The organism is Nocardia otitidiscaviarum, assembly GCF_007362295.1.
In the GTDB taxonomy this organism is placed as follows: Bacteria; Actinomycetota; Actinomycetes; order Mycobacteriales; family Mycobacteriaceae; genus Nocardia; species Nocardia otitidiscaviarum.
The window spans coordinates 6067901-6183243 of the sequence record NZ_CP041695.1 but is presented as its reverse complement, the minus strand read 5'-3'; the positions used below and the strand labels follow the sequence as shown (position 1 = coordinate 6183243).

General features: G+C 69.4%; 101 protein-coding genes and 1 tRNA gene (2 of these 102 running past the window's edge). 59 read left to right on the top strand and 43 right to left on the bottom strand.

What is annotated here, in order from left to right; translation table 11 throughout:
• Window positions 1-652: the 5' portion of a TrmH family RNA methyltransferase gene (locus tag FOH10_RS27675; RefSeq protein ID WP_143982906.1), read on the bottom strand. It extends 152 nt beyond the left edge of the window; 652 of the gene's 804 nt are visible here — the first part of the coding sequence; it begins with the start codon at window positions 650-652; the stop codon falls past the left edge of the window.
• Between the two features lie 111 nt (window positions 653-763).
• Here FOH10_RS27675 and FOH10_RS27670 point away from each other — a divergent pair, with 111 nt between their 5' ends.
• Window positions 764-1126, top strand: a complete 363-nt coding sequence (locus tag FOH10_RS27670) for an FKBP-type peptidyl-prolyl cis-trans isomerase (RefSeq protein WP_029930943.1) — start codon at window positions 764-766, stop codon at window positions 1124-1126.
• Window positions 1127-1231: 105 nt separating this feature from the next.
• Here FOH10_RS27670 and FOH10_RS27665 read toward each other — a convergent pair whose 3' ends face one another.
• From FOH10_RS27665 to FOH10_RS27640, 6 genes are all read right to left on the bottom strand, one after another.
• The gene (locus FOH10_RS27665; RefSeq protein WP_029930944.1) at window positions 1232-1528 is read right to left on the bottom strand and encodes a hypothetical protein; all 297 of its coding nucleotides are present in this window, start codon (window positions 1526-1528) and stop codon (window positions 1232-1234) included.
• 98 nt (window positions 1529-1626) lie between these two features.
• The gene (locus tag FOH10_RS27660) at window positions 1627-2835 is read right to left on the bottom strand and encodes a YhgE/Pip domain-containing protein (RefSeq protein WP_244961401.1); all 1209 of its coding nucleotides are present in this window, start codon (window positions 2833-2835) and stop codon (window positions 1627-1629) included.
• A gap of 30 nt (window positions 2836-2865) precedes the next feature.
• Entirely contained in the window at window positions 2866-4212 is a 1347-nt protein-coding gene (locus FOH10_RS27655; protein ID WP_051036826.1) for a sensor histidine kinase, read from the bottom strand.
• A gap of 97 nt (window positions 4213-4309) precedes the next feature.
• Window positions 4310-5026, bottom strand: a complete 717-nt coding sequence (locus FOH10_RS27650; protein ID WP_029930947.1) for a response regulator transcription factor — start codon at window positions 5024-5026, stop codon at window positions 4310-4312.
• A gap of 16 nt (window positions 5027-5042) precedes the next feature.
• Complete coding sequence (locus tag FOH10_RS27645) at window positions 5043-5438, bottom strand: hemophore-related protein (RefSeq protein WP_143982904.1); 396 nt, start codon at window positions 5436-5438, stop codon at window positions 5043-5045.
• A gap of 72 nt (window positions 5439-5510) precedes the next feature.
• Window positions 5511-7607 carry an AMP-binding protein gene (locus FOH10_RS27640; RefSeq protein ID WP_143982903.1) on the bottom strand — a complete coding sequence of 699 codons (2097 nt, stop codon included), beginning with the start codon at window positions 7605-7607 and terminating at the stop codon, window positions 5511-5513.
• 319 nt (window positions 7608-7926) lie between these two features.
• Between FOH10_RS27640 and FOH10_RS36105 the strand changes: the two genes are divergently transcribed.
• Genes FOH10_RS36105 through FOH10_RS27615 form a run of 5 tightly spaced genes read left to right on the top strand, consistent with a single transcriptional unit; the run spans window position 7927 to window position 14678 of the window.
• A complete protein-coding gene (locus tag FOH10_RS36105) occupies window positions 7927-11730 on the top strand; it encodes an ATP-binding protein (RefSeq protein WP_143982902.1) in 3804 nt (1267 codons plus the stop codon).
• Window positions 11727-12140, top strand: a complete 414-nt coding sequence (locus tag FOH10_RS27630) for a roadblock/LC7 domain-containing protein (RefSeq protein WP_029930951.1) — start codon at window positions 11727-11729, stop codon at window positions 12138-12140. The genes FOH10_RS36105 and FOH10_RS27630 overlap by 4 nt, the downstream gene beginning before the upstream one ends.
• Before the next feature lie 7 nt (window positions 12141-12147).
• Complete coding sequence (locus FOH10_RS27625; RefSeq protein ID WP_029930952.1) at window positions 12148-12522, top strand: DUF742 domain-containing protein; 375 nt, start codon at window positions 12148-12150, stop codon at window positions 12520-12522.
• Window positions 12503-13105 (top strand): GTP-binding protein, encoded by a 603-nt coding sequence (locus FOH10_RS27620; protein WP_172544792.1) that lies wholly within the window; start codon window positions 12503-12505, stop codon window positions 13103-13105. Before FOH10_RS27625 ends, FOH10_RS27620 begins: the two co-directional genes overlap by 20 nt.
• 49 nt (window positions 13106-13154) lie before the next feature.
• Entirely contained in the window at window positions 13155-14678 is a 1524-nt protein-coding gene (locus FOH10_RS27615) for an acetyl-coenzyme A carboxylase carboxyl transferase subunits beta/alpha (protein WP_143982901.1), read from the top strand.
• 19 nt (window positions 14679-14697) lie between these two features.
• Here the strand turns inward: FOH10_RS27615 and FOH10_RS27610 are convergent, their stop codons facing one another.
• Together FOH10_RS27610 and FOH10_RS27605 are read right to left on the bottom strand one after the other, a co-directional pair.
• Window positions 14698-15243 carry a hypothetical protein gene (locus tag FOH10_RS27610; protein WP_143982900.1) on the bottom strand — a complete coding sequence of 182 codons (546 nt, stop codon included), beginning with the start codon at window positions 15241-15243 and terminating at the stop codon, window positions 14698-14700.
• Complete coding sequence (locus FOH10_RS27605) at window positions 15240-15509, bottom strand: helix-turn-helix transcriptional regulator (RefSeq protein WP_029930956.1); 270 nt, start codon at window positions 15507-15509, stop codon at window positions 15240-15242. Before FOH10_RS27605 ends, FOH10_RS27610 begins: the two co-directional genes overlap by 4 nt.
• A gap of 99 nt (window positions 15510-15608) precedes the next feature.
• Here FOH10_RS27605 and FOH10_RS27600 point away from each other — a divergent pair, with 99 nt between their 5' ends.
• Window positions 15609-16466: an aldo/keto reductase gene (locus tag FOH10_RS27600; RefSeq protein WP_143982899.1), complete on the top strand. Its 858-nt coding sequence runs from the start codon at window positions 15609-15611 to the stop codon at window positions 16464-16466.
• Here FOH10_RS27600 and FOH10_RS35875 read toward each other — a convergent pair.
• Window positions 16444-17781, bottom strand: coding sequence for an FAD-dependent oxidoreductase (locus FOH10_RS35875; RefSeq protein WP_244961400.1), 1338 nt, complete (start codon window positions 17779-17781; stop codon window positions 16444-16446). The two genes, FOH10_RS27600 and FOH10_RS35875, sit on opposite strands and share 23 nt — an antisense overlap.
• 121 nt (window positions 17782-17902) lie before the next feature.
• Here FOH10_RS35875 and FOH10_RS27590 point away from each other — a divergent pair, with 121 nt between their 5' ends.
• From FOH10_RS27590 to FOH10_RS27575, 4 genes are all read left to right on the top strand, one after another.
• Window positions 17903-18628 (top strand): enoyl-CoA hydratase, encoded by a 726-nt coding sequence (locus tag FOH10_RS27590; RefSeq protein ID WP_029930959.1) that lies wholly within the window; start codon window positions 17903-17905, stop codon window positions 18626-18628.
• 74 nt (window positions 18629-18702) lie between these two features.
• Window positions 18703-19830 carry an MBL fold metallo-hydrolase gene (locus FOH10_RS27585; protein WP_425326169.1) on the top strand — a complete coding sequence of 376 codons (1128 nt, stop codon included), beginning with the start codon at window positions 18703-18705 and terminating at the stop codon, window positions 19828-19830.
• Window positions 19831-19868: 38 nt separating this feature from the next.
• Window positions 19869-20150, top strand: coding sequence for an antitoxin (locus FOH10_RS36335; protein WP_425326168.1), 282 nt, complete (start codon window positions 19869-19871; stop codon window positions 20148-20150).
• 186 nt (window positions 20151-20336) lie between these two features.
• Window positions 20337-22631: an ATP-dependent DNA ligase gene (locus FOH10_RS27575; protein ID WP_143982896.1), complete on the top strand. Its 2295-nt coding sequence runs from the start codon at window positions 20337-20339 to the stop codon at window positions 22629-22631.
• Between the two features lie 17 nt (window positions 22632-22648).
• Here the strand turns inward: FOH10_RS27575 and FOH10_RS27570 are convergent, their stop codons facing one another.
• Window positions 22649-23293: a cysteine hydrolase family protein gene (locus FOH10_RS27570; protein WP_029930963.1), complete on the bottom strand. Its 645-nt coding sequence runs from the start codon at window positions 23291-23293 to the stop codon at window positions 22649-22651.
• A gap of 551 nt (window positions 23294-23844) precedes the next feature.
• Between FOH10_RS27570 and FOH10_RS27565 the strand changes: the two genes are divergently transcribed.
• Complete coding sequence (locus FOH10_RS27565; RefSeq protein ID WP_186000610.1) at window positions 23845-25119, top strand: lipase family protein; 1275 nt, start codon at window positions 23845-23847, stop codon at window positions 25117-25119.
• 507 nt (window positions 25120-25626) lie between these two features.
• Here FOH10_RS27565 and FOH10_RS27560 read toward each other — a convergent pair.
• The 3 genes from FOH10_RS27560 to FOH10_RS27550 all read right to left on the bottom strand — a co-directional run bounded on the left by FOH10_RS27560 (window position 25627) and on the right by FOH10_RS27550 (window position 29339).
• Entirely contained in the window at window positions 25627-26286 is a 660-nt protein-coding gene (locus tag FOH10_RS27560) for a DUF8020 domain-containing protein (protein WP_244961399.1), read from the bottom strand.
• Between the two features lie 216 nt (window positions 26287-26502).
• On the bottom strand, window positions 26503-27264 hold the full coding sequence (locus FOH10_RS27555) for an energy-coupling factor transporter transmembrane component T family protein (RefSeq protein ID WP_143982894.1): 762 nt from the start codon (window positions 27262-27264) through the stop codon (window positions 26503-26505).
• Window positions 27261-29339, bottom strand: coding sequence for an ABC transporter ATP-binding protein (locus FOH10_RS27550; RefSeq protein WP_186000609.1), 2079 nt, complete (start codon window positions 29337-29339; stop codon window positions 27261-27263). The genes FOH10_RS27555 and FOH10_RS27550 overlap by 4 nt, the downstream gene beginning before the upstream one ends.
• Before the next feature lie 167 nt (window positions 29340-29506).
• Between FOH10_RS27550 and FOH10_RS27545 the strand changes: the two genes are divergently transcribed.
• Complete coding sequence (locus FOH10_RS27545; RefSeq protein WP_029930968.1) at window positions 29507-30421, top strand: cation diffusion facilitator family transporter; 915 nt, start codon at window positions 29507-29509, stop codon at window positions 30419-30421.
• 22 nt (window positions 30422-30443) lie between these two features.
• On the opposite strand, the gene FOH10_RS27540 is transcribed toward FOH10_RS27545, so the two are convergent.
• A complete protein-coding gene (locus FOH10_RS27540) occupies window positions 30444-31895 on the bottom strand; it encodes a flavin-containing monooxygenase (RefSeq protein WP_143982893.1) in 1452 nt (483 codons plus the stop codon).
• Between the two features lie 270 nt (window positions 31896-32165).
• On the opposite strand from FOH10_RS27540, the gene crcB (FOH10_RS27535) reads away from it, so the two are divergent.
• From crcB (FOH10_RS27535) to FOH10_RS27525, 3 genes are read left to right on the top strand one after another with little or no spacing between them, the layout of a single operon-like run.
• Window positions 32166-32660, top strand: a complete 495-nt coding sequence (gene crcB, locus FOH10_RS27535) for a fluoride efflux transporter CrcB (RefSeq protein WP_244961398.1) — start codon at window positions 32166-32168, stop codon at window positions 32658-32660.
• Entirely contained in the window at window positions 32657-33019 is a 363-nt protein-coding gene (gene crcB, locus FOH10_RS27530) for a fluoride efflux transporter CrcB (protein ID WP_143982892.1), read from the top strand. The genes crcB (FOH10_RS27535) and crcB (FOH10_RS27530) overlap by 4 nt, the downstream gene beginning before the upstream one ends.
• A gap of 47 nt (window positions 33020-33066) precedes the next feature.
• Window positions 33067-34134 carry an AraC family transcriptional regulator gene (locus tag FOH10_RS27525; RefSeq protein ID WP_143982891.1) on the top strand — a complete coding sequence of 356 codons (1068 nt, stop codon included), beginning with the start codon at window positions 33067-33069 and terminating at the stop codon, window positions 34132-34134.
• Here FOH10_RS27525 and FOH10_RS27520 read toward each other — a convergent pair.
• From FOH10_RS27520 to FOH10_RS27505, 4 genes are all read right to left on the bottom strand, one after another.
• Window positions 34115-34897, bottom strand: coding sequence for a phosphodiesterase (locus FOH10_RS27520; protein ID WP_143982890.1), 783 nt, complete (start codon window positions 34895-34897; stop codon window positions 34115-34117). The two genes, FOH10_RS27525 and FOH10_RS27520, sit on opposite strands and share 20 nt — an antisense overlap.
• A 146-nt stretch (window positions 34898-35043) precedes the next feature.
• Window positions 35044-35796: an RluA family pseudouridine synthase gene (locus FOH10_RS27515; protein ID WP_143982889.1), complete on the bottom strand. Its 753-nt coding sequence runs from the start codon at window positions 35794-35796 to the stop codon at window positions 35044-35046.
• 54 nt (window positions 35797-35850) lie between these two features.
• Window positions 35851-37197 (bottom strand): WS/DGAT/MGAT family O-acyltransferase, encoded by a 1347-nt coding sequence (locus FOH10_RS27510; protein WP_143982888.1) that lies wholly within the window; start codon window positions 37195-37197, stop codon window positions 35851-35853.
• A gap of 91 nt (window positions 37198-37288) precedes the next feature.
• Window positions 37289-38062: a HalD/BesD family halogenase gene (locus FOH10_RS27505; protein WP_143982887.1), complete on the bottom strand. Its 774-nt coding sequence runs from the start codon at window positions 38060-38062 to the stop codon at window positions 37289-37291.
• A gap of 152 nt (window positions 38063-38214) precedes the next feature.
• On the opposite strand from FOH10_RS27505, the gene FOH10_RS27500 reads away from it, so the two are divergent.
• The 9 genes from FOH10_RS27500 (at window position 38215) to fabG (ending at window position 48266) form a co-directional block, all read left to right on the top strand.
• Window positions 38215-38847 (top strand): TetR/AcrR family transcriptional regulator, encoded by a 633-nt coding sequence (locus FOH10_RS27500; protein ID WP_039809420.1) that lies wholly within the window; start codon window positions 38215-38217, stop codon window positions 38845-38847.
• Window positions 38844-39743, top strand: a complete 900-nt coding sequence (locus FOH10_RS27495) for an SDR family NAD(P)-dependent oxidoreductase (RefSeq protein WP_143982886.1) — start codon at window positions 38844-38846, stop codon at window positions 39741-39743. The genes FOH10_RS27500 and FOH10_RS27495 overlap by 4 nt, the downstream gene beginning before the upstream one ends.
• Window positions 39740-41842, top strand: a complete 2103-nt coding sequence (locus FOH10_RS27490; RefSeq protein ID WP_186000608.1) for an AMP-binding protein — start codon at window positions 39740-39742, stop codon at window positions 41840-41842. The genes FOH10_RS27495 and FOH10_RS27490 overlap by 4 nt, the downstream gene beginning before the upstream one ends.
• A 45-nt stretch (window positions 41843-41887) precedes the next feature.
• Complete coding sequence (locus tag FOH10_RS27485; RefSeq protein WP_043601358.1) at window positions 41888-43018, top strand: lipase family protein; 1131 nt, start codon at window positions 41888-41890, stop codon at window positions 43016-43018.
• A gap of 193 nt (window positions 43019-43211) precedes the next feature.
• Window positions 43212-44945 carry an aa3-type cytochrome oxidase subunit I gene (gene ctaD, locus FOH10_RS27480; RefSeq protein WP_043601416.1) on the top strand — a complete coding sequence of 578 codons (1734 nt, stop codon included), beginning with the start codon at window positions 43212-43214 and terminating at the stop codon, window positions 44943-44945.
• Window positions 44946-45005: 60 nt separating this feature from the next.
• Entirely contained in the window at window positions 45006-45959 is a 954-nt protein-coding gene (locus FOH10_RS27475; protein ID WP_143982884.1) for a purine-nucleoside phosphorylase, read from the top strand.
• 151 nt (window positions 45960-46110) lie between these two features.
• A complete protein-coding gene (locus tag FOH10_RS27470) occupies window positions 46111-46944 on the top strand; it encodes an SAM-dependent methyltransferase (RefSeq protein WP_143982883.1) in 834 nt (277 codons plus the stop codon).
• 19 nt (window positions 46945-46963) lie between these two features.
• Window positions 46964-47503 carry a TerD family protein gene (locus FOH10_RS27465; RefSeq protein ID WP_143982882.1) on the top strand — a complete coding sequence of 180 codons (540 nt, stop codon included), beginning with the start codon at window positions 46964-46966 and terminating at the stop codon, window positions 47501-47503.
• A 10-nt stretch (window positions 47504-47513) separates the two neighbouring features.
• Window positions 47514-48266, top strand: a complete 753-nt coding sequence (fabG, locus tag FOH10_RS27460; RefSeq protein WP_143982881.1) for a 3-oxoacyl-ACP reductase FabG — start codon at window positions 47514-47516, stop codon at window positions 48264-48266.
• A gap of 227 nt (window positions 48267-48493) precedes the next feature.
• Here fabG and FOH10_RS27455 read toward each other — a convergent pair whose 3' ends face one another.
• A complete protein-coding gene (locus FOH10_RS27455; protein WP_221937885.1) occupies window positions 48494-49267 on the bottom strand; it encodes a hypothetical protein in 774 nt (257 codons plus the stop codon).
• A 97-nt stretch (window positions 49268-49364) separates the two neighbouring features.
• Complete coding sequence (locus tag FOH10_RS27450; protein WP_244961397.1) at window positions 49365-52352, bottom strand: ATP-binding protein; 2988 nt, start codon at window positions 52350-52352, stop codon at window positions 49365-49367.
• A 111-nt stretch (window positions 52353-52463) separates the two neighbouring features.
• Here FOH10_RS27450 and FOH10_RS27445 point away from each other — a divergent pair, with 111 nt between their 5' ends.
• The gene (locus FOH10_RS27445; protein ID WP_039817373.1) at window positions 52464-52835 is read left to right on the top strand and encodes a VOC family protein; all 372 of its coding nucleotides are present in this window, start codon (window positions 52464-52466) and stop codon (window positions 52833-52835) included.
• Window positions 52836-52855: 20 nt separating this feature from the next.
• Window positions 52856-53299: an iron chaperone gene (locus FOH10_RS27440; RefSeq protein ID WP_039817372.1), complete on the top strand. Its 444-nt coding sequence runs from the start codon at window positions 52856-52858 to the stop codon at window positions 53297-53299.
• Between the two features lie 201 nt (window positions 53300-53500).
• On the opposite strand, the gene FOH10_RS27435 is transcribed toward FOH10_RS27440, so the two are convergent.
• The 3 genes from FOH10_RS27435 to FOH10_RS27425 all read right to left on the bottom strand — a co-directional run bounded on the left by FOH10_RS27435 (window position 53501) and on the right by FOH10_RS27425 (window position 56460).
• Window positions 53501-54520, bottom strand: a complete 1020-nt coding sequence (locus tag FOH10_RS27435; RefSeq protein ID WP_143982879.1) for a hemolysin family protein — start codon at window positions 54518-54520, stop codon at window positions 53501-53503.
• Window positions 54513-55877 (bottom strand): hemolysin family protein, encoded by a 1365-nt coding sequence (locus FOH10_RS27430; RefSeq protein ID WP_143982878.1) that lies wholly within the window; start codon window positions 55875-55877, stop codon window positions 54513-54515. Before FOH10_RS27430 ends, FOH10_RS27435 begins: the two co-directional genes overlap by 8 nt.
• 181 nt (window positions 55878-56058) lie before the next feature.
• Window positions 56059-56460, bottom strand: a complete 402-nt coding sequence (locus tag FOH10_RS27425; protein ID WP_143982877.1) for a nuclear transport factor 2 family protein — start codon at window positions 56458-56460, stop codon at window positions 56059-56061.
• Window positions 56461-56634: 174 nt separating this feature from the next.
• On the opposite strand from FOH10_RS27425, the gene FOH10_RS27420 reads away from it, so the two are divergent.
• Window positions 56635-57756: a PucR family transcriptional regulator gene (locus FOH10_RS27420; protein WP_143982876.1), complete on the top strand. Its 1122-nt coding sequence runs from the start codon at window positions 56635-56637 to the stop codon at window positions 57754-57756.
• A gap of 158 nt (window positions 57757-57914) precedes the next feature.
• On the opposite strand, the gene FOH10_RS27415 is transcribed toward FOH10_RS27420, so the two are convergent.
• Window positions 57915-58547 carry a VOC family protein gene (locus FOH10_RS27415; RefSeq protein WP_186000607.1) on the bottom strand — a complete coding sequence of 211 codons (633 nt, stop codon included), beginning with the start codon at window positions 58545-58547 and terminating at the stop codon, window positions 57915-57917.
• A gap of 195 nt (window positions 58548-58742) precedes the next feature.
• Between FOH10_RS27415 and FOH10_RS27410 the strand changes: the two genes are divergently transcribed.
• The 4 genes from FOH10_RS27410 (at window position 58743) to FOH10_RS27395 (ending at window position 62794) form a co-directional block, all read left to right on the top strand.
• Window positions 58743-59198, top strand: a complete 456-nt coding sequence (locus tag FOH10_RS27410) for a MarR family winged helix-turn-helix transcriptional regulator (protein WP_143982875.1) — start codon at window positions 58743-58745, stop codon at window positions 59196-59198.
• Window positions 59191-60996, top strand: a complete 1806-nt coding sequence (locus FOH10_RS27405; protein WP_143982874.1) for an AMP-dependent synthetase/ligase — start codon at window positions 59191-59193, stop codon at window positions 60994-60996. Before FOH10_RS27410 ends, FOH10_RS27405 begins: the two co-directional genes overlap by 8 nt.
• An 89-nt stretch (window positions 60997-61085) precedes the next feature.
• The gene (locus tag FOH10_RS27400) at window positions 61086-62030 is read left to right on the top strand and encodes an ATP-binding cassette domain-containing protein (protein ID WP_143982873.1); all 945 of its coding nucleotides are present in this window, start codon (window positions 61086-61088) and stop codon (window positions 62028-62030) included.
• A complete protein-coding gene (locus FOH10_RS27395) occupies window positions 62027-62794 on the top strand; it encodes an ABC transporter permease (RefSeq protein WP_143982872.1) in 768 nt (255 codons plus the stop codon). The genes FOH10_RS27400 and FOH10_RS27395 overlap by 4 nt, the downstream gene beginning before the upstream one ends.
• Here the strand turns inward: FOH10_RS27395 and FOH10_RS27390 are convergent.
• Complete coding sequence (locus tag FOH10_RS27390; protein ID WP_143982871.1) at window positions 62778-65939, bottom strand: AfsR/SARP family transcriptional regulator; 3162 nt, start codon at window positions 65937-65939, stop codon at window positions 62778-62780. The two genes, FOH10_RS27395 and FOH10_RS27390, sit on opposite strands and share 17 nt — an antisense overlap.
• A 224-nt stretch (window positions 65940-66163) precedes the next feature.
• Between FOH10_RS27390 and FOH10_RS27385 the strand changes: the two genes are divergently transcribed.
• From FOH10_RS27385 to FOH10_RS27350, 9 genes are all read left to right on the top strand, one after another.
• Window positions 66164-66805 carry a DUF4097 family beta strand repeat-containing protein gene (locus tag FOH10_RS27385; RefSeq protein ID WP_143982870.1) on the top strand — a complete coding sequence of 214 codons (642 nt, stop codon included), beginning with the start codon at window positions 66164-66166 and terminating at the stop codon, window positions 66803-66805.
• 268 nt (window positions 66806-67073) lie between these two features.
• Window positions 67074-67499: a WhiB family transcriptional regulator gene (locus FOH10_RS36330; protein WP_143982869.1), complete on the top strand. Its 426-nt coding sequence runs from the start codon at window positions 67074-67076 to the stop codon at window positions 67497-67499.
• Between the two features lie 345 nt (window positions 67500-67844).
• Window positions 67845-68531 carry a response regulator transcription factor gene (locus FOH10_RS27375; protein WP_280525734.1) on the top strand — a complete coding sequence of 229 codons (687 nt, stop codon included), beginning with the start codon at window positions 67845-67847 and terminating at the stop codon, window positions 68529-68531.
• 51 nt (window positions 68532-68582) lie between these two features.
• Entirely contained in the window at window positions 68583-69638 is a 1056-nt protein-coding gene (locus FOH10_RS27370; RefSeq protein ID WP_143982868.1) for an Lrp/AsnC family transcriptional regulator, read from the top strand.
• Window positions 69639-69873: 235 nt separating this feature from the next.
• The gene (locus FOH10_RS27365; protein ID WP_143982867.1) at window positions 69874-70527 is read left to right on the top strand and encodes a hypothetical protein; all 654 of its coding nucleotides are present in this window, start codon (window positions 69874-69876) and stop codon (window positions 70525-70527) included.
• A gap of 40 nt (window positions 70528-70567) precedes the next feature.
• A complete protein-coding gene (locus tag FOH10_RS35025) occupies window positions 70568-70714 on the top strand; it encodes a hypothetical protein (protein WP_186000605.1) in 147 nt (48 codons plus the stop codon).
• A 184-nt stretch (window positions 70715-70898) separates the two neighbouring features.
• Window positions 70899-75077, top strand: coding sequence for a hypothetical protein (locus FOH10_RS27360; RefSeq protein ID WP_143982866.1), 4179 nt, complete (start codon window positions 70899-70901; stop codon window positions 75075-75077).
• Window positions 75078-75166: 89 nt separating this feature from the next.
• On the top strand, window positions 75167-75850 hold the full coding sequence (locus tag FOH10_RS27355) for a class F sortase (RefSeq protein ID WP_186000604.1): 684 nt from the start codon (window positions 75167-75169) through the stop codon (window positions 75848-75850).
• A 69-nt stretch (window positions 75851-75919) separates the two neighbouring features.
• Window positions 75920-76681, top strand: a complete 762-nt coding sequence (locus FOH10_RS27350; protein WP_143982864.1) for a sigma 54 modulation/S30EA ribosomal C-terminal domain-containing protein — start codon at window positions 75920-75922, stop codon at window positions 76679-76681.
• 114 nt (window positions 76682-76795) lie between these two features.
• On the opposite strand, the gene FOH10_RS35865 is transcribed toward FOH10_RS27350, so the two are convergent.
• Window positions 76796-77659: a hypothetical protein gene (locus FOH10_RS35865; RefSeq protein ID WP_244961396.1), complete on the bottom strand. Its 864-nt coding sequence runs from the start codon at window positions 77657-77659 to the stop codon at window positions 76796-76798.
• Window positions 77660-78245: 586 nt separating this feature from the next.
• Window positions 78246-79112 (bottom strand): Ig-like domain-containing protein, encoded by an 867-nt coding sequence (locus FOH10_RS27335; RefSeq protein ID WP_143982861.1) that lies wholly within the window; start codon window positions 79110-79112, stop codon window positions 78246-78248.
• 173 nt (window positions 79113-79285) lie between these two features.
• On the opposite strand from FOH10_RS27335, the gene FOH10_RS27330 reads away from it, so the two are divergent.
• Window positions 79286-79735 (top strand): hypothetical protein, encoded by a 450-nt coding sequence (locus FOH10_RS27330; protein WP_143982860.1) that lies wholly within the window; start codon window positions 79286-79288, stop codon window positions 79733-79735.
• Between the two features lie 71 nt (window positions 79736-79806).
• On the opposite strand, the gene FOH10_RS27325 is transcribed toward FOH10_RS27330, so the two are convergent.
• The 3 genes from FOH10_RS27325 to FOH10_RS27315 form a co-directional block, all read right to left on the bottom strand.
• Window positions 79807-80232: a DUF4189 domain-containing protein gene (locus FOH10_RS27325; RefSeq protein ID WP_143982859.1), complete on the bottom strand. Its 426-nt coding sequence runs from the start codon at window positions 80230-80232 to the stop codon at window positions 79807-79809.
• A gap of 345 nt (window positions 80233-80577) precedes the next feature.
• Window positions 80578-81450, bottom strand: a complete 873-nt coding sequence (locus FOH10_RS27320) for an SDR family NAD(P)-dependent oxidoreductase (protein WP_143982858.1) — start codon at window positions 81448-81450, stop codon at window positions 80578-80580.
• Between the two features lie 177 nt (window positions 81451-81627).
• Window positions 81628-82479, bottom strand: coding sequence for an alpha/beta fold hydrolase (locus FOH10_RS27315; protein WP_143982857.1), 852 nt, complete (start codon window positions 82477-82479; stop codon window positions 81628-81630).
• A gap of 94 nt (window positions 82480-82573) precedes the next feature.
• On the opposite strand from FOH10_RS27315, the gene FOH10_RS27310 reads away from it, so the two are divergent.
• The 3 genes from FOH10_RS27310 to FOH10_RS27300 all read left to right on the top strand — a co-directional run bounded on the left by FOH10_RS27310 (window position 82574) and on the right by FOH10_RS27300 (window position 84190).
• Window positions 82574-83206 (top strand): TetR/AcrR family transcriptional regulator, encoded by a 633-nt coding sequence (locus FOH10_RS27310; RefSeq protein ID WP_143982856.1) that lies wholly within the window; start codon window positions 82574-82576, stop codon window positions 83204-83206.
• 292 nt (window positions 83207-83498) lie between these two features.
• Window positions 83499-83753 (top strand): type II toxin-antitoxin system Phd/YefM family antitoxin, encoded by a 255-nt coding sequence (locus FOH10_RS27305; protein ID WP_081592740.1) that lies wholly within the window; start codon window positions 83499-83501, stop codon window positions 83751-83753.
• Window positions 83750-84190, top strand: coding sequence for a type II toxin-antitoxin system VapC family toxin (locus tag FOH10_RS27300; RefSeq protein ID WP_143982855.1), 441 nt, complete (start codon window positions 83750-83752; stop codon window positions 84188-84190). Before FOH10_RS27305 ends, FOH10_RS27300 begins: the two co-directional genes overlap by 4 nt.
• A 701-nt stretch (window positions 84191-84891) precedes the next feature.
• On the opposite strand, the gene FOH10_RS27290 is transcribed toward FOH10_RS27300, so the two are convergent.
• The 5 genes from FOH10_RS27290 to FOH10_RS27270 all read right to left on the bottom strand — a co-directional run bounded on the left by FOH10_RS27290 (window position 84892) and on the right by FOH10_RS27270 (window position 89014).
• Window positions 84892-85572 (bottom strand): HAD family hydrolase, encoded by a 681-nt coding sequence (locus FOH10_RS27290; RefSeq protein ID WP_143982854.1) that lies wholly within the window; start codon window positions 85570-85572, stop codon window positions 84892-84894.
• Window positions 85573-85666: 94 nt separating this feature from the next.
• Window positions 85667-85739: transfer RNA gene (locus FOH10_RS27285), tRNA-Arg, on the bottom strand.
• 114 nt (window positions 85740-85853) lie between these two features.
• Complete coding sequence (locus tag FOH10_RS27280) at window positions 85854-86864, bottom strand: HEAT repeat domain-containing protein (RefSeq protein WP_143982853.1); 1011 nt, start codon at window positions 86862-86864, stop codon at window positions 85854-85856.
• Window positions 86858-87517 (bottom strand): HEAT repeat domain-containing protein, encoded by a 660-nt coding sequence (locus tag FOH10_RS27275; protein ID WP_143982852.1) that lies wholly within the window; start codon window positions 87515-87517, stop codon window positions 86858-86860. Before FOH10_RS27275 ends, FOH10_RS27280 begins: the two co-directional genes overlap by 7 nt.
• Before the next feature lie 33 nt (window positions 87518-87550).
• Window positions 87551-89014 carry a flavin-containing monooxygenase gene (locus tag FOH10_RS27270; RefSeq protein WP_143982851.1) on the bottom strand — a complete coding sequence of 488 codons (1464 nt, stop codon included), beginning with the start codon at window positions 89012-89014 and terminating at the stop codon, window positions 87551-87553.
• A gap of 500 nt (window positions 89015-89514) precedes the next feature.
• Here FOH10_RS27270 and FOH10_RS27265 point away from each other — a divergent pair, with 500 nt between their 5' ends.
• Window positions 89515-91152, top strand: coding sequence for a long-chain fatty acid--CoA ligase (locus tag FOH10_RS27265; protein ID WP_143982850.1), 1638 nt, complete (start codon window positions 89515-89517; stop codon window positions 91150-91152).
• 190 nt (window positions 91153-91342) lie between these two features.
• Window positions 91343-92638, top strand: a complete 1296-nt coding sequence (locus tag FOH10_RS27260) for a PucR family transcriptional regulator (RefSeq protein WP_143982849.1) — start codon at window positions 91343-91345, stop codon at window positions 92636-92638.
• A gap of 354 nt (window positions 92639-92992) precedes the next feature.
• Here FOH10_RS27260 and FOH10_RS27255 read toward each other — a convergent pair whose 3' ends face one another.
• The 3 genes from FOH10_RS27255 to FOH10_RS27245 all read right to left on the bottom strand — a co-directional run bounded on the left by FOH10_RS27255 (window position 92993) and on the right by FOH10_RS27245 (window position 96314).
• Window positions 92993-94363, bottom strand: a complete 1371-nt coding sequence (locus FOH10_RS27255) for a lipase family protein (protein ID WP_143982848.1) — start codon at window positions 94361-94363, stop codon at window positions 92993-92995.
• A complete protein-coding gene (locus FOH10_RS27250; protein ID WP_143982847.1) occupies window positions 94363-95517 on the bottom strand; it encodes an esterase/lipase family protein in 1155 nt (384 codons plus the stop codon). The genes FOH10_RS27255 and FOH10_RS27250 overlap by 1 nt, the downstream gene beginning before the upstream one ends.
• Before the next feature lie 149 nt (window positions 95518-95666).
• A complete protein-coding gene (locus tag FOH10_RS27245) occupies window positions 95667-96314 on the bottom strand; it encodes a TetR/AcrR family transcriptional regulator (protein ID WP_039817343.1) in 648 nt (215 codons plus the stop codon).
• 214 nt (window positions 96315-96528) lie between these two features.
• Here FOH10_RS27245 and FOH10_RS27240 point away from each other — a divergent pair, with 214 nt between their 5' ends.
• Window positions 96529-98175 (top strand): acyl-CoA synthetase, encoded by a 1647-nt coding sequence (locus FOH10_RS27240; RefSeq protein WP_244961395.1) that lies wholly within the window; start codon window positions 96529-96531, stop codon window positions 98173-98175.
• A 26-nt stretch (window positions 98176-98201) separates the two neighbouring features.
• Here FOH10_RS27240 and FOH10_RS27235 read toward each other — a convergent pair whose 3' ends face one another.
• Window positions 98202-99422, bottom strand: a complete 1221-nt coding sequence (locus FOH10_RS27235; RefSeq protein ID WP_143984337.1) for an acetyl-CoA C-acetyltransferase — start codon at window positions 99420-99422, stop codon at window positions 98202-98204.
• A gap of 181 nt (window positions 99423-99603) precedes the next feature.
• Here FOH10_RS27235 and FOH10_RS27230 point away from each other — a divergent pair, with 181 nt between their 5' ends.
• The gene (locus tag FOH10_RS27230) at window positions 99604-100500 is read left to right on the top strand and encodes a LysR family transcriptional regulator (protein ID WP_039817389.1); all 897 of its coding nucleotides are present in this window, start codon (window positions 99604-99606) and stop codon (window positions 100498-100500) included.
• Between the two features lie 94 nt (window positions 100501-100594).
• On the opposite strand, the gene FOH10_RS27225 is transcribed toward FOH10_RS27230, so the two are convergent.
• Complete coding sequence (locus FOH10_RS27225; protein ID WP_244961394.1) at window positions 100595-101851, bottom strand: PucR family transcriptional regulator; 1257 nt, start codon at window positions 101849-101851, stop codon at window positions 100595-100597.
• A 254-nt stretch (window positions 101852-102105) separates the two neighbouring features.
• On the opposite strand from FOH10_RS27225, the gene FOH10_RS27220 reads away from it, so the two are divergent.
• The 7 genes from FOH10_RS27220 to FOH10_RS27190 all read left to right on the top strand — a co-directional run bounded on the left by FOH10_RS27220 (window position 102106) and on the right by FOH10_RS27190 (window position 108573).
• Window positions 102106-102864: an ABC transporter ATP-binding protein gene (locus FOH10_RS27220; protein ID WP_143982844.1), complete on the top strand. Its 759-nt coding sequence runs from the start codon at window positions 102106-102108 to the stop codon at window positions 102862-102864.
• Window positions 102861-103628 carry an ABC transporter ATP-binding protein gene (locus FOH10_RS27215; RefSeq protein WP_143982843.1) on the top strand — a complete coding sequence of 256 codons (768 nt, stop codon included), beginning with the start codon at window positions 102861-102863 and terminating at the stop codon, window positions 103626-103628. Before FOH10_RS27220 ends, FOH10_RS27215 begins: the two co-directional genes overlap by 4 nt.
• On the top strand, window positions 103625-104512 hold the full coding sequence (locus tag FOH10_RS27210) for a branched-chain amino acid ABC transporter permease (RefSeq protein ID WP_244961393.1): 888 nt from the start codon (window positions 103625-103627) through the stop codon (window positions 104510-104512). The genes FOH10_RS27215 and FOH10_RS27210 overlap by 4 nt, the downstream gene beginning before the upstream one ends.
• On the top strand, window positions 104509-105564 hold the full coding sequence (locus tag FOH10_RS27205; protein ID WP_143982842.1) for a branched-chain amino acid ABC transporter permease: 1056 nt from the start codon (window positions 104509-104511) through the stop codon (window positions 105562-105564). The genes FOH10_RS27210 and FOH10_RS27205 overlap by 4 nt, the downstream gene beginning before the upstream one ends.
• Window positions 105554-106804 (top strand): ABC transporter substrate-binding protein, encoded by a 1251-nt coding sequence (locus tag FOH10_RS27200; RefSeq protein WP_143982841.1) that lies wholly within the window; start codon window positions 105554-105556, stop codon window positions 106802-106804. The genes FOH10_RS27205 and FOH10_RS27200 overlap by 11 nt, the downstream gene beginning before the upstream one ends.
• A gap of 50 nt (window positions 106805-106854) precedes the next feature.
• The gene (locus tag FOH10_RS27195) at window positions 106855-107616 is read left to right on the top strand and encodes a DUF8020 domain-containing protein (protein ID WP_143982840.1); all 762 of its coding nucleotides are present in this window, start codon (window positions 106855-106857) and stop codon (window positions 107614-107616) included.
• 135 nt (window positions 107617-107751) lie between these two features.
• Window positions 107752-108573, top strand: a complete 822-nt coding sequence (locus tag FOH10_RS27190) for a helix-turn-helix domain-containing protein (RefSeq protein ID WP_186000603.1) — start codon at window positions 107752-107754, stop codon at window positions 108571-108573.
• Window positions 108574-108749: 176 nt separating this feature from the next.
• Here FOH10_RS27190 and FOH10_RS27185 read toward each other — a convergent pair whose 3' ends face one another.
• A complete protein-coding gene (locus FOH10_RS27185; RefSeq protein WP_143982838.1) occupies window positions 108750-109142 on the bottom strand; it encodes an SCO5389 family protein in 393 nt (130 codons plus the stop codon).
• A 61-nt stretch (window positions 109143-109203) separates the two neighbouring features.
• Window positions 109204-110241 (bottom strand): NAD(P)H-dependent flavin oxidoreductase, encoded by a 1038-nt coding sequence (locus FOH10_RS27180; protein ID WP_143982837.1) that lies wholly within the window; start codon window positions 110239-110241, stop codon window positions 109204-109206.
• Window positions 110242-110566: 325 nt separating this feature from the next.
• Between FOH10_RS27180 and FOH10_RS27175 the strand changes: the two genes are divergently transcribed.
• From FOH10_RS27175 to FOH10_RS27165, 3 genes are all read left to right on the top strand, one after another.
• Window positions 110567-111394, top strand: coding sequence for a M23 family metallopeptidase (locus FOH10_RS27175; protein ID WP_143982836.1), 828 nt, complete (start codon window positions 110567-110569; stop codon window positions 111392-111394).
• Window positions 111395-111450: 56 nt separating this feature from the next.
• Window positions 111451-112431: a helix-turn-helix domain-containing protein gene (locus FOH10_RS27170; RefSeq protein ID WP_029931019.1), complete on the top strand. Its 981-nt coding sequence runs from the start codon at window positions 111451-111453 to the stop codon at window positions 112429-112431.
• 234 nt (window positions 112432-112665) lie between these two features.
• Window positions 112666-115343, top strand: the 5' portion of a protein-coding gene (locus FOH10_RS27165; protein ID WP_143982835.1) for a non-ribosomal peptide synthetase. 6727 nt of this gene lie beyond the right edge of the window; only the first 2678 of its 9405 coding nucleotides appear in the window; the start codon lies at window positions 112666-112668; its stop codon lies off the right edge, out of view.

Genomic DNA, 115343 nt, shown 5'->3' with positions numbered 1-115343 from the left:
GTGCCACCTTCGCTCCGGTCATGGCGGTGGCCAGGGTGGGCGCGGCGGGATTCGGGGTCAGGGCGACGGTCTGGAAGCCGTTGGCGCGCAGCAGGTCCAATCCGCCCGGCAGCTCCGGCAGCTGCGCGAACGGCACCCGCAGCACATGTCCCATGGACACCCGCACCGAGCGCCGGTACAGCGGATCCGAGCAGCGGTCGCCGAACAGCACCGCGTCCGCGCCGAGTCCGGCGGCATTGCGGAAGATGGATCCGATGTTCTCGTGATCGTTCACGCCCTCCAGCACCGCGACCGTGCGGGCGGTCGCCAGCACCTGCTCGGCGGACAGCTGGGGCGGTCGCCGGGCGGCGGCCAGCACGCCCCGGTTGAGGTGGAACCCCACCACCCGCGCCATCACCTCGGCCGAGGCGCGGTAGTACGGCACGCCGACCCCGGCCAGGTCCTCGGCCAGCTGCTCGTGCCGCCGCGCCGTGCCCAGCAGGGCGAAGGGGCGGAACCGGGAGTTCAGCATGCGCTGCACGACCACCACGCCCTCCGCGATGACCAGCCCTTTCCCGCCCGGGAGGTCCGGTCGGCGGTCGGCATTGCTGAGGTCGCGGAAGTCGGCGACACGCGGATCGGCGGGGTCGTCGATATCGATCACTTCGGCCACGGGCAAACATCCTGCCCTGGCGACATACGCGGCCCGGCTCCGGACCCGCGCCGCACGTCGTCATAAGGTGAAGCACGACCGCAGGATCCCCGATCGTGAAGAGGACAGCGTATGAGCAACAAGCCGGTAGTCGAATTCCAAGAAGGCCCCGCGCCCGCCGAGCTGGTGATCAAGGACCTGGAGGTGGGCACCGGTCCCGAGGCGAAGCCGGGCGACAAGGTCGACGTGCACTACGTCGGCGTCGAGTACGACACCGGCGAGGAGTTCGATTCGTCCTGGAACCGCGGCGAGTCCATCGACTTCCCACTGAACAATCTCATCCGGGGCTGGCAGGAGGGCATCCCGGGGATGAAGGTCGGCGGCCGCCGCCAGCTCACCATCCCCCCGGAGCTCGCCTACGGCCCGGCCGGCGCCGGACACCAGCTCTCCGGCAAGACCCTCGTCTTCATCATCGACCTGCTCGGCGTGAGCTGAGAGATCGGACATGATCGTGCCCGCCGCGCATCAGCACGGCGGGCCTGTCCGCCTCCCCGAGTATTCAGCGGGCGGCAGTGTGGTCGCGTGCGAGCGGGTTGTTCCTCAACCGACTACCGCGTTCATGATGGTGCCCGCACTGGTGGCCGTCGCACCGCCGAGCATCGCGTTGGCGACCATCTTCGGGGACTGGAGTCCGCCGCCACCCCATTTCTCCCAGGCGAAGCGGCCGCCGCCGTAGGTGATGGCGGCGATTCCGGACATCTGGGCGAACCAGGTGAAATAGCGGAACATCTTCATGAGCTTGTCGGCGGCCGGTGGGGTTTCCGACGTGGGATTGGTGTACTGCTGTGCCACAACGGTTCCGTACAGGTCGTGCGCGGCGACGAGAATACTGCTCACGATCAGTTCCTCTCCGAATACCAGATGGTGGGGATGGAGCTTCTTGTGAAACCGGTCGACCAGAGCAAATCGGGCTAATTCTAAACCCAGTGATCTTGTTATTTGCGAACGATCTCCACGGGGTCGGCGAGGCTGATAGCAATCTGTGACTGCTGTCCGCCGCTGCCCTTCGTGAGCGTCGTCAGCGCCTGATTGGCCTGCTTACCCAGGGTGGTGGTGACATTCTGGAGCTGGTCCACCCCGCCCGTGAGCGCCTGCATGGCCGCGAGCAACTGCGCCGCGCCCTGATCGGCGAGCTGCGGAATCTGCTCGGCGAGTTGCGCGCCCTGGCTCAGCTGGGCACTGGCGTCGCCGAGGCGCCCGGCGCCATCGCGCAGTAGCTGACCGATCCGCGTGTCGGGGGTGACCTGAGTGCCGGTCAACTGTCCGAATCCGGTCAGCTGGGCGCTGGCCTCGTCGGCGACCTTCCGCAGCCCCTCGAGTTGGGTGATGATGTTCGCCAGCTGCGGATCCGCCGCGAACGGCAGGGCGCGCAACAGTGGCAGCACCGTCGCGAGCCCGTCGCTCAGGGTGGTCGCCGACTGCTGCACCTGGCCGACCGTCACCCCGGTGCTGTCCAGGGTGTCGGCGAAGGAGTTGGCCTGCGCGGTCGCCGCCGACACCGTCTGCTCGAGCGTGGCGATGGCCGAAGTGATCTGTCCCGCACCCGATTTCGCGCTCTCCAGGAAGGCCAGCATCTCATCGGCCCCGCCCTGGAACTGCTCCGCGCCGTCGGCCGCCGCCTGCACGCCCGCACCCAGCAGGGTGGCGGTGAACGCCACCTGCGACACCTGTCCGCGCGCGGAGTTCATGAGTGCGAACACGGTGTCCATCCCGGCCGCGCTGATCTGCCGGGTCACCTCGGTGACCGCGTCGTTCACCAGGTTCGGGTCGGCGTGGTCGTTCGAGTCCACCTCGACCCGCGCCCGCTGTGGGGCGGCCGTGGCCAGCGAGGCGACGGAGGTGGACAGGTCGGCGGGCAGGGTGACGACCGCCGCGTAGTCGGCGGTGCCGGCCGCGTCGACCACCGCCCACTCGTGCGCGCCGCTCTCGCGCAGCGTGGTGGCGATGCGTTCGCCGAGGGGGCCCTCGTCCCCGTTGACGAGCGCCACGGCGGTGGGCGGATTCGCCGAGCGCAGCCAGGTGACCGCACCGGCGGCGAGCGCCCCGGTCACGACGAGGGCGAGCAGTGCGAATAGCAGGCGTTTACGGCCGCGGATTCCGGCGCGATGCGATGCGGTCGAATTCGAGGTGCTGTTGGCGGACACGCTTTGCGACCGTACGGGTACGAAATGTCCTCAGCTCTGGCGATTGTCTGAGGGTTCGGTAAGGGATGCGGTGCGATCGGGCAGATCCAGCACCAACCGTACCCCGCCGAGCGTGCCGTCGTCGAAATAGGCACGGCCGCCGTGCAATTGCGCCTGTTGCGCGACCAGGGCCAGGCCCAGTCCGGAACCGCCCTTGCTGGCCTGGCTGCCCCGGAAGAATCGCTCGAAAACCGAATAGCGTTCCGCCTCGGGAATTCCGCGACCGTTGTCGTCCACGGAAATGATGATGTGCCCGTTGCGGGCCCGATGCGCCGACAGCAGCGCCTCGGTCGCCCGCCCGTGGCGTGCCGAATTGGTGAGGGCGTTGTCGACGGCGAGCCGCAGCCCGGTGGGCAGCCCCCGGGTGACCAGTTCGGCATCGGTGTCGATGCGCACCTTCAGGTGGGGGAAGTGCCGCATGGCGTCGTGGGCGGCGGTATCGCAGAGATCGCCCACATCGGTTTCCACATGGTCGCGTTCGTCGGTGAGGTCGCCGGCGGCGAGCCGCTCCAGCGCGGCGAGGGTGGCCTCCACCCGGTCCTGGCTGCGCTGGAGATCGGCCAGGATCTCCGCGCGCTGTGTCTCGTCCAGGTCCAGGGTGCGCAGCACCTCCAGGTCGGTGCGCATGGCGGTGAGCGGCGTGCGCAGTTCGTGCGCGGAGACGGCGGCGAAGTCGCGCGCCGTCTCCAGTGCGGCGGCGGTCTCGGCCTGGGCCCGGTCCACCCGGCGCAGCATGGTGTTGACGGCATCGGCCAGCTTCTCGGCCTCGCGCACACCGGAGCCGTCCACCGGAAGCGGCGCACCGGAATTGGAGGGACGGCGCTCATCCACCTGCTGGGTCAGATCGGCGATCGGGCGCACGGCGCGCCCGCCGAACAGCCAGCCCAGCGCGGCCGCGGCGACCACCGCCACCACGGCGGCGACGAGGACCCAGCGCCGCTGCTCGGCGGTGGCCTCCGCGGTCTGCGTGGTCGGAATGCCGAGGGAGACAACCCGTCCGGGCGGTTGGTTCTGATCGGTGGTGAGCACCCGGTAGGGCACGCCGCCCACGGTGACGGTCTCCGAGCCCAGCGGCAGTGGCGGCAGCTCGATCCGGGTGCTGTCCACCAGGCCCTGCTGATTGCGCACGGTGATCGCCAAATCCTTGTTGGCCCCGAGGAATTCGAGCACATTCACCGACAGCACCGGTTCGATCAACACGATCTGGGAGGCCAGTGTCAGCTGCTGGTCGGCCTGGGCGAGATTGTTGCGTTCGATGGCGTAGATGGTCACCCAGGACAGCGCGGCCACGATGACGGTCGCCCCCAGCGCCGCCGCGGCGGCGACGCGCGTACGCAACGAATACGACCTGGGCGGTCGGGACCGCTGCTCGGAGCGAGCGAACCACCTCCGCCGGATGGCGTTCACCGCGGCCGTCCGTTCCCGTCGGTGCCCGTCACTTCGGTGCTCGCAGCACGAATCCGACCCCTCGGATGGTGTGCAGCAGTCGCGGCGTTCCATCGGACTCCAGCTTGCGCCGCAGGTAGCCGACGAAGACGTCCACCACATTGGTGTCGGCGGCGAAGTCGTAGCCCCACACCAGCTCCAGCAGCCGCTCCCGGCTCAGCACCACCCCGGCGCTGCGGGCCAGGGTGGACAGCAGCTCGAATTCCCGCTTGGTGAGCTCGATCTCCTTGCCGTGCAGCAGTGCCCGGTATCCGGCCACATCCACCTCGAGCGGTCCGACGGTGATGCCGCCCGGGGTGGTCGGCGCGGCGGTGTCGCTGCGGCGGCGCAGCAATGCGCGGATCCGAGCCACCAACTCGGCCAGGACGAAGGGTTTGACCAGATAATCGTCGGCCCCCGACTCCAGTCCGGCGATGCGGTCGTCGACGGAACTGCGCGCCGAGAGCACGCAGATGGGCACCTCGTTGCCCATGGCGCGCAGCGCCGTCACCACCCCGGCCCCGTCCAGGACCGGCATATTCATATCGAGCACCACCGCGTCCGGTGACTCCTCGGTCACGGCGCGCAGGGCCGCGGCTCCGTCCCGGGCGATCACCACCCGGAACCCGGAGAGCCGCAGCCCGCGTTCGACGGAGGCGAGCACATCCTCGTCGTCGTCGACTACCAGCACGGTCGGGGTCTCTCCGCGTTCGGCCACGGTGTCCATTTTGGCGCAGGCGGGGTCAGTAGTTGTGGCAGGACTCCGCGACGGCCTGGATGGCGGCGGCGATTCCACCCGCCCGCGGGTCGTTCTCGGCCTGGGCGGCGGCCTCCGGATTCTCGCGGACGTAGGCGTCGAACTCGGCTTGGCGTTGTTCGACGGGCTGGTCGAACTTGGCCCGCAGTTCGGCCTTGGTGTCGGGGTTCTGGTCCAGGAACTGGGCCAGCGCGGGGGCCTTGTCGTGCAACGCGGCATCGACCTGGTCGAAGGTGCAGGTGGAGGTGAGCAGCGGCGCGACCATATCGGCGGGCGCGGCGGCGGCCGTCGCGGGGAAGAGCCAGACGGACACCGCGGTGAGAGCGCCGAAGGCTCCCGCGGCGGCGATGGTGCGGCGCGGACGGCTGTGCGTGGATGACATGCGCCCGACGCTAGGCCACCCGCTCGAGAGCCCGATGAACCGATTCTGAGAAGTTCTTGAAGAGTGAACCGCTCAGTTGGTGACGGCCGGATCGGCGGGGGTGTCGCCGCCGTCGGTGGTGTCCTGATCGAGAGGCAGCGGCGGCGTGCGTTCACCGCTGCGCATGAGTTCGGCGGCATCGCCCACCTGCTGTTCGAGCACGTCGAGCATGCCCGCGTCCTCGATGGTGGGCGGTACCTCGTACTCCTCGCCGGAGGCGATCTGCCGGATGGTGCGGCGCAGGATCTTGCCCGAGCGGGTCTTGGGCAGTGCGCTCACCACGACCACGTCGTAGAGGGTGGCGATGGCTCCGACCCGGTCGCGCACCCGCTCGGTCACCTCGCCGCGCAGTTGCTCCTGGTCGATATCCATACCCTGTTTGAGCACCACGTACCCGATGGGCCGCTGCCCCTTGAGTTCGTCGGGTATCCCGATCACCGCGGTCTCGGCGACGGCCGGATGTCCCGAGATGGCGGCCTCGATCCCGCCCGCGGAGAGCCGGTGCCCGGCCATATTGATCACGTCGTCGGTGCGGCCGAGCACGAACAGGTAGCCGTCCTCGTCGAAGTATCCGGAGTCCCCGGTCAGATAGTGGCCGGGGTAGGCGGAGAGATAGCTGCGTTCGAAGCGGGCGTCATCGCGCCACAGTGTCGTGAGTGTGCCGGGCGGCAGCGGCAGCCCGATCACGATATTGCCCTCGGTGTTGGCGGGCACCGCATTGCCCTCGGAGTCCAGCACCCGCAGCCGGTATCCGGGCACCGGCACCGCGGCCGAGCCGGGCTTGACCGGGAGCTGTTGCAATCCCAGCGGATTCGCGCAGATCGGCCAGCCGGTCTCGGTCTGCCACCAGTGGTCCACGACGGGGCAGTCCGGATGGTCGGCCAGCAGGGTGGTGGTCACCCACTCGTAGGTGGCCGGATCGAGCCGTTCCCCGGCGCAGAACAGCGCGCGCAGCCGGGACAGGTCGTGGCGCTTGGCGGCCGCCGCCTGGGGGTCGGCGCGCCGAATGGCCCGCAGCGCGGTCGGCGCGGTGAACATCACATCGACGCCGTAGTCCTCGATCAGCCGCCAGAAGGTGCCCGCGTCGGGCGTTCCGATGGGTTTGCCCTCGTACAGCACGGTGGTCGCGCCCACCAGCAGCGGCGCGTAGACGATGTAGGAGTGTCCGACCACCCAGCCGATATCGGAGGTGGTCAGCATGACCTGCCCGGGTGCGACGTCGTAGATGTTGCGCATGGACCAGGCCAGCGCGACCGCGTGCCCGCCGTTGTCGCGCACCACGCCCTTGGGCTTCCCGGTGGTCCCGGAGGTGTAGAGGATGTAGAGCGGATCGGTCGCGGCCAGGGATACCGGGTCGGCCGGGTCGGCGTCGCGGACGGCGTCTTCCCAGTCCAGCCAGCGTGCGGCCACCGTCTCGGTGGAGTCGGGCAGGTTCTCGGTGGCGGCCTGCGGGGTGGGGAAGCGGATGGTGGGGAAGCCGTCGCGCTGTTTCACCAGGACGAGCCGGGGCGCGGTGGTGTCGGCGATATCGAGGGCCTGCAGCACGATGGGCGGGTATTCGATGCGGCGGCCGGGTTCGAGCCCACCGGAGGCCGTGATGATGAGCACAGGTTCGGCGTCGTCGATGCGGGCGGCGAGTTCGGGGGCGGCAAACCCGCCGAAGACCACGGAGTGGACCGCACCGATGCGCGCGCAGGCGAGCATGGCGATCACGGCTTCCGGGATCATCGGCATATATATGACGACACGATCGCCGGTCCGGACGCCGAGGCGTAGCAGGGATCCGGCAAACCGGGCGACTTCGTCCAGTAGCTCCTTATATGTATAGACACGTCTGGCGCCCGTCATAGCGGAGTCGTATATTAGGGCGGGCTGATCGGCGCGACCCCCCTCGCGACCGTTGGACTGGTCATCGTCCGATGTGATGTCGCGCACATGGCGGTCGAGTGCGTTGTAGGAGGTGTTGAGGCGAGCATCGGGAAACCACCGGGCCGTCGGGCGGGCTGTCGGGTCCAAGATCTGGGTGGGAGGCACCTCCCAGCTGATGAATTCGGCCGCCGCGAGCCAGAACTCCGAAGGATCGACCAGGCTCGTCTGGTACGCCGGCCGGTACTCCTGCTTCGCGTTCAACCCCGTGACTCCCTAGCTCCCCGTCGATGCCCGCCTCGATAGATCTGCCTGATTGTGGCAGACTTCACGCGACGTCCGGGCGGACGCCGCGACCTTTGATTTTGTCTGGAACAGGCAGGTCAGCGACCGGTGGTTGCCAAGAGGTCACACAAGAAGTTATTGATCCGTTAGAATCGCATGTCACATATTTCGGCCGTCATGGACGCAATTTCTCGGCCAGCCGCAGTTCTCGGCCAGCTCTGCCTGTCGAGCCCAGCGTGCGATCGTGGAGGCTCGCTGATAGCGCGTGGCCAGGGCCAGTTTGGAAAGTGAGTGGGAGATGCGTGACGCCGCTAGTTCCGGCAGCAAGCGCTGGGCGCTGAGCAACTGGGACCTGCGCTGGAAGGTGACGGCTGTGCTAGCCGTCCCGCTACTGGTCGCGGTGGTGCTCGGCGCCTCCAGGATCTCGGCGGAGTTCCGCGAGTCGACACGGCTGTCCACGGCGGTGGAACACGTCAGCGTGATTCCGGCCATCACCGGCCTCAGTGCCACAGCGTCGCAGGTCGCCGGTGGTCAGATGGTGAAGATCGGCGGGAACTCGTTCACGACCGATCCCGAACTCGCCCAGCTGGACACCGCCATCCAGTTCGCCGAGAAGGCCGCGCCGAAGCTGAGCGATATGCCGAACGCTCGCGCCGCGCTGGACGACATGATCGTGGCCGCCAAGGCCATTCGGGCGCAGGGTCTCGCCCCCTCGGAATCGGTTCCCGACACGGTCGCGCAGATCGAGCGAGTCCGCGGCAGCAGCGTCAACACGGTGGAGTCGATCGTGGCCACCGTCGCCGACAAATCCGTCGACCAGGCCAAACTGCAGCTCGTCGACTCGCTGAACTCCCGTGCCGTGCTGGTCGGCGAGGTCGCCGGCTTCGCCGAGGCGCTACGCAACAACCCCAAGGACGGCGTCCGCGACATCCAGATCGGCATCAGCACCGAACGCCAGCTGCTGGCCGTGCTGGCGCACCGGTTCCCGGACGGCGATCCGCTGATCTCCGAGCTGCAGAACCAGGTCAACATCCGGCTCCAGCTGGTCGGCAGTCCCGAGGCCAGCGTGGGTCAGCTGCCGGTGACCGAACTCAAGGATTCGCTGGTCGTCAGCGTCGACAAGTACCAGACCATCGCGACCGACTCCACCAAGGCCATCGTGTCCCGAGTGGACGCCCTGGCCGCCACCGCGCGCACCGACGCCATCCGCTACGCGGTCATCGTCGTCGCCACCATCCTCGGTGCGCTCGCTCTGGCCGTGCTGATGGCCCGCTCGATGATCGTGCCGCTGCGCCGGCTGCGTCTGGCCGCGCTGCGCGTCGCCGAACACGATCTGGCCCACGAGGTCTCCGCGCTGCGTGACGGCGCCGATCCGGAAGACGTTCCGCTCGAGCCCATGCCGGTGGACACCGACGAGGAGATCGGCCAGCTGGCCCGCGCCGTCGACGACATCCACGGTCAGGCGCTGCGCCTGGCCGCCGACCAGGCCGCCATGCGTACCCAGGTCAACGACATGTTCGAAACCCTGGCGCGGCGCTCCAAGTCGCTGGTCGACCACCAGCTCACCCTCATCGAGGCGATGGAGTACGACGAGAAGGACCCGCGCCTTCTCGAAAACCTGTTCCGCCTCGACCATCTCGCCGCGCGTATGCGACGCAACGGCGACAACCTGCTGATTCTCGCCGGCACCAAGCAGCGCCGGTCCAAGTCCGCCCCCGTCGAGATCGCCGACGTGCTGCGCGCGGCCATCTCCGAGGTGGAGGACTACGAGCGCGTGAAGCTGGGCGCCACGCCGCGCGGTGCCCTGGTCGAACCGGCCGCCTCCGACCTCGCGCACCTGTTCGCCGAGTTGCTCGACAACGCGCTGCGTGCCTCGCCGCCGGAGACGGACGTGAAGTTCACCTTCGCGCAGGCGCACGACACCGGTCTGCTCATCGAGGTCGCCGACCGCGGTATCGGTATGCCGCCGGCGGAGATGGCCGAGATCAACCGCCGACTGGAGACCACCGCCGAGGTCGGTCCCGACACCGCCCGGCACATGGGCCTGTTCGTGGTCGGCCGGCTGGCCGAGCGGCACGGCCTGACCGTGCGACTGCGTCCCACCTTCGACACCGCGCGCGATCCGGGTGTGACCGTGACCGTGCACGTGCCGAAGGCGCTCATCATGGCGCCGGGCGGCGCGATCTCGGTGCCGCCGCAGCCGGGTGGGCAGCAGCAGCCGGCCCCGCAGCCGGGTGGGCCGCAGCCGTCGGCCCCGTCCTCCATGCAGATGCGGGCGGTGACCCGCACCGCCACCGGCAATGTCATGGTGACCGTGGATCCGGGTGGCAGCGGTGCGATTCCGGCCGCCCCCGGATCGGGGGCCGGTGCTCCCGCGCCCGCCGCCGCGAACGCCTCCGGTGGGCTACCCCAGCGTTCGCCGGGATCGGCGGGTGCCGCGGTGGGGCTGCCGCAGCGTGCGCCGGGCGGTGCCGCGCCCGCCGGACCGGGTGGGCTGCCGCAGCGCCAGCCGGGCACCAGCGGTCCGACGGTCCGCCACACCGTCGCTGCTCCGCCCGGTCCGGGTGGGCTACCGCAGCGTGAGCCCGGCGCGAACAATCCGGTGCCCCCGTCGGGGCAGCCGAATACGAATCTGCAACCGCGTCAGCCGGGCGACGGTCCGGCGCGTCCGGGCGGCGGCCTCGCCGCCAATATGATGCGCCGCCAGGGCGGTGCGCCGGGTGCGCCCGGTGGGCTGCCGCAGCGGCCGGGGCCGGGCGCCCCGCCTCCGGGTGGTCCGGGTGGGTTGCCGCCGCGGGACGCCTCCGGTGCGCTACCGCAGCGGGAATCGGGCCTCGCTCCCCGCGAGGGTGGCGCGCCCGCCGGTCCGGGTGGGCTGCCGCAGCGGCAGCCGGGTACCAACGGTGCCCCGCCGCGCGATCCGTCCGCCGGTGGGCTGCCGCAGCGTGCCGCCTCGGGCGGCCTGCCGCAGCGTGATCCGGGTGCCAATGGTGCGCCGCCGCGTGAGGGCGGCAAGGGCCTGCCGCAGCGTGGTGACGCTCCGGGTGGTTTGCCGCAGCGGGGTGAGGCTCCCGGTGGTTTGCCGCAGCGGGGTGAGGCTCCCGGTGGTTTGCCGCAGCGGGGTGAGGCTCCCGGTGGTTTGCCGCAGCGGGGTGAGGCTCCCGGTGGTTTGCCGCAGCGGGGTGAGGCTCCCGGTGGTCTGCCGCAGCGGGGTGAGGCTCCCGGTGGTCTGCCCCAGCGTGGTGACGCGCCCGGTGGTCTGCCGCAGCGCGCGCCCGGAAGCAACGGTGCGCCGCCGCAGCGTGATTCGGCCCTGGGTGGGCTGCCGCAGCGTGACAGCGGTCTACCCAAGCGCGACAACGGTCTGCCGCAGCGCGATAGCGCCATGCCGCGCCGCGATGCCGCGTCCACCGGCCTGACCCAGCGGGATACCGTACTGCCGCAGCGGGAATCGGCGCTGCCGCAGCGGGACAACACCCTGCTCCCGCAGCGTGACGGCGGGCTGCCGCAGCGGCAGCCGGGCACCGCCCCGGGCGGTATGCCGCAGCGGCCCAGTCCGTCCGGTCTGCCGCAGCGCGATCCGGGTGCGGGTCTGCCGCAGCGTCCGGCTCCGGTGCCGGGGCTGCGCGGCCCTGCCGCGGGCGGTGCCACCGAGGAGGCGCCCGCCGGTCCGGGCAAGCACAGCTTCCGCTCCAATCCGCAGAAGACGGCGTCGTTCTTCCAGACTCGACTGCAGCCTGCCAGCGAAGACGACTCGTCGTTCGGCACTCCGATCTTCGCTGAGATGATGTCGGCGTGGCTGCAGGATCCGAACGCGGACCGGTCCCAGGTGGCCGCCTCCTTCGAATCACCGGGGGACGAGGGTTGGCAAGCGGCCCGTCGTGCGGTGGAATCTCAGCCGGAGAAGCGCACGGCAGCCGGTCTGCCGCAGCGTGATCCGGGGCACCGGTTGGTGCCGGGCGGCGTGAACGGCAACGCCGAACGGACCACCCGCCGGGATCCGGAATCCATCAGGTCCAGCCTGAGTCGTCACCAGCAGGGCGTCCGGGATGGCCGTGCACAGCAAGCAATGAACCTAACCGGAGATAAAGGAGACCGATGAACCCCGATCTAGGTGGTACGAAGCGACAGCTGGATTGGCTGGTTTCGAACTTCGCGAATGAGGTTCCCGGCGTCGCGCATGCCGTGCTTGTCTCGGCCGATGGCCTGCTGATGGCTGCCAGCGCGCAGCTGCCCGTCGATCGGGCAGAACAGCTGTCCGCGGTGACCGCAGGGCTCGCGAGCCTCTCGGTGGGCGTGTCCAACCTCTTCGAGGGCGGCACCGTGCTGCAGTCGGTTGTCGAGATGGAGCACGGATACCTGTTGCTCATGGCCGTTGGTGATGGTTCCTACCTCGCGGTGCTCACGAATACCTCGTGTGACATCGGCCAGGTGGGATACGAGATGGCTTTGTTGGTCGAGCGGGTGGGCCAGACAGTCCAGGCCACACCTCGCGTCACGATGGGTTCCTGATGGTGGGATGGACATAGACAATCAGCGCTTGGGGAGCGCCGAGCCCAGCCTCGTTCGCCCGTATTCCTTGACCGCCGGCCGCACGCGGCCGAAGGTGGAATTGGCGTTGGAGGCGCTCGTCGCATCGCATCCGGTCGCCTTCGAGCGGCAGTTCGAACTCACCAATATCGAGACGTCAATCGTGGAGTTGTGCAGAGAATCGCCGTCTGTCGCCGAAGTCGCAGCGCGCCTGGGCATCCCGATCGGGGTGGCCCGGGTGTTGGTCGCCGACTTGATCGAAGCCGGCCACGTGAAGGTTTCGGCGACATTGAAAGACGATTCCAGCGACGATGAACGTCGCGAGCTGATCGAAAGGGTTCTCAGTGGACTCCGGCGTATTTGATTCGACGACACAGGTCGACACACGCACGAGCAAGCCGACGTCGGCGAAGATCGTGGTGGCCGGTGGCTTCGGTGTGGGCAAGACGACCCTGGTCGGTGCCGTTTCGGAGATCGTTCCGCTGCGCACCGAGGCATTGGTGACCAATGCCAGTGTCGGCGTCGACAGCCTCAGTGGCGTCGAATCGAAGGCCACCACCACGGTGGCCATGGACTTCGGCAGGATCAGTCTTGCCGATGACCTGGTGCTGTACCTGTTCGGTACGCCCGGCCAGTACCGATTCTGGTTCATGTGGGACGACCTGATCCGCGGCGCCATCGGCGCGGTGGTGCTGGTCGACACCCGGCGACTGGAGGACAGTTTCGCCGCCGTCGACTACTTCGAGGCGCGGAACCTACCTTTCCTGGTGGCCATCAACGAATTCGACGACGCGCCTCGCTACCCGATCGAGGACATCCGCCAGGCCCTCGCGGTCCCGGCGGATACGCCGATTCTGTCGATGGACGCCCGCCGCCGGGAGCCGGTGAAGCAGGCCCTGGTGGCGGTCACCGAGTACGCCCTGCGCAAGGTCGTGCAGGGGTACTGATCCGGGCATCGCCGAAGGCGACGCAATCGGACACAGCTATTCTCGCGGCGTGAGGACAGCGGCGCGGGAACTTCTCGGTGGTCTGCTCGATCCCGGCTCCTTCGTGAGCTGGGATCGGCCTCCGCCGCAGCTTCCCCGTTCCGCCGAGTACCGCGCCGAGCTGCGGGCGGCCGCGGCCGCGAGCGGTCTCGACGAAGCGGTGCTGACCGGGGAGGGGCGGTTGCGCGGGCGGCGGGTGGCCGTGATCGCGTGCGAGTTCGGGTTCCTCGCGGGGTCGATCGGGGTGGCGGCGGCCGAGCGCATCGTGTCGGCCGTGGAGCGGGCCACCGCGCTGGGGCTGCCGCTGGTGGCCTCGCCGACCTCCGGGGGAACCCGAATGCAGGAGGGCACAGTCGCTTTCGTGCAGATGGTGAAGATCGCGGGGGCGGTCGCGGCGCACAAGTCGGCTGGCTTCCCCTATCTGGTCTACCTGCGAAATCCCACCATGGGCGGGGTGTTCGCCTCGTGGGGATCGTTGGGGCACATGACTTTCGCCGAGCCCGGCGCTCTGATCGGCTTCCTGGGGCCGCGGGTGTACCGGGCGCTGTACGGGCGCGATTTCCCGGAGGGGGTGCAGACGGCGGAGAACCTCTATCGCAACGGTGTCATCGACGGTGTGGTCCCGGTGCGGGTTTTCCGTCGTATCGCGCACCGAGCCCTCAACGTGTTCAGTGGAATCGCTGTCGGGCATGCCGAATATTCGCGGGATCCAGCCACTTTGGATTGTTCTCCGGCGGAATATGCTTCGCTGGAAGCTGTTCCGGCCTGGCAGTCGGTTCTGAACTCGCGACGTGCCGATCGGCCGGGTATTCGTGAACTGCTGCGTCAGGTCACCGATCGGGTGCCGCTCAGCGGTACCGGCCAGGGGGAATCCGACCGGACGGTGGTGCACGCGCTGGCCCGCTTCCGCGGCCATCCGTGTGTGGTGTTCGGCCACGACCGCTCCGGACAGACCACCGAGACCACCATGGGTCCGGCCGCTTTGCGGGAGGCACGCCGCAGTATGCAGTTGGCTCTGCAGTTGCGGGTGCCGCTGGTGCTGGTGATCGATACCGCCGGTGCTTCGCTGTCCCGCGAGGCCGAGGAACGCGGACTCGCCCCCGAGATCGCCCGCTGCCTGGCCGATCTCGTCACCCTCGATACGCCGACCATCTCGATCCTGCTCGGCCAGGGCACCGGTGGCGGCGCGCTGGCGCTGTTGCCCGCGGACCGGGTGCTGGCCGCCTCGCACGGGTGGCTCGCGCCGCTACCGCCCGAGGGAGCCAGCGCCATCGTCTTCCGTGATACCGAGCACGCACCGGAATTGGCGGCGTCCCAGCGCATCCGGTCGGTGGATCTGCTCGCCGACGGCATCGTGGACCGCATCGTTCCCGAACGCCCGGACGCGGCGGCCGAACCGGTGGAGTTCGCCCGCCGCATGGTCGCGGTCATCGCGCAGGAGTTGGCCGATCTGACCGCTCGCCCGGTGGCGGAACTGCGAGCGGCTCGACACCTCCGGTATCGCCGTCTCGGCAATCCGCCCGCCGTCGACTGATGCCCGTCGACCGCCCGACTCAGCCCTCCGGCTCCGGCTCCGGCTCCGGTCGCGTCCACGCCAGGATCATGGCCGGAGCGCAGCCACCGGCCAGCAACGTCGCCAGGATCATGACGCCGCCCGCGTAGGAGGTCTGGAAGGCACTCATCTCGGAGGCGAGGGCGGGCGCCCAGATCACGTAGAACAGCGGCGGCAGCGTCAGCCACTGGGTGACCGACAGTCCGATGGACCGGGCGGCCGTCCGCTGCGCGATCTCGAGTTCGTCGAGGATTTCGGCAGGTGCGTTGTCCTGGCCCTGGGAGACGATGCGCAGCATGGTCCAGGCGCCCAGGAAGATCAGGATCACCGGCAGGATGAGCAGCGTCGCCCACTGTAGATCGAATGCGCACAGCACGCCGGTGACGAAGAGCGCGGCGAGGCTGACGGCCACGGTGACGACCAGCGCCCGCCGTCGGCGTCGGGTGCGCCATGTCGGGAACATGCCGGCCATGCGCTGCTCGTGGACCAGCCAGCGGCGGACGCGGTAGTCCTGGTAGCGGTCGATGAGACCGGTTGCGGTGGTCATGGTTTCCCCTTCGAGTAGAACTCCGCGGACAGCGGCGTGAATTCGGTGCGAGAGAAGACGGCCTCGACGGGCACGCCGAAGACGTCGCAGATGCGCATGGCCAGGTCGAGGCTCGGGTAGTGGTCGCCACGTTCGAGTGCCCCGATGGTCTGCACATTCACGTCCACCGCCTCGGCGAGCGCCGCGCGGCTCATGCGGTGCTCGGCCCGCAGCACCGCGATGCGGTTGTAGATCGGTAGGGTTTTACCCCTTCGCACTGGACTCACACAACATAGTGTTGTAAAAACACAACATTCTGTCAAGCGGTGACCAACACAGCGAAAGGGCTGATTGACCAAGCGGCAAACCGCTTCTACGGTCGGAACGTGACCTTCAGGAGTGAAACGAGCGCCGTCCCCTCGATCGTGCTGAACGACGGGCAGGTGATACCGAAGCTCGGTTTCGGCGTCTTCCAGGTAACGCCCGAGCAAGCGGTCGACGCCGTCACCACCGCCCTGGAGGTCGGCTACCGCAGCATCGACACCGCCATGGTGTACGGCAACGAGGCGGAGGTGGGTCGCGCCATCCGCGATTCCGGCCTGCCGCGCGACCAGGTCTATGTGACCACCAAACTGTGGAACTCCGATCAGGGCTACGACGCCACCCTGCGCGCGTTCGACGCCAGTATGGAACGCCTGGGCCTGGACTACCTGGACCTCTACCTCATCCACTGGCCGATCGCGGATTCCGGCCTGTACGTGGACACCTTCCGGGCGTTCCAATCGCTGAAGGCCGCCGGGCGCATCACCTCCATCGGCGTCTCCAACTTCACCCGCGAGCACCTCGAGCGCGTGATCGCCGAAACCGGCGAGACCCCCGTGGTGAACCAGATCGAACTGCACCCCCGGCTGACCCAGCCCGAGCTACGCGCCTTCCACGCCGATCACGGCATCGCCACCGAGGCCTGGAGCCCGCTCGGTCAGGGCACCCTGCTCGACGACCCGGCCATCGTCGCGGTCGCCGAGGAAACCGGCCGCACCCCCGCCCAGGTCATCCTGCGCTGGCACCTCCAGCTGGGCAATATCGCCATCCCCAAATCGGTCACCCCCACCCGCATCGCGGAGAACTTCGCCGTCTTCGACTTCGAACTCACCAACGACCAGATGTCGCGAATCTCCGCCCTGGACAAGGGCTCCCGCGTAGGCCCCGACCCCGAAACCTTCACCGCGGGCGCTCCGGACTGATCCACCCCAGGAACTCCGTCAACTCCACCGCCGCCGCGCGCCCCGCCCGATTGGCGCCGATCGTGCTGGCCGACGGCCCGTACCCGATCAGATGAATCCGCGGATCCGCCGCCACCCGGGTGGCCAGCCGACCGTCCATGGTGATCCCGCCTCCGGGCCCGCGCAGTCGCAGCGGCGCCAGATGATCCAGGGCGCTGCGGAACCCGGTGCACCACAGGATCACCTCGGCCGCCTGGAACTCCCCGTCCGCCCAGCGCACCCCGTCGGGTTCGATGTGGTCGAACATGGGGCGGCGGCGCAGCGCTCCCCGCGCTCGCATCGCCCGCACCCGCTCGTCCTCACGTAACCCGGTCACCGACACCACCGATCCGGGTGGCAACCCCCGGCGCACCCGGTCCTCGACGATCGCCACCGCCGCCCGGCCGTCCTCGGGCGCGAACTGCCCGTCCCGGAACACCGGCTCCCGCCGTGTCACCCAGGTGGTGCCGGTGACCTGCGAGATCTCATCCAGCAACTGCACGGCGGTGATACCCCCGCCCACCACGACGACGTGCTTTCCCGCGAACTCCGCGGCGGCGCGATAGTCGTGGGCGTGCAGTTGTCGGCCAGCGAATGTTTCCGCGCCGCGGTAATAGGGAATGAATGGCTTGTCCCAGGTACCCGTCGCGTTGATCAAGCCACGGACACGCAGCGTGGCGCCTGGGGTGGGCACCCGACGAGGAACGCCCCCGCCGAGGTCGGAGGCGGCGGCCGGAGCGGTTCGTCCGGTGCGCGAGGTGGCGGCGTCGCTCGGACCGGAATCGACAGCGTGGTCGGTTTCCGGACCAGCGGCGCCGCCGCCGCGGTCTCCGGGGTTGTCCGCCACCCGGCACCCGGCTTCCTGCGCGGCGGCCCGCTCGCCACCCATCCGCGTCTCGGCGTGCAGCAGCCCGTCCACTTCAGCGTTCGGGCAGGTCGCGGCGGTGGCGCGATCACATACCACGGCCACCGAGACCGGTCGGTGCACGCGCAGGTCGAACCGCTTCTCGTACAGCTCGAAGTAGTGCGGAACCGCCGTCGCCGCCTGCGCGTGCGCCGCGTCGGGCGGCAGGGTTTCGGCGAATTCCATCCCGGGTAGGTCGTGGACACGATTGACCGTACTCAGTGTGAGTGAGGGCCAACGGAATTGCCAGGCGCCACCGGGCCCGGGGGAGTGGTCGACAATGAGAAAGTCCTGCTCGGGCCGCAGCCCCAGCCGCCGCAGGTGATAGCCGACGGAGAGTCCGGCCTGGCCCGCACCGATCACCAGGATGTCCACATCGGGTGTCGCGCTCACCGTCCAGACAGTACCGACGGTGCGTTACCGGTCGGTACACACGGCCGCGTCGAGCGCGGAACTGCCGGTCGGTCCCGCTTAGAGTGAAGGGACCAGGGTGCCGACAGTGGGGAAGGGACAGATGCTCGGAGTCAGCCGCGATGGTGAGGTGGTCACCATCGAACTGCAGCGTCCGGAACGCCGGAACGCTCTCAACCTCGAGCTGGTGGGCCGGTTGCGCACCGCTGTCCAGGAGGCGGCGGCCGACGCGCGGGTCATCGTGCTCACCGGCCAGGGGCCGATCTTCAGTGCGGGGGCCGATCTGGACGGCGTCTATTCCGACGAGTTCCTGGACGGCCTGATGGGCATGTTGCGCACCATCGAGTCGGTGCCGGTGCCCGTGATCGCCGCCATCAACGGCGGTGCGCTCGGCGCGGGCGTGCAACTGGCGCTGGCCTCCGATCTGCGGGTGCTGAGCCCCGACTCCTACATCGCCATTCCGGCCGCGAAACTCGGTATCTCCGTGGACCGTTGGACGGTGCGCCGACTGGCCTCGCTGATCGGCTCCGGCCCGGCCCGCACCATGTTGCTGGGCGCGGAACCGATCCCCGCCGCGGACGCCTACGGTTTCGGCTTCGCCAATCGCCTCGGCACCCTCGCCGACGCGCAGGCGTGGGCCAAATCCATCGCGGAGCTGGCACCGCTGTCGCTGCGGCATATGAAGCTGGTGTTCAACGACGACGGCACCCGTGAGGCCGACACCATCGAGCAGCGAGAGGCGCTGAGGGCGGCATGGACGAGCGAGGACGCACAGGAGGCGCGCTTGGCGCGCCAGGAGAAGCGCACAGCGAGGTTCACCGGACGATGAATGCCGAACGAGACACCGGGACAACCGATATCGACGTGGTGCGGGATCGGCTCACGGGTGCGGCGCGCACCGTGGTGGGTGCGGTGGCCGGTGCCGTGGGCATCGGCTGGCTGGTTCGCGCGGCGTGGGGGATTCCCTCGGCCATGGGGGCGGGCATCTCGGCCATCCAGCCGACCGCCACCGCCTCGGTCCGCTACCGCAACCGCCAGTTCCACAACACTGAGCCGAGCAGCCAGATCGCCTCCGGTTCGGGTTTCTCGCTGCTGAACTCGGTGCTGACCAAACGCAATCTGGGCCGGGCCCCCGGTCCGATCCCGCTGGTCACCCCCGAGCTGCCGGAACAGGCCGCGGACCTGGCCGTCACCTGGTACGGCCATGCCACCGCGCTGGTCGAGATCGACGGCTACCGGGTGCTCACCGATCCGGTGTGGAGCGAACGCGTTTCGCCGTCGCCGCTCATCGGCCCGGCTCGCCAGCATCCGGTGCCGCAGCGGCTCGACGAGTTGCCGCCGCTGGACGCGGTGATCATCTCGCACGACCACTACGACCATCTGGACCGCGATACCGTGCAGGGTCTGGTGGCGAGCCAGAGCGCGGTCTTCATCGTGCCGCTCGGGATCGGGGCGCATCTGCGGCACTGGCAGGTGCCGGACGAGCGGATCGTCGAAATGGATTGGGGCACCTCGGTTTCGCTGTCGACGCTGCAGCGCGCGCACGAGGGCACGGATCTGACGATCACCTGTACGGAGGCCCGTCACTTCTCCGGCCGCGGGTTGGTGCGCAACACCACCCTGTGGGCGTCCTGGTCGCTGGCCGGTCCGCGGCATCGGGTGTACTTCGGTGGCGATACCGGCTACACCAAGGCGTTCTCGGAGGCGGGCGCGAAGCTCGGCCCGTTCGATCTGACCCTGCTGCCCATCGGCGCGTACGACGCCGCCTGGCCGGATGTGCACATGAATCCGGAGGAGGCGGTGCGCGCACACGCCGATCTGAATCTGGGAAACGCGGCGCACGGACTGCTGGTGCCGATTCACTGGGCGACCTTCAATCTGGCCTTCCACGGCTGGTCGGAGCCGGTACAGCGGATGGTGGCGGCGGCCGACGCGGCGGGTACGGCCGTCGCCGTCCCGAAACCGGGACAGCGGATCGACCGCAATGGCGTCCCACCAGGACAGACCTGGTGGAAAGATGTCAGCCGATGACCGAAGACCGAGTGTGAAGGAGCAGGGCTGTGAGTCTTATGGACACGCTCAAGGGATTGGTCGGCAAGGGCAAGGATGTGGCGGCCCAGAACGCCGAGAAGATCGAGTCCGCGGTGGACAAGGCCGGGGGCTTCATCGACCAGAAGACCGGAGGCAAGTACTCCGACAAGATCGACAAGGGTGCCGAGGCGGTGAAGAACGCCATTCCGGAGCAGGGCGGCGCGGCCGCGGCTCCGGAGGCCAAGCCTGCTCCGGAACCCGCTCCGGATCCCACTCCGGGTGAGAACCCGCCGGGGGAGCAGAAGCCTCCGACCCCATAGGTCGGCCTACCCGGAACGCGGGCACTGCTCGTCGGTTCCGGGTGGCTCGTGGTTCAGGGGAGCCCTCTGACCCGGCCGGTTGCGACATTCGGGCCGTTCGTGTCTCCCGCGACCCGCGGGGACCCGAACGGCCCGTTGGTTTTTCGGATCCCGATGATTGTCGCCGCCCACCTCTAGACTGGCGTCATGGGGTCCCGGCGGAGTTTCGGGGGAGTCGAGGTGGCGCTGACCAACCTCGACAAGGTGCTGTATCCCGCCACCGGCACCACCAAGGGCGAGGTCATCGACTATTTCACGGCCATCGCCCCGGCCTTGCTGCCGCATATCGCGGGCCGGGCGGTGACGCGCAAGCGCTGGCCGAACGGGGTGGACGAGTCCTCGTTCTTCGAGAAGAATCTGCCCGACCACGCTCCGAAGTGGATCGAGCGCCATCGGCTCGAGCATTCCGACCGCACCGTCGTCTATCCGGTGATCGACTCGGTGGCGGGCATGGCGTGGCTGGGGCAGCAGGCGGCCCTGGAAATCCATGTGCCGCAGTGGGTATTCGACGGTGACGCGCGCGGCCCCATCACCCGGCTGGTCTTCGACCTGGATCCCGGGCCGGGGGCCGGGCTGCGGCAGTGTGCGCAGGTGGCGCTCATGCTGCGCGATGTGGTGCGCGATGTCGGCCTGGACGCCTTCCCGGTGACCAGCGGCAGCAAGGGCATTCACGTCTACGTCCCGCTCGATCGTCGGTTGAGCCCGGGCGGCGCGTCCACCGTGGCCAAACAGGTGGCCACCAATCTGCAACAGCTGTACCCGAATCTGGTCACCGCGAATATGGCCAAGGCGGCGCGCGGGGGCAAGGTGCTGCTCGACTGGAGCCAGAACAATCCGGCCAAGACCACCATCGCCCCGTACTCGCTGCGCGGCCGCGACGAGCCGACCGTCGCCGCACCGCGCACCTGGGACGAGATCGAGAATCGGAAGAAGTTGCGGCACCTACGCTTCGAGGAGGTGCTGGAACGGTGGCGGTCCGACGGTGATCTGATCGCCGCATTGGACGCGCCGCTGCCGGCACATCAGCCCGACCGGCTCACCCGCTACCGCTCCATGCGCGATCCGGACCGCACCCCGGAGCCGGTGCCCGCCGCTCGTCCCGCGTCTGCCGAGGGCAATCGCTATGTGGTGCAACAGCATCGGGCCCGGCGGCTGCACTGGGACGTGCGGCTGGAACGGGACGGCGTCCTTGTGTCGTGGGCGGTGCCCAAGGGTCCGCCGACCGACACCCACGAGAACCGCCTCGCCGTGCACACCGAGGACCACCCGCTCGAATATCTGGAGTTCCACGGCACGATTCCCAAGGGCCAGTACGGGGCCGGGGAGATGACCATCTGGGATGCGGGCACCTACGAGACCGAGAAGTGGCGCGACGACGAGGTGATCGTGCGCCTGCACGGTGAACGCCTGGACGGCCGGTACGCGCTCATCCAGACCAATGGCAATCAGTGGCTCATGCACCTGATGAAGGATCAGCATCCGGAGCTCGACCGGCCGGATGGCGACGGCGTGGCGGCCGGTGACGGGGGCCGGGTGCTCACGCCGCCGCGGCAACCGGTACCGCTGCCGCGCGGACTCACCCCCATGCTCGCCACCCCCGGCGACGTCTCCACCTTCGAGGCCGACGAGTGGGCCTTCGAAACCAAATGGGACGGCTTCCGTCTCATCGCCGAGATCGACGACGGCGCGGTCACCTTGCGCAGCCGCGCCGGGAATATCGTCACCGGCCGCTATCCGAGCATCGCGCGCCTGGGCGCGGAACTGGCCGGGCATTCGATCGTGCTGGACGGGGAGGCGGTGGTTTTCGACGATCACGGCACCGCCAACCTCGGACTGCTGCGCAACCACGCCGGGCAGGCGGTATTCGTCGCCTTCGATGTGCTCTACCTGGACGGCACCTCACTGCTGCGCAAACGCTACGACGACCGCCGCCGGGTGCTGGAGGCGCTGGCCGGGCGGTCGTCCTCGCTGGTGGTGCCGCCGCGCCTGGACGGCTCCGGGGCGCGGGCGCTGCGCTACAGCCAGGAGCACGGGATGGAGGGGGTGATCGCCAAACGCCGGGATTCGGTGTACCTGCCCGGTAAGCGCGGGCAGTCCTGGGTCAAGACCCGCAATTGGCGCACCCTGACCGTGACGGTCGGCGGCTACCGACGCTCGGACGTCCGCCGCTTCGCCTCCCTGCTGGTGGGGGTGGAGCACGAGGGCAGGCTGTACTACCTGGGGCGGGTCGGCACCGGTTTCAGCGAACAGGAGATGAGCGAGCTGGATTCGAGGCTGCGCCGCCTGGAACGCAAGACCAGCCCGTTCGACAACGAACTCACCGGGGAGGAGCGCAAGGACGCGGTGTGGGTGACGCCCAAGATCACCGGCACGGTGCGGTTCATGAACTGGACCGAGACCGGACGTCTCTGGCATCCGGCCTGGATTCCCGCCTCCGACTGAGCCTTTCGTTCCCAGGCTCAGGCCGACTTCTCGAGCAGCGGTGTGAGCGTGTCGATATCGGTGACCACCGCGTGGCCCTGGAATTCGAAGTCGGCCCAGGCCCGATCCATGGCCTCGATGTCGCGTCCGCCCACCGCGTCCTTGACGACCACCGGAATGAAGCCGAGATCGGTGGAATGCGCGACGGTCGGGGCGATGCCGATCTCCAGTGCCACACCGACGATCGTGTAGGCCCCGATGCCGAGATCGCGCAGCGTGGCCGCCAGCGGCGTGCCCTCGAACGCCGACATGGCCGTCTTGTCGAAGACCGTCTCGTCGGCGGTCGGCCGCAGCTGCGGCACCAATTCGAAGGCCGGGGTATCGCGCTGCAGGATCGGATGCACCTCGTCCACCGAATCCACCCGCTGCCAGTTCATGGCCATGCGCAGCGCGAATGCTCCGCTCAGCCGTTTGGGCAGGAACATGTGCCGCAGGAAGATCACGGGATAGCCACCGCGGCGGGCGGCCTCGACGACCCGCACCACCCGCTCGATGATCGCGTCGCCGTCCGGCAGCTGTGACAGCACCCCGACCTGCATGTCGTACACGATCACCGCCATCCGCTCGGGTGCGCACAGCTCCTCCAGCGAGTCCGGAATCTCCAGGCCGTTCCCGTATCGCACATTATCCTCCACTCGCCCAATGCGTTTCGCCCCAACCCTACCCGCGGGCGAGCAGCTCCGGGGTGCACTCGCGGCGCACTATCCGCGCGCGGAGGAGAGCATCCGCCGGGCCGACGGTCGGTGCCCACGCGTTCTGCGGGCCGCAGATGAACAATCCGCCGCACCGGCGACCCACCGTGAACCCCCGCGTCGATCGGGTCCGCCCTGCCGAGTTGCCGCACATCCTGTCCGCCATGGTGGCGGTGCGGCGGTGTGCCCAGGATCCCGCGCCGACATAGCGGTGTGGGTGTTGCCAGGTACCGCGCCGACATGGTGGCGGTGGGTGTTGCCGGGTATCGCGCCGACCAGGTGGTGGGAGTGCCACCGATCCCGCGGCCATGCGGTGGCAGCGGCAGCTGCCCGGCGCGGGCACGCCACGCCCGGGTCGCGAGACGCGCCGATAGCGTTCGGATGTCCATTGACCAGGCCGGATGGTCGGCAGTACCTTGGGGTCTCCGATGCGCCGGGTGTCCGTACGGCGCGATCACGGGCCTGATGAAGCTGGAGCGTCGGTGGGATACGACGCTGGAGGCGTAATGCGGCAGGGCGGCGCGCGGTTTCGAGGATGCGCGCGGGGCGGCAGGGGCTGGTGGACATTCCTGATCACGGTGGTGATCGCCCTGGCCGCGGCGGTCGCGCCGCTGGCCAGACCGCAGATTCCGGTGCCGGACGACGATCCGTTCTACGCGCCCCCGGCGAACCTGGCGGCCTACGCCAATGGGGCCGTGCTGGATTCGCGGCCCATCGCGGTCTTCGGGCTGCCGTTGCCGGTGGCCGCCTGGCAGCTCCGATACCGCAGCACGGATTCGCTGGGGGTCCCGATCGCGAATGTCGCCACGGTCATGCTGCCGCCGGGAGCGTGGACGAATCCCGGTGGGCGTCCGCTGCTGTCGTATCAGATAGCGGAGGACAGCCTCGGCACCAGCTGCGCGCCCTCCTACGCCCTGCGCGGCGGCCGCGACTTCTCCATCGTGAACACCCTGCTGGACATTCCGTTCCTGGCCGCCGCGCTGTTTCGCGGCTGGGCCGTGGTGGTCTCGGATTATCAAGGGCCGCAATCGCGTTTCTTCGACGGGGTGACCTCGGGCCGCGGTGTGCTCGACGGCGTCCGCGCGGCTCGCGACTTCGCCCCGCTGGGTCTGACCGCCGACAGCCCGATCGGAGCCTGGGGCTACTCGGGCGGCGCGTTCGCCACCCTCTGGGCCACGCAACTGCGTGCCGCCTACGCGCCCGATGTGTGGCTGCACGGGGTCACGGCGGGCGGTGTGCCCGCGAATATCCCGGCCGTCGCCCGCGGCGTGGACGGCAGCCTCCAGGCCGGATTGGCCCTGCTCATCCTGTTGTCGCTGGCCCGCAACGACCCCGCCTCGGGCCTGATCGACCTGCTCGACGACCGCGGCCGCGCGGCGCTCGCGCAGGAGTCCGAAGCCTGTGGCGCGGATCTGGTGGTGCGGCACCCGTTCGACCGGGTGGACAACTATTCGGCGGTCCCGAACCTCCTGTCGCACCCGGTGTTCGAGGCCACCGCGCAACCCCAGGAGCTGGGCGGATCCATTCCGGACGTCCCGCTGTACCTCTACCACAGCACCGCCGACGATGTGATTCCCGTAGCCGGATTCACCGCGCTGCGGGATCGCTACTGCGCGGGTGGTGCGACGCTGGTCTCGGTGCACTCGCGGGTGCCCGGCCACAATCCCGCGGCCCTGGTGGAATCCGTGGGCGCGATGAATTACCTGTCGGACCGATTCGCGGGAAGGCCGGCTCCCCGCGAGTGCGCGGAGAACTGACGTCGCTTACCGGTGCGTGCGAACCCGGGTCGGGTGTGCGCGGACGGTGCGTGCGAACCCGGGGCGGGTGTGCGCGGACGGCGCGGGAGCGGGAATGACGCCTGCGCGGAGGATGCGCGAGCCGAATGGCGGATGCGCGGGTTCCCAGGGCGGTGGGCGCGGTGGCCGACGCTGAGGTCCCCCAGATCGACCGGTGCTGGGGTTGGTATGCGGCGAATCGTGCTGCCGGAGCAGGCACCCGGACACGTGGCCAGGGCGGGTACATCCGTGTGGCGCGCAGCCCCCGAGGAGGTCTGAACCGATTGCGATCGGACAGTCCGCGATTGGGCGGACTGTGCCACGGGTGCGCCGGGCCGCACCGAGGGCACAGGGTGGGCAAGCGCGGAGCCCACCCTGACCGCACCATCGTTGCTTCCCGACCGCTCCCTGTCCGGGTTCGGTCGGCTGGGTCCCAACGTCCGGCCGAGTCGGCTCCGGCTCAGTTGGCCCGGCTCAGTCGGCTCCGGCTCAGTTGGCTCCGGCGAACTTGCTGGTCCCCGGAGGTGCCATGAGCGTGTTGATCAGGTCGATCCCCGCGATGATCAGCGTCGGTCCACCCACCACGAGGGTGCCGATGATGCCGCCGATGGCCGCCCCTGCGATCACGCTGGCGATCACGCCCGGCCCGCTGACAATGCCGGTGAGTCCGACCGCCGCGCCGAGCGCGGTGCCGATGAACGCCCCGATGGCGGTGGCGATGCCGAACTGGCTGGCGAACGTCTGCTGCGCCAGCAGGTTCTCCTTCGGCGAGGCGACCGGCTTGATCGCGGCCGGTCGAGCCGTCGATTCGTCCTTGATCGCCGTCAGCGACAGCGTGGCGCCGTCGGCGCTGATGTTGTGCGGCAGCGAGTATTCCGTGCCGTCCTGCTGGAACGCCAGCGGCAGGCTCACCCAGGTGCGCCCGGCATTGTCGTTGATGTTCACCGAATTGCCGGCGAGCTGGAAGGTTCCGTTGGTGAGGCTGGTGACGACGGTATTGCCGACCAGCTTGGCCTCGTATCCGATATCGGGAGCGACGGAGTCGGCCTGCGCGGTCCCCATGGCACCGGTGCCGATGGCGAGGGCGGTGATTACCGGTGCGGCAACAGCCGTGATCTTGCGGTACATCTGCGGTTGTCCAATCTTCATCAGGTTGTTCTGTCAACGCTGGCCGCACACGCTGAAATTTCCTCACCCCTCGCGCGTGTGAAGCCGTGATGCGAATCGCATCGTGATCCCTCATCCGATCTTCAATCGCCAACGGTAGCGCGCCCCACCGACACGCCGTATGATTTTCGGCCCAGACCGAGGTCGGGAGGCAAACCGCTTGGGCTTCAGCGGAATCTGCGCCGCCGCGAAACCCACTCAGACCAGCACGTCGACCAGAATCGCACCGGCGCAGACGACCCCGACGATAGCGAGAGCGTATATATCACGTCGGCCCGGCGCGCTGGGCCGTGCGGTGAGCTCTCCGGTGCCCCCGCGCGCGGTGATCGCCTCCCCGAGTTCCCCCGCCCGCCGCGTGGAGACCGCCAGTGCCGCGGTGAGAATGTCCACCAGGGGATTCGCGGCCCGCTGCAACATTCCGTCGCTCGGACGCAGTTTCCGGGAGGCCCGCAGAATCCGCATCTCCTCCAGCAGCAGCGGCAGTCCGCGCAGCGTCAGCGCCACCACCACCGCCCATTCGTCCACCGGCACCGCGTGCCGCACGCCGCGCCGCGTCCACCCGATCCGCCGCAGCGGCGCGCCGAGTTTGGCGAGGGCGGGCGCGATCTCCCCCATGGGTGTGGTCCACGCGATGAGGAAGGACGCGCTCAGCAGGATGAGTCCGAATACCGCCACATTGAGATAGCGCAGCACCGCCGCACTCCCGATGGGGAGGTTGATCAGCGCGCCCAGCAGCAGCCCCGCCCAGAACCACCAGGGAAAGCGCGGCAGGGTGCCCAGCGGCAGCCGCGCGGTGAGCCACACCGCCGCCAGGAAGGCCACGCAGATCCCCAGCACCGGCCAGGACGGAATGAACATCAGCAGAACGCTGACGGCGAAGGCGGCGATCATCTTGGTACCGGCCCACAGTCGGTGCACCGGGCTCGCCACGGGGACTTCGCGCAGAATCGGGCCGCTCATCGCCATGCCTCCGGCTGGTTCGTCGGATTGGGGTGCTGCGGTGGCGCGGATTGCGTTGGGGGAGAAGGGGGTTCGAGCAGCTTCCCGCCGCTCAGGTGTACGGTGCGGTCGCACAGCACGGCCATATCGTCGACATCGTGGGAGATGACGATCAGCGTGAGACCGGAATCCCGCAGCCGCCCGAGCAATTCCACCACATCCGCGCGTCCCTCGGGGTCGAGCCCCGCCAACGGTTCGTCCAGTACCACCACCTGTGGGCGACTGGCCGCGATGGCCGCCAGCACCACCCGTTTCGCCTGTCCGCCACTGAGTTCCTCGATGGAGCGGGTGGCCAGGGCGCGGTCCAACCGCACGGCGTCCAGGGCGCGGCCGATGGCGAGGGTGCCGTGTCCGCCCCAGTCCTCGATCTCCGCGCCGACCGTCTGGCGCTGCAATTGCAGGCGGGAATGCTGAAATGCCAACTGCACGGCCCCGATTCGGCGATGGGTGGGGCGGGTGCCGGTGAGCTCGAGCAGGACGCAGGTGCCTTCGGTGGGCACGGTGAGTCCGGCCATGATCCAGGCCAGGGTGGACTTGCCGGACCCGTTGCCGCCCACGATCAGCAACGCCTCCCCGCGGTACACGTCGAGATCTATCCCATGCAATGCCGGTGCCTCCCAAGGCGTTCGGCGATTGTAGGTGTGGCGCAGACCGCGCAGGCGCAGGATGGGTTCGCCGATGGGCCGCCGCCGCGGCTCGCGGACCGGGCGCGGCCAGGCAGGCAGGTGGTCGACGGCGCGGCCGTCGCGCAGGTGCACGACGCGATCGGCCATGGCGGCGTCGGCCTCGTGGTGGGTTACCAGCACCACCGCCATATCGTGCCGTTTCGGCAGGTCCGCCAGGAGGGCGACCAGCTCGCGTCGGCCCTCCGGGTCGATCATGGCGGTGGCCTCGTCGGCGATGAGCAGGGTGGGGCGGCGTGCCAGGGCGGCGGCCACGGCCAGGCGCTGCTGCTGTCCGCCGGACAGCGTCGCGGTCTCCGCGTCTCCCATGCCGCCGAGCCCGACCTCGGCCAGCAGTCCCTCGATGTCGACGGTGGCGGCGATCTCGGTGGGCAGGCCCCACACCACGTCGTCGGCGGCGAGCACCCCGAGGGTCTGGCTCTCGGGCCGCTGGAGCACCAGCGCGGTGCCGCCGGTGACGCCCAAGCCCGCGGAGCCGGGGCGGGTGACGGTGCCGGAGGTCGGCGGCCGTCCGGCGAGAATCCGGGTGAGCGTGGATTTTCCGGAGCCGTTGTGCCCGACCACCGCCACGAATTCGCCGAGCCGCACGGTGAGGTCGATGTCCTGGAGCGCGGGGGTGCGCGCGCCCGGGTACCGGAACGACACCTGGTGCAGGCTGACCGGCAGCGGGGCGACGGGCCGGTCGTCGGCGGGCGCGTCCAGCAGGTCGCGGCCGGGCAGCCAGGACAGTCGTTCCAGCACCGAGCCGAGCACGTACCAGGAGATGAGACCGCTGGTGATGACCCCCGCCAGCACGCCGCCCGCGATCCACGCCCACCACCAGCGCAGCACCGTATCGGTGAGATCGGCGATGGCGTGGCCGAGCGGTGCCAGGGCGGACTCGCTGGCGAGGATCTTCTCCACGCCGGCGGCGGTATTGCGGATAGTGTCGAACACCAGTTGGCGTGCCCGGGAGAACAGCAGCAGCAATCCTACGGAGAACGATGCCCCAGCCAGTCCCGCCAGTGTGGACAGTCCCAGCACCGCGAGCAGTCCGCCGCGCCGCCGTTTCACCACGCCGATGATGCCGCCGATCACCGCGACCGACGCCAGGTTGAGCGCCGGGACGATTCCGGCCGCCACGAAGGTCACCAGGGTGGCCGCGACGGTGGTTGTGCTCAGCGCCCGCACCCGGTGCCGGTATGCGAGCAGGCCCATCGGCACGGCCGCCACCAGTTGCAGCGCGGCGGCGAACGGCACCACCGACCCGACGGTCACCAAACCGACCGTCGCCCCGCCGAGCACGGCACCGGTGGCGAGTTCGATCGGGCGCAGCGGGCCGTGCGGTACGGAAGCTCCGGGCGAAACAGTCACGCACCCAGTCTGCCGTGTGCACGGGTGTGCACGTACCGACCCGTGCCCGGCCAGTCCGCCGGGGAGGTGGGCGCGGCGGGTGCCGCGAGCCGCTCCGGACGGATGTGTCGAATTCGTTCGGTCGTAGGTGTTGTATTCATGCGCAACTATGCATAGTTTGGATCACCGTGGGACACGATCATTCGCATGGCATCGCGCCGGAGAGCGCGTCGGGCAAGTATCTGAGCCGCCTGGTGATGGCGCTGGGCATCGCGGTCGTCTTCATGCTGGCCGAATTCGTGGTCGCGTTCTGGACCTCGTCGCTGGCGCTGCTCTCCGACGCGGCGCACATGCTGACCGATGTCGTCGGCGTCGGCATGGCGCTGTCGGCGATCCTGCTCGCCAAGCGCAGCCGCCCCACCTACACCCGGACCTTCGGCTACTACCGCGCCGAGGTACTGGCGGCACTGGCCAACGCCGTCCTGCTGTTCGGCGTCGCGATCTATGTGCTGTACGAGGCCATCGCGCGACTGGGTGAGCCGCCGGAGGTGCCGGGCTGGCCGGTGCTCATCGTGGGCGCGCTGGGCATGGTCGCCAATATCGCGTCGGCGCTGCTGCTGCGCTCGGGCGCGAAGGAGAGCCTGAATGTGCGCGGCGCGTACCTCGAGGTGTTCGCCGACCTCATCGGCTCGGTGGGCGTGCTGATCTCGGCGGCCATCACCCTCACCACCGGCTGGCGCTACGCGGACATGATCATCGGTGTGGCCATCGGCCTGTGGGTGCTGCCCCGCACCTGGGTGCTGGCGCGCCGTTCGCTGCGAATCCTGTTCCAGCACAGCCCCGAGAACCTGGATGTCGAGCAGATCGCCGCCGCCCTGCACACCGTGCCCGGCGTCGCCGACGTGCACGACCTGCACGTGTGGACGCTGACCTCCGGGATGGAGGTGGCCTCGGCGCACATCACCGTGGCGGGCGGGCACACGGGCGACGACGTGCTGCGCGCCGCGCAGCACGTGCTGGCGCACGACTTCCACATCGAGCACGCGACCTTGCAGGTCGAGGGCGCGGACTCGGCGCGCCGGTGCGCCGAGCTGTCGTGGTGACGCCGGGCGGTGCGGTCGGCGACTAGCGGACCCGGGTGAGGACATAGTCCTCGGGCCGTACCTTGCGGGTCCGCCGCCGATAGCTGCGCGTCGTACCCGGCCAGTTGTTGGTGATCTTCCCGGCCTCGTTCCGGTACCAGCTGGTGCAGAAGTTCCACGGTGTCAGGGCCAGGCGCTGCTGCAGCGCGATATTGAAGGCGCGTTCGGCCTCCGGCCGCACCTCCAGGGTGCAGCCCGGATGTTCCGCCAACACCTGTATCGCGGCGCGGATGTAGCGGGCCTGCGACTCCTGCATGTAGATGATCGACCCCACGCCGAGATTGGTGTTGGGGCCGTACACCAAGAACAGATTCGGGAACTCCGGCACCGTCATCCCCAGGTAGGCGTGCGCCCCGTCGGCCCACACATCGGCCAGGTTCCGTCCACCCCGGCCCCGGATCTTCATGGGCCACAGGAATTCCGTGCCCTTGAATCCGGTGCCGTAGATGATCACGTCGGCGGCGTGCAGAATGCCGTCCTCGGTGCGCACGCCCTCCGGCACGATCTCGGCGATCGGTGTGGTCACCAGCTCCACATTGGGCTGGGTCAGTGCCGGGTAGTAGTCGTTGGAGAACAGCCCCCGCTTGCAGCCGATGGGATAGTCCGGGGTGAGCGCGGCGCGCAGCTCCGGATCCGGCACCTGTTCGGCGAGATGTTTCTCCGCGATCCGCGACACCACCCGCGCGATGCCCGGGAACTCCACCAGTCCGAGCGCCACCGTCTCGCCGATCAGCCACCACGAAACCCGCTCGGCCAGCGGCATTCCCGGAATCCGCCGCAGCACCCGGTGATGCACCGGCGTGTAATCGGTGTCGAACTTCGGCAGCACCCAGGCCGGGGTCCGCTGGAACAGCGTCAGCCGCCGCGCCGCGGGCTGGATCTCCGGAATGTACTGCACCGCACTGGCTCCGGTGCCGATGCAGGCCACTCGTTTGCCGTTGAGGTCCACGTCGTGATCCCACAGCGCCGAATGGAACGATCGCCCCGCGAAGGTGTCGATCCCCGGTATCGAGGGCCAAGCGGGCCGCGACAGCTGCCCGACCGCCGATACCAGCACATCGGCGGTGCGAGTCACGCCGTCGCCGGTGAGCACGGTCCACCGGCCGGTGGTCTCGTCGAACTCGGCCTCGGTCACCTCCGCGCCGAACACGATGGATTCCAGTAGTCCGTGCCGCCGCGCCACCTCCCACATGTAGGCGTGGATATCGCGTCGCCCCGAATAGCGCTGCGGCCAATCCGGTGTGGCCTCGTAGGAGAACGAGTACAGCGGTGACGGCACATCGCACGCCGCTCCCGGGTAGGTGTTCTCGCGCCACACCCCACCCAGATCCTGCGCCTTCTCGAGGATGGTGAATTCGCGAAAGCCATTGCGCTGCAATTCGATCGCCATCCCCAACCCCCCGAATCCGGCCCCGATGATGATCACGGACGGCATTGTGGCGCTCCTCACACTAGGTTGCTCTCCACTCTAGGATCCGCCCCGGTGCGAGCCGATCGAGATCTTCGGCCAACCTGCCCCGGGCGGGGTGTGCACCACGGTGATCTCACCCACGGTCAATCCCCCACGCGGGGGGTTGACCGGTACGCTGGACGCACGCGGCGGTGGGGCTCGCCGCTTCGGGCCGACCGGTTCCGAACAACCGTGGATTCCACCAACAGTCCCTACCCCAGAAGCACCCCTGCGGTGATGGAGTAGGAGACGCCTGTGCCCAGTGAGCTGACCGTCCACGACGCGATCGACCCCGATGTCGACATCCGTGCACCCGAGCAGCGCCGCGAACTCTCCCGCTCCCACGGAGCGATCCTGGCCGTGATCTCCCTGGGCGGCGGGATCGGCGCACTGGCCCGCTACACACTGGCGCAGCTCTGGCCCACCGCGCCGGGCGGTTTCCCATGGGCGACCTTCGCCGCCAATGTCCTCGGCTGCTTCCTCATCGGCGTCCTCATGGTCGCCATCACCGAGATCCGGCCCGCCCACCCGCTGCTGCGCCCCTTCCTCGGCGTCGGCGTCCTCGGCGGCTTCACCACCTTCTCCACCTATGCCGACGACACCCGCGCCCTGCTCACCCCGGAAACGGTCCCGACCGCCATCGCCTACCTCGCCCTGACCGTGCTGTGCGCACTGGCCGCCACGGCCACGGCCGTCGCACTGACCCGCCGGGCCCACCGCATCACCCGTCGACGGCAGGTGACCCCGTGACCCCGCTGCTGGTCGTCCTCGGCGCCATGCTCGGCGCACCCCTGCGCTACCTCATCGACCGCGCCGTCCAATCCCGCCACGCCACCGCCTTTCCCTGGGGCACCGCGACGGTCAACCTCACCGGCTGCCTACTCCTGGGCGCCCTGACCGCCGCCGCCCTCTCCACCCCCTGGACCGCCTTCCTGTCCACCGGCCTGTGCGGCGCCCTCACCACCTACAGCACCTTCACCTACGAAACCTTCCGCCTCACCGAAACCCGCGCCTACCGCCAGGCGGCCCTCACGATCGTCGTCAACGTCGCAACCGGCCTGGGCGCGACCCTGCTCGGCTACGCCGTCGCCGACGCCCTCCTCGCGTGACCTGCCCGAGACTGGTTCTGATTGAGACTTTCGGCCACAATGCTCGGATGGGCACGGTGCAGGAGCCGGAGATTCGGGACTGGGACTTTCCACGGGGAGTCGCCAGTGCGGCCTTGATGGTGGGGTATGCCCGGGAACGGGGGGTGGGGGAGGAGCTGATGCTGCGCGGGACCGGGTTGACCGCGGAGACGTTGGCGGATCCGGACCTGCAGATCGATGCGCGGACCGAACTGGCGGTGGTGCGGAATCTGGTGCGGGAGCTGGGGGACGAGCCGCTGCTCGGGGTGGATGTGGGGCGGCGGTATCGGATCACCACGTTCGGGATCTTCGGGTTCGCCTGCGTCAGCAGTCCGACCCTGGGCGAGGCGATCTCGTTCGCGCTGCGGTATCTGGAGTTGAGCTTCACGTTCTGCATTCCGGTGGCGCGGTGGCGGCCCGGTGAGTTCGTCGCCCGGGTCCACGACGAGCGGGTGCCCGCGGATGTGCGGCGGTTTCTGGTGCAGCGGGATGTCACCGCCATGCATCAGATGCTCTGCGATCTGCTGGGGCGCAAGGTCGCCCTGGTGCGGGCGGAGTTCGACTTCCCGGCACCCGCGGGCGCCGAGCTGATCACCGAGATCTACGGGGTGACACCGGCGTACGAGCAGCCGCACAACCTGTTCGCACTGGATCCGGTGGAACTGGAACAGCCGCTGCCGCAGGCCAACGAGTCCACCTGGGCCATGTGCCTGGCGCAGTGCCGGGATCTGGTGTCGCGGCGGCGCGCCCGCACCGGTATCGCCGCCGAGGTGCGGGAGCGGCTGGTGCCGCGCGGCGGGGTGGACGGATTCGCCGCCCCGCCCGGAATCGACTCCGTGGCAAAAGATCTCAATATGAGCACCCGGACGCTGCGCCGACATCTGGATGCGGCGGGCACCAGCTACCGGGCGCTGCTGGACGAGGTCAGAAGGGCCTTGGCGGAGGAGATGCTCACCGCGACACCGCTTTCGGTGAGCGATGTGGCGATCCGCCTGGGCTACGCGGAGGCATCCACCTTCATCCACGCCTTCAAGCGCTGGACCGGCACGACGCCGTCGGCCTACCGCCGCAACCGGGTCACTCCGCTGGTTCGGTGAGCCCGCCGCCCAGGGGAACCGGCCGCAGCGAGGTCAGCAGGCGGCGGTCCTCGATCACGTGGAAGTACAGCGAGGGTTCCGGCGCGAAGTCGATCGGCACCTGACCGGGGACGCCGACCTCCCACTCGCACCCGATGAAGGAGGACACGCTCGGCGCGATCGCCAACTGCTTGCCCGCGAACAGCGTCTGCACCGGCACATGCGCGTGCCCGGTGAACACCCCCACGATCCGGTCGTCCCCGGCGACGATCTCGGCCAGCCGTTCCGGGTTGGTGAGCGGAATCGGGTCCACCACTGTGGATTTGATCGGCACCGGCGGATGGTGCATGGCGATGACCACGGTGTCGTCCGCGGGCGTGGCGGCGAGCAGATTCTCCAGCCACGCGTAGGTCTCGTCCGCGAGCAGCCCCTCGCTCTTGCCGGGAATGCTGGAGTCGAGCAGCGCCACGGTCAGCGCCTTGACACGGTGCACCTGGTTGATGGGCTGATAGCCGGGGGCCGCGCCGAACAGGACCTCGCGCATGGTGCCCCGGTCGTCGTGATTGCCGGGCAGCAGCAGCACCGGCACATCGGCACCCCGGAACACGGCGCGCGCCTGCTCGTACTCCTCGGCACTGCCCTCGTCGGCGATGTCGCCGGAGACGAGAATGGCGTCGGGACGTGTCGGCAACTCGGCGAGGAAGGCCATGACCCGTTCGGCGCGGTCGCTGTTGCGGCCTCCGCCGTTGAAGTGGGTGTCACTGAGATGTGCCAACAGAACCATCGGCATTCGCTTTCTGTCCCTGGATCGCGCCATTGCGCCCGATGTGCCGCGGGAGGCACGTTTTCCAGCGTAGTTGACCGGGTTTCCCCAGGTCTCGGTGAGCCTCGACACCGCTTATAGGTGTCTGCTATCGGCTGGTCGTCGAGCTATTCCGGGGCCAACAGCGCCTCGGGGTCGGCGATGACGGGTGCGCCGTCGACCGTCCAGAAGTCCGCGCCGGGCCGGGCGCGCAGATCCAGCACCGGCGGGGTGCGCCAGTCGGCGTCCAGCCGCAGCCGCCACGAGTGCAGGTGGGTGCGCGGGTGCGTGCCCGACCGGTCGAACAGCGGATCGCCCACGATGGGATGCCCGATCCACGCCAGATGCACCCGGATCTGGTGCCGCCGCCCCGTCACCGGTCGCAACGCCAGTACCGTGTGCTCATCGGTCACGGCGAGCGTGGTGAACTCGGTGACCGAGGGATAGTTCTTGCCCGCCAGCACATCCGCGGCATCGACGGTCCAGGTGTCCGCGTCACACCGAATGCTCTCGCGTGGCGCGGCGATCCGCACCCGGTTCTTGCGCCCGACGCTCAACGGCAGGTCGATGACCCCGTGCTCGGGCAGACCGGTGGTCGCGGTGATCGCCAGGTACGCCTTCGCCGCGGTGCGCTTGGTGAACTGCCGGGTGAGCTGCCCGTGCGCCTTCAGGTCCTTGGCCAGCAGCACCAGTCCCGAAGTCACCTTGTCGATCCGGTGCACCGGGTACAGTCTCTCCCCCTGGGCCGCCGCCAGTTCCACCATGTCGGTGTCGTGCCGCTCCCCGGTCACCGAGATCCCGGCGGGCTTGTTCAGCGCGAGCACCGCGTCGTCCTCCGTGACGAGACACCGTTCCCGCAGCTGAGCCCACTCCACATCCACGCGGGACAGCGTAGGCGAGCCCGGATCGCGGCGGCGGGACGCCCGCCCGCCGGGTCAGGCCACCGCCTTCTCGAGTTCGGCCAGGCCGCTTTCCAGGTGTTCGGGCAGTCGGTCCAGATGGGGGATGCGGCGGCAGCCGACGATGCCGAAATCGAGGTTGTCGCCATTGGTGTTGAGGGTGATGTTCATGGCCTGGCTCTCGAAGGGGATCGAGAGCGGGTAGTTGGCGTCGAGGCGCGCGCCCTGGAAGTACACCGGGGTGCGCGGACCCGGGACGTTGGAGATCACCAGATTGAACGGCATCCGGGGCAGGGCGTCGAAGCCGGGGAGCAGGGAGACGCCGAGCGGCGCCATCAGCAGGGCCGACAGCGCGATGGCCTCCAACTGCGGGAGCTGGGTGAAGATCTGCTTGGCGTCGCGCATGGAGGTGCTGATGGTTTCCAGGCGGGCGACCGGGTCCGCGATATTCGTGCCGAGGTTGCACAGGCAGGCCGCCACGATATTGCCGTCGGTCTCGGCCTCGGTGCGGATGTTCACCGGCACCATGGCGATGAGCGGCTGGTCGGGCAGCGCGTCGTGGTCCATGAGGTATTCGCGCAGCGCGGCGGAGCTCATGGCCAGCACCACGTCGTTGACCGTGGCGCCGGTGGCGGTGCGCACCGCGTTGATCCGCTCCATCGGCCACGACCGCACCGCGATCCGGCGCGCTCCGCCGATGGGCACGTTGAACATGGTGGGCGGCGCGGTCATGGGCAGTTCCAGGCGGCCGTCGAGCACGCCGCGCAGCGGGCCCACTGCGGCGCGGGCGCTGGATACCGTGCGCGGCAGCGCTTTTCGCAGTTGCTGCCACGGGCTCACCGGTTCGGTGTGCGGTCGGGCCGGAGCGCCCATGGTCCACGGCACCCGCAGTTCGGTATCGAGCGGATCGTCGGTGAGGGTGCGCTGCAGCAGGCGCATGGCGGAGACGCCGTCGATGAGGGCGTGGTGGATCTTGATGTAGACGGCGAAGCGGCCGTCGTCGAGCCCCTCGATGAGCCGCGCCTCCCAGAGCGGGCGGTGCCGGTCCAGCAGTTGGCCGTGCAGGCGGGCGGTCAGGTCCAGCAGTTCGGACATGCCGCCGGGTGCGGGCAGGGCCGAGCGCCGCAGGTGGTAGCTCAGGTCCACCTCGTCGGCCTGATGCCAGGACACGCTGGAGAATCCGCCGAACAGCCCGCGGCTGGGATGGCGACGGAAGCGGGTGCGCACGTCGGTGGCCGAGGTCATCCGGCGGAAGACGTCACGGGTGAAGGTCGGCCCGGCGTCGGCGGGCGGTTCGAACAGCTGCAGGCCGCCCACGTGCATGGGGTGCTCACGGGATTCGATGCCCAGGAAGATCGCGTCGATGGGGTTGAGAAGATCCATGTGTCATCGCCTGTGCCGGTGGGGCAGATGCTGCCCAGGTATATACGGTTCGGCGACACTGCCCCCCGCTGCGTATCAGTGAACGAGGCTATCACGGTACTTGATTCGTCATAGCCGCTTCACCCGTGATCAAACCTGGTCCGGGCGTGTCGGGGACGCGATCGGCGTTCGCCCGCGCGGTGCGTTCCCGCTCCGGATCCCCGCGCGCCGCGAAGCTCATGCTGACGATGGTGCGGTGGCCGTGCTCGAAGGGGTACACGCGGTGCAGGGTGCTGGCGGTGCGCATGAAATACAGATCGCCGGGCTGCAATTCCCAGGAGCGAATGGGATTTCGCGTGAGCGTGCGATGAATGTCCTCGCGGTAGTGGGAGCGGCGGGTGTGCGCCACGGTCTGGACGAATCCGCCCTCCGCCAGCGGTGGACATTCCACCACCAGTACGAAGGCGAAAGAGTAGTCGTCCCAATGCCATTGGCAGGGCGCGTCGTGATGCCGCCGGACGATCGCGTAGCGGGGCGGGTCCGGGCGGGGCAGCACCGTCTCGGCCGCCACCACGGAAAGGTTGTGCCGCAACGCATCACAGTCGTAGAGCTGTGGGATCAGCACGGCGTGCGCGTCGATGGTCCGCGGCGGGATGTCGATGCCGTGCGACGGCGGCGCCGACTCGATCGGCAGCTGCTCGCCCCATTGCCGATGGTGTTCGACGAGGGCCAGCGCCTCCGCCGCCAGTGCCCGCTTGACGCGATGGGGCAGCAGAAATCCCAGACGCGCGATTCCGGTTTCGGCGAGCCGGTTGCGCGAATGCAGTAGTGCGTCCGGATCCACTCCGAGCAGATGACGGCGTGCCGCCTCCAGTGTGCTGTGCACGAATCCAATGGTAATTCCTTGCCCGACAAGGAATATGAGAATTTCCGGTGAGCACGGGCGGACCGGCCCCCGGCGCGGGGGTTGACGTAAACCGGGGTTACGGGCATTCTGAACCTTGTTCAATATGAACCGTGTTCAAAAATGGAGTTCGCATGGCCAAGTGGGGTGACCGCGACGCTCGTCGGCGCGACATTCTCGACGCCGGGCGCGCCCTGCTGATCGAGCACGGCTTCGGGGCCCTGCAGATGCGGGACGTGGCCAAGGGGGCGGGCATCAGCCCCGGCACGGTGTACACCTACTTCGCCACCAAGGAAGCGCTGTACGCGGCGCTCTACGCGCAGCGCCTGCACGAATTCGCCGACGCCATCGAACCCGTCTGCGCCGTCGCGGACGACGCCGAGAACCTTTATGTCGCCGTGGCCACCGAATACCTCGAGGTCTACCGGGTGTACGGGCGGGAACTGAACGTCTGGAGCGTGCTCGCCGGGGAGGTCGACCTGGACCCGGAGGTGGGCGGCGTGCTGGCCGCCGCGGCGGGACGGGTGCTCGCCGTGACCCGCCAGGCGGTGGTGCGGCTCAGCGGCCACGACACCCCCGAGGACGAATTCGGCCCGGCGCTGGTGCTGCTGTGGTCCTCCATCAACGGTCTGGCCGATCACTTCACCAGCGTCCGCCAGTACCTGCACGCCTACGGCTGGGAGGAGCTGGTGCGGTTCGCCGCGCGCACCCTCGCCGTCGGGCTCGCCGGTGTGGCGGCGGAGCGCGTCGTCGAGGAGAAGCGATGAGCCTGTGGGACACCGTCGTCCACACCGCCCGCGGCGCGGCCGACCGGGTGGTGAACCCGCCGCGGCTGCGGGACGCGTCGGCCTTGCGCGCGGCGGTGTCCGGGCGGACGGTGCTGGTCACCGGCGCGTCCTACGGTTTGGGCGCGGCCACCGCGCGACTGCTCGGCACGGCCGGTGCCACGGTGCTGCTGGTCGCCCGCACCGCCGACCGATTGGAAGCCCTCGCCGCCGAGATCGAGGCCGCGGGCGGCCGGGCCGTCGCCTATCCGGCCGACCTGTCCGACGAGACCGCGGTGGCGGAGCTGGCCAAGACGATCACCGAGCGGCACGGCGCGCTGGACGTGATCGTCAACAACGCGGGCAAATCGCTGCGCCGCTCCCTGCACCTGCAATACGACCGATTCCACGACTTCGAACGCACCATCGACATCAACTACCTGGGCCCGATCGGGTTGCTGCTGGGGTTGCTGCCCGCCATGCGGGAGCGCGGCGGCGGGCACATCGTGAACGTCTCCACCATCGGCGTGCGCATCGCACCCGGCCCGCGCTGGGGTGCCTATCAGGCGTCGAAGGGGGCCTTCGACACCTGGTTGCGCAGCGTGAGCCCGGAGATCCGGCGCGACGGGGTCACCGTCACCACCATCTACATGGCGCTCATCTACACCCGCATGAGCGCGCCCACGCCGATCATGCGCGCGCTGCCGGGCCTGTTCCCGGACGAGGCCGCGCAGATCGTGGCGCGGGCCATCGTGCGACGGCCGCGCGATATCGAGCCGTGGTGGGTGTGGCCCGCCGGGGTGGCCTCGGCCGCCGCGCCGGGTGCGATGGACCTGCTGATGCGGGGCTGGGTCCGGTGCACCCGCGATACCGATGCGGCACTGGGGAAGTCGTCGTGACCGCGCCGCTGCGCGAGGTCGCCGCCGCGCTCACCCGGTCCGGCATCCTGGCCCCGGTGAGCCCGCCCGCCCTGGCGCGGCTGGCCGGTGCGGTGTGGCGCGGTCCGAATATCGCCACCCTGCTCAGCGTCGCCGCCGCCCGCTGGCCGCACCGCATCGCCCTGGTGGACGAGCGCAGCCCGCTCACCTTCGCGACGCTGCACCACCGGGTGCGAGCCCTCGCGGGTGGATTGCACACCGAATACGGCGTCGGGCACGGCGATTCGGTCCTGGTGCTGTGCCGCAACGGCCGGTCCTTCGTGGAGGCGGCGTTGGCCGCCGCGCTCTGCGGCGCGGATATGGTGCTGTGCAATACCGAATTCCACACCGAGGCGCTGCGCCGCACCCTGGCCGAGCAACGCGCCTCGGTCCTGGTCTGCGACGCGGAGTTCATCGAGAAGGTCCGCGCCGCAGACTATTCCGGCCCGATCCTGACCGGAGCGGACGGCGATCACCCCCGACCCGCCCGCGGAAACGAGCCACGCCTCAGCGAGCCCGAGGAGGTCGGACAAGTCGGCGATCGTTCGCGGCCCGCGCATGAGAAGACGCGGTCCGTCGGCGGGCCCGGGGGTGTCGGCCGGACCGGCTCGGATGCGGATGCCAGCCGCCTTGGCGAGCGTGTGGATGCCGGAAGATATGGCGAGTGCGGGGAGGTCGACCGGGGCGGCGATCGTTCGCGGCCCGCGCGAGACGACGCGCCGTCCGTCGGCAGTCCCGGGAGTGGCCGGACCGGCTCGGACGCGGATGCCAGCCGCCATGGCGAGCATCCGGATGCTGGTAGGGCTGGCGTGCATTCGGATGCCGGTAGGGCTGGCGAGCGCGCGGGGGTCGGCGGTTCCAGCGAGCGTTCGGGTGCCGGTGGAGCGGGCGGGCCTGTGGGCGTCGAAGGGGTGGGCGTGGGCGAGAGCGTCCGGTCCGGGCGCGATGGTGCGGATCCGGGCCGAGTTCGTGCGGGCGGGGCGGAGCGGAGCCTCGAGGGGGTGATCCGGTTGGGGTATCCGGCACCGGGGCGGGTTCGGCCGGGCCGCATCGTCATTCTGACCTCCGGGACAACGGGCGCGCCCAAGGGTGTGCCGCGGCGGCCGTCGGTGCGGTCCTTCCTCGGCCCGGGGCTGAGCGCGCTGTATCGACTGGGTTTGCGCAGCGGTACCACCATCGTGGTCGGGATTCCGTTGTTCCACGGTTTCGGGTTGGCCGTGCTGGCGCTCGGGCTGCTGTTGGGCGGAACGCTGGTGCTGCGCCGCGGATTCGATCCGGAGGCGGCGCTGGCCGCCACCGCCGCCCGGCGCGCCGACGCCTGGGCGGTCGTTCCGGTCATGCTGCGGCGGGTGCTGGACCTGCCGACGGAGGTGCGCGAGCGATACGACACCTCCTCGCTCGCCGCCGTGCTGTGCGGTGCCGCCCCGCTGACTCCCGCGCTCGCGCACCGGTTCATGGACGACTTCGGTGAGGTCCTGTGCAACGGCTACGGCTCCTCCGAGATCGGCATCGCCGCGCTGGCCACGCCCGCGGAGCTGCGGGCCGCGCCCGGCACCGTGGGCAGACCGGTGGCGGGTACCGCGGTGGCGGTGCTCGACACCGCCGGTCGTCCCGTCCCGGCGGGCCGCACGGGGCGCATCTGCGTCGGTGGCGCACAGGGGTTCTCCGGCTATTCCAGCGGGCACGACAAGCAGCGGGTGGCCGGTCTCATCGACTCCGGTGACCTGGGGCGATTCGATGCCGTGGGGCGGCTGTTCGTGGTCGGGCGCTCCGACGACATGATCGTCTCCGGTGGGGAGAACGTGTATCCCCAAGTCGTGGAGAACGTTTTGGCCGCACATCCCGATGTATCGGATGTGGCGGTCATGGGTGTGGACGACGAGGAATACGGTCAGCGGCTGGTGGCGTATGTCGTGGCCGCGACCGGATCGTCACCGTCCGTCACCCGATTGCGAGAGTATCTGTATCCCAACGTCTCTCGTTTCGAACGACCCCGTGACATCATGATCACGGGGGAGATTCCCCGCAATGCCGCCGGCAAGATCGACCGCGCGGCCTTGCGACAGCAGTACGGCGGGTAGGCCATGGGGAACATGCCTGCCCGGGATGTGAAAGGCGGATCGACGATGACCGCGTTCCCGAGCTCCTCCGATGTCACCGCGCACCAGCATTCGCCCGGGCGACTGCTCGAGGCGCGGCGGATGAAAGCGTATCTGCTTCCCGGACTGCGGCATCGAGCCCGCGCCTGGCACATCCGCTACACGTCGACCAATGCGCAGGGCGCACCCATCGAGGTCACCGGGACCGTGCTGGTGCCGCGGACCCCGCACGCCGACGGGCCGCGGCCGCTGATCGGCTACGCGGTCGGCACCCAGGGCCTGGCCGATTTCGTGGCCGCCGCATCGTGGCAGCTGAGCCGCGGTCTGGAGTACGAATCGCTGTTCATCGCGCAGGCGCTGCGGCGCGGGTGGGCCGTGGCCATCACCGACTATCCCGGGCTCGGCAGCGACGGCACCCATCCGTACGTGATGGGGCGGGCGCTGGGACCGTCGGTGCTGGACAGCATGCGGGCGGCCCGGCAGCTGGCCGACGCGGAGCTGGATCCGGACGGTCCGCTCGCCATCTGCGGCTACTCCGAGGGCGGCTGCGCGGCGGGCTGGGCGCTGCAATTGCAGCCCAGCTACGCGCCCGATCTGCCGCTGGTCGGCGGCGCGGTGGGGTCGCCGCCCGCCGATCTGGAGGGCATGTTCGAGGCGCACGACGGAAAGCTGTTCGCCTTCCTGCTGTTCTGGGCGGTCATGGGCATCGACGCCGCCTACCCCGAACTCGAGGTGCTCTCCCACCTCAAGCCCTCGGCCCGGATGCTGGCCGCGGTGCTGCGCCGCGCCCACGTGGTTCCCGGTTTCGCGTTCGGCATGGCCTACGGCGCGGTGCTGCCCACCCAGTCGGCGCGTTTCGTGCACCGCCACCCGCTCGAGGTGCCGGAGGTGCTCGCCCGGGTGCGTGAGAACCGCCTGGGTTCCATTCCGCCCGCCACGCCGATCCTGCTCGGCGCGGGGACGGGGGAGCAGATCGTCCCGTTCAGCCAGACCGCCAACCTCTACGCGGACTGGCGTGAGCTCGGTGTGGACGTCACCATGCACACCATGCCCCGGCTCGAACACCTCACCGGGGCCTTCGGCTTCGCGCCCCGGGCCTTCTCCTTCCTCGCCGACCGCTTCACGGAGAACCGCCTCCAGCGCCCCCTCAGCGCCTGAGCGCCCGGCGCCGGTGCCGCGCCGTCGCGCGCGGCATCGGCCGCCGTGGGGCTCTTTCTTCCAGTTCGGTTGCTTTTCTTCCGAATCGGAGTGTTTTCCGCGAAGATCTATTTGCTGTGGGTACGCTGTGCCCGCGTTTGCTGTGGTGCCGATCGGATCGTTCGCAACGAATACCCTCCCGAGGAGGATGTGCGTGACTGCCGTAGCTCCAAAACCCGAACAGAACCTCGAGGCCGCCCGGCCGTTCCCCCGGCGTGGCAGGCCGAAGGGCGGGTTCCTGCGTGACGCGGTCACCACGACCGATCCGAAGACGCTCGGTCAGATGTACCTGTTCACCGCCATCTCGTTCTTCCTGATCGGCGGGCTGATGGCGCTGCTGATGCGCGCCGAGCTGGCCCGGCCGGGCATGCAGTTCCTGTCGGCGGAACAGTTCAATCAGCTGTTCACCATGCACGGCACCATCATGCTGCTGTTCTACGCGACCGCGATCGTGTTCGGCTTCGCCAACATCATCCTGCCGCTGCAGATCGGCGCACCCGACGTCGCCTTCCCGCGCCTGAACGCCTTCAGCTACTGGCTGTACCTGTTCGGCGCGACCATGGCCACGGCCGGATTCATCACGCCGGGTGGCGCGGCCGACTTCGGCTGGACCGCCTACACCCCGCTCTCGGACATCGTGCACTCGCCCGGCGTCGGCGCGGACCTGTGGATCCTGGGTCTGGGCGTCTCCGGCCTGGGCACCATCCTGGGCGGCGTCAATATGCTCACCACGGTGGTCTGCCTGCGCTGCCCGGGCATGACGATGTTCCGGATGCCGGTGTTCACCTGGACCATCGCGGTCACGAGCATCCTGGTGCTGCTGGCCTTCCCGCTGCTCACCGCGGCCCTGCTGGCGCTGTACTACGACCGGCACCTGGGCGGGCACATCTATGATCCGGCCTCCGGCGGCACCATCCTCTACCAGCATCTGTTCTGGTTCTTCGGGCACCCCGAGGTGTACATCATCGCGCTGCCGTTCTTCGGCATCATCTCCGAGGTCATCCCGGTGTTCAGCCGCAAGCCGGTCTTCGGCTACACCACGCTGATCTACGCGACCATCGCCATCGCGGCGCTGTCGGTGGCGGTGTGGGCGCACCACATGTACGCCACCGGCGCGGTGCTGCTGCCGTTCTTCTCGTTCATGACCTTCCTGATCGCGGTGCCGACCGGTGTGAAGTTCTTCAACTGGATCGGCACCATGTGGAAGGGGCAGTTGACCTTCGAGACACCGATGCTGTTCGCGGTCGGCTTCATCGTCACGTTCCTCTTCGGCGGCCTGTCCGGCGTGCTGCTCGCCAGCCCGCCGCTGGACTTCCACGTCTCCGACACCTATTTCGTGGTGGCGCACTTCCACTACGTGCTCTTCGGCACCATCGCCTTCGCCACCTACGCGGGCATCTACTTCTGGTTCCCGAAGATGACCGGTCGCATGCTGGACGAGCGCCTGGGCAAGTGGCACTTCTGGACCACCTTCGTGGGCTTCCACGCCACCTTCCTGGTGCAGCACTGGCTGGGCAACGAGGGCATGCCGCGCCGCTACGCCGACTATCTGCCGATGGACGGATTCACCACGCTGAACACCGTGTCCACCATCGGATCGTTCATCCTCGGCGCGTCGGTGCTGCCGTTCGCGTGGAATGTCTTCAAGTCCTACCGCTACGGCGAGGTGGTGACCGTGGACGATCCGTGGGGCTACGGCAATTCGCTGGAGTGGGCGACCGCATGCCCGCCGCCGCGGCACAACTTCTACGAGCTGCCCCGCATCCGCTCCGAGCGTCCGGCGTTCGAGCTGCACTACCCGCACATGGTCGACCGCATGCGCGCCGAGGCCCATGTGGGTTGGGGCTCCGGCGGCCAGCACGAGGTGCGCGAAACCGAACACGTCTGACCCGGATTCGGTGCGGTGGCGTGCCCGGCCACCGCACCCCGGTGTGCTTATGCTGACCCGATGACGCACCGTTGCCGAAAGTTCGCCATCGCCCTCGGCGTGGCCGCGCTGGCCCTGACCGGCTGCTCCGGAACCGAGGACGGCCCCGACCGGCTCGAGGTCGGCGTCCTGGTCATCACCATGTTCGACCCGGAATCCGAGGTGTGGCTGCGGCGCGAGCAGCTGCCCACCACGGTGGAGGTGCCCGGCGCGTACAAACCGGTCAAGTGCAACGGCGACGGTCTGTGCGTGGCCGAGACCGGCCAGGGCAAATCCAATGCGGCCACCACCATGACCGCCATTCTGAGCAGCCCGAAATTCGACTTCTCACACGCCTGGTTCCTGACCGCCGGAATCGCCGGTACGCCACCGGATCAGGGCACGCTCGGCTCCGCGTCCTGGGCCCGCTGGGTGGTCGACTTCGACCTCGGCAATCACCTCGATCCCGCCGAAGCCCCCGAGGTGCCGTTCGGATTCCGTCCGGTGGAGGACTACAACACCGCCGCCTACCGGCTCGACGACGCGCTCGTGGACACCGCCTACGAACTCACCCGCGAGGCCACGCTCGCCGACAGCCCGGAGGCCGCCGCCGAACGCGCGCAGTACCCGGGCCAGGCCGGGCGCACCCCGGATGTGCGAATCTGCGACACCATGACCGGCGACGACTACTTCTCCGGGAAGGTCCCCTCCGATACCGCGCGCCACATCATGGGCGTGCGCAGCAAGGGCGAGGGCGTCTACTGCACCACCCAGATGGAGGACAACGCCACCGCGACGGCCCTGAACGGTTTCGGCTACCTCGACCGCTACCTGTCACTGCGAACCGTGAGCAACTTCGACCAGCCCTTCCCCGGCCAGTCCGTGGTCGCGCATCTGGACCACTCCGGGCCGGGTTTCGCTCTGGCGCTGGAGAATCAGTACACCGTCGGTCGCCGTGTGGTGGACCACCTGTTGCAGAATCCGTATCGGAATTAGCGTTCGCCATATGGCGTCCGCCCAGCTCGAGCGCGTGCGGCCGCGCCGCGACGGGGAACGTCGCAGATAGGTAAGGCCGTATTGCCCACAGAATGTGCGAAATGCGGGAAAATCTTCGTGTCGATGCCGAACCCGACGCGAGGAGTTCGCGATGTCCCAACACTTCGCCGCCTATCCGAGCGCGGCGCCGGTCGGGGTGGACATCACCCGCGCGAGTATCGCGCGAGTCTATGATGCCGCGCTGGGTGGCAAGGACAACTTCGAGGTGGACCGCGAAGTACTGGAGCAGGTGCGCGCGGTCGCCCCGCAGGTGGCCGAATTGGCTTGGGCCAACCGGGATTTCCTTATTCGGGTATGCCGGTTCCTGGCGCGGGAGGCCGGGATCGGGCAATTCCTGGATCTGGGTTCCGGGCTGCCGACGGCGGAGAACACCCACCAGGTGGTGCAGCGCATCGCCCCGAATGCGCGGGTGGTGTACGTGGACAACGACCCCATGGTGCTCACCCATTCCCGCGCACTGCTCGACAGCGCGGCACACACCACCATCGTCGGCGCGGACATCTTCCGGCCCTTCGATGTGATGAATCATCCGACGGTGCGCGCCCAGCTCGATTTCGACGAGCCGATCGCGCTGTTCCAGATCGGCACCCTGCACCACTATCTGGATGACGACGCCGGCGCGCTCATGCGCACCTATGTCGATTCGCTGCCGTCCGGCTCGTATGTGGCCATCGCGCACTTCTTCGATCCGGAGACACCGGAGCACAGCGAACTGGCGCGCAAGATGGAGGACAAGTTCGTCCACAGTCCCATGGGCAGTGGACGTTTCCGCACCCGTGCGCAGATCGACGCCATGTTCGACGGTCTGGAGATGGTCGATCCCGGTGTGGTGCTGTGCGACGAATGGTGGCCGGACGGCCCCCGGCTGCGTCCGCTCGAATCGGTTCGGCACTGTATCGCGGGTGGCGTGGGACGCAAGCGCTGATTGCTGGCAAGCTCGTGTGATGACTCTGCGTGATGAGACCGGGGCGGCGCTGACCTATATCGAGATGGCGCTGGGATGGGATCCTGCTCAGCGCCGCGTGTTCGGCGGGCGGGGCCGCAATATCGACCTCAATGCGGCGGCGCTGCTGTTCGTCGGCGGCGATATCGTCGATGTCGTCTACTCCGAACAGCTGACCTCGCGGGATGGTTCGGTGCGGCACCACGGCGACAGCCTGACCGGTGAGGGCAAGGGCGACAACGAGGTGATCACCGTCGATCTGACCCGGCTGTCCACCCGGGTCACGACGGTCCTGTTCCTGGTGACCTGTTATACCGGCCAGGCTTTCGACCAGATCGAGAATGCGTTCTGCCGCCTGGTGGACGGGGTGCGCGGCACCGAACTCGCCCGCTACGACCTGATCGACAGCGAGCACGCGGGCTTCGTCATGGGCAGGTTGTTCCCGGTCGACGGGATGTGGCGGTTCGAGGCGCTCGGGGTGCCGATCCACGCCGAGCATCCGGTGGAAGCCGTCGGACAGGTGACACGGTTCCTCGCCTAAGCTCAGGGCCATGACCGAGCGCATCGCAATCGTGACGGGAGCTGCCCGCGGTATCGGCGCGGAGACCGCCCGCCGCCTCGCCGCCGACGGATTCGCCGTCGCCGTACTGGATCTGGACGAGGCCGCCGGTAAGCCGGTGGTGGACGAGATCGTCGCCGCGGGCGGCAAGGCCCTCGCGGTCGGCGTCGACGTGAGCGACGAGCAGGCCGTCGAGACCGCCGTGCGGCGGGTCGCCGACGAACTGGGCGCGCCCACCGTCCTGGTCAACAACGCGGGCATCACCCGCGACAACCTGCTGTTCAAAATGTCGGTGGCCGATTGGGATTCGGTCATGAACGTGCATCTGCGCGGCTCCTTCCTGATGACCCGGGCCGTGCAGAAGTACATGGTGGAGGCCAAGTACGGCCGCATCGTCAACCTGTCCAGCACCTCCGCGCTCGGCAATCGCGGCCAGGCCAACTACTCGGCCGCCAAGGCGGGCCTGCAGGGTTTCACCAAGACCCTCGCCGTCGAACTCGGCAAGTACGGCATCACCGCCAATGCCATCGCCCCCGGTTTCATCGAGACGGAGATGACCGCGGCCACCGCCGAACGCCTGGGCATGAACTTCGACGACTTCAAGGCCGCCAACGCCGCCATGATCCCGGTCGCCCGCACGGGCGTGCCCGCCAACATCGCCAACGCGGTCTCGTTCTTCGTCGGCGAGGCAGCCGGTTTCGTCTCCGGACAGGTGCTCTATGTCGCGGGCGGGCCCAAGAACTGAGCTCTGAACCGCCCGTATCCGTTCGAGGGCTTTCGCTCTGAGGCTCCGGGTGCCTCGCGTCGGCGGCGGATCGCAACCGGAGCCGCCGCCCACCACGCCGCGTCGATCAGTTCGCGCAACTGGTCCGGCGCGACGAGGGGGCCATCGCCACCACCTCCTGCCAGCTCGACGTCACATCCTCAGTGTGCGCGATCGATACTGCGCGGTCTTGGACAAAGAGCACCGAGTCAGCCAAGTGGGCGAGGTGCGTAGGCCGTGGGTTCGATGATCTGGCCGGTGACGAAGTGGCTCCAGAGGGCGAACTTCAGTGGTGTGCCGGGGAGGGCGAAGGACTCCAGGTAGCTGTGGGTGCCGGTGTGGTCGGTGCGGGTCGCGCCGAAGGTGACGCGGAAGCGGGTGGTGGCGGGGCGCTGCGCGGCGGGCAGGGGCGAGGGGAGGAGTTCGTCGAGGGCGACGCCGTAGTCGGCGCGGTAGCCGTCGGACACCGGCTCGAGGGTGTTCTCCAGAATGCCGCCGGTGGCGGGAATGGTGATCAGCACGCCCCGATCGCCGTTCGCGTAGCGGGTATTGAACACCAGCACCTGCGCGGACCGATCCGGATAGATCTCCGCCGCGCCCACCCCGACCTGCGAACCGGCCGGGCACCCCGCCGGTCCCCGCGCGGCCAACACCGCGCGTGCACAGGTGGGGAACCGCTCCGCGTTGATCCGCACGGACCGATCGAACAGGAAGACGAACTGCTGTGCGGCGGCGGGTTTCTCGCCGCTCTCGGTGCGGCTGGTCCGATCGAATTCCACGGTGACCCCGGTGAGATAGCCGCCGTCCGGCCGGACGCGCACCGTCAGCCCGTCGAGATTGGCCGGGCCGTCCACCGGTGCCTCGGCGGGCGGCATCGGTCCGCCCGGCGACGGCGGCTCCGCGCCCGCCGCGCCGGCGCCCAGCAGGCCCGCGCACATGGCCGCCGCCGCGACCCTGATCAGCTGTGGATAACGAATCCTCATGCCGCATCACGCTAGGAGCGGCGGCCACGCGGAGACAGGGCGGCGAATGACCAGGTTGCCGACGGCCGTCCACCAGGCGTGAAGTGCCTTGACCGGCTCAGGCTTCGCCGCCGAGGGACCGGGTGCGGTCGCGCTGGTACGGGCACGCCGCGGCCTCGAAGGCGGCGGCGATAGCGGACAGGCGGGCGAGATCGCCGTCGTGCAGTGCGATGGCGCGGTCGACGATGGCGCTGGCAACGGGGTTCCCGGCGACCACCGTGCCCGCCGCGGTGCGGTATTCGGCGGACTTCGGATCGTTCGCGAGTGTCGCGGCCTCCGCGCGCAGCGCCGTGTACCAGTGCCGCCACACCCAGACGAACTCCACATCCAACTCCTCGGGCGGAGCCGCGAGCCGGGCCAGCGCCTTTTCGGCTCGGCCGTGGTGGAGCAGCAGTACGGCATCGGCGATGGCGCTGAAGGCGTTCTGGTCCGCGGTGACGCCGAGGGCGTCGACGATCCCCAGCCAGTCGGCCCGAGCCCGGTCGTCCCCGCGCAGCCCGTGCGCCAGCGCCACCGCGGCCGCCGCGATGGCGAGATGGGGAGCCCGCGGTCGCCCGGCGAGTTCCCAGGCGTCGAGGAATCGCCCACTGGCGGTGACTACCTCGTCGAGATTGCCCGCCAGCGCGTCCGCCACCAGCAGGCGAGAGGTGGCGAAGTCGCCGCGTTCGGCCAGTAGCGGAAGGTCGCGCAACTGTTCGCCGCAGCGCCGCGCCGCCGCGAGATCGCCCACCCCGATCAGGGTTTCGGCGGCCTCGGCGAGCGCGTTACCGCGCTCCAGTGCGCTGGCCGGACTCACCGGCAGTTCGGCGAGCAGCTCCACCCGGCGGCGCGCGGTCTCGGCGGCGGCGAATATATCGCCCACCCAGCACTGCGCCGCCGCCAGCGCGTCGAGAGCGGCGCTGTGCGCCAACGGTTCTCCGGTCCGCTCCGCCAGTTCGACCGCCCGCCGGGCCAAGACGATCGCTGCGGCGGCGGGCTCGGCAGCCGCCGCGGCGGTGGACCCAGCGTTCGGATGAGTCGCGGCGGGCGTGGGCTCGGCAGCGGAGCCCACGATCGGACGAGTCGCGTCGGTCGGCGGTGTCGTGCGGCCGCTCGCGGCGTGAGCGGTGGCTGCGGGCGTAGTGCCGGCCGAGATGGCCCGGACGGCAGGGGTCGCGGGTGGCTGTCCGATGACCGGGGCGGTCGTTTCGCTGGGCGAATCCGCCTTGGGGACTACGGTTTTCGGCTCGTCGGCAATCGCGTCGTCGAGGTGGGCGAGCACCCCGCACTCGGCCAGCGCCACCGCGGCCACGGCGGCCGGGTCGTCGCCGCCCAGGGTGCGTGCCTCGGCCAGCAGGGTCGCGGCCTCGGTCGGGGGCGGCGGCGCGGAGAAGGTGTCGGCCAGGCGGAATACGGTGATGGCGGCCGTGGCCAGGTCACGGGCCGCCGCGGCCTGCTCTCCGGCGGTCCGTGCGATGTCGGCGGCGGCGCGGTACAGGCGGTACATGTCCTCGCCGCGCATCCGGCATCCGGCCACCTCGGCCGCGTGCCGCAGTGCCGCCGCCGCGGCGGCCGGGTCGTCGGTGAGGGTCGCGGCCTGCTCGTAGCGCAGTTGCGATTCGCCGATCAGGTTGCGGGAGAAGGTCAGTCGCGCGAGGGTCGAGGCCAGGGCGTGGGCGTCGGCGCGGTGATCGTCCTGCTCGGCCGCCCAGGCCAGCGCCGCCCGGATATCGTCGGCCGCCGCGTCGAAGCGGGTGCGCCAATCACCGGTCGGCTCGGCCGCGTCCAGTGCCGCGGCGGTCGTCAGGCACCACCGCAGGTGGCGCGCGAGCACGTCCACCAACTCGCCGGTCTCGACCAGCTGTTCGGTCTCGTACTGCCGAATGGTCGCCAGCGCCCGGTAGCGGGTGCCGCGTGCGGAGGGCACGGCTGCCAGCAGGCTCTGCTCGGCCAGCCGCGCCAGCCCCTCGGTCACCGAGAACGGTTCCAGCGGTGCGTATCCCGCCACCGCGACGGCGTCGGCGGCGGTGAACGGCGCGACGAAGACGGCGATGCGGCGCAGCAGGCAGCGGTCCTCGGCCGTCAGCAGCGCCTGACTCCAATCCAGCATGGCCCGCACGGACCGGTGCCGCTCATCGGCGCGCCGCCCGCCGACCAGCAGCCGCAGCGGATCGGCGAGGCTGGCGCGCAGTCCGTCCAGGCCCAGCGTGGGCAGTCGCGCCGCCGCCAGTTCGATGGCCAGCGCCAGCCCGTCGAGTCGCTGGCACACCTCGGAGACCTGATCCACCTGCTCCGCGGGCACGGTCGAGCCCAGTGCCGCGGCCCGGTCCAGGAACAGCGCGACGGCATCGGCCGTGCCGCCGTCCACCGACAGCGACGGCACCGGGTAGACCTGCTCGAAGGGCACCATGAGCCGCGCCCGGCTGGTGGCCAGCACGGACACTCGCGGGCAGTGCGCGAGCAGGCGTTCGACGAACGGCACCACACCGTCGAGCAGATGTTCGCAGTTGTCGAGCACCAGCAGTGTGTGCCGGTCGGTGAGGGCCGCCAGCACCGAATCGTCGAGGCTGCGCCCCTGCTGCTCGCCGAGTCCGAGCGCGCGGGCCACCGCGGAGCCGGTCATCTCCGGATCGGTCACCGGCACCAGGTCCACGAACCACGCGCCGTCGCCGAATGCACCGGCCAGATCCGCGGCCACGGCCAGCGCGAGCCGCGTCTTGCCGACGCCGCCGGGCCCGAGCGCGGTCACCTGCCGATGCGCGGTGACGGCCTCCCGCAGCGCCGCGCGCTCGCCGGTCCGGCCGACGAACGACGTCAGCGGCGCGGGCAGCGTGGTCGCCGCCTCCCCGGTCGGCTCCGCCCTGGTCAGCTCGGCCGCGCGGCCCGCCAGCGCCCGCCGGTCGGGGACGCCGACCTTGCGCAGCAGGGAGGACACGTGGGTTTCCACGGTGCGCACGGAGATGTACAGCTCGGCCGCGATCTCGGCATTGCTGCGATGCTGCCCGACCAGAGCCAGCACCTCGGCCTCCCGGTCCGAGATCCCGGCGGAGACCTTCTGCTTCGACACGTCACCCATCCTCTCGCATCGCCGGCGATCCGTCCCTCGGACCCGATTACGTGGTGAGATCCGTGGTCGGCACGGATGGCACCGGCTCGGGCCGAACCTAGCGTTATCGCCATGGAAGCAACACGAAGGGTCGAGCACTCCGGCATCAGGACCGTGCTGCATCCCGTCTCCGATCTGGCGGCGGCCAAGCAGGTCTACAGCGCGCTGCTCGGGGTGCCGCCCGAGATCGACGGCACCTTCTACGTCGGTTTCGAGGTCGGGGGTCAGCACATCGGGCTGGTGCCCGACGGCGGGCCGCAGGGTATGACCGCACCGGTCTCCTACTGGCACGTACCGGATATCGAGGCGAAGCTCGCCGACGTGTTGGCGGCGGGCGCGACCGTGCGGGAACCGGTGCGTGATGTCGGCGGCGGCCGCCTGGTCGCCACCGTCACCGATCCCGACGGCAATGTCCTCGGCCTGCTCCAAGACCGCACCCACTGATACCGAAAGAGGCAACCACCATGACCACCACCCGCAAGACCAAGACCACCGTGGGCTTCTCGGCCGAGGAGCGCGCCGCCATGAAGGAGCACGCCCAGGAGTTGAAGGCCGCCGCCCGCCGCGGCCCCAAGGCCGACCCCGAGGTCGACGTGCTCGCCAAGATCGCCGCGATGTCCGACGCGGACCGCGCGTTGGCCGAACGCGTCCACGCCATCGTCAAGGACAACGCCCCCAGCCTGAGCCCCAAGCTCTGGTACGGCATGCCCGCCTACGCCCGCGCCGGGAAGGTCGTCTGCTTCTTCCAGAGCGCCGAGAAGTTCAAGGCCCGCTACGCCACCTTCGGTTTCAACGACATCGCCCACCTCGACGACGGCCCCATGTGGCCCACGGCCTTCGCCCTCACCGAAATCACCCCGGCCGTCGAGCAGCGGATCGCCGATCTGGTGCGCCGGGCCGAATCCTGACGAGCGGAACTGCACGGCCCCCGGAACTGCACGGCCCCCGGAACTGCACGGCCCCCGGAACTGCACGGCCCCCGGAACCGCACGGCCCCCGGAACCGCACGGCCCCCGGAACCGCACGGTTCCGGGGGCCGCCGTCCGAGGTCGGCCGCGAACGTCCGGGCAGGAATCGGCCGCGGGCATGCCACGGCGCACGTCCGCCCGTCAGGTCGCCGGACGGCTGGGGGTCGGCATGAGGCGCTGCAGGATGTCGGCGAGGGTGACCACGCCGAGCAGTCGCCCGTCGCCGTCGGACACCACGGCCAGGTGGTTGCGCGAATCCTGGATGGTGCGCAGCACCTGATAGGCCGGTGTGTCGGCGGCCAGCCGCAGCACCGGGCGGGCCAGGTCGGCGGCGGTCGCGGTGGCCGGGGCGCGCAGAGCGTCGCGGACGTGGACCACGCCGGTGATGCCGTCGGGACCGGTGACCAGCAGACGCAGATGCCCGGTGGCGTCGGCGGCGGTCTGGATCTGGGCCGGGTCGGCGTCGGCGGGTACCGAACTCGGATTCGGGTCGGCCCGCATCAGATCCGCGACGGTCACGCTCTCCAGTTCCAGCGCGGCCGCCAGCCGTCGATGGTCGTCCGGGTCGAGCGCGCCGACGGTGGCGGAGTGTTCCACCAGATGCCGCAGCGCCTCCGAATTCTGCCCGGCCGACACCTCGTCGACCGGTTGTACGCCGATCCGGCGCAGACACCAGTTGGCCAGTTCGTTGAGCCGGGTCAGCAGCGGCCGGGTCAGCCACATGAAGGCGCGCATGGGCAGCGCCAGCATGATCGCCGACCGCTCCGGATGCGCGATGGCCCAGGACTTCGGGGCCATCTCACCGATCACCAGGTGCAGGAAGGTCACGATCAGCAGGGCGAGGACGAATCCGGCGACGTCGGCCAACCACAGTGGCGCGCCCCAGGTTTCGAAGACCGGGGTGAGCCAGTGGTGCACGGCCGGTTTGGTGATCGCGCCGAGCGCGAGCGTGCAGACGGTGATGCCGAGCTGCGAACCGGCCAGCAGCACCGACAGTTCCGAGGCGCTGCGCAGGGCGGCGCGGGCGGCGGCACTGTGCGGCGCGGCATCCTCGAGGCGGTAGCGGCGGGCGGCGACCAGCGCGAACTCCACCGCCACGAAGAAGGCGCTGGCCGCGATGAGCGCGACGGTGACGGCGGCGACGACCCACGGGTTATCCACGGTCGTCCTCCCGCGACTCGGTGACGGTCACGAAAACCTGTGCGGGCACGTGTTTGTCGACCGCACGCACCTCGGCGTGCAGCACCCTGGGTGTGGGTGGGGCGTCGGCCACCAGTTCGGCCGGGTCCGGCGGCAGTTCGACATCGACGGTGTCGCCGACGGCGGGCAGGTCACCGTGCACGGCGATGAGCAGACCGGCGAGCGTCTCGTAGTCACCGGCCGGCAGCCGGTGGTCCAGCTCGCGGGCGACCTCGTCGAGATGCAGGCCGCCCGGCATGAGCCAACCGTTGTCGAGCCGCTGCGCCCGACTCGGATCGGTGGACGGATCGTGCTCGTCGGCGAGTTCGCCGACCAACTCCTCGGCCATGTCCTCGATGGTGACGATCCCGGCGAAGCCGCCGTATTCGTCCACCACCAGCGCCATTTCGTCCTCGGCCGCGTTCAGCCTGGCCAGCACCTCCGGCAGCGGCAGCGATTCCGGCACCACCACCGCGCGCCGGGTGTAGGCGGCGACCGGCCCGGTGACAGTGGTCGCGAGCAGGTCGTGCAGGTGCACGATGCCGACCAGGTCGTCGCTGGTCTCGCCGATCACCGGATAGCGGGTGTGGCCGGTGGCCATCCGTTCCAGCACCAGTTCGACGGGCTGATCGGCGCGCACGGTGTCGACGCGGGGCCGCGGGATCATGGCGTGTTCGGCGCTGCCGGTGGGGAAGTCGAGCATCCGGTCGAGCAGCGTGGACAGATCGGCGGGCAGTTCACCGGCATCGCGGGATTCGGCGACGATATGCGCGAGGTCGCGCGGATTGGCCGAATGCTCCACATCGTGCACCGGTTCGATGCGCACCGCGCGCAGCAGCAGATTCGAGGCGTGGTCGAACAGCATGATGAGCCAGCCGAACAGGCGCAGGTACAGCGTGGTGGACCAGGCCAGCCAGCGGGCCACCGGTTCGGGCCGGGCGATGGCGAGGTTCTTGGGCACCAGTTCGCCGAACACCATCTGTACGAGCGTGGAGAACACCACGGCCGCCACCGCGCCGACGCCGACGCCCACCGCGAGCGGCACTCCCGCGCCGTCGAGCAGATCCCCGATCCCGCGGCCGATCAGCGGTTCGGCGACATAGCCGACCAGCAGCCCGGTGACCGTGATGCCGAGCTGCGCCCCCGACAGCATGAACGACGTGCGCCGCGTAACCCCCAGCGCCCGGGCCGCACTCGCGTCCCCCGCCTCCGCGGCCGCCTTCAACCGCGACCGGTCCACCGCCATATAGGCGAACTCCTGGGCCACGAAGTACCCGGTCACCGCGGTGATGGCGAACACGACCAGCACGCCGACGACAATGCTCACCGCGGTCACCACGTCAGCTCCCCTCGTCGGGGTCGCTTACTTCGACCGGGAACGGATTTTCGGCGGCGGCGCGAACGTCGCTTCATGACCTGCTTTCTCCAGGACGGATAGGTGGCATCGAGGATAGGGCAAATCGGGCCGCCGCGGTCCTATGCCGGGCCGAGGTCACAACCCCGGCCCGGCACCCCTCGCACTAGCGCGCGGCCGCCGTTTCGCCCGGTGCCAGCGCGGCTTGCATGGCGATGCCGTCCACGTAGGAGTGCTTTTCCTTGACCGCGCCGTCCTCGACCAGGACGAAGTCCGCGATGTCGACCGCCACCGGGTTGCCGGTCGCCGAGGTTCCGGTCAGGTGCCACCGCACCACCCAGAAGTCCTCGCCGACCCGCAGCGAGACCAGTGCGAAGGTCAGGTCGGGAACAAGTGCGAAGGTGCCGGCCGCCGCGGCGCGGATGGCGTCGCGGCCCCGGGCGGGATCCTGCCCGGAATGCAGATGGAAGATCGAGTCCGCGGTGTGCAGCGCGACGATCCGGTCCGGATCACGGTCCGCCCAGCAGGCGTGATAGCGCTCGAACAGTTCGCGGGTGGCGATGGTCATGGCGGAACTCCTGTGCGTCGTCCTGGATCTGGGAAAAGCGTTGCGAATCAAAAAGATTCGTCGCCTGTCGTGGATTCAGTGTCGCCGCCCGCGCCCGCTCGTGGCGACAGGCGCCCGCCCGGACTTCGTACGCTCTCGTTGTGCGCGCGCACAGGCGAATCTAAGCTGACGCGGGTGACCCGGGACGCTCACGTCGTGCCCGCGCATCTGGTTCGAGAACTGCGGGCGGACCTGGCCGTGATCTCCGATATCGTCACCGCCAGAATCACGCACGACGACGACGGCTACGACGGCGCCGCGCTCGATCACCACGAACTCGCGACCGTCGTCACCGACAATCTCGCGTCCATGGTGGATTCCATTGCCGGTGAACCGTATTCGCTCGAACCCGCCCGCCGTACCGGCCGTCTCAAAGCCGAGCGCGGGATCTCGCTGGACAGCCTGCTGCATGCCTTCCGGGTGGCGGGACTGGCGTTCTGGGAGATCATCGTCGAACGCGCGGACCGAGACGACGGACCCGCGCTGCCGCGGCTGTCCACCGTGGTGTGGGCCACCGTGGACGAGTACTCCGTGGCGGCGGCCGATGCCTACCGGCGCATTGTCGGTGCGGGAGACGAGCAGCCCGTGCAACGACTGCTGCGGGCGCTGTTCGACCCCGAGTTGTCACCGACCCGGCGTGAGGGCCTGCGTGCCCGCATGCGAATGCCCGAACGCGGCACCTTCGTGATCCTGGTCGGCGACCTGCGCCTCGTCGCGACCGGTGTGACCACCGTCCGCACCACGCTCGCCGACGACCGGGTCACCCTGGCCGCCGCGGATTCCCGCACCGCGCTCAGCGACGCCTTGGACTCGGTGCGGTCGCGGGCCGGTGCCAGCAAACCGTTCACCGCGCTCGCCGCCGCACCGGCCGCGCTCGACCAGGCGCGCCTCGCGTTCCGGTGCCTGAGCCCCGCGGACATCGGTATCCACCACTACGCGTCCGCACCGGCGCGCGCGCTCGTCGCGGCCCAACCCGGTCTCGCCGCCGATGTCCTCGCCGACCTGCTCAGCGCCTTCGACCGGCTGCATCCCGCCGACGCCGACGCGCTCGTCCGAACCGCCCTGGCCTGGTTCGAACTCGCGGGTTCGACATCGGCGGTCGGGGAGCGACTGCATCTGCACCGCAATACGGTGCTGCACCGCCTCAAGCGCATCGAGCGGCTCACCGGCGCGACCTTCGCGGTACCGGCCGACGCGGCGGTGCTGTACCTGGCCCTGCAAGCCCGGTTGCTTCGAGTGCCCCGCGACGGTCGGTGACCGCACCGCGCCGACCGGTGGAACGCCGAGCGGATGTCGGCTCGGTTCGGTCGGAAGCAGCGGTGTGCCGCAGGGGAATCGAGGGTGGGCCACGGCGGTGGGTCCGCGTGGTCCACCGGTTCGATTCCGCCCGCGGCGTCGGTGGTGGCAGCTCGGGATCAGACAGCGTCGGACTCCCAGACGAACCCGTCGGGATCGGTGAAGGTGCCGGTGTCGCCGCCGATGACGATGCGGTGCGAACCCGCGCCCTCCGGGTCGACGCCCGCGTCCTTGGCGGCGGCGCGGCGGCCATAGAGCGCCAGGGTGACGGTCGAGCCCGGGGTGGCGAACTCGACGTACTTGCTGCCGAAGCTCTTGCCTACGGGCAGGCCGTGGTCGACGTAGAACTGCTTGGTCGCCTTGACGTTCTCGACGCCGAGCAGCAGCACGATGCTGTCGACCTCGCGGGTGACCGGGCCGGTGTTCTTCTTGTTGGAACTCGTGATCTTCCAGATGGTTCCCTCCGGGGCCTGGATGACGCCGCCGTAGCCCCAGAAGGTCTTCTTGGCCGGCTTCAGAGTGGTGAAGCCCGCGTCCAGCGCGGTGGCGATGAGGCTGTCGACGGTGCCGGGCTGGGCGACGACGAGGGAGAGCATGAAGCCGCGGAAACCGGAGGACGGCTCCTGCCCGGCGCGGAACTGCAAACGATCGCCCAGTCCGAAGGCCGCGTCGTAGGTGGCGCGGGCGGCGTCGGGGTCGGCGACCTCGAGGTGAACGGTGATGTCGGTCTTGGTTTCCATGGTGGAGTTCATGCAGCTAACGCTATTTTCCGCGCGGCGGAACGACATCCGTGCCGACCACGGATTCCGCACACGGAACGAGCACGTAGTGGTGCGCGGGGCGGTGGCGGTGCCTCGGTATCCGGTCCGGTTCGGCGCGATCGGCCGGTCGTGCGGCCGAACACCCCGGTCCGTCGGGGCGGCCGTCCGCAGCGCTATAGTTGCGCTATGCAACACCAGTCGGGCGGGGCGTCCCCCGAGCTCGTCGCGGTTCACGACGAGCTCGCGTGGATCGTCCGCGAGATCATCGCGGGCCGTCCCGCCGCCGACGGCGTGCCGTCGTTCGCCCAGCAGTCGACGCTGTCCTATATCGGGCGGAATCCGGGTTGCCGGGCCACCCAGCTCGCCGAGGCGTTCGGAGTGCACCGGTCGACGGTGTCGCGGCAGCTGCGGTCCTGCATGGACGCGGGCTGGGTGGCGGCGGGGGAGGGCAGCCTGCACGCCGGATACCCGCTCACCCTGACCCCCGCGGGACGGCAGGCGCTCGAAGCCGCGGTCGCGCGGGATCTGACCCTGCTCGGCGAGCGCATGACCGACTGGACCTCCCGGGAAATCTCCGACTTCGCCGCCGCGCTCCGGCGATTCCGTCACCCCCATCCGACCACTGGAGACGAGCATGCGTGAGTTCACCGCGGCAGCCAGCTTCACCATCGCCGACGACGAGACCATCGTCGGATCGGTCTACGCCCAGGCCGAGCACCATCCGAGCCGGGTGCTGTTCTCCCGGCCCACCGGCGACCGGTGGCGCGATGTCACCGCCGCCGAATTCGCGCGCCTCGTCTCAGCCGTCGCCAAGGGCCTGATCGCCAATGGCATCCAACCCGGCGACCGGGTGGTGCTGCTGTCGGCGACCCGATTCGAATGGACGCTGCTCGACTTCGCGATCTGGGCCGCGGGTGCGGTGACCGTCCCGGTCTACGATTCCTCCGCCGCCGACCAGGTGCGCTGGATCCTGGAGGATTCCGGGGCCGCGCTCGCGGTCGTGGAGACCGCCCGGCACAAGGATCTGGTCACCGCCGCGCCGGACACGCTGCGGCGCATGCTGGTCATCGACGACGGGGCCGAGGCCACCCTGATCGCCGAGGGCGCGGACGTGCCCGACGCGGCGCTGCGGGAGCGGCTCGACGGGCTGCGCGCCGACGGCCTCGCCTCCCTGGTCTACACCTCCGGCACCACCGGCCGCCCCAAGGGCTGCATGCTCACCCACCGCAACTTCCTGTCGGAGGTGCGCGGCATCCTGAAGGCCAGCATCGGCGACGTCGCCCGCCCCGGGCAGCGCATGCTCACCTTCCTGCCGCTGGCCCACGTGCTGGCCCGCGCCGTCTCGCTGGCCGCCCTCGAGGGCGGCATGACCCAGGCGCACTGGTCGGACTTCAAGACCATTACCGGGCAGTTCACGCGTTTCCGCCCGCACACCATTCTCGGGGTGCCGCGGGTGTTCGAGAAGGTGCGCGACGGCGCGGACAAGAAGGCGCACGAGGGCGGCGCGATCAAGGGCGCGATCTTCCGGTTCGCCGAGCGCACCGCCATCCGCTGGAGCGAGAACCTGGATCGCACCGGCGGTTTCGCGCGGCGACCGTCCCCGCTGCTGCGCGTCCAGCACGCGCTGTGCGATCGCCTGGTGTACGCGCCGCTGCGCGCGGCCCTGGGCGGGGACTGCGAGTTCGCCATCTCCGGCGGCGGCGCGCTCGCGCCCCGGCTCGGACATTTCTTCCGCGGCGTCGGCGTCCCGATCTACGAGGGTTACGGCCTGACCGAGTCCACCGCCGCGCACTGCGTCAACGTGCCGGGCGCGGTGAAGATCGGCACCGTGGGACAGCCGTTGGGCGGCAACGGGGTTCGGATCGCCGAGGACGGCGAGATCGAACTGTCCGGCGGCGTGGTGTTCGCCGGCTACTGGCGCAACGAGGAGGCCACCGCCGCGGCGCTTTCCGACGGCTGGCTGCGCACCGGCGATCTCGGCGAACTCGACGTCGACGGCTTCCTGTCCATCACCGGACGCAAGAAGGACCTGCTCGTCACCGCGGGCGGCAAGAACGTCTCACCCGGCCCCCTGGAAGATCGCATCCGCTCGCACGCCCTGATCTCCCAGGCGATCGTGGTCGGCGACGGCCGCACCTTCATCACCGCCCTGATCACCATCGACCCGGAGGCGTTCGAGTCCTGGAAGGCGACCACCGCGACCCCGCCGCACGCCACCATCGCCGACCTGCGCGACGACCCGACCCTGCTGGCCGAGGTGCAGCGAGCCGTCGACGACGCCAACAACACCGTCTCGCACGCCGAGGCGATCAAGAAGTTCACCGTCCTGCCCCGCGACCTCAGCGAGGAGTCCGGCGAACTCACCGCCACCCTCAAGGTCAAACGCCACGTCATCGCCGAACGCTTCGCCGCCGAGATCGAGAGCATGTACCGCCGCTGAGCATGCCCTGACCAGCGCGAACATCGGTTCGGCGGGGGTGTCAGCCCGGTGTCAGGTCGGTGTCAGGCGCTGTCGCGATCGTTCTACCCATGAACGACGCGGCAATCGTGGCCTCCGGGCTGCGGAAGGCATACGGGGACAAGACGATCCTCGACGGAATCGACCTTAATATCGGTGCGGGCACGATCTTCTCGCTGCTCGGCCCGAACGGGGCGGGCAAAACGACGACGGTGAACGTGCTGACCACGCTGCAGACGGCGGATGGCGGCACGGTGCGCATCGCCGGGCACGATCTGGTGACCGAGCCCGAGGCGGTGCGCCGGGTCATCGGGGTCACCGGGCAGTTCGCCGCCGTGGACGATCTGCTCACCGGTGAGGAGAACCTGCGGCTGATGGCGGACCTGCACCGGATGCGGGCCGCGCGGCGGCAGCAGGTGATCGACGCACTGCTGGAACGCTTCGAGCTGACGGCCTCGGCGCGCAAGCCCGCCGCCACCTACTCCGGCGGCATGCGACGCAAACTGGATCTGGCCATGACCCTGGTGACCAAGCCGGACATCGTCTTCCTGGACGAGCCCACCACGGGTCTGGACCCGCGCAGCCGCCGCACCATGTGGGAGATCGTCCGCGAACTCACGTCCGACGGCGTGACCATCTTCCTCACCACCCAGTACCTCGAGGAAGCCGATCAGCTGGCCGATCGGATCGCGGTGCTGGACGCCGGGCGCATCGTCGCCGAGGGCACCGCCGAGGAACTCAAGCGCCGTATCCCCGGCAGCCACATCCGGCTGCGCTTCACCACCGTCGCCGAGGTGGAGGCGGCGGAGCGCGCCCTGCCCACCGCAACTCGCGACGACGACCTCCTCGCCCTGCGGGTGGAGGGCGGCGGCGGCAGCGCCTTCCTGCGCGACCTGCTGGACCGGCTCGCCGCGTACTCGCTCGAGGCCGCCGAGGTCTCCATTCACACCCCTGATCTCGATGACGTTTTCTTCGCCCTCACCGGGCGCGCCACCACGGAGGCTGTCGCATCATGAGCACCCTGTCCCCGGTCGCATCGCTGGCCGATGCGTCGACCATGCTGGGCCGCAACTTCAAGCACATCGCCCGCAATCCGGTCACCATCTTCAATGCGGCGTTGATGCCGGTGGTGATGATGCTGATCTTCGTGTACGTGTTCGGCGGCGCGTTCGACGTCGGCGAGGACTACATCGACTACGCCACGCCGGGCATGATCCTGCTGGCCATCAGCTACGGGCTGTCGGGCACCGCGGTGTCGGTGAGCTCCGATATGGCCAAGGGCATCATCAACCGGTTCAAGGTCATGTCGGTCTCCCGCAGCGCCATCCTGATCGGGCATGTGGTGGCGACCATCGTCATCAATCTGGTCGCCATCGCGGCGGTCGTCGGCGTGGCCTTCGCGTTGGGCTTCCGCCCGGACGCCACCGCGACCGACTGGCTCGGTGCGATCGGCGTCATGCTGGCGACCTCGTTCGCGGCGTCCTGGCTGACGGTCGCGCTGGGTATGGCCGCCAAAACCCCGGAGTCGGCGGGCATGAGCGTGGTGCCGCTGATCATGCTGCCCTTCCTGAGCACCGCCATCGTGCCCGCCGAGCAGATGGGTCAGGGGGTGCGGCAGTTCGCCGAGTACCAACCCTTCACGCCGATCATCGAGGCGCTGCGCGGATTCCTCTCCGGCAACCCCTCCGGCGGTGACACCGCCGCGGCGCTGGCCTGGTGCGCCGGGTTCGCCATCGTCGGATTCCTGTGGTCGCGCGCCACTTTCACGAAGCGAGCGTAGCGGCGACCAGGTCCTGCCAGTCGGTCCGCTCACCCTCCCGCAGCGCCTCGGTGAACCTCGCGTCACCGAGGCGCTGCCGTGCGGTCGCCTCGATGCGGGCCGCGTCGGGCAGCGAGCGATCGGAGCGTCCGCGCACGGTCGTGCTCGCCGCGAGCAGCCGCACCGCCCGCTCGTCCGCACCCGACCGCAGAGCCAGATCCGCGATGCCGACGAGCACGCGAGCCAGCAGCGGGACGTGTCCGGACGCGGTGGCCGCCCGGTAGGCCGCGTCGTGGTGGGTGCGGGCCGTGTCGAGATCCGTCGCCAGGTAGCCGCGCAGCTCGTGGATGACCGCGCTGGTGTGCGGCTGTTCCGCTTCCGCGCCCAGCATGGTCGTCGCGACGTCGATCTGCCGGTGCGCCCGCTCGGTGTCGCCGGTCCACCGCGCGAGTTCCGCTTCGGCCAAGGCCAATTCGGCGCGTGCGATGGGCCACGCGGCCTGTTCCGCCCGCCGCCGCGCCTCGGCCAGCGCGGCCCCGCTCGCGTCCGCATCGCCCAGCAGCCAGTACAGCTGCGCCTGCCGCGCCCGCATCCGTACCGTGTCCTCGTACGCGCCGACTTCGGCCACCACCGTGGCCGCCTGGTCGAAAAGCTCACCGGCGGCGGCGAATTCGCCGCCGGTGGCCAAATGATCGGCCAGCTCGGTGAGTGCGAACGAGATACCCCACCGCTCTCCGATCTCCCGGAACTCGGTCAGCGCGGTCCGCAGATGGTCACCGGTCTCCGGACCGTCCTGACCGAGGACGACCCGCATCTTGCCCAGCTGTAGCCGAGCCAGCGCCCGCACCCACGGATCCTCGTCGGAGAGCAGCGATTCGAACGCGGGCAGATACTCCTGCGGTCCGTGCAGCAGCCGCTCCAGCACACCGGCGAAACGCAGCGTCGGATGGCCGTCGCGGCGGTCGTGAGCGTATTCGTGCGACTTGCGAATCCACTCCGCCAACTGCTGTTCGCCACTGCGCCCCGAACTCAGGAAGTGGACGGCCAGCCCGTACACGGTGGCGCGGGTCTCGTCGTCCACCTCGCCGGGGGCGTCGGCGGCTGCGGTCACGAATTCGGTGCCCTCGGCCTTGTGCCCGCCGAGCCACCAGTACCAGCCCGCGGCGGCCGCGAGCCGCAGCGCCCCGGGACCGTCGTCGGCGGCCAGCGCGGCGCGCATGGCGGCGGCGATATTGTCGTGCTCGATTTCGAGCACGGTGAGCCACTCCCGTTGTTCGGCGCGGCGCAGATGCGGTTCCGCGGTCGCGGCCAGGTCGGTGCAGTACGCGAGGTGCGCCCGGCGGGCGGATTCGGCGTCGCCGGATTCGTCGAGCCGATCGCGGGCGTACCGCTTGATCGTGTCGAGCATCCGATAGCGCGGCCCGTTCGCGCGAGCGGCATCGTCGTCGGTGCTGCGCAGCAGCGATTTCTCGACCAGCGCGGTCAGCAGGTCCGGCACCTCCCACGCCTCGACCGCCGGGTTCGTCTCGTCGCTCGCGCACACCTGTTCGGCCGCTTCGGAACTCGCGCCGTCGGCGAAGACCGCGAGCCGACGCAGCACGACCCGTTCACTGTCGGTGAGCAGTTCCCAACTCCAGTCCACCACCGCGCGCAGGGTCCGGTGCTGCGGAATGGCGGTGCGGCTGCCGCCGGTCAACAGTCGGAACCGGTCATCGAGGCGGTCGGCGAGCTGATCCAGGGACATGGTGCGCAGCCGGGCCGCCGCCAGTTCGATCGCCAGCGGGATGCCGTCCAGTGCGCGGCAGACGCGGGCCATGGTCGCCAGGGTCGGCGGATCCGCTGTCATGTCCTGGCGTACGGCGGCGGCGCGATCGCGCAGCAGCTTGACGGCGGGCGCGGATTCGATATGTGCGGGGTCGGCGTCGGGGGCGGGGGAGAGCAGCGGTTCCACCCGCCGGATCGCCTCACCGGTGATGCCGAGCGGTTCCCGGCTGGTGGCCAGTATCCGCAGGCCCGGACATTCGCCGAGGATTCGGTGCGCGAATCGCGCCGCCGCCTCGATCACGTGCTCACAGTTGTCCAGGATCAACAGTGTTTCCCGGTCGCGGAGGGCGGTGATCAGGCGTTCCATCGGTTCGGCGTGGGATGCGCCGCCGAGCAGCGTGTCCCGCAGCCCGAGTGCGGCCAACGCCGCCTGCGCCACATCGCCGGAGGGGCCGAGCGCCGCCAACTCCACCAGCCAGGCCCCGTCCGGCAGATCGTCGAGCATGGTCCGCGCGGTCTCCTGCGCGAGCCGGGTCTTGCCGGAGCCGCCGGGCCCGGTCAGGGTGGTGAGCCGATATCCCGCGAGAAGTTCACGGACCACGGCGATTTCGGCGTCCTTGCCGACGAAGCTGGTCAGTTCGACCCGCAGATTGGTCCGGCGTTCCTCATCCTGCGCGCCCACCTCGCCACGCAACAGGGCGACGTGCAGCGCCGAGAGTTCCGGCGAGGGATCCGCGCCCAGCTCGTCGGCGAGCGCCTCGCGGGTCCGCTGGTACACGGTCAGCGCCTCCGCGCCGCGACCGGCGGCGGCCAGGGCCCGCATCAGCGCGGCGGCCAGCCGTTCCCGCAGCGGATGCCGGGCGACCACCTCGGTCAGCTCGGCGACCAGTTCCGCACCGGTGCCCAAGCGGATCTCCGCCTCGTAGCGGTCCTCCAGGGCGGCGAGATGCAGTCCTTCGAAGCGGGTGACCACAGCGTCGGCCGCTCCGCTGTCGATGTCGACATCGCGCATGGGCGCGCCGCGCCACAGCTCCAGCGCCTCGCGCAGCAGCGGGGCCCGCTGCGGATCCGTGCCGCCACGAGCCTGTTCGAGCAGCTGCTCGAACCGATGGGCGTCGACGGCGTGCGGCGGCACCGCCAGCCGGTACCCGCCAGCCTGCACGTCGAGCGCACCGTCCGGCAGCGCCCGGCGCAGCCGGGAGACCAGCGCCTGCAACGCGTTCGCCGCGTCCGCCGGCGGCTGCTCACCCCAGATCCAGTCGACCAGTTGTGCTTTCGGCACCGCGCGACCGGGTTCCAGCGCGAGCGCGATCAACAACGCCCGCAACCGCGCCCCGGACACCTCGATCGCACCGCCCTCATCCGTCCGGATTTCCAGCGGTCCCAGCACTCTGATCTGCACCCGGACATTCTGCCGCCATCGGTCGGTGTCTCGCCCGGCGACCTTTCGGCGGCCTCACAAACGCCGGTGACCAGGCATGACGCGGTGGCTTCGGCGGTATCAGCGGGCTGTCAGGTCGCTGTCAGCGGACCCGGCGACCGTAATTCCCGTGAACAGCACGGCGAGTGCGGCTCCGGCTCACGGAACGCCTCCCGGTGCACCGACCTACGCTCGAGGAGCCCGTCATGCCCACCTTCCAGACCCCGAACCCGATCACCGTCGCCGCCGAGGTGCTGTCCGCCTCGGTCACCGTGATCGCCTCCGACCGCACCGACACCGTGGTCGAGGTGCGCCCGGCCGACCCGGCCAAGAAGGGTGACGTGCGCGCCGCCGCGCACACCACCGTCGACCTCTCCGGCGACACCCTGACCGTGCGCGCCCCGAAGGACTGGCGCACCTACACCCCGTTCGGCGGCAACCCCACCATCGAGGTGACCATCGAGGTCCCCACCGGCTCCCGTCTGTCGGCCACCGCTGCCGTCGGCCACATCCTGACCACCGGCGAACTCGGCGACTGCGACCTCGACATCTCCGCCGGAAATATCGTCCTGGACCATATCCGCGGCTCCGTGACCGCCAAGGCCGCTCAGGGTGACATCCGCATCGGCGTGGCGAGCCACGGCGTGCTGCGGCTGGAAACCACCATGGGCGAACTGGAGGTCGGCGTCCACCCGAGCAGCACCGTGCGCCTGGAAACCACCGCTCCGGTCGGCACGGTCCGCAACCTCATGGGCCCGGCGGGAGATTCGCGCAACGCCGACGAAGTGCAGGTCTACGCACGAAACATGTACGGCAACATCATCGTTCGCCACGCCGCCGCCGCGTGACAACGGCCCCGGGGTCCGTCCGGGCGGCGATCAGGATCCGAAGGATCCGGTGCTGGGGGTAGTCGCCCGGCGCGCCCGGGGTCCACGCGATCGAGGCTTTGCCGGTCGCGGCGACGGGAATGTCGCCGAGGGAGCCGCCGTAGTGCATGGAGGTCGGCAGCGGGGTGTCGCGGGCACAGTTGACGCCACGGTCGACGGCGGTTCCGAAGTTCGCTCCGGGGCGCCGGGCATGTGCTAGGCGCACAGGGACATTCGGCACTATTTGCCAATGAGTAGCCATGCTGCGATGGGATCGCTCGTCGGAGGTACTCCGCATCGGCCTCCGCGTGATCGAGAGAGCGGACGTAATGGCATGTCTTCTGAAATACGTAGGGATCACCCGAATCATTCGACGGGATCTGATCGAGGTGTCGCGCTGCCGCGACGACGGTGGGAGCAGGACGCGGCTTGTCGGGTGATGCATCCGGAAGTCTTCTTTCCGTGCCGCCAATCCCTGACCCTCGAGGTGGCGCGAGCGTGTGCGATCTGTGCACAGTGCCGGGTGCGCCGTGACTGCGCGATCTTCGCGCTCCAACACTCCGTGGTGTGCGGAATCTTCGCCGGAGTGTATTTGGGCGCGGATGGGTCGCCGAACCCGGGTGCACTGCGGAGCTTGCGTGACATCGCCGATTCCGTGGGGTGTGCGGAGTCGTGATGGTGCGTTACGCCGTGCTCGGTGGATATGACTTGTGCGGAACGGCTCCTTTTCTCGCTTCCGCTGGCGAATCCGCGCAACTCTGGATGATCGGTGGCGCATTCTGGCAATCCGGGCTGTCCATCCGGTTTCGGAGTGATGCTCGAAGCACGGGATCGACAGAGCATGGCCGACCGTGCGGTTGGCGTGCCGGTTCGGTACCGGGCTCCGGTGCAGACGGATCAGGAGGACACTCACATGGCGAACACGATCGCGCGCCCTGCCGACCACGCCCGCCGCGTCGTGCGACATCGGGAACCGATGAGTCCGCGGCAGCACGGATGCCGTGCTTCGGTCCCGCGCGCTGTGACCCGTCGACGGGGCGAGCAGCCGGAACGGACTGACGTGCCGCCGGAACTCAGTGTCTTCGTCGTGGACGACCACGAACTCGTGCGGCGAGGTGTGGCTACCCTGCTCGGTGATCAGCCCGGAATGAGAGCAGCGGGCGAGGCGGCGTCGGTGCTGCAAGCCATGGCCCGCATCCCCGTGCAACGCCCCGATGTCGTGGTGATCGACGTCCATCTTCCGGACGGCTGCGGCATCGACCTGTGCCGTGCGTTGCTGTCGCGCATGAACGGGCTCCGTTGCGTCGTATTCACCGCGAGTGCCGACGAGGCCGCGCTGTCGGCGGCCATCGAGGCCGGAGCGAGCGCCTTCATCGTGAAGGACATCTCGGGTGAGCGCTTGGTGCAGGCGATCCGCGAGGTGGCGGCCGGCGGCTCGATGTTCGATGACCGCGTCACGGCCGCCCTGGATCGGCGGCGGCATCACGACGCGGATCTGGGTGAGCTGGGTGAACGCGATCGGCAGCTGCTCGCCATGCTCGCGGAGGGGCTCACCAACAAGGAAATCGCCGCCCGCATGTTCATCGCGGAGAAGACGGTGCGCAATCAACTGACCGGTCTCTTCGCCAGGCTCGGTGTGCAGACTCGAACGCAGGCCGCAGTGCTCGCGGCCGGTGCACGGGTGAGCTACCGGGACGATCTCGGCTGACTGCCGCGCGCCGTTCCCACTCGTCCGGCCGCGAGCCCGGAGAATGGCTGGGTGGGGAAGGAGCCGCAGTCCTCGTCGGCACCCGGCGCGACCGGGCAGTCGCCCCACGCCGCTGCGCGTTTCAGTGAATGGGACCTGAATCTCGTCAACGCCATACAGATCAGTCCCCGCGCACCGTGGTCTCGGATCGGTCCCGCCCTCGGCGTGGACGCGGCGACCGCGGCCCGGCACTGGCATCGGTTGACGGCGGCGGGGTTGGCGTGGACCACCGCATACGCCCCCGAGTACGCGGTGATCGGCTGGATTCAGCTGCGCTGCCGACCGGAAGCGCTGGCGCAGGTGTCGGAGCGGGTGTGCCGATGCCCGAGCGTGTACAGCATCGAGAGCACGGGCGGCGGGTACCAACTCGACCTCACGATGGCTGCGGCCGACCTCGCGGCGCTCGACGACTTCACCGTGCGCTGGCTGGGCTCGCTGCCCGGCGTGGCGGCCACGAGGGTAGCCGTCGGGCTGGACATGTACGTGGAGGGTGCGGATTGGCGGCCCGGCGCGCTCGATCGTGACGAACGCGCACGGTTGACCGGCGACGACGACCGCGAGCGTCGGCTGCGTTCGGTCCGGCGGAAAACCGACATCCAGATCGTCGCCGCCCTCGGTGCCGATGCTCGGCTGTCCCTCTCCGAATTGGCGGCCGCCTCCGGTGCCAGCGAGACGACGGTGCGCCGCCGCCTCGCGGAACTGCTGGCGTCGGGCCGCTTGGTGTTGCGGTGCGATATGGCGCGGCAGTTGGCGGGATGGCCGATTCTGATCATCTACCGCGCCCAACTGCCCGCCGAACAACTACGCGATCTGGGCGCTGCCGTCGCCAAGTGGAAGGAAATCCGATTGTGTACGGCGACCTTCGGCGGCGACAGCAATCTGATCATCGTCGCCTGGTTGCACACGGCACAGGAGGCGATCGAATTCGAAACCCGTCTGTCCCGCGCATTCCCCCGGCTGCGGATCACTGATCGGCAGATCAGCCTCCGGACAATCAAGAGAATGGGTTGGATTCTCGATGGCCTGGGCAGGGCGGTCGAGCACATGCCGATCAGAATCTGGACGTAACCTTTCAGCCGCTTTTTGTTCATTATCGAATTCGGTGAGTTGAATCACGAATGCCTGCGGGACATTAGCCCCTACGTGTGTTTTGTCCGCGATGATCTTCTGGAACGGAAGGTTTCTTTCGTTCTAATGAGGTGACATGCGGCAAGCTCGACCCGGCGCCCGTGGCCGGTCGCATCATCAGGCTTCGAAATCATGGCCGAAAAAGCTCTTCCGGTTCGCGCTGCTCGGTATCGGTGTGTCGGCGGCCGCTGTGCTGGTGGTTCGCTGCGACGTCGACGGTGGGCTGCTGGATCCGGGTTCCACCGCGAGCCGCCGCCACGAGGAGCAGATCCGTTCGGCCGCCGCCGCGGTTCAGGATCGCGAATACCTCGCGGCACACCGGCATGACGTCCATACCGATGTGGTCGTATTCGCGAACGCCGTCTGCGCCGCGACGGAAGCGGTGCGAGCCGCGGCGCCCGCACCATCGGATTCGCCGCCGACCGTGGAACAGGCTGTCGCGGAATCGAAGTCGGGGCTGTGGTCACTTGCGGACGCGGCCGCGCTGGGCGCGACGCGCGTCGAGGCCACCGCGTTGCCGGCCACCGACCGGGTGCTCACGCCCGGCATCGACGACGAGACCTGGAAATCGCTGCGCGCCCAGGTGGTGACGGCCTTCGCGGACACCGGCGGTGTGCTGCGCGAGCTCGGCGACAGCGTGGATGCCCATCGATACGCGGACGCGGCCACGGCATCGGCACAGTTGCGCATCGTCGGCGACACCGCCGAAACCAGGCTCGGCGCACTCGGCACGACGGTGAACGACGTGCTGTCCCGGCTACCGATTCCGAACTCGGAAACCGAAGCGGCACTCCGCTCCTCGGGCGTGTGTGTCTTCCCGGAAGCCTGACGCCGCTCGCGTTCCTACCGCAATGACGAAGGGAAATCCGATGTACGCCCATTCTCGTTCCCGCCGAAACGATCGATTACGGCGCACCGCCGTGTGGGGAATCATCGTGCTGCTGGTCGCGATTCTGCTGACGCGACCGATCGCACAGGCGCTGATCGCGCTCGGCGTCACCGTCGGCTGGCATTGAGAATCCCGTCGGCGCAGGGCTTTCGCATGCTCACGCAACTGCGCGGCCGCGGGCCGCCCACAGATCGACATCGCCGACCGCGGCAGACGATCGCATCCGGTCGGCACATCGGATGGACCTCGAGATCAGAAAGGTAGCGACAGTGGAAACGAATCGACGCGACAAGGGGGGAAGGGGGTGGAAGGTGAGATCCTGGTGCCTGCGACTGCTGACCGTCGCGATTCCAGCGATCGGAATGTTGCTGCTGAGCGGGTCACCGGCGCAGGCTGCTCCGGATGGACCGCTCGGCGGACTGAGCGACCAACTGGGCGATGTCGTCCGGTCCCTGCCGGCGATCGCCCTGCCGGAAGCGAACGATAGCTCACCGGCAGCGCCCGATCCGGCCGGACAGCCATGGGGACAGTTCGGCGATGTGCTCGCGGCGGTGTTCATAGATCAGCAACGCCACGACGCACCGGAGCCCGTGCGTGCGAATCCGATTCCAGCAGCGGTGTTGAACGATTCACCCGTGGACGGCGCGCTCGCCGATCTCCGCGCAGCGGCGCGGCCCGCGGTGGACGCGTTGGCCGCCGGATTCTCCGGGCTGCGGCATCAGGCAGAGCCGCGCGCGCCCGACCCGCTGGCGAGCGGTGCGCCGCGGTCGTTCGCCAGTGTGCCGACCATCGGCGAGGGCGATTGCTCCGCGGACGGATGCGAGAACCGAGTCGGTGCGGCGGCCCTCGCTGTCGCGGTCGCGGCCGATCGCGCGTTCGGGGCGTTCCGCGCCGATCCCGCGGGCTTCGCGCACACTGTCGTCGATCCTGCCGTGCGAGGCTTCCTCGCCGATCCGGGCGCGGCGCTGCGGGCGGCCACGGCGTTTCCCGGCGCGGTCCTGACCGATCCGCGGGCGGCGCTGACCACCGCCGCGGCGACCGTCGGCGGCGACCCGCTGGCCGCGTGCGTCGATGTGCTGCTCGATGCGCGCGTGCTTCCCCTGGCCGGTGACCTGCTGGCTGCCGTGGGGAGCGGTGCCGCGGTGGCGCTGCTGGGCGCGGCCGTCGGCGGCTTGTCTGCCGGCGCGACCACCGGAATCCCCGGTGCGTTCGCTGGTGCCCTGCTCGGAGTGTTGAATCCGCTGGCCCTCCTACTCGGTGGTGTACCGGGCGCGGCGGCGGGTGGTGCACTCGGCACGATCGCCGGTCTGGTGACCGGAGCGCTGGCCGGACTGCCCGGCGGGGCTCTCATCGGTTGGCTGCTGGCGGCGACCGCGGACGCGGTGCTGGGTGGACTGCTGGGTGCGGCGGCCGGACTCCTGGCCCCGACCATCCTGCTCCCGCTGCTGGGCGCGCTGCTCGGCGGCGCCGTGAGCGCCGCGCTCGGCGGCGGTGCGTTGCTGCTCGGAGCCGTCGGGATCGCGCTGGCGGCGCTGACCGCTCCGATCTGGGTGCCGGTCCTGCTGCTGGCCTTGCCGTTGGTGCTGATTCCGCTCATCCCCGCGCTGCTGGTCGCCTTGCCGCTGATGCTGCCCGCGTTGCTCATCGGCGCCGTCGCCGCACTGATCACGGTGGTGGTCGGCGGCGCGCTGCTGGCGATCGGTGCGATAGCTCTGGTGCTGACGATCCTGTTGGCGCCGATCTGGATTCCGATCGTGATCGTCATCGCGATCGCCTATGTGGTGTGGTCGATCTTCTGGATCGTGGTCGGCTTCGTGCTGGCGACACCGATCGGGATCATCGGCATCATCGGACTGCCGTTCGTCATCGCCGGAGTGGTCGTCCTGGCCGCGATGGTGATCGGTGGCGGAGTGGCCATCCTCGCGATCGCCGTTGTCTCGCTGCCGGTCTGGTGGCCCATCGTCGGCCTGATTCTGGCCGGTATGACGGCCGTTGCGATCATCACGCCCGCCTTGGCGCTGTTCTTCCTGGTGGTACTGCCCTTGGCGATGTTCGCGGCGGGGCTGGCGCTCGGAGCGGTCACATATCTGCTGTCGATGGCCGTGATGCTGCCGATCGCGATTCTCGCCGGCGCGGCGTTCTCGCTGTTCGGCGCGATCGGCGGTGCCCTGGCGATGACCGCGCTGGGTCTCGGCCTGCTGCTCGCGCCGCTGGCGCTGGCGCTGGCGGCGCTGCCCGGCATGCTGGCCGGAGGGCTGCTGGGGCTGTTGGCCGGTCTGGCGGTCGCGGTTATCACGACCGGGCTGGGAGCCCTGCTGGGTGCCCTGCTCGGTGCGTTGAATCCGCTGAATCTGCTGGGAGCGTTGGTCGGTGCCCTGCTCGGCGCGCTCGTCGGATCGATCGCCGTCGGTCTGACCGGTGGGCTCGTCGGTGTGGTGCTGGGCGCCCTGCTGGGCGCCCTGCTGGGCGCGCTGCTGGCGGCGGTGGGGTCGGCCGTGCTCACGGGCCTGCTCGGCTTCCTGCTGGCCGCGCTTCCGGGTGCTCTGCTCGGTGGTTCGGTGACGCTTCTCGCGGCACTGCCCTGGGCCGTGCTGGCCGCTGTCGTGGTGGGTGCGCTGCTGGTGGCGAATCGGGTCGGCGCATGGCAGGGCTCGACCGGTGCGGCCGAGCTCGCCGAGCGGAACCGCCTGTGGCAGTCCGCCTGTGCGGCATGGCGGCACAGCAATCTGAAGCGGTTCCTGGATGGGTTCACGTCGCACTCGTCGTGCGATCTCGACGAGGCCGTCACGGAACTCGACGCTTGGCGTCGCGGCCATCTCGACGTCGCGAACATCGGCATCGGTGCGGTCGTCGGCGGTCTGGTGACCGCCGCCGCGACCGCCGCGGTCGCGGCGGTGCTCGGGGCGACCGGCGGATTGCTCAGCCCGTCGAACCTGCTGGCGGCAATCCCCGGCGGTCTCTTCGGCGCGTTGCTCGGCGCGCAGCTCGGTGGGCTCACCGGCGCCGTGCTCGGTGTCCTGCCCGGCGCCCTGGCCGGGATCGGGGTCGCCGCGCTCGGCGACACCGTGCTGTCGGGCGTGCTCGGTGCGGTCGCGGGCTACCTGACCGGAACGGCCTCGGCCGCGGCGACCGGAGCGCTGCTCGGCGGTGGTCTGGGCGCTGCGTCGGCGAGCGTGGTCGCGTTGTTGATCGGTGGAATCGCCGCTGTGGCGACGGGACTGGGTGCGAGTGCGGTGACCGCGCTGGTGCTCGGTGCGCTGTCGGTGCTGCCGTTCGCGGCGACCGTCGCGGTGGTTCTGCTGTCCGGACTGGTACCGGCCTTGGCGGCGCTGATCGCGCCGCTGATCGTTCCGGTGCTCGTGGTCGGCGCGTTGTTGACGCTGGCGGCGATTCCCGCGGTGATCCTCGGAATCGGTGCGTTGGTCGTCGGTGCGGGGGTGGCCCTGCTCCTGGGGCCGCTGGCGCTGCCCGTCATCGCGGCGGTGTTGCTCGGCGGTCTCGCGGCACTTGCCGGTGCGGCCGCGCTGGTGGCGGTGCTGTCGATCGGCTTCACGCTGATCGTCGGTGTGCCGCTGGCCATCGCGACCTACCTGGTGTTCCAGGCGCTGGTGGGTGTGCCGATCCTGGTGCTGGCGGGCGTGCTCACCGCACTCGCGCTGGGCGCTACGGCCGCCCTCACGGTCGCGGCCGGCGGAGTTGTCGCCGCGACGGTGCACGGCGTGGTGACCGCACTGACGGCCGGGCTCGCATTCCCGGTGGCCGTCGTGGTGGGCGCCGTGCTGGGCGGGTTCGCCGGATTGCTGATCGGTCCGGTGGCGGGCGTGCCCGCCGCGTTGCTCGGAGCGTTGCTCGGAGCGGTCGTCGGCCTGCTGAACCCGCTCAACCTGTTCGGGGCCGCGCCCGGCGCTGCGGCTGGAATGGGCCTGGGCTGGGTGCTCGGGGCCGCGGCGGGCCTCCTGCCCGGCGCGGTGCTGGCCGCGGTGCTGGCGACGGTCGTCACCGCGGCCGCGCATACCGTGTTCGGCGCGGTCGCTGTCGGACTGTTCGCCGGCGGTGTCGGCGTGTGGCTCGGTCTCGCGGTGGGGGCGGGCGTCGGCGCGGTGCTGCCGCGCCGGGACGGCGACGTCCCGGACGTCGACTGGACCGCCGTGCTGTCCGGACTGGATCGAATCCTGCACGGACAGGGGTGCGCGCCGCGGGGCTGTGGTTGCGGCGAGCGTCCGGATCCCGGTGTACCGGCTCCTCTCGACGGCGGTGTCGAACCGGTCGATCCGGAGACGCCGGCGGTGGTCGAGGTCCCCGGTACGTCTCGAGGTTCCGAGTTCCACTACCCGCTACAGGCCGGTACCGGAGGCACCGGGGAGGAGCCCGGTGCGGTCGATTCCGAATCCGCGCCATTGGCCGGAATGAGTATGGCCGCACTGGGAATGCTGCTGGCGGCCCTGGCCGCCGCGGCGGCATCGCGGCGCGAACGGTCGATCGCTAGGTGACGGCGGTGGATGCCGGTGGCGGCTCATCGAGCGGCCACCGGCATCCGGTTCGGAATCGGCGATGGACAGCAGCGGACGGGATGGTGCGAATGAGTCGAATCAGCAAAGCAAGGCGCGGAGCGGTTTGGTCGGCGGTGTCGTGGACACTGCTCGCCGTCGCGTTGCTCATGATTGCCGCGCAGGGCGGACCATCCGGCAGGAGCACGGTCGAGTCGGCTCGCGAGGCCACGCCGATGCCCGCCGCTCTGCCACCGCCGGTGGCGGAGGGCTTCGAGCCGGACCGAATTGTGGTGCCACGACTGGGCATCGACGCGGACGTGACGCCCGCGGGAACCATCGTCGCCTACGACCCATTTCTGGGTCGCCAGGTGGACAGTTTCGGTGTGCCCGCCGACATGCGCTCCACCACATGGTGGTCGGAGGGCCCCGAACCCGGTTCCCAGGGGCTGGCGATCATCCTCGGCCACTCCCAGATCGGTGGCGGATACGGGGTTTTCAACGACATCGGCAGTCTGCGCCCCGGTGATCGCGTTGAGGTGGCAGGCTCGGCCTCATCGGCGGGTTTTCTTGTGCGCGAAGTTATTTCAGGTGTCAGCAAACGCGATCCACATCGACTCTCGAGCGTGCTGTCCGATCATGCGAACACCGCGGGCATCGCTCTGGTCACCTGTGGAGGTTCGTTCGACCCCGATCGCCGGGTGAGCGAGGACAACGTCGTCGTCATCGCCGAGTTGATGGCGCCGGCCCGGCGCGGCCGTCCGGCGGGTAACTGATCAGCCTCGCGACGCCGTCGTTCGATGCGACAGCGGCCGGGAGGCGGAACACATGAGGCGGAGATTCGGATGCGATGGGCAGAACTGACCGCGGCGGAGGTCGACCGGGGTCTGACGGTGAACACGAATGGACCCGTCCCGGCCGCCGACCTGGCCTACGCCGTGCTGGAGGTCAGTCGCGTGCTGCGCGGTCGGCCGGTCGATTCGATCGCACACCTCCGGGTCACCAGACATCGGCGCGAAATGGCAACGACGGTCTTCCAGGTCAATGCGCGCATCGACGGTCGGCGGTGCCGGGTGCAGGCCGCCGGTGACAGTGTGGACGGCGCCCGGCTGATCGCCCAGCGCCTCGATGGTCAGATAGCTCGCATCGCCGAGGGTGTGCCGGACCCGTGGCTCTCCGCACCGCGGCGGACGCTGGCGATGATCACGGGGTTGCGTCCGATCACGCGGCGCAAGCCGTGCCGTTTGCTGGTGCTGACTCCCCGTGTGGCCGGCGCCATCATGGACTCGATGGATTTCGACGCCTTCTTCTTCCGCGATGCCGACACCGGGGAGGACGCGATCGTCTACCGGGCCGGGTCCCGGGACGTTCGGCTGGTCCGGCAGCACCGGGTGGATTTGCCGAAGGGGCCGTGCGACAGTCGCCTCGCCGTCGATCTGACGCCGATCGTGGTCGCTCCGGACCTGGTGGCGGCGAAGCGCTTGTGCGGGAATGGGTTACCGTTCCTGTTCTTCATCGAGCCGCGGTCCGCGCGTGGTCGATTGCTGTACCGTCGATACGACGGAGACCTCGCCGTCCTCGAGCCCGTGCCGGACGCGCGGTCGTGACGACCGCCGAGGCGGAGGTGCGCGGGTGAACAGCACGACTGTGCCGGGATCGCTGCCGATCCCGGCGCCGGTCATCGGTGCTCTGCAACGCGGTGCCCGATCGTCGTGTCGGGGTCACCGATAGCGATAGGCGAAGGGATCGAGGTCGTCGAGATTCTGCTGTGCCAGGTCGGAATTGGCTTGCGCGGCGGCGGTCGCGGCACCGGCGGCGGCTCCTGCTCCAGCGCCGATACCGCTGCCGACGGCCGCGGTGATCGCGGTGACCGGCACGGTGCCGAGCGCCGCGACGCCGGCTCCGAGTCCGGCTCCGGCCAACGCACCCGCGCCGGCCCCCGCCACCGGCCCGATCACCGCTCCGGCCGCGCCGCCGACCGAGCCGCCGACGACGGTGCCGATCATGCAACCGACGATGGGGACGGGCGTTCCAGCGATACAGCCGACGGTCGCTCCAGCGGTGGCTCCGATCGTCGGACCGACGGCCAGCCCGGCCGCGGTGCCGAGCGCCGCACCGATTCCGGCGCCGGTCGCCGCGGTGGCGGTGCCCAGTGCCGCGCCGATGCCGACGCCGACGCCGGCGCCGATGATCGCGCCCTGCGCCGCGCCCTGTGCCGCGCCATCGGCGGCGCCCTGGACCGCCGCCGCACCGATGAGGTCGCGTCGGCGCTGGTCGACCAGGGGTTGGTACTCGGGATCGATGACAGGTGCCTGCTGCGATTCGGGAGTACCCAGTGTGAAGTCGGGGAACTCGGCCGCGCCGGCCTGGAGCGCTGGCGGCACTGCCGCTGGCGCATCCGTGACCTGTGTGGGTTCGGCGGGCGGAGTCGACTCCGGGGCATCGACCGCGACCATTGCCACCATGGGGGTGGGGTGCGGATCAACGGCGTCGATCGACTCGGCCGCGGCGACTGACGAACCGGCGACCATCATCGCGAGTACGGCTGTTGCCGAGGTTGCGATAGTCGTGATTCTCGGGGACATTCTTCTCTCTCCATTTCCTGGGTTGATGCATTTCGGCTATAACAGATTCACACATCTTCATTAGCAATGCAAATTATGTGATGCACGGCAACTCCAGATGCTCTCGATTGGGGGTTGGCCTTACCGATCTTTCGGATCGGCGGCTGTGTGCTGCCGTGGGCCCGACTCGGGGATGAATTCTTCTTGTCGGGCCGTGGCCTTCGTTGAAACCGACTGCGGTGCTATGGTTTCAGCCTGTCGGTTGCGGCCGGATCGGCTGCGGGCGTGCGGCTCACCAGCTGTCTGATTGAGCGTGTCGGCCCGCTCGATTATTCCGCGCATTTCCTGTGCCGCCTATTACAGGCGACTCGGGACATTGGTCCCTTGTGGAAATTCAGGAATTGGTGCTCCAACGAATGGTGAGCATCTATATCTGCGCCGGAAATGAAAAAGAAAACCGCTGTACGGTCGAATCGCTCGATGGGTATTCGTGGTCGTAGATCCGCGGACTCGTTTCCGCGCGCTCAACTACGGTTGGCGCGACTGCGGTGCGGCCGGAGGGCACGGCCGCCTGTCCGTGCCCGTGCGGCAACCGATTCCGCGGCGATCAGGATCCGAAGGACCCGGTGCTGGGCTTGCCGGGGCCCGGGTCGGGATTTGTCGGCTGATCGGCCACGGTGACCACCGCGGTGGTCGACGATCCGGCTACGCCGCTGCGGCCCGAGAAGATGGCTCCGATGGTGTAATCGCCCGGCGCGCCCGGGGTCCACACGATCGAGGCTTTGCCGGTCGCGGCGACGGGGATGTCGCCGAGGATCTGCTCGCCCGCCTTGAATTGGACGGTGCCGCCCACGGCCGCGGGCGACACGCTCGCCTCCAGGGTCACGGCCTTGCCGACCTGCGCGCCGGTCACATCGGTGAGCACCGTGCTCGACACGGCATCGCCGGACACCGTGATGGCCGGGCCCTTGCCCTGGTAGATGCCCTCGCCGAGGGAGCCGCCGTAGTGCATGGAGGTCGGCAGCGGGGTGTCGCGGGCGCAGTTGACGCCCACCGTGTACTGCACCTCGAAGGTCTGCGACTTCGGCTGGATATTCGGGTACACCGGGTATTTGGTGATCCCGAACTCGGCACGGACCCAATCCGAGGACGAGGTGTCGAGCTGGACCTGGTCACCGCCCATGCGCGCCGATCCCGGCACCGGGGTCAGGCAGGCGGGGTGCAGATCCTTGATCGAGTAGATGTACTCCACCGGGATTCCGGTCCGCTCGAATTTCGTTGTGACGGTCACGATGTCACCGACGACCGGATTGGTGTCCGACACCGTCCGGGTGAACTTGCTGTTCCCGTCGGTCCAGGTGATCGTCCCCGGATCGGCCGCCGCCGTCCCCGGCATCGCCGCCACCGCGAAACCGGCCGCCACCGCGGCCGCGGCCACCGATCCGGCCACCCGCTGCATTCTGCTGTCCACCATCGTCACTCCCACGCCCCCGGGTGCCCCTCGACATCGTTATCGAGGCGCTGACGCACCCGAGTTGGCGAGCATTAGATCACGGGCGGGCCGCTGGTGGAACAGGTTATGAAATATGAGTAATTCAGATGTGGTGACAGTGCGGCGCAAGGTATTTCATGGAAAGGTAGGTTGATGTGATCAACAGACGACTCTCCCGTATCGGGTTCCTCGCCGCCACCGCGGCCATGGCGCTGGCACCCGTCGCCGCCGCGCCCGCGCACGCCGACACCCCGTTCAATGCCCCCGAGGTGAGCTTCAACGGCGCGGGTACCGGCGCGGTGTCGGCCACCCTGCGCAACCCCAACGATCGCGGTGCCTGCTGGGCGGAGGCGTCGATCGGCGATCAGCGCGTCTTCTTCGGCGACAGTGATCCCCTGGACGGATACGAGGAGCCCGCCCGCAACGACACCCTCGCCAAGGTCGGCCAGACGGTCACCGTGACGCTGTCGGGTCTCGAGCCGGGATCCACGATCCAGGTGCGGGGCGGTTGTGTGAACAAGTGGGAGGAACAGTTCACCGACTTCGTCGCGATCACCGTCCCCACCACTGGAACTCCGCCCGCCACCGGCAGTTTCGGCTTCTAGGGCGGGTGTCGGCCGACGGCAGGAGTTCATGTCGTCGGCCGACGGTCGGGCGAAGCGAATCGGTTGCCCGCTCAGCCCGAGTGGGCGGTGCATTCGGTGTGCAGCACCGTGGGGAACGGATCGCCGCCCGCACTCATCGAAACGAAGTCCGGAGGACCGAAGGCGGCCATGGCGGCACCCTCGGCGTCGCCCCTGGTGAAGCCCGCCCCGCCCAGCAGCACGCCATTGCGGATCGCGATGGACCCGCACCCGTTGGCGAACCGCGCCTGCACGGTGCAGTTCTCCGAAACGCACTTCGACAGCACCTGGCCGTCGGAGTCCGCCCAGCTCGGGTAGTTGAGTGCCCAGATGATGTGGACCTGGTCCCCGAGGATCTCCGAGGCCATCGATCCGTAGAAACGCCCGTCGGAACCGGGCTGTGCCGCCGCGATCCCCGGACAGGCCGTGGCGACGACGGCCAACGCGCACATACCGAATGCCTTGTGCAACAGGCTCATCAGCGTCTTCTCCCGCGATGGGATCCGTCCCGCCACCGTGTGCTCCGTGCGATCCGGATCCGGGTCGACAGTGCCGATTCGTCGAACTCTCGCGATCGCCGCGCTCCTGCGTCGCCGCGACCGCCGCAACCAAGATCAGTTCACCGATCGCGAACTCTACGCCGTACTCGATCCGCTGTCTCGAGATTCAGACCAAACGGTCTGGGTGCACCGTCTGTGTCGGGATCCGCGGACGGGGAGAGTCCGGTCCTGGCGAAGCGTGGAAGCGCGTCGAAACCCGCTGCGACAGCTCCATGGTCGGCCGGGTCCGGCAGTTGTACGCCAGCCGCTGGACCCGGCCGCCGGTTATGCGGGCCAGGTGAATTCGGGGTCGGTGAGGTAATCCTGACGGCGGGCGTCGAGGGCCATGGTGACCATCTGGTGGGCGGTCGGGCCGATGACCTTGCGCAGTGGCGGGTTGGGGTCGTCCACCAGCTCCAACAGAGCGGTCGCGGCGACTTCGGGTGCGGCATCGGCCCATTCGTCCTCGGCGGCGGGTGTGGTGTCGGTCGCGGGCGGCTCGGCGGCGGGCGGTGCGGTGGTGGTGTCGGGGTAGTCGGGCATGCCGAGGATGGCTTCGCGGATCGCCGCATAGGCGGGAATGCCGGTGGCGAACTTCATGCTCGACGTGGCCCAGTCGGTGTCGAAGCCGCCCAGTTGGGCGAGCGTGACCTTGATACCGAAGGGGCGTAGCTCGTCGGCGAGCGAGGCGCTGAACCCCTCGAGTGCCCATTTGCTGGCGTTGTACATGCTGAACAGTGGCAGCGAGCCGACCGCGCCGACGGTCGAGATCTGCACGATGTGGCCGGAGCCCTGGGCGCGCAGGTGCGGCAGCGCGGCCTGTGAGACCCAGAGCGCGCCGTAGAAGTTGGTGTCGATCTGGTCGCGGATCTGGGCTTCGGTGAGTTCCTCGAGCGCGCCGACGAGCCCGTAGCCCGCGTTGTTGACGATGATGTCGACGCGGCCGGTGACGGCGAAGGCCTTGGCCACCGTGGTGCGGACACGGTCGCGGTCGCGGACGTCGAGGGGCAGCACGGTGAGCCGCTCGGTGGCCAGGTCGGCCATGGCGTGCGGGTCGCGGGCGGTCGCGACGACGGTGTCACCGGCGGCGAGCGCGGCCACGGTGAACGCGCGGCCGAGACCGCGGTTGGCTCCGGTGATGAACCAGGTTCTGGACAACGCAAATCCCTTTCGTCTGGCACTCGCGCCGCGAAGGCGTAGTCGGCGGAGTTGAAACGAGACGTTTCGTCTCGCTGATGCGAGCAACTCTGCGCCATGTCGACCGATTTGTCAAGACGAGACGTATCGTCTTGTTTAGATCTCGGCGCAACGCCGGCGCTGCCCTCGGTGGCTCGCTCAGTCGGAGAGCGCTCGAGCCCGACGCAGCACAGCGCGCAACGGTTCGGCGAACTGTTGCGGCTGCTGGGCGAAGCCGGTGTGATCACCGGGGAACAGCGTCGGTTCCACGCCAAGCGCCGCGGCCAGTGCGCGTGTGGTGCGGTCGCAGAGTTGCCCGGCCGAGTCCTCACCGATGCCGGCCACGATCGAGACGCCCGACCGGCGCAGCGCGTCGATATCGGGCCGGTATCGGGTGGTCGCCCGCAGTTCGTGGGCGAACCACCGGCGTTCGTCGGCGAGCGTGCGCGGATCGCGCTCACCGCCGAACATCATCTCCAGTACCTCGGCGGGGAGGTGAATGTTGGCTTGCGTCATGAATTTCCCCCAGGCGCCGAGCACATCGCCGCGCAGGTAGGTGGCGATCATCTCCTCGGTGCCCGCGTGCAGATCCTCGGCATCCTCGAGAAGCTCCACCACCGGTGGCTCATGTGCGATCACCATGTGCACCTGATCGGGCCGCGACCGAGCGAGCTCGAGCGCGGTGACCGCGCCGCCGCTGGACCCGAACACCGCGGCGGGTCCGGCATCGAGATGAGTCAGCAGTCCGGACAGGTCCGCGGCGCGCAGTTCCGGGGTGGTGTCCTGTTCGCGATCATCGAGCACACTGCGGTTGCTGCCGCGTGGATCGGTGGTGAGCACCGTGTAGTCCGCGGCGAGCATATCCGCCAGCGGTGCGAAAGCGTCGGCGTCCATGGGCGCGCCGATGAGCGCTACCACCGGACCCTGCCCGCGCACCTCGTAGTGGAGGGTCGCGTCGGCGACACGGAGGGTGCGAGCGGAAGCGGAGGAGACTGTCGGATTCCGGGTCATCGGGGGTGCTCCTGACCATCGAACGATAAGTTAACTGAACGGTACAGTAAGGAAGAACTGTACTCAATAGTTAATTTGTGGTTAGACTGGTCCCGTGGCCCGAGCGAGCAGCACCCCGGCACCGACAGGCAAACGAGCCGAACGCAGTCGGCAGGCGATCCTGACCGCGGCCCGGGAACTGTTCATCCACTCCGGGTTCGACACCGGGATGGACGCCATCGCCGCTGCGGCGGGCGTGTCGAAAGTGACTGTCTACAACCATTTCCCGAGCAAGGAAGAACTGTTCACCGAAGTCGTCGGCGAGGCCATGGCCCAGGCGCGGGCGAGCCTGGCGGAGGTGCGCGCCGAACTCACCGCCACGATGGACCCGCGCGAGGCGCTATTGCGCGCGGCCCGCAGCCTGATCGACTCCGCCACCGACCCCTCCCGATTGGCCCTGCGGAATCTGGTCACCGGCGAACTCCGCCGCTTCCCCGACCTCGGCCCGGCCTACCAGCAGCGCGGCCCCGCGCTGTCGGCCGCCGCGACCGCCGAACTGCTCGGCGATCTCCGCGACCGCGGGCTACTGGATATCCCCGATATGGGAATCGCGGTCACCCAGTTCTTCGCGCTCACCATCTACCCGCACCTGATCGTCGGGTCTCTCGGCTCCAGCATCCCGCCCGATGCGGCGGACAAACTGGTGACCGAGGGCGTGGAAACCTTCCTCAGCCGCTTCCGCGGCTGAGGGACGCGCGGGATTCACGTCACCCGTGGCCAAACGGGCTACCGGAGCCTTCGGCACCAACCATGCCGATCGTGCTCGGCGCAGGCCGGTGGCTGGACGACAGGTGGCGCACACGCACCGCGTGCCCACGCGGCGATGTCTGCCCGAACGAGGTCGCATACGCGCCACCGTGTTCGCCGATGCTCGATGCCCGTGCTCACAGCTGGACGCCAGTCCATTTGCCATTTGAGTGCCAGAGGGGGTGTACTTGTGGCTATAATTTGCCATCGATATGTGGCGATAGGAGTTGATCGTGGACGTCGGAATTCGAGAACTGCGCGACAGCCTCAGCCGTCACCTGGCCGAGGTTCGCTCCGGCCGTACCGTCACGATTACCGATCACGGGCGGCCGATTGCCCGCATCGTTCCCGTCGAGCAGCCGACCAGACTCGAGCAGTTGCGCGCCGAAGGACGCATACGACCGGCACGCGAGAAGAAGCAGCCGGCTCCAACGCCTGTTCAGGGAAAGGGCGTCGTCAGCGACTTGATCGATGAGCAGCGCCGATGATCGGATACCTGGACACGTCGGCGTTCGTGCCGCTGTTGGTCGAGGAACCGAGCAGTCGAGCCTGTCGCCGATTCTGGGATGATGCCGACGCTGTTGTGTCGAGCAGGATGCTCTACGTCGAAACCGCGGCCGCACTCGCGCAAGCTCACCGCATGGCGCGTCTCGACGACTCCGGGTATGCGTCGTCTCGACGACTGCTCGATCAGCTCTGGCCGCAGATCGAGGTATCCGAGGTAGATGAGCCTTTGATCCTGCGCGCAGCGGAGCTGACAGACTCGCTGGCCTTGCGCGGCTACGACGCGGTCCATTGCGCATCAGCCGAACAGTTGGAGGACACGGATCTCGTCGCCGCGTCGGGCGACAAGCGACTCCTCGAAGCGTGGAGAGCATTGGGAGTGGCGACCTTCGATACGAATGCGCCAGAATCCGCGGCCTGAGAGCAGCGTGGGCGAATCGTGCGTCGGGAGGGAGCGCGACGGCGGGGAAGCGTCTCACCGGGCATATGCGCGGGCGTGCAACCACGTCGATGAGTACGGACGGGCGTCTCGACGTCGCGGCGAGGAAAAGAGAAGCCCGCTACCGGATTTCTACATCGGCGCACATGCCGCGGTAGCGGGTTATCGCCTGCTGATGCGTGACGCGGGGTTGCGGAACCCGATAGGGCAGCTGTCACGCGATCGGGCGGTTCGGGGTATCCGCTCGAGTTGCCCGACGAACGGCACCAAGAAGGAAAAAGTCGACCACTTCTGCCCGCCGGAATCGTTTCCCGCCGCGGTAGACCGTCATGCTGGGCACCGCACCCTATCGACCACGACCGGCACCTCAAGGGCGGTCACAGTCCCGATGTTTCGCAGTCGGACCTTGCTCTTGCCGACCAGTCGGCGACCGCCCGCTCGCGTGCTCACGAGCCGCTTTCACGCCGCGTCAACTCGGCACCGATCAGCTCTCGGGCGGCGTCGCCGTGGACGGCTTGCTCCGCCAGCCGTTGAACACCTTCTCGTAGAGGGCGATCCGAGGGCTGGGTGTCGCTCGCGCCGAGTGCACATCGCAGGCGAATACCGCAGCGCGAACAAAGCAGAGTAAACCGGATACGTGACGGACACTGGGAAGTCGGTGAACGGTGTGGTCCAGATCGTGCTCAGAGCAGGAGGGCGGCTGCGTCGGAGAGCTCCTCCATGCTGGTGATGATGGCGGCCGGTGCGTGCTCGGCGAAGCGCTGGACCTTCTCGGGGCGGTCGGCGAACGCGATGACGGGGAACCCGGCCGCCTGGCCTGTTTCGATGTCGCTCACCGAGTCGCCTACGAAACAGCATTCATCAGGCGTAGCAAGGCACTGTTCCATTGCCTGGTACAGGAGATGCGGGCTCGACTTCCCGAGTGACACGTCGGCCGATGTTCGGCCATGGACAGCGTTCACGAACCATCTCGGGTAGCCGTCATGGGCGGCGAAGTAGGCCGTGGCTGCGGTTGTCGAGTTGTCGGTGACGACAGCTATTCCCTCGGCGACTTCCGCGAAGTACGACAGGAAGCGGCGAGTGAACGGCGTGGGTTGCGCTGTTTTGACAGCTTGCAGTTCGACTTCCGTGAATCGGCGCTCGACCGCCGCGGCGGTGATGGGATCAAGAGAAGCCGCGTACTGGAGAACATCGAAAGGATCGTTGGTATCGGCGATCTCCTCGGGTAACGGTGAATCCAACACGCTGGCAAGCATTGTGGCGGCTTCGCGGTTGGATGCTCCAGCGAAGACGGTGCAGATCGGTCCATCGAAGTCGAGCAAGAGACAACGACGCGTTGCCAGTAGATCGACAAGGGTGGTCACGGCCGGTAGTCCTTACGGGTTTGCCACTGCGTACCGGCAGCAGGCGAAGGGCGCGGACTCCGGCAAGAAGAAGGCCTGACCTGCGCCGATGTTGTGCCCTCGGCAGGATTCGAACCTGCGACACCCGCTTTAGGAGAGCGGTGCTCTATCCCCTGAGCTACGAGGGCCTGGGTCGCGGCGCGGGGCACCGCCTACCTGGACGCCGGGGAGTCTACCGGGTTACCGGGGTGAGGACAGCATGCACGGGGGTGGGGGTGTTCGTACAGGGGTTTTGGGGGTGGTCAGGGGGTCTGGGCGGTGGGGCGGTGGAGGAGGGCGGTGGCTATGCCGGAGACGGTGCGGTCGGGGTCTCGGGTGAGGTGGTGGAGGGTGGGGGTCGCCAGGGTGGACGGGAGTTCGGCGAGGGATTGGGTGAGGCGGATTCGGGCGGCGGGATCTGTTGGGTGGGCGGTGAATTCGTTGGTGAGGGCGGTGAGGATGGGGGTGGACCAGGCGGGGTCGTGGGCGAGGGCGCCGAGGATTTCGGCGGCGTCGATGTCGTTGGGGCCGGTGGCCACGGTGTGGACGAGGATGGGGATGGACTGGGTGATGCCGCGGGCGCCCGCGGCCAGGGCGGCGTGGCGGCGGATGCCGGGGTCGGGGTCCGGCAGGGCCTCGGTGAGGGCGGCGGTCGACTCGTTGCCGGGCAGTTCGGCCAGTGCCAGCACCGCGCGCAGGCGGATGGCGGCGTCTTCCGAGCGCAGGCCGCGCGCCAGCTGCGAGACGCCGTCACCGCCCGCGCGGGCGAGCGCCCAGCGCAGCGCGCCCGCGACATTGGGGTCGGATTCGGTCAGGATCGCGTCGGCCAGCAGGTCGGCGGGCATGGCGGCGTCCTCGGCGGGGGCGAGGACGGCCTGTTGGCGGCGGGCGGCATCGGGGGAGCGCAGGGCGTGCAGGAGTTCGACGATGCGCAGCACGTCCTGCCAGTCGTCGGGGTTGGCGGCGTCGACCGTGCGGAGGCGGTCCAGCAGTTCGCGCTCGCGGGCCAGCCGGTCCTCGGTTTTCCGGATGAGGTCGCCGACCAGGGCGGCAGGGCTGAACTCGGGATCGTCGAGCGCGCGCCCGATCTCGCGCAGCGACAGTCCCAGCGAGCGCAGCCCTTCCACCAGGAAGAGGCGGCGGATGTCGGCGGCCGCGTACTCGCGGTAGCCGCCCAGAGTGCGGCCCGTCGGCCGGACCAGGCCGAGCGAGTCGTAGTGCCGGAGCATGCGGGCGCTCACGCCGAGCCGCCGCGCCACCTCACCGATCAGCACGCAGTCGTCTCCTTCCGATCCGGTCCGAGCGCGACGACCCGGCGCGCCTCGTCGACGGCGAGTTCGAAACCGGCGTCCGGGTCGTGCAGCAGCCGCTCGGTGGCGCGGGCGTGTGCGCGGACCGCCGCTGTCCGGCTCGCGAACGCGGCCTCCAGGACCGGTTCGATCACCTCGCCCAGGGTGATGAGAGCACGGCTCAGGCTGAGCTGTAGCTCCCGATCACCGCGACCGAGCAGCGCACCCAGTTCCGTGGCCAGGTTCGCCCGCTCCGATTCCGGTACCAGGATGACAGCAGCGCGCCACGCACTGCGCGCCACCTCGTCGTCGGCATCGCGGAGCAATCGAGCGGTGATGTCGGGCCACACGCCGCGGTCGCCGATCTTCGACAAGGTGTGCAGCGCCTGACTGCGGGCCTGCGCGGCGTCCGCCCGCAACTCGGTGCGCAAGCGCGGGACCGTGAGCTCCGGCGGATAACGGGTCAGCGCCCAGGTGAGCATGTCGCGCACGAAGAAGTCCGGCTCGATCGCGCACCGGGCGACGAGTGCGTCGACGGCGTCCGGCTCGCGCCGGGTGCCGATCGCCAGTGCCGCCGCGAGCCGGGTGGACGAGTTCTCGGCGGCCAGCCCGGCGAGTAGTCCCTCTCGTGTGTTCATGCCGCCACTGAACACCTTGTCACTGTGACAAGGTCAAGCGCGCGCGGCCACCTCGTAGTCGCCCGGCTCGAACGTGCGGGTCTTCCAGCGGAACAGCACGGTTGCGCCCGGCCAGTTGTTGGTGATGCGGCCCGAGGCATTGCGGTACCAGCTGGAGCAGAAGTTCCAGGGGGTGTCCTTCAGGCGGTGCTGGAGCCAATCGTCCCAGGACTGTTCGACATTCGGGCGGGCGGACACGAAGCTGCCCGGCCGCCGCGCCAGATAGCCGATGGCCTGGCGGATGTAGCGGGCCTGCGCCTCCAGCATGTAGATGATGGAGCCGGAACCCACATTGGTGTTCGGGCCGTACATCATGAACATGTTCGGGAAATGCGGTACGGACATGCCCAGGTACGCGCGGGCACCCTCGTCCGCCCACTCGTCGGACAGTTTGCGGCCACCCAGTCCGTAGATGTTCATCGGCGCGAGGAACTCGGTGCCCTTGAAACCGGTGCCGTAGACGATCACGTCGACCGCGTGCTCGACACCGTCGGCGGTCCGGATGCCGGTCGGCGTCACCGCCTCGATGGCCGTGGTCTCCACGGTCACGTTCGGCTGCGCCAGCGCCGGGAAGTACTCGTTGGAGAACAGGCCACGCTTGCAGCCCGCCGCGTAGTCGGGGGTGAGCTTGGCCCGCAGCTCCGGATCCGGGACCTGCTTCTCCCGGTGCCGGTCGGCGATGGCGATGACGGGCGACTTGATCGCGGGGATATCGGTGAGCGCCAGCGCCAGCACCTCGAAGAAGGACCAGATGGCGAACCGCTCCGCCAACCGCACCGGCGGCACGTACTTGAACAGCGTGTGGTGCAGCGCCGAATACTCGGTGTCGAACTTCGGCAGGATCCAGGCCGCCGAACGCTGGAAGAGGGTGAGGTGCTCGACATTCGGCTGAATGGCCGGAATGTATTGAATGGCACTGGCTCCGGTGCCGATGCAGGCCACCCGCTTGCCGGTGAGATCGACGCTGTGATCCCACTGCGCCGAATGGAAGGCCGCGCCGGTGAAGGAATCGATACCCGGCAGATTCGGCATGGCCGGGCGCGACAGCTGGCCCACGGCCGGAATGAGAATGTCGGCGGTGCGGGTCGCACCGTCGGCGGTGGTCACCCGCCAGACGCCCGCCCGCTCGTCGAATTCGGCGTCGGTGACCTCCACACTGAACTCGATGTGCTCGGGAATGCGGTACTTGTCGGCGACCGCGCGCATGTATTCGTGGATGTCGCGCTGATGCGAGAAGCGGCGCGGCCAATCGGATTTCGGTTCGAACGACCACGAATACAGCGGGGACGGCACATCGCAGGCCGCGTTCGGGTAGGTGTTCTCCCGCCAGACGCCGCCCAGATCGGCGGCCTTCTCCAGCAGGGTGAAGTTGCCTATGCCGTGGCGGCGCAACTCCAGCGCCATGCCCAGGCCCGCGAAACCCGCGCCGATGATCAGAATGGACGGCTCACGACTCATACACCGACGGTAGAGGGCCGTGTGGCCGGTAGCGAAGACATCGCGGGACAGGGAATCGGTATTTTCGGCCACCGGTGATCGGCGCAGCGGAGTACCCCGGGCGGCACTGTCTCAACCAGCGGGTCTGCGCTCGACTGGACAGCCCAGACAGTAGCGCATATATTTCACGGAAGAATCTACTTCAATTTGCTTGTCTCGGTTCGGGATTGGTGTTTTCTGCGGCGCCGCAGGGGGTGTCGTTGCCCATCGATGCCGTGCTGAGACCTCCGGGTCGGCTCGGCGCTGCGTGGGGCGGCGGCGTGTCGACATTCAGCTTGCGGGCGGCGAAGGTGGGGTTCGCCGCCCGCAAGTTGGCTCGCGGACTGCGGCGCACTGCCTTCACTTTCTCTGGTTCGGGCATGTTTGGTACCCCCGGTCACATGATGTCCGATTTCGGCTATCCTCGCCCGTTAGTGACCTGTCTCACGGTCACTCAGGGAAGCGCGAGGGAGCGGTTGGAAATGTTGAGCACCATGCAGGATGAGCAGCTGTCGCTGGCGACGCTGCTGACGTACGCATCCACCTTCCAGGGCGACAGCACCGTGTCCACCTGGACCGGGGAGGGCGTCCGCACGCAGACCTATCGGGAGATCGGGGCCGATGCGGCGCGGCTGGCCAACGCCCTGCGTGGACTCGGCGTCGGCGTCGGCGATCGGGTCGGCACCTTCATGTGGAACAACAACGAGCACATGGTCGCGTACGTGGCCGTGCCCGCCATGGGCGCGGTGCTGCACGCCCTGAACATCCGGCTGTTCCCCGAACAGCTGATCTACGTGGCCAATCACGCCGAGGACCAGGTCGTGATCGTGGACGGCACGCTGCTGCCCATGTTCGCCCAGTACCTGCCCAGCCTGAAGACCGTGCGCCACGTCATCGTGGTCAACGGCGACGCCGCCGCGCTCACCGCTCCCGCGGGCGTGCAGGTGCACTCCTACGCGGAACTGCTTGCCGCGCAGCCGGATACCTTCGACTACCCGATCATCGACGAGCGTTCCGCCGCGGGTATGTGCTACACCTCCGGCACCACCGGCGACCCCAAGGGCGTCGTCTACTCGCACCGCTCCAACTGGCTGCACGCCGCCCAGGTGTGCGCGCCCAACGGCATGGGCTTCACCGCCGACGACACCGTGCTGGCCATCGTGCCGCTCTTCCACGCCAATGCCTGGGGCATTCCGTACGCCGCGCTCATGTCCGGGTCGAATCTGCTCATGCCCGACCGCTTCCTGCAACCCGCGCCGCTGCTGGAGATGATGGCCGCGGTCAAGCCCACCTTCGCGGCGGCCGTGCCGACCATCTGGGGCGGGGTGCTGGCCACGCTGGCCGCGCAGCCGCAGGACATCTCGCATCTGCGCACCTGCGTGGTGGGTGGTGCGGCGGTGCCGCCGTCGATGATGCACGCCTTCGAGGAGAAGTTCGGCGTGAAGCTGCTGCACGCCTGGGGTATGACCGAGACCTCGCCGCTGGGTTCGGTCTCGCACCCGCCGACCGGCACCGAGGGCGACGAGCGCTGGGCCTACCGCTACACCCAGGGCCGCTTCCCGGCCGGCGTGCAGGCGCGGCTGGTCGGCGACGACGGCACTGTCGTTCCCAACGACGGTGTTTCGCTGGGTGAGCTGGAGGTCAAGGGGCCCTGGATCACCGGCTCCTACTATTCGCCCGACGGCGCGCAGGTGGACCCCGACAAGTTCCACGACGGCTGGCTGCGCACCGGCGATGTCGGCAAGATCAGCCCCAATGGCTACCTGACGCTGGTGGACCGCTCCAAGGACGTGATCAAGTCCGGCGGCGAGTGGATCTCGTCGGTGGATCTGGAGAACGCGATCGTGGGGCACCCGGCGGTGGCCGAGGCCGCGGTCATCGGCATTCCGGACGAGAAGTGGGACGAACGGCCCCTGGTCGCGGTGGTGCTGGCGGAGGGTGCGACGGCCAAACCTGAAGAGCTGCGCGAATTCCTGGTCGACAAGTTCGCCAAGTGGCAGCTGCCGGAGTACTGGACCTTCATCACCGAGGTGCCGAAAACCAGTGTGGGCAAGTACGACAAGAAGCGGCTGCGCGGTCAGTACGCCGACGGCGAGCTGACGGTCACCACGCTGTCCTGATCCATTCCGATCGAATTCCGGTGGCGGGTGCGACTTCTCGGTCGCACCCGCCATCGGCGTCTGTGCTGGCACGAGTGCGCCGTCATGCGTGATTGCCGCCGCGCGTGACAGCCATTACAGTGGAGCCTCAATAGGAACGTCAGCGTTCCCAAAACGTCGACGTTTTTCAGCAGCTGTAGTGGAGTCGCGCATGATCGGTACAGGACATACCGCAACCACCACCGCGTCCAACGGGCTCGCGGCGGTGCAGACGATTTCGGCTCCACTGCACGACGCGCGGGCACTGTCGCAGCGGCTGGTCACGCATTTCACCGAGGCGGTGACCCCCATCGGCAATCTGCCCGGTGAGGTGCTGCGCGGCGAGGTCACCAACGTCACCCGGACCTGCGTGGAACTCGCCACCGGCGTCCTCGAGGGTCACGATGTCGAGGACAAGGTCGAACGCCTGCACCGGGCGGGCGCGGAATGGGCACGCGAGGGCATTCCCATCGGGGCCATCCACCGTGCGGTGCGCGACGGCGTGGAACTCGCCTTCGGGCTGGTGCTGGAGGCCGCCGGACCCGACGACTATGCCCGGCTGATGCTCACCGCCCAGCGGTTCCTGGAGATCCTTGCGCTGATCAACGCCGCCTTCGCGGTCGCCTACGTGCGCGAACACCGGGCGGCGGCGGCCGAACACCACACGGCCGTGCAGACCGTCACCTCCGCGCTGCTGGCCGGACGCTCCGCGGCCACCATGGCGCGCTCCGGGGGAGTGGAGATAGCCGACTCGTATTCGGTGCTGGCCCTGGGTATTCCGGCGCCGCAGCCGCGCCCCGGCCTCGATCTCACCGTCGCCGCCCGGCGCACGCTACGGCGCGTCCAGGCCGCGCTCGCCGCGCACACCGCCGGTCGCGGGCTGTCGCTGCTCGGCACCGAGGGCGGCACCGTGCTGGTGCCCACCCCGGAACCGCTGCCCGTGGCCGATCTGGTGAGCCGACTGTCCACGGCCACCGGGGTCGCACTGACCGCCACCGTGGTGCACACCGCGACCGGCGGCATTCCGGAGGCGGCCGAGCGCGCGCACGAACTGCTCGACATGGTGCACCGGTTGCAGTGCGCGCCGGGCCTGTACCGGTTCGACGATCTGGCGGTCGAATACCAGCTCACCCGGCCCGGGCCGGGCCGCGAACACCTCGGCGCGCTGCTCGACCCGCTCGACGAGCATCCGGACCTCATGGAGACGCTGCGCACCTACGTCGGCAGCGACCACAGCCGACAGCGCACCGCGCGGGTGCTGGGTGTGCACACCAATACGGTGGACTACCGGCTCAAGCGCATCGCGCAGCTGACCGGTTTCGATCCGTCGCGGCCGTCCGGGCTGTGGCATCTGCGGTCCTCGCTGGTGGCGCGGACCTATCGGAATTCGGCGACGGGGAGCGCCGCCGCCGATGGGCTGCCGTCGCGCGGTATCAACCTGTCGGGCAAGGAATTCCAGCGCATCTGAGCGGGCTGGGGCGCATCCGGAGGCGCAGCGAGTCCGAGGGGCGCGGCGCGTCTGAGGGCCGCAGCGAGTCCGAGGGGTGCGGCGCGTCTGAGGGGTGCGGCGCATTCGAGGAATGCGGTGCCACCGAGAGAAACGGGGCGACGGTGGGCGTGGACAGTACCCGCTGGACACGAACGCGCCCCGATCCTCGCGCAAGTAGGACCGGGGCGCGGAGCGCGTCTTCGCCCCGGCATGGAGCGAGGAATCGGCTCGATGTGCCGGGCGTGATCGACTCGACGCAGCACGCGGCTTCGCCCGGCGCGGAGCACGTGACTGCCCGGCGTGGAGCACGGGACCGCCCAGCGCCGATAGTCGTTATGCCGGTGCGACTTCCGCATCGTTTCGATGGGGGTTCACCGGCCGGGAATCGGCGGCGATCTCGATCCGCTCCCGAATCGGGCTGCCGGTAACCATTCTCGCGCACAGCTCGGCGAACTCCCGGTGCTGGGCCAGGGCCCGGCGCGAGGTCGCGACCGACCACACCGTATCGATCCCGGCGGGCTGGAGCGGACGGCCCGCGAAACGGTCGGCCAGCCAATCCATCATGACCGGTGCGCCCAGGAACTGCAGGGGCAGATGGGCACTGAGCCGATCGCGCAGATAGTGCACGTGGCCGCCGCCGTACAGGTAGCGCCACACCTGGGCGTCGACATCGCCGACGGCGATCACTTCGTCGTTCACGCCCTGCACGATCAGCATGGGCATATCCGGAATCCGGTGGCCGGGCCGGATGTCGGCGAGGATGCGCCGCATCTCCGGATGGTCGAGGAAGGCGTCGACACCGCCGCGCACATGATTGTCGACACTGCGGAAGGCGAGCTTGGCCAGCAGCGGGATGGTGGCGCTGGTCTCCGCACGCAGCAGCAGCCGCAGGTACTCGGCCGAAACCCGGGTGCGCATAATGCGATCCAGCTGCGGATAGGCCCGGCGCAGCCCGGCGGTGAACACCATGGCGAAACCCGCGAAGGCGGAACCGTTCATGCGCACGAAGGCGGCCGCGGGATCACCCACCGGTGAGCCCGCGGCCGCGCCGACGATATCCAGTTCGGGGGCGTAGTCGGTGGCCAGTTCCGCCGCCCAGCTGGTGGCCAGACCGCCGCCGGAATAGCCCCACAGGCCGATCGGCGTACCGGCGTCCAGACCGAGCGGGTCGAAGCGCAGGGCGGCGCGGGCCGCGTCGAGCGCGCGGTAGCCGGGCTCACGGGCTGCGCCGAACCGACCGCCGAGGCCCTCGTGATCGGGGACCGAGACCGCCCAGCCGCGCGCCAGGGCGGCGGCGATGAGCGGCAGCTCCAGTTGCGGAATGGCGCCGAGCGCCCGCGCGCCGTGCCGTAACGCGTAGGAGGGGAAGCACTTCGGGGCGACGGCGTCGATGGCGCACTGAAAGGACACCAGCGGCCGCGAGGCGTCCGGATCGGCCTCCCAGGGCAGCGCGACCGTGGTCACCGCCGCCTCCGGGACGCCGTCCAGATCCCGGGTGCGATACAGCAGCTGCCAGGCCGAGATCCGCTGCGGCATTACGCCGAACAGGCTCAGCTCGACCTGGCGGGAGCGCAGTATCTCGCCGGGCGCGAACCGTTCCAGTTCGGCGGGGGCCGCGTGGAACGGGTCCGCGTCGGGGAGCACCGGCCGGGTGCGGGCGGCGGGTTGCGGCCGGAGCGGCACGGCCGGTGCGGTCTGCGGCATTACAGCTTCCCTCCGCCGCCGATCATCCAGGGGTTGAAACTGCACACCAGTTCCGGGTGGGCGACCGGATCGAGTGCGCGCAGCGCGATGGAGATGGCGCGGGGTGAGTACATGAGCGTCAGATGGTCGGAGAAGTCCTGCTCACAACCCTGTTGCAGGGTGATGTTCTCGACCGTCGCATCCGGCCCCGCCTGGAGGAAGGTCCACTCGTACGGATTGGAGATCTGATCGTGCCGGGTGCCGACCGAGGTGTAGGAGACGCCGGGCACGGTATCACCGTCGGCGTTCAGGACCGCGTAGAAGTGTGAACCGACCGCCTGCTGAATATTCGCGGCCCCGATAATGGGCTGATAGAAACCCAGAATATTGACGCCCAGATTCGTGATGATCCGGCCCAATGTCGCCATTCCCAACAGCGAGGTGCCGTGATTGGTCGCGCCGAAAGTGATCAGCTTGCCTACTTTGTCGTGCCCGCCCTCGAATTTCATGTAGTGACTCGTGACCGGGCCGCCCTGGGAATGGCCGATCACATCGACCTTGTCGGCACCGGTCGTGGCCAGCACTCGATCGACCAGGACGCCCAACTGTTTCGCGGAATCCTCCATCGGTCCGACGCCGTAGCGACCGGGCAGAATCGGTCCGACACCACCGCCGTCGAGCACTCCGAGCCGTCCGAAATTCGTGGTGAACACACAGAATCCGGCGCGGACCAGCTGCGGCGCCATATACGCGTAGGTGTCGTAGGCATTGAGCCAGGTGCCGTGCACCAGCACCACCGGCCGCGGGTGTTCGGCGGACGGGCGGCAATTCCAGTCGTTCGTACCGGGCGGGGCCGCGTCGGGATTCGACAGTCCGTGCGCGAACGCGGCCAGGAACGACGACATCTCCGGACCGTTTCCGCGGGTATCGGTGGCGAAGCTGCGGGGGGTCGCCGATCCGGAACCACTGCCCGAACTACTGCCGGAATCCACGATGAACTCTGGCGTGCGCCCATCGGCGGCCGGATTCAACAGGGAGTTCATATAGTTGGCCAGCCCCTCGGGGGTGGCCGGAATTTCTGGCTCGGCGTCGGCCGCTCCGGCCGAGAAAGCCACGGTCGCGGCCGCGGCACCGGTGAGTACGGCACTCACCAGCATCCGAATACCTCGTCGCATCGGAAACCTTTCGTCATTGTCCCGAACCGGGACCGTCCCGAACCCGAATTCGACGGTAGGGCGGGCGAATCCCGCATGTCACTCACGCTGTGCCAACCGACAAAGCGGCCGGGCGGGAGCGGGTGACGGTTTGTGGCGGGTGACAGGGCTCACTCGGGCAGCGGGTTGGCCAGGGCGATGGCGGTGCGGGTGAACAGCGGCGCCAGCAGCGGCAGCGCGGTCGCGCCACGCTCGTGCAGACAGTTGCGGACCCGGTCGTCGATCCCGCCGAGCAGCATGTCGATGGCCTCGGGATCCGGGTCGGCGGGCAGATCGCCCTCGCGGACGCCGATCCGCGCCACCGCCATGATGTAGTCGGCGAACATGCGATGCACGCGGGCGCGGTGAGCGACCAACGCCGGTCCCGCCGCGAGGGTTTCCACGTAGAGTGCCCGCGCCGCACCCGGCTGGCTCGCCAGGAAGGCCAGGTAGATCTCGAAGGAGATCCGCACCCGGTCGGCGAAGCGCACACCCTCCATACCGGTGACCGTGTCACGCAGCCCGTCCAGCGCCGCCTGCACCGCCAGATCGTATGCGGCGGCGAAACATTCGTCCTTACCGCCGAACATGGTGTAGAAGGTCCGCCGCGCCACCTTGGCCCGGCCGACGATATCGGCCACGGTGGTCGCCGCATAGCCGACCTCGCCCACCGACTCCAGTACCGCGGTACACAGCCTGCGGTACTGCGAACTCGTCACCTCTTCGCGACTGAGCCGATGCCGTCCGCGCGGCAGCGGCCCCGCGGCCTCCTCACTCACACCGCACAGAATAGGTGCGAGTGCGCCTGGACCACCGACCGACTCTCAGGGAGTGGGCTGGTGAAAACCTCGCTGGGCAAGGTTCACTGCCGCTCACGCCCGAAATCGCCGATCGACCGGCTCAGCTCCGGCGCGCGGGTCCGGTATGGCGGATGTGGTCGTTCCGTTCCGCCGACGGCCGCCGTACGGTGGGGTTGCGGGCGGATGCCAGCACGTGGATGGGCGGGACGAGGAGGACCGGGTGACGGTCGGGTTGCTCAAAGCGGTGGGGAATCGTGCGTACACGGAGGTCGAATCGGCGCGGCTGGTGCTGCGTACCGGCGTGGTGAGCGTCGAATCGCCCGCGACCATGGTGGCGGCGGCCACCGCCATGCTGCGGTACGGCACCATAGCGGCGGGACTGACGCTGTCGGCGGCCCGGTACGGCAACCGGACGGCGGTCATCGACGAACTCGGGTCGCTGACCTTCGCCGAGTTGGAGGAGCGGTCCAACCGGTTGGCCAATGCTTGGCGGGCCCGGGGATTGCGCGGCGGTGAGGGCGTGGCCATCCTGGCGCGCAATCACCGCGGCCTGCTGGACGCGGTGTTCGCCGCGGCCAAGTGCGGTGCTCGAATCATCCTGCTGAACACCGACTTCGCGGGGCCGCAGATCCGGGACGTCGCGACCCGGGAGGGCACCGACCTGCTCGTCTACGACGAGGAGTACGGGGAGATGCTTGCCGATGTCGCACCGCGGCACGGCACCTGGCGCGCCTGGACCGAGAAGACCCGTCCGGACTGCCTGGAAGCGCTCATCGCCGAGGGCGACCCGTCGCCGCCGCCCGCGCCCGGGGCCATGCCCAAGCTGATCCTGCTGACCTCCGGCACCACCGGCACCCCCAAGGGCGCGCCGCGCGCGGAACCGAAGTCCCTGGCCGCCCTCGGCGCGCTGCTGTCGAAGGTGCCGTTCCGCGCGGGCGAGGTCACCGAGTGCTGCGCCCCCATCTTCCACACCCTCGGATTCGCCTGCGCCATGCTGGGTCTCGGCTTCGGCTCCACCCTGGTGATCCGCCGCCGCTTCGACCCGCAGACCACCATCGAGAGCATGGAGCGACACCGGGTCACCACCGTGATCGCGGTGCCGGTCATGCTCGCCCGCATCGTCGACCTCGGCGGCCGCGCGCTGGTCGGCCGGGATCTCACCGCACTGCGCATCATCTTCGTGGGCGGCTCCCAACTCGGCGCGCAGCTGGCCCGCGACCTGACCGGCCTGTTCGGGCCGGTGGTCTACAACGTCTACGGTTCCACCGAGGTCGCCTACGCCACCATCGCCACCCCGGACGATCTGGCCGTCGAACCCGGCTGCGTGGGCAGACCCGTGCTCGGCGCGCGGGTGGAGATCCTGGACGACCGGGGCCGTCGGGTACCCACCGGCACCACCGGCCGCATTTTCGTCGGCAATTCGGTGCAGTTCGAGGGCTATACCGGCGGCGGCGACAAGGAACGCGTGCGTGGCCTGATGTCCTCCGGCGACGTCGGCCACTTCGACGCCGCTGGAAGGCTTTTCATCGACGGCCGCGACGACGACATGATCGTCTCCGGCGGCGAGAACGTCTTCCCGGCCGAAGTGGAGGAGCTGCTGCACACGCATCCGGAGATCCGGGAGGCCGCGGTCATCGGCGTCGACGACGAGCGGTTCGGCGCCCGCCTGCGCGCCTTCGTGGTCCGGCAGCCCGACGCCACCCTCACCGAGGAGGACACCAAAGCCTTCGTGAAGCGGAACCTGGCCCGCTACAAGGTCCCCCGCGACGTCGTCTTCCTCGACGAACTGCCCCGCAATCCGACCGGCAAGGTGCTGAAGAAGCGGCTGCGCGAACTCTGATCTCACCGCCGGTGACAGCGTCTCGTTCATGCGGGGTCTGTCCATCGTTCGAAGACGGCGGCCAAGCCCTGCCCGCCGCCGATGCAGAGGGTGGCCAGACCGTAGCGGCCGCCACGGCGGTCCAGCTCGCGCAGCAGGGTGGCGACCATGCGGGCTCCGGTCGCACCCACCGGGTGTCCGAGCGAGATGCCGGAGCCGTTCGGGTTGATCCGCTCGTCGTCGGCGCTCAGCCCCCACAGCCGCAGCACCGAGAGCACCTGTGCGGCAAAGGCTTCGTTGAGTTCGATGACGTCCATATCGGCGAGGGCGAGCCCGGCGCGCGCCAGCGCCCGATCGGTGGCGGGCACCGGACCCAGACCCATGGTGCGCGGATCCACCCCGGACGCGCCCCAGGACACCAGGCGGGCGATGGGGCGCAGGCCGAGCTGCGCGGCCCGCGCGGGCGTGGTGACCACACAGGCCGCCGCACCGTCGTTCTGACCGCTGGAATTCCCGGCGGTCACCGTGGCTTTCGGGTCGACGCCGAGCCGGATGGGGCGCAGTCGCGCCAACTTCTCGAGGCTGGTGTCGGCGCGCGGGTGTTCGTCACGATCGACCGTGACCGGTCCGGCACCGCGGTCGGGCACGGTGACCGGTACCAGTTCGGCCGCGAACCGGCCGGCCGCCTGCGCCGCCACCGCCAGCCGGTGCGAGCGCACCGCGAGCGCGTCCTGCTCCTCGCGGCCGATGCCGAATTCGGCACGCAGGTTCTCGGCGGTCTCGATCATGCCGCCGGGCACCGGGAAATCCCTGCCGCCCGCCGTGATGCGCGCGCGGGCCAGGCGGTCCGCGAGGGTGACGCCCGATCCGGTGACGCCCCAGCGCATTCCGGTGGCGTAGAACTCGGCCGAACTCATCGACTCCACCCCGCCCGCCACCACCAGATCGCTGCCGCCGCTGCTCACCTGCATACACGCCTGGAGCACGGCCTGTAGACCCGAACCGCACCGGCGGTCCACCTGCACGCCCGGCACTTCGACGCCGAGCCCGGCGTCCAGGGCGGCCACCCGGCCGATGGCCGGAGCCTCACCGGTGGGCCCGGCCTGCCCGAGAATCACATCGTCCACGGCACTCGGGTCGATGCCGGTGCGGCGCAACAGTTCTCCGATCACGGTGGCGGCGAGGGCTTGCGGCGCGACGTCGGTGAAGACGCCGCCGAATCGGCCGACCGGCGTGCGGAGTGGTTCGCAGATGACCGCGTAGGACAAGAATGCTCCCGGATGTCGGCAGGTGAGCGGATCGAGGGCGAACGCGGCCACCGCCTCCTGACAAGCAGGGCGGCATGGGCGGCGGCGGCCGCGCGGCTCCAGCCTGACAGGCGACACCATGTAAGTTCCAATACCGAATCACTCAATCAGTAAGACGAAGATTTACCTAGTGGAGGCCGTGGTGGAGTTCCGTCATGTCGCGGGCTTCCTCGCGGTGGCGGAGGAACTGCATTTCGGCCGGGCGGCCGAACGATTGCATATGGCACAGCCGCCACTGAGCCAGCAGATCCGAGCCCTGGAACGCGAACTCGGCGTCCCGCTCTTCGAGCGCAACACCCGCTCGGTGCGGCTGACCGCGGCGGGTACCGCCTTCCTGCCCTATGCCCGTCGCGTGCTCGACGAACTGGAGGCCGCCCGGTTCGCGGCCCGTGCCGGTGGACGCGGCGAGGTGGGCCGGGTGTCGATCGCCTTCACCGGACCCAGCAGCCGCGAGGAGATACCGGCGCTCACCCGTGCGGTGCGTGCCGCGCACCCGGGGATCGAGTTGCGTTTGGAGAGCGGCTATTACGCGGGCGCGACGGTGGCCGCCATCGCCGACCGCGAGATCGACCTGGGTTTCGTGCGCATGCCGGTGCGGAGAGCGGGCGTGCGCACCCGCGTCTACAAGTACGAACGTCTGGTCGCGGTGCTGCCGATCGATCATCGGCTGGCCGACGCGCCCGATATCGAGGTGGCGGATCTGGCCGACGACCCGTTCGTCAGCCTGCCCGGTGCACGCGGTTCGACCGTGCGCGAACACATTGTCGCGGCGGCCTTCCAGGCCGGATTCGCGCCGCGCATCGTGCAGGAGGCCGGCGACACCTACACCCTGCTGGACCTGGTGGCGGCGGGGGTGGGCGTCACCCTGACGGTGTCGTCGGTGCGGCACATCCGCAGTCCCGGCATGGTCTACAAGGAATTGCGCGGCGAGCGGCCGCCCATCGAGGCCGCGCTCGCCTGGCGCGAGGACAACGCGTCTCCGGCGCTGCGCGCGGTGCTGCGGATCGCCGACGAGGTCTTCCCGGGACCTAGCGACTGAGCGGCCGGCCGGGCGGGTGCGCTGTGGACGCCGGGCGGGCCTCACGCTCGCAGCGTCGCGACACGGGTACTCGGTCGGGGACGGTACGGTGCGACTAGCGCGGGACCTCGTCACGTCGCAGCGGGTCCTGGAGTTCGATCGCCACCAGCAGGTCGATCAGATCCCCGACACCGCGCGTGTTCCGCCCGGTCAGCTCCTGAATCCGCCCCAGCCGGTACTTCGCCGTATTCGGGTGGATGCAGAGTGCTTCCGCCGCCTCGCGCAGATTCATATCGGCGGCGGCGAAGGCACGGATCGTCGCCGCCAGCACCCCGCCCCGCGAGCGGTCCTCGGCCAGCAGCGTCGCGATGCGCGGGTCGACCAGATGCCGAGCGGTGTCGTCGGCACGCAGCACGAGGTAGCGGAACGGTGTCAGATGCGGTAGCGCCATGACGCCGCCGTCCTCCGGGAGCAGCTCCAGTGCCGAGCGCGACTCCTGATGTGCCCGTGGCAGATCCGCGATCCGGGTGATCACCGGGCTCACGCCGACGGCGAGCCGGATCCCGGCCGTCCGCAGTTTGTCGTGGGCCGTACGCAGCCGCTCGCACAGCTCGTCGGTGCTGCCGCGGCCGAGCGCCGGAATCGCCACCACCTCGTTGCGGTAGGACCCGGACAGGGTGCGCAGGCCATTGACCCCCACCCGGGCCAGTGCCGACGCGGTGAGCTGCGTGGCGTCCGAATCGGCGTCGTGCGGATCCAGTATCGCCGCGGTGACCACCACCAGCGGTGCGGCGGCGTCGACACCGATGCCGAAACCGTGCGCCAGCGACAGCTGCGGACCCCGCTCCGGCAGTGCGCCGCTCAGCAGCGCCTCCAGCAGTTCCCGGCTCTCGTGGCCGTTCTCGGACTGGTAGCGCTGGAATTCCAGATAGGCGTTGGCCGCCTGGGTGCTGATCAGATCGCAGTACCGGTTCAGCGGCACCACCATCGACAGCGCGGCCTCGCGGTCGTCCTCGGAGTCGCCCGCGTAGTCCATAAGGGATTTCCACAGTGCCTGCTGACCCAGCCGGAAGGCGTTGATGTAGTCGACCAGCGCGAGCCCCGACCGCGCCCGCCGCGCCGCCGCCCGCCGCGTGTAGGCGATATCGCCGGGTGTCACCTTCCGATTCTCCAGCAGCGCGCCCAGTCCGATCCGGCACAGCTGGGCGAGCTGATCGTGCACATCGGCGTGAAAGGTCTCGTCGCGGGCGGCATAGGCGGGAATCCGGCCCATGATGGCGGCGACACCGATATCGGCCATGTCGTGCACGTGGTCGAACAGCCGGGTCACGATGCGCGTGCGGGCGGCCAGCACGCTCTCGGAGTAATGCACGGCCCCGATCGATTGTGATCCAGCGGACATGGGACGGGATTAATCCACGTGTCGCCCCGGCGTGTCAACGCCGGGAATGTGACGCAGACCATGTCCACGGGGGACAAATGCCGTCCGCGAAGTTGGTCCTCCGCGTCCAGTGTGCCCCCTGAACTGCGAATTTACGCTGAGCGAGTTCTATCCCTCCGGTGGCGGGCGCGGTACGCGCTCGATACCGACGACAGCCCGCCGCCGCGCGGTGGGCCGGAGGACGCATGCTCGAAATCTCCCAACTCACGCTCCGCTTCGGCGGGATCACCGCGCTGTCCGACGTCGGCTTCCGGGTCGCCGCCGGCGGCATGGTCGGTCTCATCGGGCCTAACGGCGCGGGCAAGACGACCCTGTTCAACTGCCTCACCCGGCGGTACACCCCGGATGCCGGATCGATCGTCTACGAGGGCGCGTCACTGCTGGAGCGGCCGCCCTACGCGCTCGCCGACCTCGGCATCGCCCGGACCTTCCAGAACCTCGGTCTCTTCACTCGCATGTCCGTCCGGGACAACGTGCTCGTCGGCGCACACCACCGCGCCCGCGCCGGATTCCTGGCCGCGGGGCTGCGGCTGCCGCGGGTGCGCCGCGAGGAGGCACGGCTGCGCGCGGAGATCGACGAACTGCTGGAGCGGTTGGAACTGACCGAGGTGGCCGATCGGCCCGCCGCGGGTCTGCCCTTCGGCACGCTCAAGCGCATCGAACTGGCCCGAGCGTTGGCGGTGCGACCCCGACTGCTGCTGCTCGACGAACCCGTCAACGGTCTCAGCCACGGCGAGGTCGACGAGTTCGCCGAACGGCTGCGCGCCCTGCAACGCGACCTCGGGCTGACCGTGATCGTGGTCGAACACCACATGGGCTTCGTCATGGGCACCTGCGAGCACGTCGTCTGCCTGGAATTCGGCCGCGTCATCGCCGACGGCGAACCCGAAGCCGTGCAGCGGAATCCGGCCGTGATCGCCGCCTACCTGGGCAGCGCCGCATGAGCGGGGGGCGGACGAGCGCCGCCGGGCGGTCGGTGGCGGCACCCGAGGGGCCGTTCCTCACCGTCGACGACCTGCACGCCGGATACGGCGGGGCACGCGTGCTGCACGGGGTCGACTTCGCGGTCCGCCGCGGCGAGGTGTGCGTGGTGCTCGGGCCCAACGGCGCGGGTAAGACCACCCTGCTGCGGGCACTGTGCGGAATGGTGAAGGTGAGCGGCGAGATTCGGCTCGACGGTACCGAGATCACCGGGCGCGCAACGGAATCCGTGGCGCGACTGGGTGTCGCTCACGTTCCCGAGGGTCGGGGCACCTTCACGGCGCTGACCGTCGAGGAGAACCTGCGGGTCGGGGCCTACACCCGACGCGACCGCACCCGGGTGGACAGCGACCTGGCCCGCGTCTTCGACTTCTTCCCGGTGCTGCGGGACAAGTTGGCCGAACCCGCGGGCGGTCTGTCCGGCGGCCAGCAGCAGATGCTGGCCATCGGCCGCGCGCTCATGCTGCGGCCCCGGCTGCTGCTGCTCGACGAACCCTCTCTCGGACTCTCGCCCCTGGTCACCCAGGAGCTCTTCCAGATCGTGCACACCATCAATGCCGAGGAGCGCACCACCGTGATAGTCGTCGAACAGAACGCGCACCTGGCGCTGGAGATCGCTCAGCACGCGCATGTGATCGAGGCCGGGCGAATCGTGCTGTCCGGCACCGCCGCCGCCATCCGCGCCGACGACCAGGTCGCGCGGTCCTACCTGGGATACCGGGTGTGATCGTGTCCGGACTGCTGCAACAGATCATCGAAGGGCTCAGCGCCGGTGCGATCTACGCCGGTCTGGCGCTGGCCATGGTCCTCATCTACCGGTTCACCGGCATCGTCAACTTCGCCCAGGGCGAGCTAGCCATGTTCTCCGCCTTCCTGGCCTGGCAGTTCACCGAGATGGGAATGCCGTTCTGGCAGGCGCTCATCGCCACGCTGGTCGTCTCGTTCCTGGGCGGCATGCTCATCGAGCGGGTGGTGATCCGGCCCGTCGAGGGCGCGCCCGAACTCACCCTCGTGATTGTCACCGTCGGCCTCTACTTCTTCGTCAACGCCGCCGCCGGGTGGATCTGGTCGTATCAGGTGAAGTCCTTCCCGAATCCCTTCCCGGACGGTGCGTTACGTGCCGGGGGAGTGACCGCGGGGTACGGCAGCCTCGGCGTGATCGTGGTGGTGGCGCTGGTCATGGCGCTCATCTACCTGCTCTTCCGCTACACCAAGATCGGTCTGGCCATGCGGGCGGTGGCGAGCAATCCCGCCTCGGCGCGGCTGTCCGGTATCCGGGTCGGCGTCGTTCTCGCCCTCGGCTGGGGGTTGTCCGCCCTGGTCGGCGCGGTCTCCGGGGTGCTGTCCGCGCCCGTGCTCTTTCTCGAACCCAACATGATGGGAGGGGTTCTCATCTACGCCTTCGCCGCCGCCACCCTGGGTGGCTTCGACAGTCCGGGCGGTGCGGTGGCCGGTGGCCTCATCGTCGGCGTCACCGAAACCCTCACCGGCGCTTACGTGGACGTCATCGGCACCGAACTCAAGATCGGCGTGCCGCTGGTGATCATCCTCGGCGTCCTGCTGCTGCGACCGCAGGGGCTGTTCGGGCGAGCGGTGGTGGAGCGGGTATGAGTGACGAGACCACGGTCCTAACGGAGAAGGGAACGGCCGCAACGCCTTCCGGTACGCAGGGACGCTCCGTTCCCGCTTGGCCGGTGCGCCACCGGAACCTGGTGGCGGCGCTGGTACTGCTCGGCGTGGCCTGCTACGCGCCGTTCCAGCTCGCGCCCTTCCACACCTTCCAGCTGTCCATGGCGCTGGTGTACGCCATCGCCCTGCTCGGCCTGAACCTGCTGGTGGGGCAGACCGGGCAGATCTCGCTCGGCCACGGCGCGTTCCTGGCGATCGGCGCGTACACCACCGCCGTGCTGCTGGACCGCTGGGACGCACCGCATCTCGCGACCCTGCCGGTGGCCGCCGCGCTGACCTTCGTGCTCGGCTACGCGCTCGGCGTGCCCGCGCTGCGCCTGCGCGGGCTCTATCTGGCCCTGGTCACGCTGGCCATCGCCATCTTCCTGGTGCCGCTGCTCAAACGCTTCGAAACGCTGACCGGCGGTTCCATGGGACTCACCGTGGCGAAACCGGAAGCGCCCGCGTGGACCGGGCTGGCCGAGGACCAGTGGCTGTACCTGCTGTCCCTCATGGTCGCGGCGGTGAGCTTCCTGTTCGTCGCCGGGGTGGTGCGCTCGCGAGTCGGGCGGGCGCTCAACGCCATTCGGGATCACGAGACCGCCGCGGAGGTGATGGGTGTGCGCCCCGCGCACTACAAGACCCTCGCCTTCGCCTGGAGCGCCATGTTCGCCGGGATCGCGGGCTGCGTCTACACCTGGGTGATCGCCTTCGTCTCACCCGACTCCTTCGCGACCGGACTGTCCATCACGCTGCTGGCCGGACTGGTCGTCGGCGGACTGGGTTCGCTGTGGGGGCCGCTGCTGGGTGGACTGTTCGTCATGTACGTCCCCAGCCTCGCCCAGGACGTCAATCAGGCCGCGCCCGGCGTGGTCTTCGGACTGCTGCTCGTCGCGGTCATGTACCTCGCGCCGACCGGATTGGCCGGGCTCGCCGGCCGCGCGGCGCAGTGGATCGGAAATCTCGTTCGGAAAGGGAAAACCAATGCGCACTAAGGCCATTCGCGTCATCGGAGCCGCGGCGGCCGTGCTGCTCGCGGCGACCGCCTGCGGTGGTCGCGGCGAGGGTGACGGCACCGTCGCCCAGGGCGACTGCAAGGGGCAACAGACGGTCGGCATCACCGACTCGAGTATCGAACTGGGCGGGGTCTACCCGCTCTCCGGTCCGGCATCGGCCTACGGGGAGATCCCCAAGGGGGTGCGGGCCTACTTCGACTACCTCAATGCCGAACACGGCGGAATCGACGGCCGCACCGTCGAATACCAGGTGCGCGACGACGGCTACCAGCCGCCCAAGACCGTGGAGGAGGTGCGCCGCCTGGTCGAACAGGATCAGGTGTTCGCCATCTTCCAGACCCTCGGCACCCCCACCTCCTCGGCCGTCTGGGACTACCTGAACCAGCGCGAGGTACCGCAGATCTTCGTCGCGGGCGGTGCCACCAAATGGGGTGCGGACACCGAACATCCGTGGACCATCGGCTGGCAGCCCAGCTACCGGGCCGAGGGGCGCGCCTTCGCCGAGTTCGTGCGGCAGGAGAAGCCCGACGCCACCGTCGCCGTGCTGTACCAGAACGACGACTTCGGAAAAGACCTGCGCGACAACTTCATCGAGGCCATCGACGGCAGCGGGGTGCGGGTGGTGGCCGAACAGAGCTACGAGGTCACCGATCCCACCGTCGATCCGCAGCTGCGCAACCTGGCCAACTCGAAAGCCGATGTGCTGCTCAACTTCTCGACACCCAAGTTCGCCTCCCAAGCCCTGGCCGGGGACGCTCGCAACCCGGATTGGAACCCGCTGCACATCCTGTCCATGGTGGCCAACTCGCTCAGCGTGCTGAAGCCGGTCGGGCTGGAGAACGTGCAGGGCGTGGTGTCCGGTGCCTTCACCAAGGATCCGGCCGATCCGCGGTGGGCCGACGATCCGGCCATCACGCTCTACCGGGAGAAGCTGGCCACCTACGCCCCGGGCGCGGACCCGACCAACACCTACACCCTGATCGGCTGGGCCGCCGCGGACAGCTTCGCCAAGACCTTCGCCTCCGCGAAATGCCCCACCCGCGAAGGACTCAGCGCCGCGGCCAGGTCGCTGTCCGGCGTGCAGATCGACACCCTGCTGCCCGGCATCACCCTCACCACCGGACCCGACGACGCCTTCCCCATGGAGGGCGTGCAGATCCAGCGTTTCGAGAACGACCACTGGACCGCCGTCGGCTCCGTCATCGACACCAGTGAATAGCCCTGTCCCTACGACCCATTCAGTTCCCAACCGGATCAACGAGGATCACCATGAAGTTCCGTAAGACCGTCGTCACCGCCGCACTCGCCACCGTCTCCCTCGGGATCGCCGCGGGCACCGGCAATGCCGCACCCGCGCCCACACCCACCCAGACCGAGGTGCACTACGAGGTCGGCCGCCAAGGCGATGCCGCCGTCCTCACCACCAGCGACGGTGCACTGCGGACCGTCGGCGACCAACTGGTGCTGACCGCCGCCGACGGCACCCCGGTGGCGGCAGTCCCGCTCACCTATCGCATGAACGACACCGCGTACCCGATCACGGCGCGCATCGACGGCGGCACCGCGGTGCTGACGCCGCAGCGTGACGGCGGCACCCCGGTGGCCGATATCGCCACCAGCGAGATCGTCACCGCCGACCAGGTCGCCGCGCCCGTCGCGGAATCGCTCACCCCCCGCGACCAGGCGGCGCTGGGCACCCTGGCGCAACGCCTCACCATCGGCAGCGCCATCAGCGCCATCATCGGCGCGGTGGTCGGCGGCGGCATCGGCTGCCTGGTCGGCGGCGCGGCCGGCGCGACCATCGCCAGCCCGGTCATCGCCCTGCTGCTGCCCTTCGTCGGCGCCGCCATCGCCGGCTGCGTCATGGGCGCCGCCACCCTCGGCGCCGTCGGCGGCATGGTCGGCCTGGTCACGGTGGGCGGCCCCCTCGCCCTCTTCTCCGCCTTCCAATACTTCAGCACCATCCTGTCCCCCTGCCCGCCCGAACTCCCCGCCTGCAAGAACCCGATGACCCCCGCCCCGCCCAAGTAGTTCCACCGGCCCGCGTGGGTGAGACGACGGTCGTCTCACCCACGCGGTTCTCATGGGGCCGGTTGGGGTCCGCACCGCTGCTCAGCTTCCGTCCTCGTGCCGATGCGAGGATTCGGGCGGAGAAGAGGAGGAACAATGCGATCGATTTCGCCCGAATCCCCGTCCGGTGCCGCGACCCGTCCGACGATCGGCGCGTACATGCAGCGGCAGCGGATACTGCTGGGATTGACGCAGCAACAGGTGGCTGATCGGCTGTACATGTCCAAATCCGCGTATCAGAAGCATGAGAACGGTGAGCGCAATCCGACGGTGCAGGCGATACGCGACTGGTGTGATGCGCTCGAACTGACCTACGAGAAGCGACGCAAGGTGATTTCGATCGTGATGGGCGAACTGGTGCCCGTCGCCATCGGGTCGCCGGAGAACATCACCGACGATGATCTCGACTTCATCAATTCACTGCCCTACCCGGCCTGGCTGCACCGAGTTCCGCAATACGACATCCTGGCGGGCAACCGGGTCGGCATCGAGATGTGCCCCTTCCTCGACCCCGCGCTGGCGACCGGCGATCGGCCGCTCAATGTGATGGTGCAGTTCGCCAGCGACCCACGGGCACAGCAGATCGTGACCAATACCGATACGGTCCTGCACCGCCTCATCTACTTCCACAAGGAGATGGCCGCCGGCATCGTCCCCGAGGACGAACTCGCCGCCATCCGCGCGGCCACCATGGCGCACCCGAAGGCGGAGCACTTCTGGAACACCCCCATGGAGCCGGAACTCTTCGACGACGACCAGGTGGTCATGGTGGACCCGCAGGGCCGGGAGACCCACTGGCGCATGCGGTCGCTGCAATCGATCCACCCGTGGTGCGACTACGAGATCTTCTTGCTCACCCCGCGCACCATCGTCGGGGGCACGCGGCGGCCGCTGATGTCGTGGCCGAATCGACAGTGAGCAGGCGCACAGCGCACGAAATGTGTGTCGGCTCGAACTTGACGCAGGTGGGGGCCGGACAGGAATCTCGATGGGCCGGTGGTGTCCGAAGGGGGGTCACCACCGAGTGCGTGTGTTCACCATGGGATTCGGCGTGCGGGACACTGCCGTCCCGCACGCCGAATCCGTGGTGAACATCAGCAGTTGCGCAGTTCCGGGCTCTGGTTGAGCAGCTGGGAGCGGGTGGAGACGAAGGTGCCGTAGGTGTCGCCGCCCACCGCCGAGAGCGGGAAGGCCGCTACCCGGTGGCAGTTCTGGAAGGCGAGCTTCACGCCGAAGTGGCGCTCCAGACCGCCGCGGATGGCATCGGAGGCCATGGCGCGCAGCAGTTGGCCGCGCGCGGTCTCGTCGGGTGGGGCAATGGTGTTGTCGGCGTATTCGGCCGTGCCGGAACGCAGCTCCGCGGCCACCCGCTCGACGACCGCGTAGGCGTAGGGCAGCGAATCGCGCACGCATGCGACGAAGTCGGCGTCGCTGACCTCACCGCGCTCGGCGCGTTCCAGCAGTGCGGTGGGTACCTCGAGTGACATGGCGCTCTCCTTGGGATGGCGGAAGGTGCCAGCCGATTCTAAATGACAAAGATTGTCAATTTCATTCGAACCGTCGTGAAAGTGTGCTTCGCAGAGCGGTTTTCGCCTCTTCGGACAACTGTCGCACCAGGTCGCCGGCCGGTTGTGTGGTGGTCAGGGTGTGGCTCTGGCCGGCCCAGAGGTTGACCGCGTCGGGGTTTGCCTCGGCTCGTGCGGCGGCGCGCAGGGGGCCGGTGGCGTAGTGGATCTCGGGGTAGGCGGCGGGGGCGTCGGGGTGGTCGAGCAGGAAGCGGTTGCGCAGGCCGCGGGCTCGGCGGCCGGTGAAGGCGCGGGTGAGCATGGTGGGGGTGTCGAGGGGGAGGGCGTCGCGGAGCAGGGCCGGGGTGCCGGCCTCCGGGCAGCGCAGGAAGGCGGTGCCCAGTTGGGCGGCGGACGCACCCGCGGTGAGCGCGGCGGCGACGGCCGCGCCGGTCGCGATGCCGCCCGCCGCGATGATCGGCACCTCCACCGCCGCGGTGAGCAGTTGCAGCAGGGCGAGCAGGCCGAGCGGGTCGGTGGCGTCGTCCTCGGGTCGGTCCGCGAACGAGCCGCGGTGTCCGCCCGCCTCACTGCCCTGTGCGATGAGCGCGTCCGCGCCCGCCGCCACCGCCAGCCGGGCCTCGGCCACCGAGGTGACGGTCACCCACACCTCGGATCCGGCCGCCCGCAGCCGGGCGAAATCGGCGGGCGAGGGGCAGCCGAAGGTGCACGACACCACGGGCACCGGCGCGTCGGTCAGCAGGTCGAGTTTGGCGGCCCAGTCGTCGGTGTCGTAGCGCGGCTCGCCGACCGGGAAGTCACGGCGCAGTTCCTCGAGATACCGGGTGTAGTCGGCGGTGGGCGTGGGTGCGGCGGGGACGAAGAGATTCATGCCGAACGGTGCGGCGGTGAGCTCCCGGGTGCGCGCGATACGCGCGGCGGTGTCGGCGGCGGAGAGGTAGCCCGCGGCCAGGAAGCCGAGTCCGCCCGCGTTCGACACCGCGGCGGCGAGTTCGGGTGTGGAGGGTCCGCCCGCCATGGGGGCCGACACGATCGGGGTGCGCAGCTCGTCCAGAAGCATGCGCCCAGTGTGCTCCGGGTGACGTCGAGGTCACGGCTCGGGCGGTATGTAACAGCGCCGGGTGTCCCCTCGATGCGTGTCGTCCGGTTTGTCGCATGTTCGGGGGCGGTGCGGAAACCGCAGGTAGAAGGCATTCGTCCAGTTGGTTTCCGCGGAGGGGATAGGACTGAGTACCCAAATTTCGGCCAAGCAAGGTTGCGGAATGGTCACGACGGAGTACAGTTTCCGTCACAGCGATGCCGAATCGTTACCGGAAGCATCACCACCCGAACGCTAGGACAAAGCTTTGGCTCAGCACCGAGAGAACTCGAACTCCGTATCAGTTATGGATTTGCTGGGCGAGAACGCGGGCGGCGTTCGGGCCAACCGTCGGCATCGCGCCGAGCCCAGCACGGCCGACCGGGTGAAGGTCGCCGCCGGCGCCGCGGTCGCCGCGGGCGCCCTCATCGGCAGCGCCAGCCAGCTGGTGCCCGCGCTGGCCAACGCCGCGCCGCTGTCCGGCAACAATGCCGAGAAGCGTGCCGCCGAGGACACCGATCTGAGCCTCGCCACCCAGACCCTCGAACAGGCCACCGAGGCCGAGGCCCCCGCTCCGGCGGCCCCCGCGGTGCCCAACGCGCAGGCCGCCCCCATCGCGGGCCAGGCCGCCCCCTTCGGCCTGACCAACCTGCCGCCCGAGATCGCCGCCCCGCTGGCCCAGGCCGAGCAGACCCTCAAGAGCCTGCAGCAGCAGTTCGCCCCCGCCCCGGCCGTCGCGCCGGTGGCCGGTCAGATCAGCTCCGGTTTCGGCAGCCGATGGGGCGCCATGCACTACGGCGTCGACTTCGCCGACGCGTTGGGCGCACCGATCAAATCCGTCATGGGTGGAACCGTCGTCGAGGCTGGTCCGGCCTCGGGCTTCGGCCTGTGGGTGCGCATCCTGCAGGACGACGGCACCACCGCCGTCTACGGCCACGTCAACGACATGCTGGTGCACGAGGGCCAGCGTGTGAACGCGGGCGACGTCATCGCCACCGTCGGCAATCGCGGTCAGTCCACCGGCCCGCACCTGCACCTGGAGATCTGGGATGCCGCGGGTAACAAGATGGATCCGCTGCCGTGGTTGGCCAGCAAGGGCGTCGTCATGCAGCAGCAGTGGGGCCCGGGCCTGTAGATCGTCAGGCGCCCGTGCCGGGACGGTTTCCGGACCGACGCGTCCCGGTGGGTGCGGTGACGACCTTGGATGAACTATTCGACCCGACCACGCTGCCGGGCCGCGCGTACGCCGCGCTGGTCCAGCACCCGCGGTCCACACTGACCGAAGTCGCGGCACGACTGGGCGCCCCGCCCCGCGTGACCGAGGCAGCGCTGGAAGCCCTCTGCCACATTCAGGCGGCGGTACGCATCGTCGACCACGACGGCAGCGTCCGCTGGGACGCCCATGCGCCGGAAGCTCTTTCGGAGGCCGAATCGCGTCGCCGCCATCACGACACGCAACGTATGCAGGCCGCCGCCGCGCGGCTGGGCGAGACCTTCCGCTCGGTGCGCCGTGCCACCGACACCAACGGCGCGATCGTCGCGGTGTACGAAAGACGGCAGCTGCTGGCCGACTTCGAGGATCTGCAGCACACCGCGCACACCCAGGTGAAGACGATCGAGCGCGGCCCCTACCTCTCCGACGTGGAGACCGAGGAGCGGCTCTTCGAACTCAAGACCGCGCGGCTGGCCCAGGGCATCGGCTACCGAACCCTGTACCAGGACACCATCTACCAGGATCCGGAACGGCTGCGGCACGTGCTGGCCACCAATGCCGCCGGGGCGCAGGCGCGCACGCTGCCCGATCCGCCGATGAAGCTGATCGTCGCCGACGACCGGCGCGCCATCCTGGTGCTGCACACCGACGAGCGCCGCGGCGACCCGATGGGCCTGCGCATCAGCGTCTCCCCGACGCTGGACCTGCTGGTGAAGACCTTCGACGTGCTGTGGGCCATGTCCACGCCCATCTCGGTGAACCCGCAGGAGTCCCTGGACGAGCGTGATCGCGCCATCCTCACCCTCATGAGCCTGGGGGCCACCGACGACACCATCGCGCGACGACTGGGCCTGTCCCGCCGCACCGTGGTGCGGCGGACCGCGAGCCTGCTGGAACGGCTCGGAGCCAGCACCCGCTTCCAGGCGGGCGTGCAGGCCACCCGGCGCGGCTGGCTCTGACCGCCGCTCTCTGTGGTGTATGTCACTGCGTTGACGGAACCGTGCAACACCTGCGCCCCCTCGTACCGATGGGTATAGGGAGCTCGGGCGGTCTCGGCCGCATCGCTTCCCCCATATAGGATTGCTCGGACCGCAGGCCCAGGCGACGACACCGGATCGACGCCCGTGGGCGCGGGCCGGATTCGCTATTCGGTCGCGCGGACCTGATGAATTGCGAGAGGTGAACTAGCTCGAATGGATACTGTCCGCCGTTCCGCACGTGGTAGCCGTCGCCGCCGGTCGGGCAGCCCGCTGTTCGCCCAACTGCTGACGGCCGCGGTCGAGTCCGCCGCCGACGCGGTGGCCATCCGGTTCAATCCGACCGGAGCTCCGGCCGACACCCGTGAACTCACCTACCGTGAGTTGGACGAAGCCTCCTCCAAGCTGGCCCGCGAACTCATCGCGCGCGGTGTCGGGCCCGGCGACGTGGTGGCCATCGGCATCGCCCGGTCCATCGAGTCGGTGCTGTCGGTGTGGGCGGTCGCCAAGACCGGCGCGGCGTACGTGCCCGTCGATCCGAGCTACCCGCCCGAACGCATCGAATACCTGCTGACCGATTCCGGCGCGGTGCTGGGTTTGACCACCTCCGCGCATCGCGCGGCCCTGGGCACCACCGTGTACTGGGTGGAGCTGGACGATCCGGTGCGCGCGGAGCGCATCGACGCCCATCCGGCGCACCCCATCTCCTACGCCGACCGGGTGCGCCCGCTCACCGAGCAGCATCCGGCCTACGTCATCTACACCTCGGGTTCCACCGGCCGCCCCAAGGGCGTGGTGGTCACCCACACCGGTCTCGCGGGCCTGGTGGCCGCCGAGCGCGAACACTATGCGGTGACCGGGGATTCGCGCGTGCTGCACGTGTGCTCCCCGAACTTCGACGTGTCGGTGCTGGAGCTGCTGCTCACCTTCTCCTCCGGCGCGACGCTGGTGGTGTCCCCGCCCCGCGTCTTCGGCGGTGACGATCTCGCCGAACTGCTGCGCCGCGAACGTGTTTCGCACATGCTCATCACCCCGGCCGCGCTGGAGTCGGTCGACCCGACCGGACTCGACGAGTTGCGGGTTGTGGTGGTGGCCGGTGACAAGTTCGGTCCCGAGCTGGTCGCGCGCTGGGCGGTCGAGGGCCGCTCCTTCTACAACGGCTACGGCCCCACCGAGGCCACCATCCTGGCCACCAGCACCGCGGCCATGGCGCCCGGCGAGCCCATCACCATCGGCCCGGCCATCGCCGGGGTGGGCGCGTTCGTGCTGGACACCCGGCTGCGGCCGGTGCCCGCGGGCGTGACCGGCGAGCTGTACCTGTCGGGTCCGGCACTGGCGCAGGGCTATCTGGCCCGGCCGGGCCTGACCGCGGAACGCTTCGTGGCCAGTCCGTTCGGCGCGGACACCGGGAATCCGGGAGCGCGGCTGTACCGCACCGGCGATCTGGTGCGCCGCCGCGAGGACGGCGTCATCGAGTACCTGGGCCGCTCCGACTTCCAGGTCAAGATCCGCGGTCTGCGCATCGAACTCGGCGAGATCGACAATGCGCTGACCACGCATCCCGACATCGACTTCGCGGTCACCATGGGCAAGACGCTGCCCTCGGGCGCGACCGCGCTGGTCGCCTACGTGCTGGCCAAGCCGGGCCGGGCCGCCGATCCGGCCGCGCTGAGTGAGCACGTCGGACGCGGCCTGCCCGCGCACATGGTGCCCTCGGCCATCGTGGTGCTCGACCACCTGCCGCTCACCCCGAACGGCAAGCTGGACCGGGACGCGTTGCCGGAGCCGGTATTCGAGACCACCACCACCCGTGCCCCGTCCGGCCCGGTGGAGGAGAAGATCGCGGAGCTGTTCGCGGAACTGCTGCGCGTGCACGAGATCGGCGCGGACGATTCGTTCTTCGCCATCGGCGGCGATTCCATCCTGTCCATCCAGCTGGTGTCGCGAGCCCGCGCGGCGGGCATCGTGTTCACCCCGCAGGACGTCTTCGAACAGCGCACCGTGGCCGCGCTCGCCAAGGTCGCCGTTGTCGGCGACGGCGGTGCTCCGGTCACCCTGGAGGAGCTGCCCGGCGGCGGCGTGGGCACCATCGCGTTGACCCCGGTGCTGGCCGACTACCTCGAAGACGGTGTGTACAACCGTTTCTCGCAGAGCATGGTGCTGTCGCTGCCGGAGGGCATCGACCGCGCGTCCCTGACCGAAACCCTCGACGACGTCCTGGCCCACCACGACATCCTGCGGGCGCGACTCGTCCAGGGAGATGGGCGATTCCAGCTCGAGGTGCCCGAAGCCGGTGCCGTATCGGCCGATTCGCTGCTCGCCGAGGGTGACGTCCCGGCCGGAGCCACCGGCGAGGAGTTGGCCCGGATCGGCAGTGCCGCCATGGACGCCACCCTGGACGCGCTGGACCCGGCGGCCGGTCGCATGCTGGCCTGCACCTGGCTGCACCGCCCGGACGCCGCGGACGTGCTGCTGATCGCCGCGCACCACTTCGTCATCGACGGCGTCTCGTGGCGCATCCTCATCTCCGATCTGGTCGCGGCCTGGATGCAGCGCGCCGCCAAGCAGCGGCCGACGCTGCCCGCCGTGGGCACCTCCTTCCGGCGCTGGGCGCACGGGCTGCGGGAGGTGGCCGGCTCGGAGGCACGCCGGGCCGAGCTGCCGTACTGGCGGCAGGTGCTCGCCACCCCGGACCCGCTGCTGGGCACGCGCGAACTCGATTCCGCCGTGGACACTTTCGCCACCGTGCGGCGGTTCTCCGTGCAGGTGCCCGCCGATATCACCGAAGCCCTGCTCACCGAGGTTCCGGCGCTGTACCGCGGCGGCGTGAACGACGGCCTGCTGGCCGCGCTCGCTCTGGCCGTGCGCGGCTGGCGCGCCCGCCGCGGCATCGA

Bases quoted from the DNA above. Each gene is read 5' to 3' on its own strand.
- FOH10_RS27670 (WP_029930943.1), top strand. From the start codon at position 764: ATGAGCAACAAGCCGGTAGTCGAATTCCAAGAAGGCCCCGCGCCCGCC.
- FOH10_RS27650 (WP_029930947.1), bottom strand. From the start codon at position 5,026: ATGGACACCGTGGCCGAACGCGGAGAGACCCCGACCGTGCTGGTAGTC.
- FOH10_RS27645 (WP_143982904.1), bottom strand. From the start codon at position 5,438: ATGTCATCCACGCACAGCCGTCCGCGCCGCACCATCGCCGCCGCGGGA.
- FOH10_RS36105 (WP_143982902.1), top strand. From the start codon at position 7,927: ATGCGTGACGCCGCTAGTTCCGGCAGCAAGCGCTGGGCGCTGAGCAAC.
- FOH10_RS27630 (WP_029930951.1), top strand. From the start codon at position 11,727: ATGAACCCCGATCTAGGTGGTACGAAGCGACAGCTGGATTGGCTGGTT.
- FOH10_RS27625 (WP_029930952.1), top strand. From the start codon at position 12,148: ATGGACATAGACAATCAGCGCTTGGGGAGCGCCGAGCCCAGCCTCGTT.
- FOH10_RS27610 (WP_143982900.1), bottom strand. From the start codon at position 15,243: ATGACCACCGCAACCGGTCTCATCGACCGCTACCAGGACTACCGCGTC.
- FOH10_RS27590 (WP_029930959.1), top strand. From the start codon at position 17,903: ATGCTCGGAGTCAGCCGCGATGGTGAGGTGGTCACCATCGAACTGCAG.
- FOH10_RS36335 (WP_425326168.1), top strand. From the start codon at position 19,869: ATGGACACGCTCAAGGGATTGGTCGGCAAGGGCAAGGATGTGGCGGCC.
- FOH10_RS27575 (WP_143982896.1), top strand. From the start codon at position 20,337: ATGGGGTCCCGGCGGAGTTTCGGGGGAGTCGAGGTGGCGCTGACCAAC.
- FOH10_RS27560 (WP_244961399.1), bottom strand. From the start codon at position 26,286: ATGAAGATTGGACAACCGCAGATGTACCGCAAGATCACGGCTGTTGCC.
- FOH10_RS27555 (WP_143982894.1), bottom strand. From the start codon at position 27,264: ATGAGCGGCCCGATTCTGCGCGAAGTCCCCGTGGCGAGCCCGGTGCAC.
- FOH10_RS27540 (WP_143982893.1), bottom strand. From the start codon at position 31,895: ATGCCGTCCGTGATCATCATCGGGGCCGGATTCGGGGGGTTGGGGATG.
- FOH10_RS27525 (WP_143982891.1), top strand. From the start codon at position 33,067: ATGGGCACGGTGCAGGAGCCGGAGATTCGGGACTGGGACTTTCCACGG.
- FOH10_RS27520 (WP_143982890.1), bottom strand. From the start codon at position 34,897: ATGGTTCTGTTGGCACATCTCAGTGACACCCACTTCAACGGCGGAGGC.
- FOH10_RS27510 (WP_143982888.1), bottom strand. From the start codon at position 37,197: ATGGATCTTCTCAACCCCATCGACGCGATCTTCCTGGGCATCGAATCC.
- FOH10_RS27500 (WP_039809420.1), top strand. From the start codon at position 38,215: ATGGCCAAGTGGGGTGACCGCGACGCTCGTCGGCGCGACATTCTCGAC.
- FOH10_RS27495 (WP_143982886.1), top strand. From the start codon at position 38,844: ATGAGCCTGTGGGACACCGTCGTCCACACCGCCCGCGGCGCGGCCGAC.
- FOH10_RS27485 (WP_043601358.1), top strand. From the start codon at position 41,888: ATGACCGCGTTCCCGAGCTCCTCCGATGTCACCGCGCACCAGCATTCG.
- FOH10_RS27475 (WP_143982884.1), top strand. From the start codon at position 45,006: ATGACGCACCGTTGCCGAAAGTTCGCCATCGCCCTCGGCGTGGCCGCG.
- FOH10_RS27470 (WP_143982883.1), top strand. From the start codon at position 46,111: ATGTCCCAACACTTCGCCGCCTATCCGAGCGCGGCGCCGGTCGGGGTG.
- FOH10_RS27465 (WP_143982882.1), top strand. From the start codon at position 46,964: ATGACTCTGCGTGATGAGACCGGGGCGGCGCTGACCTATATCGAGATG.
- fabG (WP_143982881.1), top strand. From the start codon at position 47,514: ATGACCGAGCGCATCGCAATCGTGACGGGAGCTGCCCGCGGTATCGGC.
- FOH10_RS27455 (WP_221937885.1), bottom strand. From the start codon at position 49,267: ATGAGGATTCGTTATCCACAGCTGATCAGGGTCGCGGCGGCGGCCATG.
- FOH10_RS27445 (WP_039817373.1), top strand. From the start codon at position 52,464: ATGGAAGCAACACGAAGGGTCGAGCACTCCGGCATCAGGACCGTGCTG.
- FOH10_RS27440 (WP_039817372.1), top strand. From the start codon at position 52,856: ATGACCACCACCCGCAAGACCAAGACCACCGTGGGCTTCTCGGCCGAG.
- FOH10_RS27425 (WP_143982877.1), bottom strand. From the start codon at position 56,460: ATGACCATCGCCACCCGCGAACTGTTCGAGCGCTATCACGCCTGCTGG.
- FOH10_RS27415 (WP_186000607.1), bottom strand. From the start codon at position 58,547: ATGAACTCCACCATGGAAACCAAGACCGACATCACCGTTCACCTCGAG.
- FOH10_RS27410 (WP_143982875.1), top strand. From the start codon at position 58,743: ATGCAACACCAGTCGGGCGGGGCGTCCCCCGAGCTCGTCGCGGTTCAC.
- FOH10_RS27405 (WP_143982874.1), top strand. From the start codon at position 59,191: ATGCGTGAGTTCACCGCGGCAGCCAGCTTCACCATCGCCGACGACGAG.
- FOH10_RS27400 (WP_143982873.1), top strand. From the start codon at position 61,086: ATGAACGACGCGGCAATCGTGGCCTCCGGGCTGCGGAAGGCATACGGG.
- FOH10_RS27395 (WP_143982872.1), top strand. From the start codon at position 62,027: ATGAGCACCCTGTCCCCGGTCGCATCGCTGGCCGATGCGTCGACCATG.
- FOH10_RS27385 (WP_143982870.1), top strand. From the start codon at position 66,164: ATGCCCACCTTCCAGACCCCGAACCCGATCACCGTCGCCGCCGAGGTG.
- FOH10_RS36330 (WP_143982869.1), top strand. From the start codon at position 67,074: ATGAGTAGCCATGCTGCGATGGGATCGCTCGTCGGAGGTACTCCGCAT.
- FOH10_RS35025 (WP_186000605.1), top strand. From the start codon at position 70,568: ATGTACGCCCATTCTCGTTCCCGCCGAAACGATCGATTACGGCGCACC.
- FOH10_RS27355 (WP_186000604.1), top strand. From the start codon at position 75,167: ATGAGTCGAATCAGCAAAGCAAGGCGCGGAGCGGTTTGGTCGGCGGTG.
- FOH10_RS27350 (WP_143982864.1), top strand. From the start codon at position 75,920: ATGCGATGGGCAGAACTGACCGCGGCGGAGGTCGACCGGGGTCTGACG.
- FOH10_RS35865 (WP_244961396.1), bottom strand. From the start codon at position 77,659: ATGTCCCCGAGAATCACGACTATCGCAACCTCGGCAACAGCCGTACTC.
- FOH10_RS27335 (WP_143982861.1), bottom strand. From the start codon at position 79,112: ATGGTGGACAGCAGAATGCAGCGGGTGGCCGGATCGGTGGCCGCGGCC.
- FOH10_RS27325 (WP_143982859.1), bottom strand. From the start codon at position 80,232: ATGAGCCTGTTGCACAAGGCATTCGGTATGTGCGCGTTGGCCGTCGTC.
- FOH10_RS27315 (WP_143982857.1), bottom strand. From the start codon at position 82,479: ATGACCCGGAATCCGACAGTCTCCTCCGCTTCCGCTCGCACCCTCCGT.
- FOH10_RS27300 (WP_143982855.1), top strand. From the start codon at position 83,750: ATGATCGGATACCTGGACACGTCGGCGTTCGTGCCGCTGTTGGTCGAG.
- FOH10_RS27275 (WP_143982852.1), bottom strand. From the start codon at position 87,517: ATGAACACACGAGAGGGACTACTCGCCGGGCTGGCCGCCGAGAACTCG.
- FOH10_RS27270 (WP_143982851.1), bottom strand. From the start codon at position 89,014: ATGAGTCGTGAGCCGTCCATTCTGATCATCGGCGCGGGTTTCGCGGGC.
- FOH10_RS27265 (WP_143982850.1), top strand. From the start codon at position 89,515: ATGTTGAGCACCATGCAGGATGAGCAGCTGTCGCTGGCGACGCTGCTG.
- FOH10_RS27260 (WP_143982849.1), top strand. From the start codon at position 91,343: ATGATCGGTACAGGACATACCGCAACCACCACCGCGTCCAACGGGCTC.
- FOH10_RS27255 (WP_143982848.1), bottom strand. From the start codon at position 94,363: ATGCCGCAGACCGCACCGGCCGTGCCGCTCCGGCCGCAACCCGCCGCC.
- FOH10_RS27250 (WP_143982847.1), bottom strand. From the start codon at position 95,517: ATGCGACGAGGTATTCGGATGCTGGTGAGTGCCGTACTCACCGGTGCC.
- FOH10_RS27220 (WP_143982844.1), top strand. From the start codon at position 102,106: ATGCTCGAAATCTCCCAACTCACGCTCCGCTTCGGCGGGATCACCGCG.
- FOH10_RS27215 (WP_143982843.1), top strand. From the start codon at position 102,861: ATGAGCGGGGGGCGGACGAGCGCCGCCGGGCGGTCGGTGGCGGCACCC.
- FOH10_RS27205 (WP_143982842.1), top strand. From the start codon at position 104,509: ATGAGTGACGAGACCACGGTCCTAACGGAGAAGGGAACGGCCGCAACG.
- FOH10_RS27200 (WP_143982841.1), top strand. From the start codon at position 105,554: ATGCGCACTAAGGCCATTCGCGTCATCGGAGCCGCGGCGGCCGTGCTG.
- FOH10_RS27195 (WP_143982840.1), top strand. From the start codon at position 106,855: ATGAAGTTCCGTAAGACCGTCGTCACCGCCGCACTCGCCACCGTCTCC.
- FOH10_RS27190 (WP_186000603.1), top strand. From the start codon at position 107,752: ATGCGATCGATTTCGCCCGAATCCCCGTCCGGTGCCGCGACCCGTCCG.
- FOH10_RS27185 (WP_143982838.1), bottom strand. From the start codon at position 109,142: ATGTCACTCGAGGTACCCACCGCACTGCTGGAACGCGCCGAGCGCGGT.
- FOH10_RS27180 (WP_143982837.1), bottom strand. From the start codon at position 110,241: ATGCTTCTGGACGAGCTGCGCACCCCGATCGTGTCGGCCCCCATGGCG.
- FOH10_RS27175 (WP_143982836.1), top strand. From the start codon at position 110,567: ATGGATTTGCTGGGCGAGAACGCGGGCGGCGTTCGGGCCAACCGTCGG.